At 39.3% G+C, this 115,343-nt stretch carries 104 protein-coding genes, 2 tRNA genes and 1 other RNA gene (2 of these 107 only partly in view); 51 read left to right on the plus strand and 56 right to left on the minus strand.

Annotated elements, in window-relative coordinates; all coding sequences use genetic code 11:
• The 6 genes from VOI17_RS09995 to VOI17_RS10020 all read right to left on the minus strand — a co-directional run.
• A protein-coding gene (locus VOI17_RS09995) for an ABC transporter permease (RefSeq protein WP_323757111.1) crosses the window boundary here: on the minus strand, positions 1–1,865 show its 5' portion. The gene continues 547 nt to the left of window position 1, outside the view; the window shows 1,865 of its 2,412 coding nt (coding positions 1–1,865); the start codon lies at positions 1,863–1,865; the stop codon falls past the left edge of the window.
• An 11-nt stretch (positions 1,866–1,876) separates the two neighbouring features.
• Positions 1,877–4,321, minus strand: coding sequence for an ABC transporter permease (locus VOI17_RS10000; protein ID WP_323757112.1), 2,445 nt, complete (start codon positions 4,319–4,321; stop codon positions 1,877–1,879).
• A gap of 11 nt (positions 4,322–4,332) precedes the next feature.
• On the minus strand, positions 4,333–6,732 hold the full coding sequence (locus VOI17_RS10005) for an ABC transporter permease (RefSeq protein ID WP_323757113.1): 2,400 nt from the start codon (positions 6,730–6,732) through the stop codon (positions 4,333–4,335).
• Positions 6,733–6,909: 177 nt separating this feature from the next.
• Entirely contained in the window at positions 6,910–9,252 is a 2,343-nt protein-coding gene (locus tag VOI17_RS10010) for an ABC transporter permease (protein WP_323757114.1), read from the minus strand.
• 94 nt (positions 9,253–9,346) lie between these two features.
• Positions 9,347–11,734: an ABC transporter permease gene (locus tag VOI17_RS10015; protein ID WP_323757115.1), complete on the minus strand. Its 2,388-nt coding sequence runs from the start codon at positions 11,732–11,734 to the stop codon at positions 9,347–9,349.
• 147 nt (positions 11,735–11,881) lie between these two features.
• Positions 11,882–14,305, minus strand: a complete 2,424-nt coding sequence (locus tag VOI17_RS10020; RefSeq protein ID WP_323757116.1) for an FtsX-like permease family protein — start codon at positions 14,303–14,305, stop codon at positions 11,882–11,884.
• A 155-nt stretch (positions 14,306–14,460) separates the two neighbouring features.
• On the opposite strand from VOI17_RS10020, the gene VOI17_RS10025 reads away from it, so the two are divergent.
• The 8 genes from VOI17_RS10025 (at position 14,461) to VOI17_RS10060 (ending at position 24,263) form a co-directional block, all read left to right on the plus strand.
• The gene (locus VOI17_RS10025; RefSeq protein WP_323757117.1) at positions 14,461–15,834 is read left to right on the plus strand and encodes a sigma-54 dependent transcriptional regulator; all 1,374 of its coding nucleotides are present in this window, start codon (positions 14,461–14,463) and stop codon (positions 15,832–15,834) included.
• A 191-nt stretch (positions 15,835–16,025) separates the two neighbouring features.
• Positions 16,026–17,330 (plus strand): sensor histidine kinase, encoded by a 1,305-nt coding sequence (locus tag VOI17_RS10030; RefSeq protein ID WP_323757118.1) that lies wholly within the window; start codon positions 16,026–16,028, stop codon positions 17,328–17,330.
• 326 nt (positions 17,331–17,656) lie between these two features.
• A complete protein-coding gene (locus VOI17_RS10035) occupies positions 17,657–17,986 on the plus strand; it encodes a GIY-YIG nuclease family protein (RefSeq protein ID WP_323757119.1) in 330 nt (109 codons plus the stop codon).
• 470 nt (positions 17,987–18,456) lie between these two features.
• Complete coding sequence (locus tag VOI17_RS10040; protein ID WP_323757120.1) at positions 18,457–20,106, plus strand: hypothetical protein; 1,650 nt, start codon at positions 18,457–18,459, stop codon at positions 20,104–20,106.
• An 86-nt stretch (positions 20,107–20,192) separates the two neighbouring features.
• Positions 20,193–21,434: a sodium:proton antiporter gene (locus VOI17_RS10045; RefSeq protein ID WP_323757121.1), complete on the plus strand. Its 1,242-nt coding sequence runs from the start codon at positions 20,193–20,195 to the stop codon at positions 21,432–21,434.
• A gap of 107 nt (positions 21,435–21,541) precedes the next feature.
• Positions 21,542–23,404 carry a glycoside hydrolase family 36 protein gene (locus VOI17_RS10050; RefSeq protein WP_323757122.1) on the plus strand — a complete coding sequence of 621 codons (1,863 nt, stop codon included), beginning with the start codon at positions 21,542–21,544 and terminating at the stop codon, positions 23,402–23,404.
• A gap of 297 nt (positions 23,405–23,701) precedes the next feature.
• On the plus strand, positions 23,702–23,971 hold the full coding sequence (locus tag VOI17_RS10055; protein ID WP_323757123.1) for a type II toxin-antitoxin system ParD family antitoxin: 270 nt from the start codon (positions 23,702–23,704) through the stop codon (positions 23,969–23,971).
• The gene (locus VOI17_RS10060) at positions 23,964–24,263 is read left to right on the plus strand and encodes a type II toxin-antitoxin system RelE/ParE family toxin (protein WP_323757124.1); all 300 of its coding nucleotides are present in this window, start codon (positions 23,964–23,966) and stop codon (positions 24,261–24,263) included. Before VOI17_RS10055 ends, VOI17_RS10060 begins: the two co-directional genes overlap by 8 nt.
• Positions 24,264–24,287: 24 nt before the next feature.
• Here the strand turns inward: VOI17_RS10060 and VOI17_RS10065 are convergent, their stop codons facing one another.
• The 4 genes from VOI17_RS10065 to VOI17_RS10080 all read right to left on the minus strand — a co-directional run bounded on the left by VOI17_RS10065 (position 24,288) and on the right by VOI17_RS10080 (position 27,506).
• Entirely contained in the window at positions 24,288–25,070 is a 783-nt protein-coding gene (locus VOI17_RS10065) for a hypothetical protein (protein WP_323757125.1), read from the minus strand.
• A gap of 4 nt (positions 25,071–25,074) precedes the next feature.
• Positions 25,075–25,731, minus strand: a complete 657-nt coding sequence (locus tag VOI17_RS10070; RefSeq protein ID WP_323757126.1) for a L,D-transpeptidase — start codon at positions 25,729–25,731, stop codon at positions 25,075–25,077.
• Positions 25,731–26,825 (minus strand): L,D-transpeptidase family protein, encoded by a 1,095-nt coding sequence (locus VOI17_RS10075; protein WP_323757127.1) that lies wholly within the window; start codon positions 26,823–26,825, stop codon positions 25,731–25,733. The genes VOI17_RS10070 and VOI17_RS10075 overlap by 1 nt, the downstream gene beginning before the upstream one ends.
• A 75-nt stretch (positions 26,826–26,900) precedes the next feature.
• Entirely contained in the window at positions 26,901–27,506 is a 606-nt protein-coding gene (locus tag VOI17_RS10080; RefSeq protein ID WP_323757128.1) for a hypothetical protein, read from the minus strand.
• 253 nt (positions 27,507–27,759) lie between these two features.
• Between VOI17_RS10080 and VOI17_RS10085 the strand changes: the two genes are divergently transcribed.
• Complete coding sequence (locus VOI17_RS10085) at positions 27,760–28,404, plus strand: hypothetical protein (protein ID WP_323757129.1); 645 nt, start codon at positions 27,760–27,762, stop codon at positions 28,402–28,404.
• Between the two features lie 3 nt (positions 28,405–28,407).
• Here the strand turns inward: VOI17_RS10085 and VOI17_RS10090 are convergent, their stop codons facing one another.
• From VOI17_RS10090 to VOI17_RS10110, 5 genes are all read right to left on the minus strand, one after another.
• Positions 28,408–29,217, minus strand: a complete 810-nt coding sequence (locus tag VOI17_RS10090; protein ID WP_323757130.1) for an ABC transporter substrate-binding protein — start codon at positions 29,215–29,217, stop codon at positions 28,408–28,410.
• Between the two features lie 228 nt (positions 29,218–29,445).
• On the minus strand, positions 29,446–32,682 hold the full coding sequence (locus VOI17_RS10095; protein WP_323757131.1) for a S41 family peptidase: 3,237 nt from the start codon (positions 32,680–32,682) through the stop codon (positions 29,446–29,448).
• 78 nt (positions 32,683–32,760) lie between these two features.
• Entirely contained in the window at positions 32,761–33,414 is a 654-nt protein-coding gene (locus tag VOI17_RS10100) for a DUF2461 domain-containing protein (protein WP_323757132.1), read from the minus strand.
• Positions 33,415–33,445: 31 nt separating this feature from the next.
• The gene (locus tag VOI17_RS10105; RefSeq protein WP_323757133.1) at positions 33,446–34,141 is read right to left on the minus strand and encodes a DUF2461 domain-containing protein; all 696 of its coding nucleotides are present in this window, start codon (positions 34,139–34,141) and stop codon (positions 33,446–33,448) included.
• A 77-nt stretch (positions 34,142–34,218) separates the two neighbouring features.
• On the minus strand, positions 34,219–35,115 hold the full coding sequence (locus VOI17_RS10110) for an aldo/keto reductase (protein ID WP_323757134.1): 897 nt from the start codon (positions 35,113–35,115) through the stop codon (positions 34,219–34,221).
• A 231-nt stretch (positions 35,116–35,346) separates the two neighbouring features.
• On the opposite strand from VOI17_RS10110, the gene VOI17_RS10115 reads away from it, so the two are divergent.
• Positions 35,347–35,420 (plus strand) — tRNA-Arg (locus VOI17_RS10115).
• A gap of 625 nt (positions 35,421–36,045) precedes the next feature.
• Here the strand turns inward: VOI17_RS10115 and VOI17_RS10120 are convergent.
• Positions 36,046–37,722 carry an AMP-binding protein gene (locus VOI17_RS10120; protein WP_323757135.1) on the minus strand — a complete coding sequence of 559 codons (1,677 nt, stop codon included), beginning with the start codon at positions 37,720–37,722 and terminating at the stop codon, positions 36,046–36,048.
• A 392-nt stretch (positions 37,723–38,114) separates the two neighbouring features.
• Between VOI17_RS10120 and VOI17_RS10125 the strand changes: the two genes are divergently transcribed.
• From VOI17_RS10125 to VOI17_RS10165, 9 genes are all read left to right on the plus strand, one after another.
• A complete protein-coding gene (locus VOI17_RS10125; protein ID WP_323757136.1) occupies positions 38,115–38,582 on the plus strand; it encodes an Lrp/AsnC ligand binding domain-containing protein in 468 nt (155 codons plus the stop codon).
• A gap of 126 nt (positions 38,583–38,708) precedes the next feature.
• On the plus strand, positions 38,709–40,154 hold the full coding sequence (gene sufB / locus VOI17_RS10130; RefSeq protein WP_323757137.1) for a Fe-S cluster assembly protein SufB: 1,446 nt from the start codon (positions 38,709–38,711) through the stop codon (positions 40,152–40,154).
• A gap of 121 nt (positions 40,155–40,275) precedes the next feature.
• On the plus strand, positions 40,276–41,034 hold the full coding sequence (sufC, locus tag VOI17_RS10135; protein ID WP_323757138.1) for a Fe-S cluster assembly ATPase SufC: 759 nt from the start codon (positions 40,276–40,278) through the stop codon (positions 41,032–41,034).
• An 11-nt stretch (positions 41,035–41,045) separates the two neighbouring features.
• Complete coding sequence (gene sufD, locus VOI17_RS10140) at positions 41,046–42,371, plus strand: Fe-S cluster assembly protein SufD (RefSeq protein WP_323757139.1); 1,326 nt, start codon at positions 41,046–41,048, stop codon at positions 42,369–42,371.
• A 3-nt stretch (positions 42,372–42,374) separates the two neighbouring features.
• Positions 42,375–43,619, plus strand: a complete 1,245-nt coding sequence (locus tag VOI17_RS10145) for a cysteine desulfurase (protein ID WP_323757140.1) — start codon at positions 42,375–42,377, stop codon at positions 43,617–43,619.
• Positions 43,616–44,047 carry a SufE family protein gene (locus tag VOI17_RS10150; protein WP_323757141.1) on the plus strand — a complete coding sequence of 144 codons (432 nt, stop codon included), beginning with the start codon at positions 43,616–43,618 and terminating at the stop codon, positions 44,045–44,047. Before VOI17_RS10145 ends, VOI17_RS10150 begins: the two co-directional genes overlap by 4 nt.
• A gap of 34 nt (positions 44,048–44,081) precedes the next feature.
• Positions 44,082–44,429, plus strand: coding sequence for a four helix bundle protein (locus VOI17_RS10155; RefSeq protein ID WP_323757142.1), 348 nt, complete (start codon positions 44,082–44,084; stop codon positions 44,427–44,429).
• Positions 44,430–44,520: 91 nt separating this feature from the next.
• On the plus strand, positions 44,521–44,829 hold the full coding sequence (locus tag VOI17_RS10160) for a DUF59 domain-containing protein (protein WP_068415345.1): 309 nt from the start codon (positions 44,521–44,523) through the stop codon (positions 44,827–44,829).
• A gap of 51 nt (positions 44,830–44,880) precedes the next feature.
• Positions 44,881–45,297 (plus strand): BrxA/BrxB family bacilliredoxin, encoded by a 417-nt coding sequence (locus VOI17_RS10165; RefSeq protein WP_323757143.1) that lies wholly within the window; start codon positions 44,881–44,883, stop codon positions 45,295–45,297.
• 70 nt (positions 45,298–45,367) lie between these two features.
• On the opposite strand, the gene VOI17_RS10170 is transcribed toward VOI17_RS10165, so the two are convergent.
• A complete protein-coding gene (locus tag VOI17_RS10170) occupies positions 45,368–45,757 on the minus strand; it encodes a hypothetical protein (RefSeq protein WP_323757144.1) in 390 nt (129 codons plus the stop codon).
• A 279-nt stretch (positions 45,758–46,036) separates the two neighbouring features.
• On the minus strand, positions 46,037–46,429 hold the full coding sequence (locus tag VOI17_RS10175; RefSeq protein WP_323757145.1) for a hypothetical protein: 393 nt from the start codon (positions 46,427–46,429) through the stop codon (positions 46,037–46,039).
• Positions 46,430–46,796: 367 nt separating this feature from the next.
• Between VOI17_RS10175 and VOI17_RS10180 the strand changes: the two genes are divergently transcribed.
• From VOI17_RS10180 to ppgK, 4 genes are all read left to right on the plus strand, one after another.
• Positions 46,797–47,375: a MarC family protein gene (locus VOI17_RS10180; protein WP_068413752.1), complete on the plus strand. Its 579-nt coding sequence runs from the start codon at positions 46,797–46,799 to the stop codon at positions 47,373–47,375.
• Complete coding sequence (gene rnhA, locus VOI17_RS10185) at positions 47,372–47,833, plus strand: ribonuclease HI (RefSeq protein ID WP_323757146.1); 462 nt, start codon at positions 47,372–47,374, stop codon at positions 47,831–47,833. Before VOI17_RS10180 ends, rnhA begins: the two co-directional genes overlap by 4 nt.
• A gap of 55 nt (positions 47,834–47,888) precedes the next feature.
• Positions 47,889–48,608 (plus strand): tRNA1(Val) (adenine(37)-N6)-methyltransferase, encoded by a 720-nt coding sequence (locus tag VOI17_RS10190; protein ID WP_323757147.1) that lies wholly within the window; start codon positions 47,889–47,891, stop codon positions 48,606–48,608.
• Between the two features lie 81 nt (positions 48,609–48,689).
• On the plus strand, positions 48,690–49,433 hold the full coding sequence (gene ppgK / locus VOI17_RS10195; protein WP_323757148.1) for a polyphosphate--glucose phosphotransferase: 744 nt from the start codon (positions 48,690–48,692) through the stop codon (positions 49,431–49,433).
• Positions 49,434–49,521: 88 nt separating this feature from the next.
• Here the strand turns inward: ppgK and rplI are convergent, their stop codons facing one another.
• The 5 genes from rplI to cdd form a co-directional block, all read right to left on the minus strand.
• Complete coding sequence (gene rplI / locus VOI17_RS10200) at positions 49,522–49,968, minus strand: 50S ribosomal protein L9 (RefSeq protein ID WP_323757149.1); 447 nt, start codon at positions 49,966–49,968, stop codon at positions 49,522–49,524.
• Positions 49,969–49,993: 25 nt separating this feature from the next.
• Entirely contained in the window at positions 49,994–50,245 is a 252-nt protein-coding gene (gene rpsR, locus VOI17_RS10205; RefSeq protein ID WP_053224657.1) for a 30S ribosomal protein S18, read from the minus strand.
• Positions 50,242–50,601, minus strand: coding sequence for a 30S ribosomal protein S6 (gene rpsF, locus VOI17_RS10210; protein WP_068413767.1), 360 nt, complete (start codon positions 50,599–50,601; stop codon positions 50,242–50,244). Before rpsF ends, rpsR begins: the two co-directional genes overlap by 4 nt.
• Positions 50,602–50,759: 158 nt before the next feature.
• The gene (locus tag VOI17_RS10215) at positions 50,760–51,407 is read right to left on the minus strand and encodes an alpha/beta hydrolase (RefSeq protein WP_323757150.1); all 648 of its coding nucleotides are present in this window, start codon (positions 51,405–51,407) and stop codon (positions 50,760–50,762) included.
• A complete protein-coding gene (cdd, locus tag VOI17_RS10220; RefSeq protein WP_323757151.1) occupies positions 51,408–51,896 on the minus strand; it encodes a cytidine deaminase in 489 nt (162 codons plus the stop codon).
• Positions 51,897–52,039: 143 nt separating this feature from the next.
• On the opposite strand from cdd, the gene VOI17_RS10225 reads away from it, so the two are divergent.
• Complete coding sequence (locus VOI17_RS10225; protein ID WP_323757152.1) at positions 52,040–53,380, plus strand: saccharopine dehydrogenase C-terminal domain-containing protein; 1,341 nt, start codon at positions 52,040–52,042, stop codon at positions 53,378–53,380.
• Positions 53,381–53,442: 62 nt separating this feature from the next.
• Here the strand turns inward: VOI17_RS10225 and VOI17_RS10230 are convergent, their stop codons facing one another.
• Positions 53,443–55,782, minus strand: a complete 2,340-nt coding sequence (locus tag VOI17_RS10230) for a penicillin-binding protein 1A (protein ID WP_323757153.1) — start codon at positions 55,780–55,782, stop codon at positions 53,443–53,445.
• A gap of 203 nt (positions 55,783–55,985) precedes the next feature.
• Between VOI17_RS10230 and VOI17_RS10235 the strand changes: the two genes are divergently transcribed.
• From VOI17_RS10235 to VOI17_RS10250, 4 genes are all read left to right on the plus strand, one after another.
• On the plus strand, positions 55,986–56,660 hold the full coding sequence (locus tag VOI17_RS10235; protein WP_323757154.1) for a hypothetical protein: 675 nt from the start codon (positions 55,986–55,988) through the stop codon (positions 56,658–56,660).
• Between the two features lie 114 nt (positions 56,661–56,774).
• On the plus strand, positions 56,775–57,113 hold the full coding sequence (locus VOI17_RS10240) for a PadR family transcriptional regulator (protein ID WP_323757155.1): 339 nt from the start codon (positions 56,775–56,777) through the stop codon (positions 57,111–57,113).
• Positions 57,110–59,701, plus strand: coding sequence for an ABC transporter permease (locus VOI17_RS10245; RefSeq protein WP_323757156.1), 2,592 nt, complete (start codon positions 57,110–57,112; stop codon positions 59,699–59,701). The genes VOI17_RS10240 and VOI17_RS10245 overlap by 4 nt, the downstream gene beginning before the upstream one ends.
• 14 nt (positions 59,702–59,715) lie before the next feature.
• Entirely contained in the window at positions 59,716–60,471 is a 756-nt protein-coding gene (locus tag VOI17_RS10250) for a DsbA family protein (protein WP_323757157.1), read from the plus strand.
• Between the two features lie 79 nt (positions 60,472–60,550).
• Here the strand turns inward: VOI17_RS10250 and VOI17_RS10255 are convergent, their stop codons facing one another.
• From VOI17_RS10255 to VOI17_RS10300, 10 genes are all read right to left on the minus strand, one after another.
• Positions 60,551–62,038, minus strand: coding sequence for a hypothetical protein (locus VOI17_RS10255; RefSeq protein WP_323757158.1), 1,488 nt, complete (start codon positions 62,036–62,038; stop codon positions 60,551–60,553).
• Between the two features lie 12 nt (positions 62,039–62,050).
• Positions 62,051–65,128 (minus strand): SusC/RagA family TonB-linked outer membrane protein, encoded by a 3,078-nt coding sequence (locus VOI17_RS10260; RefSeq protein ID WP_323757159.1) that lies wholly within the window; start codon positions 65,126–65,128, stop codon positions 62,051–62,053.
• 606 nt (positions 65,129–65,734) lie between these two features.
• A complete protein-coding gene (locus VOI17_RS10265; RefSeq protein WP_323757160.1) occupies positions 65,735–66,298 on the minus strand; it encodes a hypothetical protein in 564 nt (187 codons plus the stop codon).
• Positions 66,299–66,403: 105 nt separating this feature from the next.
• Positions 66,404–66,862, minus strand: coding sequence for a hypothetical protein (locus VOI17_RS10270; protein WP_323757161.1), 459 nt, complete (start codon positions 66,860–66,862; stop codon positions 66,404–66,406).
• A 602-nt stretch (positions 66,863–67,464) separates the two neighbouring features.
• On the minus strand, positions 67,465–67,950 hold the full coding sequence (locus VOI17_RS10275) for a hypothetical protein (RefSeq protein WP_323757162.1): 486 nt from the start codon (positions 67,948–67,950) through the stop codon (positions 67,465–67,467).
• A gap of 271 nt (positions 67,951–68,221) precedes the next feature.
• Complete coding sequence (locus VOI17_RS10280; RefSeq protein ID WP_323757163.1) at positions 68,222–68,413, minus strand: hypothetical protein; 192 nt, start codon at positions 68,411–68,413, stop codon at positions 68,222–68,224.
• Between the two features lie 12 nt (positions 68,414–68,425).
• Entirely contained in the window at positions 68,426–68,878 is a 453-nt protein-coding gene (locus VOI17_RS10285; RefSeq protein WP_323757164.1) for a hypothetical protein, read from the minus strand.
• A 278-nt stretch (positions 68,879–69,156) separates the two neighbouring features.
• The gene (locus tag VOI17_RS10290) at positions 69,157–69,390 is read right to left on the minus strand and encodes a hypothetical protein (protein ID WP_323757165.1); all 234 of its coding nucleotides are present in this window, start codon (positions 69,388–69,390) and stop codon (positions 69,157–69,159) included.
• A 216-nt stretch (positions 69,391–69,606) separates the two neighbouring features.
• The gene (locus VOI17_RS10295; RefSeq protein ID WP_323757166.1) at positions 69,607–69,909 is read right to left on the minus strand and encodes a hypothetical protein; all 303 of its coding nucleotides are present in this window, start codon (positions 69,907–69,909) and stop codon (positions 69,607–69,609) included.
• Positions 69,910–69,973: 64 nt separating this feature from the next.
• On the minus strand, positions 69,974–70,426 hold the full coding sequence (locus VOI17_RS10300) for a hypothetical protein (protein ID WP_323757167.1): 453 nt from the start codon (positions 70,424–70,426) through the stop codon (positions 69,974–69,976).
• A 329-nt stretch (positions 70,427–70,755) separates the two neighbouring features.
• Between VOI17_RS10300 and VOI17_RS10305 the strand changes: the two genes are divergently transcribed.
• Positions 70,756–71,727, plus strand: a complete 972-nt coding sequence (locus VOI17_RS10305) for a vWA domain-containing protein (RefSeq protein ID WP_323757168.1) — start codon at positions 70,756–70,758, stop codon at positions 71,725–71,727.
• Positions 71,724–72,671: a hypothetical protein gene (locus tag VOI17_RS10310; protein ID WP_323757169.1), complete on the plus strand. Its 948-nt coding sequence runs from the start codon at positions 71,724–71,726 to the stop codon at positions 72,669–72,671. Before VOI17_RS10305 ends, VOI17_RS10310 begins: the two co-directional genes overlap by 4 nt.
• 170 nt (positions 72,672–72,841) lie before the next feature.
• Here the strand turns inward: VOI17_RS10310 and VOI17_RS10315 are convergent, their stop codons facing one another.
• Positions 72,842–73,504, minus strand: a complete 663-nt coding sequence (locus VOI17_RS10315; protein ID WP_323757170.1) for a response regulator transcription factor — start codon at positions 73,502–73,504, stop codon at positions 72,842–72,844.
• Complete coding sequence (locus VOI17_RS10320; RefSeq protein WP_323757171.1) at positions 73,491–77,660, minus strand: PAS domain-containing protein; 4,170 nt, start codon at positions 77,658–77,660, stop codon at positions 73,491–73,493. Before VOI17_RS10320 ends, VOI17_RS10315 begins: the two co-directional genes overlap by 14 nt.
• 332 nt (positions 77,661–77,992) lie before the next feature.
• On the opposite strand from VOI17_RS10320, the gene VOI17_RS10325 reads away from it, so the two are divergent.
• From VOI17_RS10325 to VOI17_RS10350, 6 genes are read left to right on the plus strand one after another with little or no spacing between them, the layout of a single operon-like run.
• A complete protein-coding gene (locus tag VOI17_RS10325; RefSeq protein ID WP_323757172.1) occupies positions 77,993–79,171 on the plus strand; it encodes an acetyl-CoA C-acyltransferase in 1,179 nt (392 codons plus the stop codon).
• Between the two features lie 54 nt (positions 79,172–79,225).
• On the plus strand, positions 79,226–80,542 hold the full coding sequence (locus VOI17_RS10330; RefSeq protein WP_323757173.1) for a toxin-antitoxin system YwqK family antitoxin: 1,317 nt from the start codon (positions 79,226–79,228) through the stop codon (positions 80,540–80,542).
• Between the two features lie 42 nt (positions 80,543–80,584).
• Positions 80,585–81,529 (plus strand): phosphoribosylaminoimidazolesuccinocarboxamide synthase, encoded by a 945-nt coding sequence (locus VOI17_RS10335; RefSeq protein WP_323757174.1) that lies wholly within the window; start codon positions 80,585–80,587, stop codon positions 81,527–81,529.
• 4 nt (positions 81,530–81,533) lie between these two features.
• Positions 81,534–81,917 (plus strand): STAS domain-containing protein, encoded by a 384-nt coding sequence (locus VOI17_RS10340; protein ID WP_323757175.1) that lies wholly within the window; start codon positions 81,534–81,536, stop codon positions 81,915–81,917.
• Between the two features lie 9 nt (positions 81,918–81,926).
• On the plus strand, positions 81,927–82,850 hold the full coding sequence (locus VOI17_RS10345; RefSeq protein WP_323757176.1) for a ribonuclease Z: 924 nt from the start codon (positions 81,927–81,929) through the stop codon (positions 82,848–82,850).
• A gap of 10 nt (positions 82,851–82,860) precedes the next feature.
• The gene (locus VOI17_RS10350; RefSeq protein WP_323757177.1) at positions 82,861–83,661 is read left to right on the plus strand and encodes a queuosine precursor transporter; all 801 of its coding nucleotides are present in this window, start codon (positions 82,861–82,863) and stop codon (positions 83,659–83,661) included.
• Here the strand turns inward: VOI17_RS10350 and VOI17_RS10355 are convergent.
• Positions 83,658–84,395, minus strand: a complete 738-nt coding sequence (locus VOI17_RS10355) for an RNA methyltransferase (protein ID WP_323757178.1) — start codon at positions 84,393–84,395, stop codon at positions 83,658–83,660. The two genes, VOI17_RS10350 and VOI17_RS10355, sit on opposite strands and share 4 nt — an antisense overlap.
• Here VOI17_RS10355 and VOI17_RS10360 point away from each other — a divergent pair.
• Positions 84,386–86,872: a BamA/TamA family outer membrane protein gene (locus VOI17_RS10360; protein ID WP_323757179.1), complete on the plus strand. Its 2,487-nt coding sequence runs from the start codon at positions 84,386–84,388 to the stop codon at positions 86,870–86,872. The two genes, VOI17_RS10355 and VOI17_RS10360, sit on opposite strands and share 10 nt — an antisense overlap.
• 65 nt (positions 86,873–86,937) lie before the next feature.
• Here VOI17_RS10360 and VOI17_RS10365 read toward each other — a convergent pair whose 3' ends face one another.
• Positions 86,938–89,037 (minus strand): alpha-ketoacid dehydrogenase subunit alpha/beta, encoded by a 2,100-nt coding sequence (locus tag VOI17_RS10365; protein WP_323757180.1) that lies wholly within the window; start codon positions 89,035–89,037, stop codon positions 86,938–86,940.
• 128 nt (positions 89,038–89,165) lie between these two features.
• Here VOI17_RS10365 and hemF point away from each other — a divergent pair, with 128 nt between their 5' ends.
• Genes hemF through VOI17_RS10380 form a run of 3 tightly spaced genes read left to right on the plus strand, consistent with a single transcriptional unit; the run spans position 89,166 to position 90,916 of the window.
• On the plus strand, positions 89,166–90,071 hold the full coding sequence (gene hemF, locus VOI17_RS10370; protein ID WP_323757181.1) for an oxygen-dependent coproporphyrinogen oxidase: 906 nt from the start codon (positions 89,166–89,168) through the stop codon (positions 90,069–90,071).
• Positions 90,072–90,665 carry a phosphatase PAP2 family protein gene (locus VOI17_RS10375; RefSeq protein ID WP_323757182.1) on the plus strand — a complete coding sequence of 198 codons (594 nt, stop codon included), beginning with the start codon at positions 90,072–90,074 and terminating at the stop codon, positions 90,663–90,665.
• Positions 90,662–90,916 carry a hypothetical protein gene (locus VOI17_RS10380; RefSeq protein WP_323757183.1) on the plus strand — a complete coding sequence of 85 codons (255 nt, stop codon included), beginning with the start codon at positions 90,662–90,664 and terminating at the stop codon, positions 90,914–90,916. The genes VOI17_RS10375 and VOI17_RS10380 overlap by 4 nt, the downstream gene beginning before the upstream one ends.
• On the opposite strand, the gene VOI17_RS10385 is transcribed toward VOI17_RS10380, so the two are convergent.
• From VOI17_RS10385 to VOI17_RS10395, 3 genes are read right to left on the minus strand one after another with little or no spacing between them, the layout of a single operon-like run.
• Positions 90,913–91,542, minus strand: a complete 630-nt coding sequence (locus VOI17_RS10385; RefSeq protein ID WP_323757184.1) for a response regulator transcription factor — start codon at positions 91,540–91,542, stop codon at positions 90,913–90,915. The two genes, VOI17_RS10380 and VOI17_RS10385, sit on opposite strands and share 4 nt — an antisense overlap.
• Positions 91,535–93,217, minus strand: coding sequence for an ATP-binding protein (locus VOI17_RS10390; protein WP_323757185.1), 1,683 nt, complete (start codon positions 93,215–93,217; stop codon positions 91,535–91,537). Before VOI17_RS10390 ends, VOI17_RS10385 begins: the two co-directional genes overlap by 8 nt.
• A gap of 9 nt (positions 93,218–93,226) precedes the next feature.
• Positions 93,227–93,397 (minus strand): hypothetical protein, encoded by a 171-nt coding sequence (locus tag VOI17_RS10395; protein ID WP_323757186.1) that lies wholly within the window; start codon positions 93,395–93,397, stop codon positions 93,227–93,229.
• Between the two features lie 197 nt (positions 93,398–93,594).
• On the opposite strand from VOI17_RS10395, the gene ffs reads away from it, so the two are divergent.
• The 3 genes from ffs (at position 93,595) to VOI17_RS10410 (ending at position 95,293) form a co-directional block, all read left to right on the plus strand.
• Positions 93,595–93,692: signal recognition particle sRNA small type (gene ffs / locus VOI17_RS10400), an RNA gene on the plus strand.
• A 43-nt stretch (positions 93,693–93,735) separates the two neighbouring features.
• Positions 93,736–94,530 carry an MIP/aquaporin family protein gene (locus VOI17_RS10405; protein WP_323757187.1) on the plus strand — a complete coding sequence of 265 codons (795 nt, stop codon included), beginning with the start codon at positions 93,736–93,738 and terminating at the stop codon, positions 94,528–94,530.
• A 634-nt stretch (positions 94,531–95,164) separates the two neighbouring features.
• Entirely contained in the window at positions 95,165–95,293 is a 129-nt protein-coding gene (locus tag VOI17_RS10410; protein ID WP_323757188.1) for a hypothetical protein, read from the plus strand.
• A gap of 82 nt (positions 95,294–95,375) precedes the next feature.
• On the opposite strand, the gene VOI17_RS10415 is transcribed toward VOI17_RS10410, so the two are convergent.
• Positions 95,376–95,714: a single-stranded DNA-binding protein gene (locus VOI17_RS10415; RefSeq protein ID WP_323757189.1), complete on the minus strand. Its 339-nt coding sequence runs from the start codon at positions 95,712–95,714 to the stop codon at positions 95,376–95,378.
• Between the two features lie 223 nt (positions 95,715–95,937).
• Between VOI17_RS10415 and VOI17_RS10420 the strand changes: the two genes are divergently transcribed.
• The 4 genes from VOI17_RS10420 (at position 95,938) to VOI17_RS10435 (ending at position 98,043) form a co-directional block, all read left to right on the plus strand.
• On the plus strand, positions 95,938–96,300 hold the full coding sequence (locus VOI17_RS10420) for a hypothetical protein (RefSeq protein WP_323757190.1): 363 nt from the start codon (positions 95,938–95,940) through the stop codon (positions 96,298–96,300).
• 116 nt (positions 96,301–96,416) lie between these two features.
• Positions 96,417–97,073, plus strand: coding sequence for a fructose-6-phosphate aldolase (gene fsa, locus VOI17_RS10425; protein ID WP_068413860.1), 657 nt, complete (start codon positions 96,417–96,419; stop codon positions 97,071–97,073).
• A 52-nt stretch (positions 97,074–97,125) separates the two neighbouring features.
• On the plus strand, positions 97,126–97,329 hold the full coding sequence (locus tag VOI17_RS10430) for a fructose-6-phosphate aldolase (protein WP_068413988.1): 204 nt from the start codon (positions 97,126–97,128) through the stop codon (positions 97,327–97,329).
• A gap of 3 nt (positions 97,330–97,332) precedes the next feature.
• Positions 97,333–98,043, plus strand: a complete 711-nt coding sequence (locus VOI17_RS10435) for a cell division ATP-binding protein FtsE (protein ID WP_323757191.1) — start codon at positions 97,333–97,335, stop codon at positions 98,041–98,043.
• On the opposite strand, the gene VOI17_RS10440 is transcribed toward VOI17_RS10435, so the two are convergent.
• From VOI17_RS10440 to VOI17_RS10475, 8 genes are all read right to left on the minus strand, one after another.
• Positions 98,030–98,560 carry a hypothetical protein gene (locus VOI17_RS10440; protein WP_323757192.1) on the minus strand — a complete coding sequence of 177 codons (531 nt, stop codon included), beginning with the start codon at positions 98,558–98,560 and terminating at the stop codon, positions 98,030–98,032. The two genes, VOI17_RS10435 and VOI17_RS10440, sit on opposite strands and share 14 nt — an antisense overlap.
• Positions 98,550–99,110: an RNA polymerase sigma factor gene (locus tag VOI17_RS10445; RefSeq protein WP_323757194.1), complete on the minus strand. Its 561-nt coding sequence runs from the start codon at positions 99,108–99,110 to the stop codon at positions 98,550–98,552. The genes VOI17_RS10440 and VOI17_RS10445 overlap by 11 nt, the downstream gene beginning before the upstream one ends.
• A gap of 144 nt (positions 99,111–99,254) precedes the next feature.
• A complete protein-coding gene (gene arsM, locus VOI17_RS10450) occupies positions 99,255–100,226 on the minus strand; it encodes an arsenosugar biosynthesis arsenite methyltransferase ArsM (protein WP_323757195.1) in 972 nt (323 codons plus the stop codon).
• 8 nt (positions 100,227–100,234) lie between these two features.
• Positions 100,235–101,287 (minus strand): arsenosugar biosynthesis radical SAM (seleno)protein ArsS, encoded by a 1,053-nt coding sequence (arsS, locus tag VOI17_RS10455; RefSeq protein ID WP_323757196.1) that lies wholly within the window; start codon positions 101,285–101,287, stop codon positions 100,235–100,237.
• Between the two features lie 2 nt (positions 101,288–101,289).
• Entirely contained in the window at positions 101,290–101,625 is a 336-nt protein-coding gene (locus VOI17_RS10460; RefSeq protein ID WP_323757197.1) for an arsenosugar biosynthesis-associated peroxidase-like protein, read from the minus strand.
• A 166-nt stretch (positions 101,626–101,791) separates the two neighbouring features.
• Positions 101,792–102,418: a DUF2064 domain-containing protein gene (locus tag VOI17_RS10465; protein WP_323757198.1), complete on the minus strand. Its 627-nt coding sequence runs from the start codon at positions 102,416–102,418 to the stop codon at positions 101,792–101,794.
• A gap of 191 nt (positions 102,419–102,609) precedes the next feature.
• Complete coding sequence (locus VOI17_RS10470; protein ID WP_323757199.1) at positions 102,610–103,152, minus strand: GNAT family N-acetyltransferase; 543 nt, start codon at positions 103,150–103,152, stop codon at positions 102,610–102,612.
• A 78-nt stretch (positions 103,153–103,230) separates the two neighbouring features.
• Positions 103,231–103,304, minus strand: a tRNA-Arg gene (locus VOI17_RS10475).
• A 129-nt stretch (positions 103,305–103,433) separates the two neighbouring features.
• Here VOI17_RS10475 and VOI17_RS10480 point away from each other — a divergent pair.
• Complete coding sequence (locus tag VOI17_RS10480) at positions 103,434–104,141, plus strand: outer membrane beta-barrel protein (RefSeq protein ID WP_323757200.1); 708 nt, start codon at positions 103,434–103,436, stop codon at positions 104,139–104,141.
• A gap of 77 nt (positions 104,142–104,218) precedes the next feature.
• Here VOI17_RS10480 and VOI17_RS10485 read toward each other — a convergent pair whose 3' ends face one another.
• The 3 genes from VOI17_RS10485 to rpoN are packed head-to-tail and all read right to left on the minus strand — an operon-like array spanning position 104,219 to position 107,082.
• On the minus strand, positions 104,219–104,998 hold the full coding sequence (locus VOI17_RS10485) for an enoyl-CoA hydratase-related protein (protein WP_323757201.1): 780 nt from the start codon (positions 104,996–104,998) through the stop codon (positions 104,219–104,221).
• 3 nt (positions 104,999–105,001) lie between these two features.
• Positions 105,002–105,619, minus strand: coding sequence for a phosphatase PAP2 family protein (locus VOI17_RS10490; RefSeq protein ID WP_323757202.1), 618 nt, complete (start codon positions 105,617–105,619; stop codon positions 105,002–105,004).
• 2 nt (positions 105,620–105,621) lie between these two features.
• Positions 105,622–107,082 carry an RNA polymerase factor sigma-54 gene (gene rpoN, locus VOI17_RS10495; protein ID WP_323757203.1) on the minus strand — a complete coding sequence of 487 codons (1,461 nt, stop codon included), beginning with the start codon at positions 107,080–107,082 and terminating at the stop codon, positions 105,622–105,624.
• Between the two features lie 261 nt (positions 107,083–107,343).
• On the opposite strand from rpoN, the gene asnS reads away from it, so the two are divergent.
• Entirely contained in the window at positions 107,344–108,789 is a 1,446-nt protein-coding gene (gene asnS / locus VOI17_RS10500) for an asparagine--tRNA ligase (protein WP_323757204.1), read from the plus strand.
• Positions 108,790–108,880: 91 nt separating this feature from the next.
• Here asnS and VOI17_RS10505 read toward each other — a convergent pair whose 3' ends face one another.
• From VOI17_RS10505 to VOI17_RS10515, 3 genes are all read right to left on the minus strand, one after another.
• A complete protein-coding gene (locus VOI17_RS10505; RefSeq protein ID WP_323757205.1) occupies positions 108,881–109,216 on the minus strand; it encodes a T9SS type A sorting domain-containing protein in 336 nt (111 codons plus the stop codon).
• A 96-nt stretch (positions 109,217–109,312) separates the two neighbouring features.
• Positions 109,313–110,821: an NAD(P)H-hydrate dehydratase gene (locus tag VOI17_RS10510; RefSeq protein WP_323757206.1), complete on the minus strand. Its 1,509-nt coding sequence runs from the start codon at positions 110,819–110,821 to the stop codon at positions 109,313–109,315.
• Complete coding sequence (locus tag VOI17_RS10515) at positions 110,818–111,768, minus strand: ComEA family DNA-binding protein (RefSeq protein ID WP_323757207.1); 951 nt, start codon at positions 111,766–111,768, stop codon at positions 110,818–110,820. The genes VOI17_RS10510 and VOI17_RS10515 overlap by 4 nt, the downstream gene beginning before the upstream one ends.
• A 246-nt stretch (positions 111,769–112,014) precedes the next feature.
• Between VOI17_RS10515 and hemA the strand changes: the two genes are divergently transcribed.
• Both hemA and VOI17_RS10525 read left to right on the plus strand, forming a co-directional pair.
• Positions 112,015–113,247 (plus strand): glutamyl-tRNA reductase, encoded by a 1,233-nt coding sequence (gene hemA, locus VOI17_RS10520; protein ID WP_323757208.1) that lies wholly within the window; start codon positions 112,015–112,017, stop codon positions 113,245–113,247.
• 112 nt (positions 113,248–113,359) lie between these two features.
• On the plus strand, positions 113,360–115,343 hold the 5' portion of the coding sequence (locus VOI17_RS10525) for a WG repeat-containing protein (protein WP_323757209.1). 188 nt of this gene lie beyond the right edge of the window; the window shows 1,984 of its 2,172 coding nt (coding positions 1–1,984); it begins with the start codon at positions 113,360–113,362; its stop codon lies beyond the right edge, outside the window.

Below are 115,343 nucleotides of genomic sequence, written 5' to 3' on the forward strand. Positions count from 1 at the left end.
TTAGAAATAATCATTGGGTCAGCAGATTGCCTTAATTCGTCAAGTGAAAAGTCCTTCACCACTCCTACTACCTGATACTTGGTGTTGATTACCCTACCAATATTTTCCCCTTCATTGAACAGCTTAGCTGCGGCCTCATTGATGAGCACAGGAGAATAGCCTCCCGAGCCTGTCACAGATTGGCCTGCATGATCAAGCTTAAAACCATCTCCTTCAATTACTCGAACCCCAGTGGCTTCAAGAAAATCTTCGTCAACAAAAAAACGCTGCACTTGATGCTCGGTATTATCGCTAGATTTAACCTTAATTGGCGGTGATAGAGATGGGACAAATTTACCAGGCAATTGAGTAACGTAGGTAACAGCAGAAATCTCTGGATAACTCAAAAGTTCATTCTTCAATGCTTCTTTGTCTGCCTTCAAACTGTAGGTATTTATTACCATGGCCACATCTGATGTGTAACCTCTGTCACGTTCGCGTAAATGACTCACTTGTAAGAACATAACAATCACAGCAGTAATTAAACCTACAGCACCAACATATTGCACAATGATGGAGCCCTTTCTAATAGACGCAGCATTCAGCACGCTAAAACTGCTTTTAGAAGATCCTGGTTTGAGTATGGAAATTGCACTACCACTTGACAGGTAAAGTGCAGGGTAAAGACCAGAGATTAAGGTTAATGAAAATAGAAAACCAACCAACCAAGCCGTCCATTCCACTGAATGTAAGACAGAGTATTCAATGTTCAGCCCCAAAAATGGAGGGTTTAATTTTACCACCAATTCAACTAAACCTAAAGCGATTAGGGAAGACAGAAAGACAATTAAAAAGCACTCTATTAAGAATTGAGAAATCAATAATGGTCTCGAAGAACCTAGAATGCGTTTTACGCCCACCTCCTTCATTCTTACAGAAGCCTTAGCTGTGGACAGATTGATGAAATTAATGATGGAGATTAAAAGAGAAGCCAAACCAACAATAACTAAAGTATCCAACTGAGTTGAATTCATTTTAGGCATTAGATTTAGTCTTGACTCAGATACTGTTCTTAAGTCTTGAATTGATTCGGCAAAAACCCCAGATCGTTGGTTGTTAGAACGGTATTCCTCTATTGTAATTTCTGGAGGATTACCCATAGAAGCACTTGAAAAAACATACTTGATATTCAGTTCGTCTAGCTTCCAGCTGAGCTCATCAAGCTCAGTCTCCTTGGCAACCACTATGTAAGTGAAAGTAGAGGGCGTGTTTCTCCAGTCCTGTGAATTTAACACATGCCTTGCCCTCGAAACTAGAAAATCGAACTCTAATTGAGTTTTATATTGTGTAGCCTTACTTACACCCTTTATAATACCCGTTACCCCTTTGTTTGTTGTAGCCAGTTTACCAACAACATCGGTGGTGTTAAACAGATTGAGTGCGGTTTTTTCACTGACAATAATCGAATTAGGTTCATTAAGTGCCGTTTTGGAATCACCAACCAACAAATCGTAATCAAACACATCGAAAAAATTTGAATCAACCTCAATCTGTCTCAAGCCTTCATATTCTTCATTATCAACCGTCAAGCGTACTGTAGCTGGGTAGGAAAATGAAGTAAAGGTTTCAATTTGAGGTATCTCATCTAGTACATGGATGGTATTCTTCCAACTCCCAGCCAAATCCATTCCTCCGTAGTGCGTACTCAACTGATAGATTCTATCCTTGTATTTAAAGTCATTCTCATAACTGTTTTCTTGATAAACATAAAGAGATACCAAAAAGAATACCGACAGCCCAAGGGTTAACCCAAGCATGTTCAGAAACGTTATGAATGGCGTTTTCCTGAAACTTCTAAATGCGTATTTGATGAGTTGAACTATCATAGCTTTAAGGTTTATTCGTTTCTTAAGGTATCTACTGGGTTAAGTCTGCCTGCTTTGAGGGATTGGAAAAGGATGGTGGCCGCTACAATAATGATCATGATTACAGCGGTCAACACAAAAATCCAGGCATCTAAATTGATTCTATTGGCATAATCTGATAACCATTTTTGCATTAGATATACCGAAACAGGAAGTGCGAATAGAAAGGCCACCAACATTAATTTCGCAAATCCACTTCCAAACAGCTTCATGATATCGGTAACGGATGCACCCAACACCTTTCTTACACCAAATTCATGGGTACGCTGGTCTATAATGAATATTGACAAGCCCAATAAACCTAGGCATGATATAACTACAGCTACTATGGAGAAGATGAGAACAGCCTTAAAACCCTGCATCTCAACCTTCAAGAGGTTGGAGTAATTGGTTTCTAAAAAATGCCACTTCATTTCCTCTTGTGAAAACCGAGACCAAACTTCCTGAAGTTCATCTATCTTGGGCTTACTTACGCTGGATTTAACTACTAATGGATGGCTAAATGCGTAACTCCTACCCCTTCCTGGGCGTGACGTCATTAAAACGGGCTCAATGGTTTCTCTAAGATCACTAAATACAAAATCCTGAACTACTCCTACAACTTTAGCCCTTTCTCCAATGAACTGACCTATTGGGTTTTCGAAGCCAAGCTGCTTGGCGGCTATCTCATTTATAACCACCGGAACATATTCTGGCGATATTTCAGTGCTGTCTGAGCTAGTGCTTTCAAAAAAAGAATGACCATGGACGAACTTCATATCCATTACCTCGAAAAATGCTGTATCTACTCCAAAAATTGAGAAAGACATTTTGGTGGAATCGTTAATAGGAATCGGCTGAGCTCCTTCTAGGGTAATGCTACTAGGCAAGCGAGTAGCATATGCGGCACCACTTATACTAGACAAGCGAGATAACTCATGAGCAAAAGCTTCCTTTGATTCCTTTAACAATGATGTATTGTCAATTACTAATACCCCCCTTGATTGATAACCAATGTCTCTTGTTCTTAAAAAATCCACTTGCAGAAACATGGTGATTACAGCCGTAATCAATCCAATGGAACACATAAACTGTAGTACCGTAGCAAACCTTCTTAGCGCACCTGCATTCAAAACGCTAAAGCTATGCTTCGAAACCCCACTTTTCAGAATGGAAACTAATTTACCACTTGATAGGTAAATGGCAGGATAAATACCCGCAAGAAAAGTGAGTACTAAAATAAAAGCGATGAGCCCGAAAACCCATTCTTGGGAGTGAAGCACTGAGTAATCAACTACAATTCCAATAGATTCAGGTTTGAGCTTTACCAAAACCTCCACCATGGCTAAAGCCACCACCGAGGACAAGAGAATAAGCAGAAAAGACTCCAGCATAAACTGAAATATCAGCATGCGCTTCGATGAGCCCATAATACGTTTTACCCCTACCTCTTTCATTCTAAGTGAAGCGCGGGCGGTAGAAATATTAATAAAGTTGAAAACCGAAATAATTAGTGCGGCCAAAGCAATGATAATAAGTGTGTTCACTTGGGACGTATTTAAGGTTGGCATTAAGTTACCTCTCGTATCGGAATTGGTTCTCAGTGTAGCTAAAGACTCAGCATAAGAATCAGAATATAGACCTTCCGCTTTCCAGTCCTCTTTACTACCGTGACCACCTATTACTGTTTTGGGGTAAACATATTTATAACTGATATCAGAAAGCCTTTTATCAAGCAGCTGCTCTGTAGCATCAGAAGCTGCAACTATATAATTATAAACAGTCGAGTTTTGCCAACCTCCCACATCTTGCCTCATGGTTGAAGGTCTTTGTTCTGAAACCAACAAATCAAATTGCAGCTGTGTTTTAAACTTGGGTGATTTAATTACTCCGTTTATAATAACTGGTACTTGGTATGTGCTGTCCTTTACCAGGTCATGCATTGTTACTTTAACCAGCTTACCTATCACATTGGTACTCCCAAAAAAATCTTTGGCCCACTTTTCATTAATCACTGCAAAGTTTGGCTCGTCTAATACGGTCTCTGGATCACCTTTCAAAAGTTCAAAATCAAAAACTTCGAGAAAAGATGAATCAACCCTGAGCATTTTCACAATCTGTTCCTGATCATCCCAAGCAAGATTGGCCGATGCACTCCGTTTAAAGCTAGTAAAGGTTTCTACCTCTGGTATTTCGTCTAGCACATATGGTAAGTTTGGCGCACCAAGTGCCGTCCTATGCCCTAACATGGTATGGCTTAATTGGTAGATTCTATCCTTGTGCGTAAAATCACTTTCGTAGCTTCTTTCTTGATAGATGAACAGCGATACCAAGAAGAATACACTTAACCCGAGGGTCAAGCCGAGAAGATTGATCAAATGTATAGAGCCCGATTTTCTAAAACTCCTTAGTGCAAATTTGAAGGTTTGTTTGATCATAGCTTTAAGGTTTATTCGTCTCTAAGTGAATTAACAGGGTTGGCGGTAGCGGCTCGCATAGAGCGGTAGCCTGTGGTGCCTAAAGCAATCAGCAGTGATGCGCCAATACTGATCAAGAAAATGACTGGCCCGATCGCTATGCGGTATTCATACTGCCCAAGCCAACTGTTCATTCCCCAATAGGCCAATGGAGCGGCCAGCAGAAATGATAGTCCTACTAGGACAATAAACTCCATTGAAAAACGACTCATTAGGCTAGCTACCGTAGCGCCTAGAACCTTACGAATTCCAATTTCCTTGGCCTTTTGATTGGCCATAAACGACACTAATCCATAAAGACCCAAGCAGCCAATGAAAATGGCTATGAAGGCAAACACCGTCAGCATTTGCGACATTTTGCGCTCATCTTCATAGAAGTCCGCAATCTGCTTGTCTAAGAAAGTATAGTCAAACTCATATTCTTCATGGATGTCGTGCCAAATGGTTTCTAGTTCAGCAATTACATTGGCTGAACTTTGCCCATTCACACGCAAGCCTAAGGTTCTAAAGTTCTCTGGGCGGTTAAACATGGCCACTGGCTCTATGGCTTGAGATAAAGTAGTGACATGGTAATCCTCCACAACTCCCACAATTGGAGCGGTCATACCCCATAATTTCATGCGCTCTCCGATGATCTCATTCGGATCCGTTATACCGAGTTTTTTTAGGAAGGTTTCATTGACAACAAACTGGTTTACCGTATCGCTTTTCATCAGCCAATCGCCAGCCACCAGCCTCAAACCATAAGTTTTCTGATATTGGTCGTCAGCCATTTTTATATGGGTATTGAGTTCGTTTACCGCGCTATCTACTCCATAGTAAAAAGCATTGGTAACTGATTGGGAGCCCGAAAAAGGAGGTTTGTAATTGAAGGAATAAGAGATGACACCCGGAATATTCTGAACTCTAGAATCCCATAAATCACGGGTGGTTTTGTCGGTTTCAGCCAAATTAATATTTAGAATATATTCCTGATCATAGCCCATATCTACCGAATTGAAATAATTCATTTGCTGTACCGCCACCACGGTTCCAAAAATCAGGATCTGACAAATTAAGAACTGCGTAAATACCAGCGATCTTCTGAAAAACAAATTGCCCTTCCCTTTGGTCATGCTTCCTTTAAGTGCATAAATAGGTTTTGCGCGTGACAGTACAATAGCGGGATACAATCCCGCCAAAACCGACACAGCCAAAAGAATAACTATCAAATAGCCTAGAAGGGCTAAGTCGGCAATCGGGTTAAAGGGCACCTCAACTCCTATAAAGTCATTGATCACCATAGGCAGTAGTCTTTCCGTAAGGGCCATGGATATCAATAAAGCAATAAGGGTAATGGCGAAGGTTTCACCCATAAACCTCAATACCAACTGCTTTCGTGTACTACCTAACACTTTACGCATTCCCACCTCTTTGGAACGTTTTACGGCCATAGCGGTAGACATATTGATGAAGTTAAAACAGGCGGTTACAATGAGTAATACACCAATAATAATATAGGCGTAAAGAATGGTTTTTGGCGCTACACGACCACTGAAAGTACCGAAACGCTCATCGAAATGATATTCTGTAAAAGGTGCTAACAGAAATGTTCGAGCTTCGCGGGTGTCTTTGTCCCAGTGCTTTTCTATAAAATCTGGAAACTGGGCGTCCACTTTGGCTGGATCTACATTATTCTCTAAAAGTACAAAGGCCACGTTGTCACTTGAAATGCTCCCCCAGCTATTAAATTCATCAGGGTCTTTGGCCTTTTTTGTTTCCATAGAAATGAAAATCCCAAAGGGAAAATCTGAATTTCTAGGGGCATCTTCCATTACCGCTACCACTTTCAAGTCCGTTTCCTTGTTCAGCTTTATAGTTTGACCGACTGCCGATTGGTTAGGGAAATACTTTTCTGCCAGCGTTTTATTTAAGGCGACAATATTGGGCTGGTCAAAAACCGACTCCACACTGCCTTCCAGCAGTTTCCAATCAAAAATATTGAAGAAAGAAGGCTCAATATAGACCAACTCGGGCTCTTCTTCATAATATTTAATTTCGCCCCCATTATTCACAGAAATAAGACCGTAACGCTCATGCGAAATCAATGTCACTTCCTTCACTCCCACAATTTCGTCCTTGATAGAAGGAGGCATGACCAAGGGCACTCCTCCCTGCGAATACTCTCTACCGTCTTCCACATCAATGTGTCCAACCCTGTATATGGAGTCAATATTTTTATGGTATTGGTTAAAGCTGCGTTCTTGTTTTACAATCAAGAACATGACTAAGCTGCATGTAATCCCCAGCGTTAAACCGCTGATATTAATGAGCGTGAAAGTTTTGTTTCGAACAAAATTTCTAACTAGGATTTTAAGATAATTTTTGACCATTGTTCCTTGAGTTATTGGTGATTAGTTATCGGTTATGGGTTATGGGTTATGGCTGAGTTTTTTTTTCAGAGAATTGAGTTCCCTGACTCCCAGTTTTTTCAATTCTTTTTCCTGTTTTCTTCCCGATACTTCGGGACTGTTTTCTCCTTTCTCCCCTCTTCGGGCTTCCCACTCCCTTTATTCATTCCTTAAAATATCTACAGGGTTAATCAATGAAGCCTTTACCGACTGATAACCCACCGTGATGAGTACAATCAGCAATGAAGCGCCAATGCCTATCGCGAAAATGGCTGAGCTTATTTCAATATGGTTGACGAAATCGTTCATCCATAAATTCATCAAATAATAGGCTGTTGGTATCGCTATTAAAGAGGCCAGTACAATCAGCCCTAAATAGCTTCGTAAAAAGCTTAGGATTAAGGCAAAAACTGAGGCGCCTAAAACCTTTCTTATTCCAATTTCTTTGTATCTCTGAATGATGGTAAAAGCGCTTAGGCTGAAAAGCCCTAAACCCGCTATAAGCATGGCTACCCAAGTGAACACCTGAATTACAGTTCCGAATTTCTTCTCCTTCTCATAGTTGGCTTCAATCTCATCTGCCATCACGGAATAGACAAAAGGACTGCTAGGTGACAGCTCGTTCCAAGCTTCAGAAAGCAATGGAATGGTTTCCGCTTTAACCCCTTCACTAAGCTTAATATTGATGGAGGAAAGTCTTTTATCTGCTTGCATGATTACCGCAGGAGTAGACTCCTGTTTTAGGTTAAATGCAAGGTTTTTCGAGACTCCAATAATGGTATAGTCAACCATTTTATAATTTGGAGAGAGCAGTTTAATTTTTTGACCCAGTGGTTCTTCAAAACCCAACAAGCCCACCATCGCTTGGTTAATAATGACCGAACCATTTTCATCTTCTACACTTCCGCTGATAAAATCACGACCTCTTAAGAGTTGTATATCCAGTGCCTCCAGCGCATTTTCAGCCACTTCTTGATATGGCACACCATCAGTTTTTTGCTCATTTTCAACTATCCATTGTAAAGGCATTTTAACCGTTCCATTGAATGGATAAGGTGAAGAAGTTACTGCCTCTACGCCTGGTGTTTTCTCAAAGGCAGATTTCATTACATCATAAGTGGTTCCTCGCGCTTTATAAGTCGTAATAATCGAAGAGGGATCCATTCCTATATCTCCTTCCACAAAAAAATCTACCTGCTGCTTTATCACTTGTGTTCCGAAGAGTAAAACCAGTGTTATGGTCAACTGAAAGGCCACCAAGTACTTCCTGAACAATCCTTTGCTTCCAACAACTTCCCCTTTCATTAATCGCAGGGTTTTAAAGCGGCTAGTGAAGATTGCGGGATATACACCTGCCAATAATGTGATTCCGGGAATCAGTAAAATCAAAAAGGTGAGTGTAAAGCCATCGGAGAAATAGTTGAGCTTCAAGCTTTTTCCAGACAGGGAATTCAGCGTAGGCAAAAAGTATTCAGCCAAAGCAGCCGCTAGAAAAACCGCCACAACCACCAAAATAGCCGTTTCAATTAAAAACTGGAATCGAATTTGAGTTTTAGTCGCTCCAATCACTTTACGAATCCCCACTTGTTTTAAAGAGGAAAGTGATTTTGCTGTTGAAGAGTTGATGTAATTTATGACAGCGAGTAAAATCAGCAATAAGCCAACCGCAGAGAAGATAAAAATAAATTCCTTATTCCCTTTTACGCCAGAAGCGGTTTGAGAAAATTCGCTCTCAAGATGTAAACCACCATAATTTTCAACTTTAAATTTTAAGTTGGACCTGTTGTTAAAGCCGTTCTGAGCAGTCAAGTCTATCAACTTATTTTCTAAGCTTGCTTCATCCACTGGTTCTTTCAACAAAGCATACAATTCTCCTTGTCCACCAAACCGGTAGCCTCCGTTACTAGCTTTACGAATGGGTATAATAGTATTGAATTGGAATCTCGAGTTCTGAGGAATGTCGTTTAAAACCCCCGTTACAATACCAATTCTGTCATTGTCGGCCATCTCGAAAGTTCGACCTATCACATTCTCTTCACCAAAATATTTAAGCGCCATATAACGCGAAAGAACCACGCTGTTTTCAGCTTCCAGTGCATTTGATTCATTTCCGTACTTTAATGAAAAATCAAAAATCTTGAAGAAATCAGGGTCGGCTCCATAAGTTTCTTTTTCAAAAACCTTAGTTCCTTCATAGTCCATTAAAGTTTCACCCAATACCTGCACCCTTGTCATGGCCTCTACTTCTGGCATTGACAATCTTACAATTTCAATTAACTCGGTAGGAAAAGGCTGGGGATTCCCGTCCTTGTTGATCATCATCGCACGATAAATTCTATCGTGGTTTTTATGGAACCGATCAAAGGTCAATTCATCACGAACAAAGACTGTAATCAAGATAAATGCGGCTATGCCCACCGACAAACCAATAACATTCACCACAGTGAAAACTGGGTGCTTTCTAAGCGATCTTAACGTGGTAATAAAGTAACTTTTTAGCATAGCATTATCGGTTATCGGTTATCGGTTATCACGAATTTTTATCAGCGATTTCAGTTCCCCCCCTCCTTCTTCGGTCTTCCAATTTCGTGCTCCTTCACTCACTCCTCAGCGACTCTACCGGATTCATTCGTGCTGTTTTTAATGTTCTTAGCAATACAATCAAAAGCGTAATGGACAAACCGAAAGCGGCAACAACCACAAAAGGCATCACTCCAATTTCTACTTGGTAGGCAAACCCGTTCAGCCATAAGTCTGTCATATAGAAGCCTAAAGGCACTGTAATCAAAAGCGCTATACCAATCAGCTTGACCATTTCAGTTGAGAAAAGCTTGAGTATTTGCATCACGCTGGCGCCCAAAACTTTGCGTACACCAATTTCTTTAATGCGTTGATCTAGCTTATAACAGATCAAACCAATGAGACCTAAAAGTGCGACAAACAGACTCAAACCAGTAAAAATGGTGATGATCTGACTCATCTGCTTTTCTCCATTAAACAGGGTATTGAATCGCTGATCGAAGAAATAGAAATCCAACGGCTCGGTAGTGAATTGAGCGAAACGCGCTTCTATTTCTTTAATGGTTTGTCCTACTTCTTTTCCTTCTAACCTGATATTAAACTGGGAAACATAATCTCTTTTAAAGAAGACCGTTGGGCCAATTGCCTTACTAAAATCAGCATAATGGAAGTCTTCCACCACGCCTACTACTTGTACATCTGCTCCGTTATTTCCTGCACTGAAATGCTTTTCATACAGTCCATCGCCAATCATTTTAGCAAAAGTTTCATTGACAATAATCGCCTCTGCGTCTCCATCTATGGCCTCGTCAAAATCTCTTCCTTCTATAATCTTGAAACCCATGGCAGGCACAAACTCTGCATCAGTATATTTATACTGAACTCTGTATGCGGCCTCTTCTCCGCCAATTTCTACCACTGAAGAAAGTGGTAGGTTTCCAATCATACTGTAATGACTGCCTGAAAAATTCTTTACTGCAGGAATTTTAAGTACTTCATTTTTAAAGGCGTTTACATTTTCATCTTCTGTGCCCAGTTGAGACTTAGAATTGTCGACTACAATCACACCTTCCTTTTCGAAGCCCAATTCTTTGGTAAGTCCGTAATTGAGCTGTTGATAAACGAAAACTGAAAAAATGGCCAAAGACAGGGAAACCACAAACTGAAAAACGACCAATGAGTTTCTGAAGAATTTAGAACCTTCGCCTGAGCGATAATCGCCTTTAAGCACCGAAGCGGGCTTAAAAGAAGTAAGCACCAAAGCTGGGTAAATACCCGCGCCAAGACCAGTGACTAAAGCCACGCCCAGTGTGATCGCGATCAAATTGGGGTAATCAATAATACTTACATCGAAATTAGGGAACCCAGCAGCCGACATAAGCTGCAATGCTCCTTCCGCCAAGCCTAAACCAAGGATTACAGCACTCAAAGCCAATACCACCGATTCTGTTAAAAACCTGGTTATCAACTGGCTGCGCACTGAACCTAATACCTTTCTAACTCCAACTTCCTTGGCGCGTTTGGAAGCCTGAGCTGTCGCTAAATTCACGTAGTTAATGGCCGCCAAAACGAGTATAAAAATGGCGATGCCCAAGAATATATAGAGGTAGCTTTTATTACCTGGGTTCGAAGCTTCAAACTGTACATTAGACTCTAAATGAACATCTGTGATATTCATAATTACAGGCTGATAAGCCCTCACTTGCTCTAAATAAGTCTCAAAATCCTCTTCCGAACCATAGAGATCATAATTCCGCTTCGCGAAGATCTCATCGGTTTGAACTTGAACAGCAGCGACAGGTAAGGCGGTTTCTGTTTTGAAATAGGAATAGCCTGTGGTAAACGAAAAGCTATCTTTTATTTGATCTTCGAACGACTGCGGTAAACGCGCCATCACATTGAATTTCAAGGTACTGTTAGGCGGCAAGTCCTCCACAACACCTGTCACCTGATAATTTTCGATGGATATTTGTGTGGCCACTTCGACCAATTCTCCCAATGGATTTGCATTGCCAAACATTTTCTTGGCCATGGACTCAGTCAAAATCATTCCGCTATTGTCATCTAGTGCCGTATTAGGATTGCCTAAAACAAACTTATGATCGAAAACTTTGAGGTAGCCTTTAGTGGCATAGAAGGTGTTTTCTTCAATATAACCTCGCTCATTATACTTTAGGGTGCTGCTTGGATTGGGCATTACATTTACCCAAGCCTCCACGCCTGCCATTTGCTGTTCTAGGTAACTCAATTGCGCTACCGAGGCCAGCGCAAATGTGCTATGGCTTATCCGATATGTGCGTTCATGGTCTTTGAAATGCTTATCGTATGTGAATTCTTGATTCACATAAATAGCGATGAGAATAGCAGAAGCAAAACCTATAGCCAAGCCAGCAATATTGATTGCGGTATAACCTTTGTTCTTCTTAAAACTTCTCAGTATCGGTAACAAATTGGCTTTTAGCATGGTGCATTGGTCATTGGTTATTGGTTATTGGTTATTGGTTATTGGTTATTGGTTATTGGTTATTGGTTATCAGTTAATGCGAATCTTTTTCAGAAAATTGAGTTCCCTCTCCGATGGTTCGGGGCTGTTTTCTGATCAACTTTTTCCTTACTCGCTTCTCAATGAATCCACAGGATTGGCTTGTGCGGCTCGGATAGAGCGGAAACCCGTGGTAAGGCCTGCCACCAAAAGCGTAAACCCGACAGCAATCACAAACACCCATACATTCATATCAATGCGGTATTCAAAATCAGAAAGCCAATAATCCATAATGTAATAGGCAACAGGTGCAGCGATTAAGAAAGCAATCACAATCAGCACCAAAAGCTCTCTAGAGAAGATGTTCAGGATTTGCCCTACTGATGCACCCAAAACCTTCCTAATTCCTATTTCCTTAGTTTTCTGACTGGCCAAGAAGGCAACCAAGCCATACAGCCCTAAACAGCCTATAAGAATGGCAATACCCGAGAAAATCTGAAAGAGGTTCATCATATTGGCCTCCTCTTCATAGTTCTCCATAATGCTTTCAGAAAACAGAGAGTAGTCGAAAAGCACATTTGGATATTGCTTGGTCCATGCCGCTTCAAGGGCAGAAATCACATTCCCCATTTGTTTATCGGTTCCCTCAAAACGAAGCGCACCTTCATAAAAATAACCCTGATATGTGACCAGAATAGTAGGCTCAATTTTCTCTTTTAGCGATTTCGTATGGAAATCGTTTATCACGGCAATCACTCTTTTTGCCCCAGCAAAGCCACTTTCAATTTGTTCCCCTATGGCATCCTCTGGGTTTTCAATTCCCATTAAATCCATGACCGATTTAGAAATAATCGCTACATCCAGCGTATCAGTATTATTAAAGTTTCTGCCAGCCAGAATCTCGATACCATACAAGTCCAGGTAATTTTCATCCGCTACTTTATAAGCGGCATCGTAAGAACCTTCCATTTCAAGCGGAGCATAACCGAAACTCGAACCTATATTGTTATCAGACAGCGGAGACGAAAAATTGAAGCTTATCTTTTCTATTCCTGCAAAAGTTGAAAGTTCATTTCTTAACGGATTAAGTTTTTCGCTTGCATTAGTTGGTAGAGGAAAAGTAACAATGGATGTTTTTCTAAAACCTAGATCCTTCTTCTCGAAGAATTGCATCTGGGCAATCACCACAAGCGTACACACCACCAATAATTGTGAAATAACAAATTGAAAAATCACCAAGCCCCTACGCGTATTAGCATTACCAGAAAGTGCCGATTGGCCTTTGCTCTTCAATGCCATTACAGGTGCTAATCGGGCTAAAATTACAGACGGGTATAAGCCAGCCATCAAAGTGACTCCTGCTGTTATCCCCAGCAAAATCATAATAAGCTGAGGGTCTTGAAGTATGTTGAGTGATAGGTTATATCCAACAAACTGCTCCATATTTTTCATCATCAGTTCAGCAGCGCCCAACGATATCAAAACTGAAATAATGGTGATAAAAAATGTTTCACCTAAAAACTGCTGCATCAACTGCTCTTTTCTTCCGCCCAAAACCTTGCGAATCCCCACTTCTTTAGATCGTTTTATGGCCAAAGCAGTAGACAAATTCACGAAATTGATACAAGCTGTTAGGATTAAGAAAACTCCGATGGCTATTGGTATGGTCAGGAAATCAGAAGAAACTCCCGCGTCATTATAAGTATTATATTGAGGCTGAAAATGGATATTGGCCATTGCTTGAAAACCATATACCGTATTTTCAGTGTCCTCTGGCTTATGTTTTTTTACAATCTCTTTCAGGGCAGCCTCAATTTGGCTATCCTCCACTCCTTTGGCCTTCAGAAAAAAGACATTGGCATTTGACGAAGTTGAATTCCATGATTCTGGTTGATAGAAATCAAAAATAGCCTTTATAGCCTCATATTCTATTATAAAGCTAAATGGCACTGAGCTATTTACTGGTGGATCCTTTACCACAGCTGTTATGAAAACGTCAAGTTTATCATTAAGCCTAACCTCTTTACCTATTACTCTATCGTAACCGCCATCGGTAATGCCAAAGAGTTTTTCAACCAAAGTAACCGAAATAACAGCGGAATTTGGCCTCTCCAAAGCCGTCTCAGGATTACCCAATTCAAATTCATAATCAAAAAGATTAAAGTAATCTTTGTCGGCAAAAGCAATCCCATCCCTTTGCGCAAAGTGCTGTAAATCACCAATGGAATTGGTAATGCTCAATTGACTTTCCCCTATTCCAAAAGTCCGAACAGGCAAGCCATAGTCAGGATAGTCGGTTTTAAATGCGAGGGTAAACGGATTCTGAATTCCTGCATCAAACTCTACCTGATTTGGGCTTTCAGTTCGTTTAGTAAACCTATAGAGCTGATCGAAATTGCTTTGGTACTGATCGAAACTTTTTTCGAAAAGCACAATTTTAAAGAGAACGATAGCCGCGCTAATTCCTAGCGCCAGCCCAAACACATTAATGATGGTGTAAGCTTTGTTCCTTGTTAGATTTCTGAAAGCTGTTGTGATGTAGTTTTTGAGCATAGTTTGACCTTTATGATACAGCTCCCATACCAATAGCAGTGCCAAACATATATACAATTGATTTACTGATAGTTACAATGAATTCAGAAAATAAATAGTCTATATATCGTTTGTTTTCAATACATTTAACTGTTTGGTTTTGATACAGTATCTCCATGAGTAAGACAGAAGCAAAAATTTTAGTGGTTGACGATGATATTGATGTGCTTAACACCGCACGGATGTATTTGAAACAGCAATTCACACTGGTTCAAATCGAAAATGACCCAGAGCAAATCCCTGATCACCTTGAGCGTGAAGCCTTCGATGTAGTGTTGCTCGATATGAATTTCAAGAAAGGGGACAACGAAGGAGAAGAAGGTTTGAAGTGGCTCAACCGAATTCTGACCATCGATCCAAACGCGATTGTGATACTGATTACAGCCTATGGTGAATTTGACTTGGCGGTGAAAGCTGTAAAATCTGGCGCTACCGACTTCCTGCCTAAACCATGGAAAAACGAAAAGCTCTTCGGCACCATTCAATCCGCCTTACAACTAAGACAAAGCAAGCTGGAAGTCGACCGACTGAAAAGCACGCAAAAAACGCTCTCCAGCGAGATCGATCAGAAGTTCGAAAACTTCATCGGGGAATCGTTGCCCATTCAAAAAGTATTCTCGCTCATTGAAAAAGTAGGCCCTACCGAAGCCAATGTCTTGGTCTTGGGTGAAAACGGAACGGGGAAAGAATTGGCCGCTCGTGCCCTACATCGCCAATCGGAGCGAAAGGATAAGGTTTTCATCAATGTTGATTTGGGCTCCATCAGCGAAAACCTTTTTGAAAGCGAACTCTTCGGCCATGTACGAGGCGCCTTTACAGATGCGAAGGAGGATAAACCTGGTAGGTTTGAACTGGCTTCTGGTGGCACACTTTTTCTAGATGAAATTGGGAACCTGTCTCTTCCTCTACAAGCCAAACTCCTCACTGTTTTACAACAAAGAAAAGTAAGTCGAGTGGGTTCTGGCAAAGAAATTTCAGTGGATATTCGTTTGATATGCGCCACCAATATGCCTTTGTACGAAATGGTGAAGGAAGGCACTTTCCGCCAAGATTTGCTTTACAGAATTAATACCGTGGAACTGAGAATGCCCGCATTGGCGGAAAGAACGGAAGATATTGATTTACTCGTGCAGCATTTTATACAGCTCTACGGCAAGAAATATCAGAAGCCGAAAATGCGGATCGATCAAAACACCATTGCCAAACTGAAGAAATATCATTGGCCTGGAAATATTCGCGAACTGCAACATGCCATAGAACGCGCCATCATTTTGGCCGATGACCATAAGCTTACCGCTGACGATTTTGTACTTCAACCCAACCGTAGTAACAAACGTTTGGAGGAGGATATTCTAGATCTTTCAGAAATGGAAAAACGCCTCATCTTAAAGGCACTGGACAAGAACAACGGAAACGTAACCCGTGCCGCCAAAGATCTTGGTATAGATCGACTGGCTTTGTATAGAAGACTTCAGAAATATGGGCTGTAGGGTAGTTATTGGTTATGAGGAATTAGTTATTAGGCAGAAGTTATCAGTTATCAGAAAATAGAAATCAGGAATCAGGAATTGAAATATCAAATGAACAATAACCTCTTAACTCTTAACCAATACACTTTTAACTAAAAAATATGGTTTCAAAGCGATTCAGCCTTCTTGTAATAATTCGGATAACGTTATTGATGCTAACGTTAACGGGCTTGGCTTTTATTTTCGCCAAAACTGAGTTGTTCTTCAACCAAATTATTCTGCTGTCCATCGTTATAATTCAGGTAGCTGAGTTGATACGCTTTATCACCTTCACCAACAGAGAACTGGCAAAACTTCTCTTGGCCATTCGCTATTCAGATTTTTCGATTTCGTTTAAAGGAAAAAAGCACGGCAAATCATTTCAGGAATTACAGGATGCCTTTGTGGAAATTATAGAAGCCTTTAAAAAGGTTTCCGTTGAAAAGGAAGCCCAATTCAGGTTTCTAAAAGTGATTGTAGACAATGTGAACGTAGGAATTATCGCGATAAAGGAGGAGCATCAAATTGAGCTCATGAACAAAACCGCCCAAACTCTTTTAGGGGTTGGCGTACCCAATTATTGGAAGCAACTACAGCAGCTTTCTCCCCAATTTTCTCGTGAGTTTTCCGAAATGGATGATAACGAAAGAAAGCTAGTGGAGCTAAATGTGAAAGGAGATAAACTTCAGATTTCGGCCCATGTTACGCGTTTGAAAATTCTCAATTTCAGGTATTCCATTATCACTTTCCAGAACATTAAGTCTGAGATTGAACAGAAAGAGATTGAGGCTTGGCATAAACTTATCCGCATTCTTACGCACGAAATCATGAATTCTGTAACGCCTATAACTTCGCTTACGGAAACCATGCAGATGATGCTGCACAAAGGCGAAAACCTTGAAAAGTCCATTGACGAAATTTCTGAAGAAGACTTGGCTGATATCCGTTTTTCATTGGAAACCATTCAAAGGCGAAGTGAGGGTCTACTGCATTTTGTAGACGACTATCGCAAACTCACCCGCGTTAAGAATTTGGACAAAGAAGGTGTTGATGCTACCGAGTTACTTGAAAATATGGCGCAGCTCATGAAGCCAGAGCTACAGAAAGAGCACATCACATTGGAACTACACCTTAAAAGTGCCTTCGAACTTTCCATCGACAGAAAACTAATAGAGCAGGTATTGATCAACCTGATTACGAATGCTAAACATGCCTTGAAGGGTATTGAAAACCCACGAATCACTTTAAGGACTTATTTCCGAGAGTCAGAAAAAGTAATTGAAATCACCGACAACGGAATGGGTATCGATGAAAGCAAGATCGATCAAATCTTCATTCCTTTCTTCTCCACAAAAGATAACGGCTCGGGAATTGGGCTAAGCCTTTCTAAGCAAATCATGAAAAAGCATAAAGGCGACCTCTCCGTCAAATCAGAAAAGGACCAAGGCGCCAGTTTCTTTTTAGTGTTTAAGTATTGAGTTCAACCGTTGCATAGTCTACAGACTTACCTGACCCAGCCACTTCTCACCTCACAAACCAAAAAGCTAAGTCATGCTGTAAGCAACTTTTTCATTGACACAAGAAGCCAGACTACTAAGAGCAAGACACCTTGGCTGCGTGAAAAGATCCCTACGGGATGACTGTAAAAGCAGGCTTATCTAGTGAAGCCTCACTATTAGCATAAATCTAAAAGCTAAGTCATGCTGTAAGCATCTTTTCACGAAACACAAGAACCCGTCCATTCGAGCAACCAAAATCAGAGCGTAATTCTCATTTTTTATTTCCGAATTCAGTATTTTCAAACATGAAAGGTTTTCATGTCTACATTACAACCAATCCCTTAAAAGACTCTTTGTATACGGGCATGACCAACAACTTAGAATATCGAATCATTGAACATTATCTCAATAGGGGTCATAAGAAAACGTTCGCTGGCAGGTACTACAGCTATTGCCTACTTTATTACGAGTTTCATCATTCTGCTGTAGGTGCTATAGAAAGAGAGAAGGAAATTAAAAGCTGGACAAGAGTTAAGAAAGAAGAGCTCATCAATTCCATAAACCCAGATTGGCTGTTCTTGAATGATGAAATAACGCCTTGGCCTCCTGAACCTGATGTTACTGGAAGGGGTTAGCATCCTTGAATAATTACAAGAACTGCTTAGGCGACTATTAACACAAGTGTCAAAGTTAAGTCATACTGTAAGCTTCTTTTTCAGAAGCACAGAAAATACAGTTTACATCAAGCAATCCACTTGTGATTCGTGAAAAGTTCCCTACGGGATGACTGTAAAGCTGGCGTCAACGCACACGTAAGATCATTAGTACAAACTTCAAAAGCTAAGTCATGCTGTAAGCATCTTTTTCAGAAGCACAAGAAAAGAAAACCTACAAACAACAGTGGGACCTGTGTTTCGTGAAAATTCCGAAGCTTCGGAACCTACGGGATGACTGCAAGAGCTGGCTTATCTAGTGAAGCCTCGGCATTAGTACGAACTTCAAAGCTAAGTCATGCTGTAAGCATCATTTTCAGAATAGAAAGAAACTCATTGCCACACTCAAAAACATTCTGGAACACTTTGTGTAATTTAGAAGGGCATCTGCTATGGAAAAACCATCAAAAACTTGGCTGAAAATTTTTAAGATTACAGGGCTCACTGTATTCATTGCAGTTTTTCTGATGTCAATCTTCGTTACTTTCTTTCTGAAAGACCTCATTAACAATCGTTTAAAAAAGGAAATCAAAGACACATTTGGGGATTTTTATACCCTATCGTTTGAAAACAGCTACACGTCCTTATCGTGGAATGGTTTCAATATAGAATTCGAAAAAGTGGATTTTGAAACAGACACTGCCAACAAATTTATGATGATCCGTTACCCCGCAGTTTTCTTCAAAACCAATTCATTTAAGGTAGTAGACATTAACATTTCCCACCTCTTTTTTCGCTCAGTAATTGATGTAAACTCAGTAGCCATTCACCAACCCGAATTGCTCTTTTTCATACCTGAAAAATCAAGTTACAGCCAGAGCGATAGTCCTAAAGAAGAAGTCAAAAAGAGTGCCATCGACAGTATACGAGTGGCAAACTTCGACCTTACCAGTGGACATGCTTCATTCGTTTTTCATCGAAATTCAGCAGATACGCTCTACGCTGGAGAGCAGGTGAATGTGAAAATGGAGGGCTTAGAAATTGATTTAAACTCGACAGAAAGCATCATTAAAACCTCTAAAGTAGAACAGGTAGCTTTTTCATTGAACGAAATCCTACTGAGCCCAAAAGACTCAGGCTATAAATACCTGATTGAGGGAATCATCTTTGATTACCAAAACGAATTACTCCAGTGTTTTGGCGTGAAAGTAACCTCAAAAAGGAACCCTTATAAAATGACTCTAGAAAATAAATATCGAGAAACCATCTTCAATCTCTCTTTAGATACCCTCACTTATAAATCTGCGAATTTTAAGGAATTGAAAGACCTTTCTTCCATTAAAGGGACGGCCTTACATTTGGTCAATCTGAACATGGACCTTGTGAGAAACAAAAGCATTCCGTTGGATGAAACGCTCTACAAAAAGCTATTTCAGGAGTCATTTCTTAGTCTTCCAATCCCTGTTGAAATTGATAGTCTGTATCTAAAAAACAGCAGCATTGATTATAAACTCTACAGTAATAAAGAGCCGCATCCAGGCCATCTAATGTTGACGGAACTTGACGCCACCATTTCCAATCTTTATACTAAAAACGAAAAAAGAGATGTAATCACAGCAAGTTTTAAAGGTGTGTTTATGCAAGATGCCCCCTTTACTTTTGAAGCTAAACTCCCTTTAAAAGACCCGAAAAACCATACTTACAAAGGCCATATTGGCGCAATGGAATTCACTAGCCTCAACCCATTAATTGCTAACCTCACCAGAATTAAATTGGCCGAAGGTAAGATCAACAGCATCCATTTTGAAGGACGAGGAAACCAATTAAAAAACTGGGGCGCCATCCGCTCTGACTTTGAAGGATTAAAGTTGAAGGTAACGGACAATCAGAATAATGAGCGATGGTTACAGTCTGGCTTAGGCAACCTGATTGCCAGAAAAAATAACAGAAGAGGTAAAAATGGCCTCGTAGAACCGATTGAATACATTTTTGAGCGCCCTCCTTACAAAGACCACCTCACACTGTATGCAGGGGGTTTGATTGATGGTTTTGCCCTTAGTATTCTTCCCAAATCGGTATATAACCTCATCATGCAGCAATAATCGAAATGATTATTGCTCTTCTTTATCACACAATTCGATTAAAGGTTTTATTTTGCCACTACTGGTTTAAACCTTAATAGAAGTCAATGGACATTTTCAGCATCATTACCATACTTATTGTTCTTTCGGCAGTGTTTGCCTTTATCAATACCAAATTTCTGAAACTGCCTTTCACAATCGGGCTTATGCTCATTGCGATTTGCTTTACACTTGTCCTAACTATTCTGGGAAGTTTCAACCATTACATCTTGGATGAAGCTAAAATACTCATTGAATCCATCGACTTCGAAACTGCCCTCCTCGACATTATGCTGAGCTTTTTGCTCTTTGCAGGAGCGCTTCATACTAAACTCGATGCACTCAAAAAGCACAGAGTTCCCATTGCTTTATTCGCTACCATGGGTGTAGTTGTTTCTACCTTTATTATAGGAACGCTGATGTACTATGTAGCCATTCTCATCGGGCATGAAATCAATTATATCTATTGTTTGCTCTTTGGCGCTTTAATTTCTCCTACTGACCCTATTGCAGTTTTAGGAATTCTGAAAGATGCCAACGCGCCCAAGAAATTAGAAATCAAAATCGTAGGCGAATCGCTGTTTAACGATGGTGTTGGTGTAGTTGTGTTCTTGGTGATTTATAAAATTGCAGAACAAGGTTTGGCTTCGGTTGAGGCTACAGAAGTAAGCTTTCTTTTTTTCGAAGAAGTAGTGGGTGGAATTGCCCTTGGCCTTATTGGCGGATGGCTGGTATTCCAGCTTATGAGAACCATAGACCATTATGAAACCGAGGTGATTATTACGTTAGCCTTGGTCATGGGGCTCTCAGCTTTAGCCCATTTATTCCATGTTTCAGGGCCTTTGGCGGTTGTGGTTGCCGGAATTTTTATTGGGAATAAGTCGCCTAAAATTGCTTGGTCAACGACCACGCAGAATTATGTAGATAAATTCTGGGAATTGCTCGATGTGCTACTCAACGCCATTCTATTTGTATTAATCGGTTTAGAATTGCTTGTGATCACCATCAATGGTGAATACATCACCTTTGGTTTGATTGCCATTCCAGTAGCGCTTATCGCCAGGTATTTAGCCCTAGCTGGCCCAGTAGCATTGTTTAAAAAGAAACTAGATTTCATTCCAAAAACAAACCTGATTATGACTTGGGGTGGAATTCGTGGTGGAATCTCTATTGCCTTGGCGCTATCACTTAAACCAGAAATGGAGCGTGAGCTTTTCCTTACCGTCACTTATATTATCGTGGTTTTCTCCATCATTGGTCAAGGCTTAACCATTGGGCCTTTAGTTAAAAGGGTGTTGAAGAATAAGTAATATGACTTTAGGTGCGTTAATCATTTTGGCGCACCTAAATCCCACCATTTATAAATCGGTTTCGGAAGGTTCATATATTAGGTTATTTTTGAGTAAACCATTTAGCTATGCATTTTTTCAAACCAACCTATTTCAAAACGCTCTTGCTGCTCATCTTTGCTTTTTGCGCTTGCAGCTCTCCTACTGAAAACCTAAGTATCAATACTACTGAACTCGATTTCGATCCAATTCTGGTAGAAATGGACAGCATTCAGATGAGTGGAGACCTTGGTGCTTTTAGAGTGACCAAAAGTCAAAAGCAGATTGAGGAAGGCTTACAAATCATCACTTTTAAATTCGAAGCAGAAAAACCAAGCGAGCTAAAGCCTGTGTCTTTGTCATTCAATTTTCCTTCAGTGGATATTAATGGCTATTGGAACCCCACCAATAATGACAGAACGAATTATTACAGAAGTCCTCTAAGCTCAAAAGCATCGCAATGGGCGCCTGTCCTCACCCTCTACAATAACAGGCTTCAGAACAGAATTACATTTGCGCTTTCAGACGCGTTAAACAAAGTGGACATCAGCAGTTATTTACGCGAAGAAGATGTGAAGTTTTATCCCAACATCAGGCTCTTTACCGAGCGTATGCCGAAAACCACTTCTTATGAAATTGAACTAAGAATTGACACTCGACCGCTTCCTTATTACGAAGCTGTTGAGGGAGTGAGCGCATGGTGGGCTTCTAAACCAGAATACACTCCGTTAGCCGTTCCGGATATTGCAAAGCGACCAATGTATTCTACTTGGTACAGTTATCATCAGGGCATTACAGCCGAAGAAATTATTAAGGAATCTGCGATTGCTAAATCATTGGGCACTGATGCGGTAATTGTTGATGACGGATGGCAAACGCTTGATGGCAACCGAGGTTATGCCTACACTGGTGACTGGGAGCCCGATAGAATTCCTGACATGAAGGGTTTTGTAGATGGTGTGCATGCCACTGGAATGAAGTTCATTCTTTGGTACTCGCTTCCGTTTATGGGAGAGAACGCCAAGAATTTTGAGCGTTTCAAAGGCAAATACCTTTTCTATTGGAACGGACAAGGCACATGGATCATGGACCCGCGTTATCCTGAAGTAAGAGAATACATCATCAATACTTATGAAAAAGCACTAGACGACTGGGGGCTTGATGGTTTCAAACTCGATTTCATCGGTCGTTTTTCGGCACAAGCCGATACGGATTTGACCGCCAGAGATGGACGTGATTTTGCCTCGGTCAACGAAGCCACCGATCATTTAATGACGGAAGTAATGAATCGTCTTAAGGCCAAAAAGCAAGACATTATGATCGAATTCCGTCAGCCCTACATAGGCCCATTGATGCGTAAATTCGGAAATATGTTGCGTGGTACTGATGTCCCTAACAATGCAGTCGCCAACCGAGTAGAAACAACCACTTTGCGCATTATGGCTGGAAATACTGCCGTACATGCCGATATGTTTATTTGGAGAAAAGAAGAATCTGTTGAGTCCGCAGCGCTTCAAATTTTAAATATTATGTATAGCGTTCCTCAGCTTTCTGTTCGTTTGGAAGAAATTCCTGAGCATCATTTGAATATGATCCGTTATTGGTTCAAGTATTGGAATGAGAACCGTGACATTCTTCTGGACTCAAAATTTATTCCTTCAAACCCAAGCGCCAATTACCCCATGCTAACCGCCCACAATGGTGAAAAGCAGATCACCACTCTTTTCGAAGAGCTTTTGGTGAGACCAGAAAGTGACAACCTTTCTGCTTTGGACATTGTAAATGCCAAGGGCAGCAAAATCGTTATGCTAGAACTGGCAAAAGATTGGAAGGGCAATATTACCGTTCTCGATACCGAAGGAAATGAGGTATTGAACAAGTCGGTTACTTTAAAAGCAGGCCTCAACCGCTTAGAAGCCCCACTTTCTGGAATGATTAAACTGACTAAATAGGTTCTAGTTTGAGAAAATCAGCAGTCAAACTACTGGTAATACTTATTGCCATTCCCTTAAATCAAGTATTTGCTCAGCAAATACCTGAAATGCTTGCAGATAGGGTCGCATTCTGTAATTCCAACTTTGACGAAAGCACAACTTCTCAACTAAGATCAGAATTTCAAGAGCTTGAAAACTACTTTATCAAAAAGGGACTTCTAAAAGATAGCTCGTGTCTAAGCTATATACATAATCTACAATAAGCCAAAGTGAACCATACCACCAAATTGACTCTTATACCAATTTTTGGTACATTTGAAAAAAGACAGAGCTATGGCTAAAAATACTTCAGTATCACTTGGTAGTTATTTTGACCAATTTGTTCAAGGCAGAATAAATGAAGGTCGATTCAAAAATGTTAGCGAAGTTATACGTGCTGGATTAAGGCTTTTGGAAGAAGAGGAAAGTAGAGTCGTTGCATTACGTAATTCGATTCAGGAAGGAGTTGATAGTGGAATCGCACATGACTTCGATCCAAAGCAGCATTTGGAATCCCTAAAAGCTAAGAAACACTCCAATGGCTAATTATAAACTCACAAAAAAAGCTGTTGAGGATATATCTAAAATTTGGGCATATACACTGGAAACATGGTCAGAAAATCAGGCTGACAAATATTACGAGATGCTGATTTCAAGTTTCCAAGAAATTGCTAACAACCCTAATTCAGGCAAAAATTATGAAGGTATTACTCCAAACCTGTTCGGGGTTAAGGTCAATCGACATATTGTATTCTACAGAATCGTTAATAAAAACTATATCGAGATTATCAGGATTTTGCACGAGAGTATGGATTTAAAAAAAAGAATAACCGAGTAAAAACCATATTCAACTCACTCCCTCCTACTCATAATACACCACCACTTTAGGCTGTTCGGGTAGTGCCCTGTAGATGGCCGTAAGGGCTTTGTCGTTGGCTTCTAAAATTAGCGAAGGCTGATATTCATAGGGTTGAAAATTGACCATAGCAGTCAAAAAAGATTTTGTCCTTTCCATTCTTCTCCCCGACCAAAAACTACGATTGGCTTTTTTATCTACTGAAGTCAGGTCCTCATCTTGCGTAATAAGAAAGTGAATTCCGTTGTCGGTAATTAACTTGATAAAAACAGGTTGGTGCGCCAAAGTGTCGGGTGTAGTAACCGAAGTCAGTAATTCTTCTGGGTTTTTGGGCGCTATCTTTTCAATAATAGGCTCCTTTATAATACTGGCTTCAGACAGCGTTACAGACAGAGGTTTCGAAAACGTTTGCATATACATGCCCTGAGGTAATTTCCTGAGCATTGGATCAAGCTTCATTGAGGTCATTTTCACATTGTAAATCACAACGCCATTGATAAACAGGCCTAGGGTGCTATCAGGTACATTGATGATTAAATGAATAGAGTCCTTCTTTGAAAGACTTAATAAGGCATCTCTATAAGCAATCAAACGTTGAATCGAATCTAATTTAGCGTCATCATAAACCACTATTGTTTCTTGATTTTGCTTCCATTCTGCCAGTTTGTTTACTGGAGCCATGGCATATTTCACCAGCCCAAAAATCATTATGATCAGTATCACCGCTAAAGCGATACATAAGAAAATTGACTTCCCTCCTTTGCTTAGGTTCTTTTCTTGTTCTTCCATTCAATTAGAAAATATAAACCTTTGAACCAATGGGCAGCGACTTATACACTAACTCCAAGTTGGCATCATCCAAACGAATACAACCATGCGTTACTGGCAATCCTAAAAACCGCTGATACAACGTGCCATGGATCAGGTAACCATCGCCAATACTCAACGAATAGTCGCCCAAAACTCCGTATTCAAAACGGGACGAATGATTTGGAGAAGGCACAGGTAAACCATCTTCTACGAAAGCCCAATCGGGCTTCTTCCACACGGGATCTTTCGTCTTATTCAATATTTTAAATTCGCCTTTGGGCGTTTTAAACATCCATTGCTTTTTGCTGTCGTTTCCTTTTAAGAGAATGTAGCTGCCCGTTGAGCAGATATCGCTTTTGATCAGGTTCGTTCCCTTATACAAGTAGAATTCATTGACCGTGCTGTTCACTACCAAGTAGTTATTTTTAGGAATATTGGCCGATAGCTTTTTATCCAAAATCGCCAATTGGTTCTGCATGTCGGTCAGCAAAGTGGCTTCGGTTTCCTTATCTACTTTCACCACATCTTCCTGAGCAGTTAAGCTGATCATGATGGTTTGAATTTTCACCAAAACCAGCAGTAACAACACCATGGTTGTTGCCAACACTACCCATTTCCTTATGTTCATTTTCTTCTCCATTATTTAGTTGAGAGCGGTTTAAGCGACCCCACGATAATTACTTGTGTGTTTTCTGAAGCCAAGCCAAAAAGCTTATCCATATCATTGTTATCTAAGGCTACACAGCCATCAGTCCAATCCAAACCTTTGCCGCCATCACCGTGTATTTCTATTAAGTTGCCAATCGAGGCATTCCTCGGAATAATGCCTTTGGCCTTATTCTCTTTAAAGCGTTTCTGATCGTCAGCATTAGGGTAGTTCAGCAGCAAAGCTTTGTAATATTTGGTCTGCCCACTTCCTTTTTTCTTCACCACTTTATACACGCCTTCAGGAGTGGTTTTATCCCCGGAAAGCATCTTGTCCCCCATCCAGTTAGCACCAAGTTCCATATTGAAAGTATGGGTCAGTTTACCTTTGGCGTATACATAGCAAAGCCTCTCCATCTTGTCGATGATAAAAACGGTTTCATTCGCTTTGCGCGACTTCTCAATTCCCGCAGACACCCACTGTTTCCATTGTGGATAGTCCTTGAAGAAATCGGTCATGGTAGCCTCGGCTTGCCCAATCAGTTGAGTCATGTCCTTTTCCAACTTGCTTAAGCTCTCTTTCAGAAGTGCAGCATTTCCATTTTCAAATGCGGAAGACACTTCATGATAAAGCATACGCGATTGTGCAAGTCGTTTTACCGAGCTTTCGCTCAGCGGAATATTTTTATACTTCAGGTCGAAACGCTCAAACTGATCATCGATTACATCGAGGCGTTTGCTGTAGTTTGACCATGTTTTTTTACGCATGACTTGAGCGGTACTCTTGGCCAAAATTGCCGTTTCTGACGCTTTAGAAGCCAATTTTTTTGTAATCAGAAAGTCTTTCATAAAGAAAAACCGATCGTTTTCTTTGGCCCAAGCCACCATGGCCGAGTCATACAAGGTGGTTGCCTTTTTATACAAATCTGGCGCGTATTCAGACGCCTGACTTTTTTCCGCTTCCGAAAGCTTTTCGCGTGCCTCGGTCAATTCAGCCAGCGGAGGCTGAGGAAAAATGAAGGAAGGAAATAGTAATGCCATTAGAATTAGCACAGTGAGCAGTGCAATCGTTAGCCATTTGATTTTCATATCTTTTCAAAAAATGAAAATCCCCTTTAGGCTTTGAAACCTTCAGGGGATTTTGCCTTTATCGTTCTACTAAAATTACTTTCTTCTAGGAGCAGCTTTGTATTTGCTGATGACTTCAGTTAATTCAGTATTGATTGTGCTTGCTTTTTCTTTAGCAACTTTCACTTTCGCTAACGAAGGCTTCAACTCACCGTTTTGAAACATTGTGTTTGACTCAGTAATAGAAGCCTCAACAACATCCAATTCAGTTTTGATCGCCTCCAATGCGGTTGTTCCTTCTTTGCCTTTAGGAGCCTCAATAATTAATTGTCTTCCTTGAGCAACCAAAGTTTGAACCTCTTCCATTGAAGCCAAGATTTCAGCTTTCACTGCTTCCTTAGTGGCTTCAGTGCTAGCAGAAACTTCGTTAGCCATTGCAGTCACGTTGTTTAATTTCTCAACAGTCTTAGTGTACTTTTTGAAAAACTTAGATTTTTGCTCTTCTAAGCTCGCCATAGCTACCGCCATAGAATCATTCAAAGCATTGTATTGCTCGGTAACATACACTTCAGCACCAGCAACTTTTGCGGTTTCGATAGCAGCTGTAGCAGCATCAATTTCAGTTTGTGGTACATCTGCACAAGAAGTCATGCCTACCATACCAATGATTAATGCACCGATTAATTTGTTCGTAATTTTCATAATTGTTTATTCTCTCCTTTTAATTGTTGATTGTCGCCCGAAGGCATACATGGTTTTAGTTTTGATCATGAGACGCAACATTTTCAAAAAGTAACATGGCCGATGAACAAATATTTTCGGAAGTTTCAAAAAGGCTTAAATCACTCAAATTTTAACGTATCGGTAGATTTTAAAATTTATCTTCTCTCCTAAGGAAAAGTCTAGTTATCTTATTGACTCAATTGTATTAGAGAAATTTCGCAATAGACCGAGCATGAGAATTAAGAAACTTAGAGGACACCATCGCATTTGGAAAGAAATTGAAGCTTGGAAGAATGAAAACCTTCAACTCGATACTGAATCCTTACAAAGCAGCCAACGCGATCACACCAAAATATGGGTCAGCCCCTATTGCGACTACACTATGCTCAACAGCGAATACCCGCAACCCAAAGGTAAAACCCGCCAAAAAATCCTTAATGGTTTGATTGACATTTACAATGAATGGAAAAAGCAGCTAGATGAACTGGGCGAACCTTACTACCTTAAAATATGGCTTAACGATCCTTATTTCTCTCAATCTCAGGTAGTATGTGCGATTGGTGATTTCCTCCATTTTTATGATCGTACATTCTTTAAGCCTGACCAAGAATACGCAACACATGCTAAACCTCGAATCAAAAACCTTCCTGCTGGCTTTAATTGGGAGTGCCGTTTAGACGAAATGCATTTGACCAGTAATGACTTGGGCCAGCCTGAAGATTACTTTGATGAAGAAGATTACCTCATAGAGAAAAATCGGTTCGAAGCCCAAATAAAAAGGCCACACCGAAAGACAGTCAGTAAATCAGAAGATGGAGAAATAACCGAGTATTACTCCTTCAAATTGGGGCATGCTTGGCTGGGAAGTAAGGATTGACCTCTATTTCCTAATTAAGTCATCAACGGTTAAAGTGCTGTTCACCAAATTAAGTACGCCCAAAGTATCAATGGTTGTTTGAAGCATAGCAGGGTTAAGGTGCGGACTAGGCGTCCAGCTTACGTCTTTGAGCCACGCCTCTACATCTTCTGGCTTTAAGTTATAGAAGTCGCTGATCAGTTTCACTTTATCTGCACTGGCTATAAATTGATTTACCTGTTGAAACAAAGCGTTGATAGTAGTTAAAACAGCTTCTTTCTTTTCTTCAAAAGCCTTGTCCGACACACAGATCACGAAGCAGCTGAAAGGCGTTTTTCGCTCACCAACTCTTCTGAACTCTCCACTATCCACCAGAGATTTGGTCGTGAATTTTTCCCAGAAGAAAATATCTGAATCGCCATATTTGAATGACTCGCGCGCACCAGCCAAATTATCGATCAATTCAAATTTCATATCTTCGATAGACCAGCCTCTGGCTTTTGCGTCAATAATAGCCATCAGGTGAGAACCCGAGCCATAGCGGCTAATGGCATAGCGTTTCCCTTCAACGTCCGAAACAGTTTGCGAAGCAGAATTAGCGGGCACGTGAATTCCCCAGGTCAAAAAGGAATCAACATAAAAGCTGAAAATTTTGAATTTCTTTCCCCTATCAATTCCTTGAACAGCACCTTCCGTAAGCAGCACTCCGATGTCTAAATCGCCATCGTGTAAAGATTGGGCCAAAAGACCTGTGCCCCCATGGTAATCGGCCCAGTGTGGTTTAATACCAGACTTCTCAAGTGTTCCTGAAGAAAGCAATAGTTGCCAAGGCATATTAAAATGTTCTGGTACTCCGCCTATTTTCAATTCAACCATTATTCTGCCGAAAAATTTGAGGCGCAAAGAACACCAAAATCAGAGAGAAAAGCGCTCAAAATATTGAAAGAATGTCATTCCGCTGATTAAAAGGCGGAAAAGGGTTATAGAGAAATGAGGTGACAAGAAAAAAGCCTCCATGAGTGATTCAGCTCACAGAGGCTTTGCTTACAATCAAGTATTAGTTTACCTGATTTCTTTCATCAATTCTTCAATGGCTTTTTCCAGTTGTTGGTCTCTTCCTTTATCTACAACACCCGGCATCAACTTCACTTTAAACTGAGGTTCAGTTTGGTTGTTTTCCATCCACTCGCCCGCTTTGTTCTTAGCGCTTACAGGTACAACACCCCATCTTCCACCATCAGGCAAGCCTTCCCAACCCGCAAAACTACAAGTACCCGGCACTGGCATACCTACTGTTTTTCCAATTCCAAGTTCAGCATAGCCAATAGCAAAACAACTGCCGTCAGAGTACATACTTTCGTTGAAGAGGGCCAAAGTCGGTTTCGTCCAGCGAGAAGTAGGTTCCCCACCCACTACTTTGGCTTCGGTGGCATAAGTAAGAAAGGGTTCACCTGTAAAAAACATGGCCAAATCGGCCACCAAATCTCCTCCACCGTTAAATCGTGTATCTACGACCACAGCTTTACGGTCAGAGAACTTGCCCATCATGTCTTCATAAATACTACGGTAAGGCCCATCGCTCATGCCCGGAATGTGCACATAACCCAATTGACCATTACTCTTCTCTTCGACTTCTTTCTCATTGATTTTCACCCAACGATCATATAACAAACCTCTTTCGGAACCCAAAGAAATAGGTTTCATGGTAATTTGCTGCCTCTTTTTAGTAGCAGGATCATAAATTTCTAACAAAGTGAATTGGTCCGCTTTACGGTTTAAGTACTTGGCTACATCCACATTCTGAGCAATGGTTTCACCATCAATTTTCTCGATGATCATTCCCTTTTTTACATTGAGGTTAGCTTTGTCTAGTGGCCCGTCTTTGATTACTTCGGCAATTAAAACACCATCGCCTTTATGCTTATAATCCATAAAAACACCCAGCGAAGCAGTGGCATCTGGATTAGGAATGCTGGTGCTGTATCTGGCGCCAGAGTGGGATACGTTCAATTCCCCCAACATTTCTGACAGCATTTCTGAGAATTCATATGAGTTGCCGATTGAAGGCAAATACTTAGCGTATTCTTTTCTCATTAACTCCCAATCAATGCCATGAAAACTTGGTTCGTAGAAAACATTCTTAGTTCTAATGTACACATGATCAAACATATACTGACGCTCTGCAACGGCATCGTAATTCATTTCACCTTTTACATCCACGCCTTCGCGCTTACCGCTTTCTGGGTCAATTTTAGAGATTTTACCTCCGCTTAATAAGTAGAGATTCTTCCGCTCTTTGTCCCAAGTAAGACTGCCATTACCCCCATCGAGTTTCAAAGCCATTTTGGTTTCTCTGGTTCTTAAATCGGTACTCCAAAGGTTCATTCCTTTCTCGAAACGTGCCAAATAATACAGCTTATCGCCATCTTTAGAAAGTACGGCATCGCCCAGACTAGAAGAGTGGATGGTCATTCTCACCCTTCGGTCTTTCATGTCGTCCCAATCGAAAGTGAGGTCTTTCACTTTTTCTACCTCCTTATCCTTATCCTCTTTTTTGTCTTTGTCCGCATCTTTGTCTTTCGTCTCATCCTTTTTAGTCGCTTTTTCGATTTCTTTCATCAAGTCATAATCTTCTTTGCTCAGGTTGTACTTATCCCAAGCATCTTGATCGAAGAACATGCTATATACATCGCGTTGAGACGAACCGCTGGTGGCATAACTCTTCAAGCCATCACGATTACTGAACCATATCATTTGTTTGCCATCGTTCACCCATTTAGGATTGCCGTCTCCATAGCCGCTTTCGGTAAGATTCACTCTTTTAGAGCCATCTGCCGCCAGAAGCAAAACTTCGCTATTGCTCAATGTTTTCCCCCAATCGAACAAAATCCATTTGCTATCAGGGCTCCAAGTGAAAGATTGATCGCCATCGCCCATGTGGAACAAATCATCTGGTGTCATTAAAACGGTTGCGTTGTTCGAAGCCAAATCCACTACTTTCAAAGTTCTTCTTCCTTCAATAAAGGCTAGTTTCTTGCCATCGGGTGAAAAATTAGGAAGGTAATTATCTAACTTATTCTGCACCAAAGGCTCTTCTTTTAATAAGGTTGAAGCGAAGAAAAATGGCTCTTCGGTTTCACGAACTCTGGTGGTTTTAAAGATGCTCCATCGGCCATCTCTTTCGCTCGCATACACCACTGACTTTCCATCGGGTGAAAAAGTCACGAAGTTTTCTTGCTCAGGCGTGTTGGTAATTCTTTTGGTGAGAGAACCATCTACAGAAGTCACAAACACTTCACCACGGGCTGTAAATGCAATTTCTTTTCCATTCGGTGAAATGGCCATTTCGCCCACACCGCCATTAATAGAAACGAATTTATCGCTGTTGGCTTTGCTTTGCGTAACAATGTTCACTGAAAGCTTTTTAGGCTGTTGCCCTTCTTTCATGGTGTATAATTCTCCATCGTAGCCAAAGCTCAAAGTGCCTCCGCCCATGCTTAGGAAACGCACTGGGTGAGTTTTGAAGTTCGTCAGCTGAGTTCTTGCAGAAGGATTGTCAAGCGAAAGTTTGTGCACATTGAAATTGCTACTTTCTTCGCTTAAAAAGTAAAGGCTTTTCTCGTCTTGGCTATAAATCGGCTGACGGTCTTCCCCTACATAAGACGTAATCATTTTGTGCGAATCCGTCTCTAAATCATAAACCCAAATATCACGGGCAATGGCAGAATTTTGATGCTTTCGGAATTCGTTTTCGCCTCCTTTTTTATCGTGGTAAACCATTTGGCTTCCGCTTTTATTCACCTGGACATATTCTGCCGGGAAAGAAAAAAATTGATCTACTCTACCTCCAGCCGCAGGCACGGAATACAACTCTGACTGAGAACCATGTGGATATTGTCTGTTCTCGGCCAAATCTTGTCTTAGTGCGCCAAACAATACTGATTTATTATCGGCAGAAAAAGAGAAAGGCTGCTCATCGTTTGAATGGAAAGTAATGCGGTTCGCTTCCCCTCCACGGATGTCCATGGTAAACACATCGAAGTTGCCATAACGATCTGAAGCAAAGGCAATAGTCTTTCCATCTTTGCTGAACACTGGCATAAAATCATGCGACTCATGGAAAGTAAGCTGGGTGGCATCACCACCGTTTGCACTTACTTTGTATAGGTCGCCTTTGTAGGTAAACACAATGGTTGAGCCATCAGGAGAGATGACAGGATACCTGAGCCAGTTCGGTGCAGTCTGAGCGAAAAGCCCTACCGAAACCAGCATTAAAAGTGTAATAAATTGTTTTTTCATATGAGGGTTGATTTGTAGAGGGTGAAGCTATGAAAAAAATCAAATCGCAGCTAATGTCAAATCTCATAAAGTCAAAAACTAATCATCCAACAAAGCAACATTCAAAAAGTCGATCATAGGCAAAATAGCGGTATAAGATTCAATTACCATATCATGGAAATCTTCAGAAAGAATATCCTTCCGCGTAATCGGACGCATGGCTGCAATACTTTTCAGTCTTAGCAATTCGATAAATTCATGCTGTTGCGAATAGCCTTTTGGGGCAGTTTTTAAAGCACCTTCAGTATAGAAATGATACCAACTTTTAAAAGGCTCAGCATTTAAGGTTTTCATCAGCTTGTGCCCCTCGTAATCAATCTCAGTCCTGATTTTCTTCAGTCTTGCACTGTCTGGATGCCAAATACCACCTGCCATTAAGGTTTCGTCCGTGCCCAAGTGTACATAGAAATCCGCTAAGCCTTTTCCATGTCCAAACACCACTCCAAAATGATCTTTATAGGTCGGCCTTTCAGGATGAAACATCAGGTTGTTATTGATTCGGCTAATGGCTTTTCTGGCCGTGAGCTGCACAATTCTTGGGTCGATTTCCTTCAGCGAAGCTAAAATAGGCTCGAACAGATTGACCACTTCGTTTTTGGCTTCTTCGTACCAAGCCCTGTTGGCATCCATCCACTCTTTAGAGTTGTGTGCACTGAGTTGCTCCAAAAATTCAAAAATCAGTTTTCTTGCCATCGTCTTTACTACCCGTTTTTCCGCCTAAAGTTTATGCTTGATTTTCAATAAGGGAAATTCCATTCATATCAGTAGTGAGGTAGTCGGTCATTACATCGAAAAAAGGACGCAAGGCCAAAAATGTAGACAGGGCATTTTTCACAAAGTCTGGTGAGATTACTTCCTTGTCTGAGAAGCTTTTAAACACGTACATCGATTTATACCTTAATAGGTCAATGGAAGGATGATCTTTCTCAAAGCCTTTTGGTGCCGTTTTCAACTGCTCCCCCTGCAAGCCTCCAAAGGTCTTTATGAACTTAGGGTCTGAAATCACTTTCTTTAATGGTTCATCATCCATCGCGATATGATCACGAATAAGTTTGATATCATCGGCATTGGGTTGATAAAAACCTCCGCCCACCACTGTGTTTCCACCTGGCTGTAAGTGGAAGTAATAGCCACCTCTCAAGGCTGGTTTGGATCGATTAAAACTTCCAGCCCAACGTGGATTATATGGACTTTTATCCTTTGAAAAACGAACATCTCTATAAATACGCATCAAACTCTTCTTTCCTGTAGGCGTGGTGATTTGATCCTGTTCCGAAAGACCTGCCAACAAAGCATCGGCTACAGAAATCGCATTTTCATGGGCTTGTTCGTACTCCTTCTTATTGGCCGTAAACCATTCGCGGTTATTGTTTTCAGATAAGGTTTTCAGAAACGAAAAATTGGAGGAACTGATATTCATGACTTTGATGGTTTGATATTTCAACTAAAAATAACATTTACTAAACGAATGACCTGCTGAATTGTGGACATTTTATATTATCGATGCGCTTGGTATTGAGCAGGGGGCAATATCTTCCCTAAATCATCAAGCTCACTTCTCTCAATAAACGTAGATTCTGAATAAGTCAAAGCTTCGTTCAATTGCTTCTTCGTTCGAATCCCTACCACTGCTGCAGTTACAGCGGAGTGACTCAAAATCCATTGCAAAGCCACATTCGACAGTTTTGTTTTATCATCCGTGTACTTCTTCATTTCATTGACCAATAATTCGATTTCTTCTGATTTATAATTAAGGTAAGCCTCTGGGCTTTTACCAGCCAACAATCCTTTCGCCAAACCACCACGTACCATGACGCCCACCTTGTTACTTTCAAACAGGTCCAGCATTTGCTCTTCTGGCCTTCTGTCAAGTAAGCTGTATTGCATCATTACGCTGGCAATATTTGAATTGGCCACATATTCCCGAATTACATTGGGACGAATAGAAGAGGTGCCATAGTTTCTGATTTTACCCTCGGCTATCAATTGCTCAAAAGCTTCTATTGCCTCACTCATCGGATCTTCCATTGTGCCACCATGCAATTGATAGATATCTATGTAATCCGTTTGAAGTCTTTTCAAGCTTTGATCAACTGCTTTCAAAATGTAGTCTTTCGAAGGGTTCCAATCCCAACCGCTGCCATCAGATCTTAGTTGATTGCCTACTTTTGACGCCACAATCACCTCGGATCTTTTGTTTTTTAGTGCCTGACCAAGTGCTTCTTCGTTCTTTCCTTGGTTATAAAGGTCAGCCGTATCAAAATAATTTATTCCTCCATCAATGGCAGCGTGGATCAACTCATCATTGTCCTTTCGAGTCAAATCCATTGACATACAGCCGAATGCGATTTCGCTGATTTGCAATCCTGTATTTTTTAAGGCTCTATATTTCATCACAAAAAACTAAACAGCATTAGATACAAATAAATTCAAGGTTCAACTTGCCAAAAGAAAATCGATTTTCATATATTTGCACTCGCTTTTGAAAAGCGCGTTGGTTCCTAATCTTCCAATTCGGAAGGATGGAGACACAACGGTCCCTAGCTCTTCCGAAACTTCGGAAGGATAGAGTACTAAACGGTCCCTTAGCTCCCCCGAAGGTTCGGGGGGATAGAGCGACACAATGGTCCCTTAGCTCAATTGGATAGAGCAACTGCCTTCTAAGCAGTAGGTTTCAGGTTCGATTCCTGAAGGGATCACTTTTAAACCCCATCTGAGTAAATCAGTGGGGTTTTTTATTTTTTAGGAGATTAAGTACAACGCAAGTATAGACTCAACAAAATATACCCTTAGCTCTCCCGAAGTTTCAGTTGGATACAAATCCTTATCATTTGCGTTTCTACCTTTTGTCGGTATCACAGATTAAATGGATTTCGGGATTACGCTGATTTGGCACCAAAGCCTGCCTTTGTTGCGTGTTTTCACCAACAAACTGAAGGAGAGTAGATATCTGTGGTATCCATTAATCGGTATAATCTGTGTTTCTAATTTTTTGTTAGTATCGCAGATTTGATAGATTTCAGGATTCCACTGATTTAGAATGGGAGTAGAATGGAGCTAGGTATGCATCTGTGTTGATCTCACCAAGGTAATGGTGGCTTTAGCAAATAACTCTAAGAACTCAACAGATAGATAAATCCGTGCCCAATGAGAAATTATAATCCTCACAAACACGGGGCTATAAAAGCAAAAGACTCGCCCTGGGACGCTGTTCTAATGGGTAGCGTGGCGAGTACTGTTAATACAAATATACGTAAAGCCAACAGAAAGAGGTTGTTCATTTCTGTATTTTCTCTATGGCCAAATTCAGTACCTTTCTAATAATCAACCCTTAGCCTCCTCTTCCTTCAATTTCCTTCTTAAAATTTTACCCACATTGGTTTTGGGCAGTTCAGCTCTGAACTCGTAATATTTCGGACGTTTGTAGCCTGTAAGGTTTTCATGACAATAATCTCTCAACTCTTCTTCAGTAAGCGAAGGATCTGATTTTACGACAAAGGCCTTTACACATTCTGTTGAGTGTGGATCAGGAACGCCAATAACTGCCACCTCTAAGACCTTAGGGTGGTCAGCAATTGCATTTTCAACATCATTAGGGAACACATTGAAACCCGAGACATTGATCATATCCTTTTTGCGGTCTACAATTTTGAAGAAGCCTTCTTCATCCATGACACCGATATCGCCAGACCTGAAATAACCTCCAGCGAAGAATACTCCATCATTATCCTTCTTCCAATAGCCAGACATTACCTGTGGCCCTTTTATACAAATCTCTCCCGTTTCACCTTGCGCTAAGCGATTTCCATCATCATCAAAAATGGCCAATTCAGTAGAAGGTGTTGGCAAACCTATTGTTCCCATTTTATGTGTGCCATCCAATGGATTGCAGCAAACAACAGGAGAGGTTTCACTCAAACCATAACCTTGTACCAAAGGAGTGCCAGTATCTTGTTGCCATTTTTTGGCTACAAAGTCTTGCACTGCCATTCCCCCGCCAATAGACACCTTGAAATGAGAAAAATCGATTTCTTTGAAATTAGGTTGGTTGAGCAGTCCGTTGAACAGTGTATTCACTCCAGTAAACAATGTAAATGGGTGTTTCTTTAGTTCTTTCACAAAACCCGGCATATCTCTAGGGTTTGTAATCAACACATTTTTAGCACCTATGTGCATCATAAATGTGCAGTTCACATTTAAGGCGAAAATATGATACATCGGAATGGCCGTGATCATAATATCCTTTTGACCTTCCTTTAAAAGTGGTTTAAAAACATGGGTAATGATAAGTGTATGAGCTACCACATTATCATGTGAAAGTATAGCCCCTTTAGAAACACCAGTGGTTCCACCGGTATACTGAAGAAAGGCAGTGTCCTCCCCTTTTATTTCTGGCTTGGTGTATTTCATTCGTGCGCCTTTGGTCATGGCACTTTTGAGTGAAATGGGCTTAGGCACTTTGTAAGCAGGCACCATCTTTTTAATGTGCTTCACCACAAAATTGACAATCTTCCCTTTCAGGCCTCCAAGCATGTCACCTAATTCAGTGACGATGATATTTTCAACCGTAGAAAGGTTTGGCATTGCCTCCTCTAAGCTCTTGGCGAAATTGGCCATAATCACAACAGTTTTTACACGAGCATCATTGAACTGATGCTCCATTTCGCGATGGGTATACAGCGGATTCGTGTTGACCACAATACAACCAGCTTTTACCGCGCCAATAAGCACCACAGGGTATTGCAAACAGTTTGGCATCTGGATGGCGATTCTATCCCCTTTTACCATGCCCAATTCATTTTGCAAATAGGCAGCAAAGTTGGTCGAAAGTTGGTCTACTTCTTGAAAAGTAAGTATACCGCCCATGTTCTCGAAAGCCTCGCGGCTACCAAACTGATTGAAGGCATTCTGATAAAGTTCTAATAGGTTTTCAGGACGTTGATCTTCAATTTCTGCGGGAACACCCTTTGGGTAATGCGCAATCCAGGGGAAAGTACTCATGTATTAAAATTTGGCTATCATCAAATATAAAAATGAATTACCAAAAAAAAAGGAGGCTAACAAACAAGCCTCCTTTAAATCTAAGAAAAACAAACTGAATACGTCTCCAAACTAATATTCAAAATGATGGCTGTAGGGGAAGGAGTCGAACCTTCACGGAGAGATTAGTCGTCAGGTAGTTCAGATTTATTTCTTTTTCTCCACCCTCGAGAAAGGAGGGCATGGCTGCCTGTTTCATCACCCTACAGTATAAAGTTTCTCTTTTGAAACTGTTTCAAAGGTAATAGAAACAGTTGGTTCATTAAAATATCAGCAACATAACAGTTGAATATTTAGAGATAAAATAATTATACATTACATTTATTATCGAATCAATAATTCAACTAAAAATTATGACCGAAAATTACGAAATCGATAATGTGGATTTGAAAATCCTTTCTATTCTTCAACATAATGCGAAAAAACCTTACACCGAAGTAGCCAAACTCGCTTATGTTTCTAGCGGGACAGTTCATGTAAGAATGAGTAAGCTTGAAAAGATGGGAGTTGTAAAAGGTGCCTCTCTCGACCTAAACCTCTCTAAACTAGGATATAACGTGTCAGCATTCCTTGGTGTATTCCTTTCTAAAAGTTCTTTATATGAAAAAGTAGCTGCTCAGCTCAAGAAAATCACTGAAATCAGCAGCGTTCACTACACCACAGGAAACTACTCTATGTTCGTAAGGGTCTATGCGAAGGGAACTGATCATCTGAAAGACATCCTCTATGACAAAGTACAGAAAGTAGATGGAATTGAGCGCACAGAAACCTTTATCATCCTTGAAGAAACTTTAACTCGAAGCATTCAGTTGGAAGGTTGATTCAGGCGGATTTCTAAACTCATAATAGCTTTTAGAAATAGTTTATTGAAAAAAGGAATTAAGTAAACCAATCCTTTAATCTATAAGTTGTACCTTTGTATTTAAAACGATTCTAAATAACTAGGAATGGGTAAAGACGATCAGATATTAGAAGAGTTCACCTCTAAGGAATACGAGTTCGGATGGACAGTAGACTTTGAAGCAGATGAAGCTCCCAAAGGTTTGAACGATGATATCATTCGGTTTATTTCTGCAAAAAAGGAAGAACCGCAATGGATGCTGGACTGGAGGCTTGAGGCTTTTCATGCTTGGCAGAAAATGAAAGAACCTGAGTGGGCTAATGTTCACTATCCAAAAGTAGACTTTCAAGACCTTATATATTACTCTGCACCAAAGAAGAAAAAACAAGTTAACTCGCTAGACGAAATCGATCCGGAAATGATCGCTACTTTCGAGAGGCTTGGTATTTCGCTTACAGAGCAAAAAAGACTTACGGGAGTGGCTGTAGATGCTGTTATCGATTCGGTTTCGGTAGCTACTACTTTCAAAGAAACTTTAGGTGAACTAGGAATTATCTTCTGTTCATTTTCAGAAGCCGTGCGTGAACACCCAGAGCTGATCAAAAAGCACATGGGTTCAGTAGTGCCAGCCAACGATAATTACTATGCAGCATTAAACGCAGCCGTATTTTCTGACGGTTCATTCTGTTTTATTCCAAAAGGCGTAAGATGCCCTATGGAACTTTCTACTTACTTTAGAATCAATGCCGCCAATACAGGTCAGTTCGAAAGAACCTTGATTGTGGCTGAAGAAGGATCTTATGTAAGTTACCTTGAAGGTTGCACCGCTCCTATGCGTGATGAAAACCAATTGCATGCTGCCGTGGTAGAAATCAAAGCAGCAAAAAATGCAGAGGTAAAATACTCAACTGTTCAGAACTGGTACCCAGGGAATAAAGAAGGTGTAGGTGGTATTTACAACTTCGTAACCAAACGCGGTATTTGCGAAGGTGACCACTCTAAAATCTCATGGACTCAGGTAGAAACGGGTTCGGCTGTTACTTGGAAATACCCTTCATGTATCCTGAAAGGTGATTATTCAATTGGTGAATTCTATTCAGTAGCCGTAACCAATAATTACCAACAAGCCGATACAGGAACCAAAATGATTCACATTGGTAAGAACACCAAGTCGAGAATCGTGTCAAAAGGTATTTCTGCTGGCAAATCGCAAAACAGTTATAGAGGCCAAGTGCATGTAATGAAGCGCGCGACCAACGCCCGAAACTTCTCTCAGTGCGATTCGCTTTTGATGGGTGATAAATGTGGAGCACATACTTTCCCTTATATCGACATCGAAAATCAATCGGCTCATGTAGAACACGAAGCTACTACCTCTAAAATTGGAGAAGATCAAATCTTCTATTGCCAACAAAGAGGGATTGATCCGGAGGCTGCCGTAGCACTTATCGTAAACGGATACGCCAAAGAAGTACTTAAGCAATTGCCAATGGAGTTTGCCGTAGAAGCACAAAAACTTCTCGCATTGACGCTTGAAGGATCTGTAGGCTAATACTCCCAAGAATACTTAAACCGGACAGAGTTTACTGTTGAAGAGCTTATAACAGAATATGCTTCGACAAACCTTGAGCATTAAACACTGAACATTAAACACTAAACATTAAAGAGTTAAGATGTTATCAATAAAGAATTTACACGCCAGAATTGAAGAAAAGGAAATCCTTAGAGGGATCAACCTAGAGATCAAACCAGGTGAAGTACACGCAATCATGGGACCTAACGGTTCTGGCAAAAGTACTTTGGCTTCTGTGCTTGCAGGAAGAGAAGATTACGAAGTGACTGAAGGGTCAGTAGAGTTTTTAGGCAAAGATTTGCTTGAAATGGAAGCTGATTTTCGCGCAAGAGAAGGTGTTTTCTTGGCTTTCCAGTATCCAATCGAGATACCTGGTGTAAGCACGACCAACTTTATGAAAACGGCTGTTAATCAAATCAGAGAACATCATGGAGAAAAAGCACTCGATGCAGTTTCTTTCTTGAAACTGATGAAAGAGAAAATGAAGTTGGTTGAAATCGACCAAGCTTTATTGAGCCGTTCTTTAAATGAAGGTTTCTCTGGTGGAGAAAAGAAAAGAAACGAGATCTTCCAAATGGCGATGCTTGAGCCAAAGCTGGCCATTCTTGACGAAACCGATTCAGGTCTTGATATCGATGCACTTAAAGTTGTGGCACACGGTGTTAACACCCTGAAAAACAAAGACAACGCCACTATCGTGGTGACTCACTACCAAAGACTTTTGGATTACATTGTCCCTGACTTTGTACACGTACTTTATAATGGACGAATCGTGAAGTCAGGCACTAAAGAATTGGCCTTAGAGTTAGAAGCCAGAGGCTACGATTGGATTAAGGAAGAAGCAGACGCAACCGCTTAAGCAAATATTTTATGGAAAAAATTGCAGGACAATCGATCTTAAATTCGCTTGAAACTCAATTTGAGGCGTTTGAAAAAGGCTTGAATGGGCAAAGTCAGTCGGCAGCGCACGCTGTTAGAAAAGAGGCTTTCACTAGCTTGATGAACTCTGGCTTTCCTGGCCCTAAAAGCGAGGAATACAAGTTCACCAACTTTACCAAAGCTGTTGAAAAGAACTTTCAGTTGAACATAGCAAATGCTGATTTTGGTTTAAGTGACACTCAGATTTCAGGCACCCAAATCCAAGGATTGGACGCGCATAAAATCGTGTTCTTAAACGGGTTTTATTCAAGCGATCTTTCTGACAATATTCAAGTAGAAGGTTTAAAAGTTGAATCGCTTGCTGAAGGGTTTAAAGCTAATTCAGCATTATCTCAGGCTAATTTTGGCAAAAAGGCCAACTTCGCAGAAGATGCTTTTGTAGCCTTAAATACTGCTTTCAGTCAGCATGGTGTAACGATTGAAATCGCTGATAAAGCGGTAATCGAAAAACCAATTGTGCTTTACTTCATTGGCGACAGTTCAAAAGGAGAGCTTTCATACCACATCCGAAATATTGTGGTAGCAGGTAAGTTCTCTCAAGCCACCATTATTGAGAAATTTGATACCATTGGCGAACACAAGAGTTTTACAACTTCGGTGAACGAAATCAGTGTGAGCGACAGCGCTCATCTTCGTTTTTTCAAAATTGAAAACGACACAGAACAAGCTTATCACATTTCAAATATTCACGCTTCACAAGGAGCGAATAGCAATTTCAAAGCCTTTACCTTCTCGCTCAATGGAGCGATGATTCGTAATAACCTGAATGTAAAACTTCAGGCCGAAGGAATTGAAACCTACATGAACGGCCTCTATTTATTAGATGGAAAAACGCATGTAGACAACCATACCGTTGCTGACCATATGATGCCGAATTGCTATTCAAACGAATTGTATAAAGGCATAATGGATGGCAGTTCGAAAGGTGTTTTCAATGGAAAAATATTTGTTCGTCCTGACGCACAAAAAACCAATGCATTCCAGTCGAATAAAAATATTCTGATTTCCGACAAGGCAACAGTAAACACCAAGCCTCAGTTAGAAATTTGGGCAGACGATGTTTCCTGTTCGCACGGCTGTACTACTGGTCAATTGGATATGGACGCCCTCTTCTACCTACAAGCAAGAGGAATCCAAAGAGATAAAGCACTCGCAATTCTATTGAAAGCTTTCGCAAACGATGTATTAGAAACTGTTGAAAACGAAACTATCAAAGAATATCTCGCTGCGATTATAGAAAAGAGATTGGAAAAATAAACCATGGCTCAGACTTTGGAAAAACACACATTGGACATTCAGAAAATCAGGGCGCAATTCCCAGTGCTTCATCAAGAAGTCAACGGTAAGCCTTTGATTTATTTCGATAATGCTGCCACGAATCAAAAACCCAAAAGGGTAATTGATGCTTTGGTGAAGTATTACGAGCATGACAATGCAAACATCCATAGAGGAGCGCATGCCTTGGCTGCTCGTGCTACAGAAGCATTTGAAAACACACGTGTTTCCGTACAGAAGTTTATCAATGCCAACGAGCCAGAGGAGATCATTTTCACAAAAGGCACTTCTGAAAGTATTAATCTTGTGGCATCAAGTTGGGGTAGGAAATTCTTGCACCCAGGAGACGAAGTTTTGATTTCGACCCTAGAGCACCACTCCAATATAGTGCCTTGGCAAATGATTTGCGAAGAGCGCGGAGCAGTACTCAAAGTAATGCCCATCAACGAAGCTGGTGAAATTATTATAGAAGCACTTGACGAATTGATTACGGAAAAGACCAAGATGGTCGCATTTAACCATGCTTCTAATTCCTTGGGCACCATCAACCCAGTAAAATACATTATCGACAAAGCGCATGCAGTGGGTGCCAAAGTTTTGGTAGATGGCGCACAAGCCTCATCTCACCTCGCTGTGGATGTTCAAGCACTGAATGCAGATTTCTATGCTTTTTCTGCCCACAAAATGTACGGTCCAACAGGTTTGGGTGTGCTATACGGAAAACGAGATATTCTCGAAAAAACCCCTCCTTATCAAGGCGGTGGAGAAATGATCAAGGAAGTTAGTTTTGGTAAAACCACTTACAACGATATTCCTTACAAATTCGAAGCAGGCACTCCCGACATTGCCAATGTAATCGCTTTCAACGAAGCCATTCTTTTCATTGATGAATTGGGAAAAGAGAACATTGCCGCTTACGAAAACGAGCTGCTGGCTTATGCTACGGATAAAATCACCCAAATAGAAGGTGTGAGACTTATTGGTACAGCCAAAGAAAAAGTGAGCGTACTTTCATTTGAAGTAGAAGGAATTCATCACTTCGATTTGGGTATGTGGCTAGATGCTAAGGGTGTGGCTGTCAGAACTGGTCATCATTGCACTCAACCATTAATGGACCATTATTGCATCGAAGGAACTGTTCGTGCGTCATTTTCTGTTTACAACACAGTTGAAGAAATAGACGCATTTATTGAAGCCTTAAAAAGCACAATCAGCAAATTCAAGAAATGAGTGAAACCATAAACGATATTCAAAACGAGATCATCGAAGAGTTTTCAATGTTGGATTCTGACATGGAAATGACCATTGAATATGTTATGGAATTGGGACAACAATTGCCAGAGATGGCTGAAGTTCTGAAAACGGATGACAACATTGTGAAGGGCTGTCAATCCAAAGTTTGGCTCAATGCCGAAGCGAAAGATGGCAAAATGTACCTCGAAGCCGACAGCAATACTGCGATTACCAAAGGCTTGGTAAGTATTCTAGTGAGAATTCTTAATGGACATACACCTCAAGAAATCCTTAATGCAGACCTTTACTTTGTAGATAAAATTGGCTTAAATAGATTCATCGGCACGCAAAGATCAAACGGATTGGGCGCTATGATGAAGCAAATAAAAATATACGGGTTAGCTTATTCTGCTAAGGCAGAATAAATAACAATAAAAACAAAACTCAAAATTCAAAACGGTGGCGAGCAATTATGACCTTGAGCAAAGAACAGAACAATTCGCCAAAGACGTTAGGAAATTTATAAGATCATTGACATTAGATTTATCTAATTACGAGGATTCAAAACAGCTAACAAGATCCTATGGATCAGTCGGAGCTAATTACATTGAAGCCAATGAGAAATTAGGTGATAAAGACTTTAAGTTCAGGGCTAAAATTGCTAGAAAGGAAGCCAAGGAATCAAGGTACTGGCTTGGGTTAATTGACACACTGGGGAATAAAGAAGTTGAGCAAGTAAGAATTAGGCTAGAACAAGAAGCAACGGAATTATTGAAAATCTTGTCAGCGATAATAAATAAGGTTTAAATAATTGAGCTCGTAGTATTCATTACTAACGAGGATTGAAAGTTGAATTTTGTGATTTGCTTTTTGAGATTTGATAATTTGAAGTTGAATTATGGAAGATAACTTAAGAGACCAAGTTGTAGCCGCAATAAAAACGGTGTACGATCCCGAAATACCTGTAGACGTTTATGAGTTGGGCTTGATTTATGAAATCAATGTTTTCCCCGTAAACAACGTTTACGTACTGATGACATTGACTTCACCTTCATGCCCTGCGGCAGAAGTGATACCTGAAGAGGTAAAGCAAAAAATCATGGCACTTGAAAGTGTAAATGATGTAGAAGTTGAATTGACTTTCGACCCTCCATTTACGCAAGACATGATGTCGGAAGCAGCCAAGCTAGAACTTGGTTTTATGTAAGAATAGCCAAAACGGCTTTTAAGATTTAGAAACGAAATAAAATTAAGAAATATGTATCCTGAACATTTACTCGTCCCATTCAGACAAGAATTAACTGAAGCGGGTTTTACAGAGCTGAAAACAGCTGAGGCTGTTGAAGATCATTTAAAGAACAAAAAAGGCACTTCACTAGTAGTGATCAATTCGGTTTGTGGTTGCGCTGCTGGAACAGCAAGACCAGGTGTTAAAATGGCTTTAAAGCTATCTGACAAAAAGCCGGACCATCTTATGACCGTATTTGCCGGTGGAGACATCGAAGCAACTGCTAAAGTAAGACAGTTCCACATGCCTTACCCTCCTTCATCTCCATCTGTTGCTCTTTTCAAAGATGGTGAATTGGTGCATTTTGTTGAAAGACACCACATTGAGGGAAGAACTGCAGATATGATTGGTGGCCATTTGGCTGACGTTTTCGAAGAATATTGTTAGTCCTTTATATTCCATAAAAAAGGGTCGATTTCTTTCGAAATCGACCCTTTTTGTTGTTTTATCAGCTGAACTAGAAGTCCAATCGATAAATGAAAATATTGTTTGACTCAGCTAAGAAATCGCAAGCATTTACAATCATTCTCAATTGCTTATTTGTCATTTGCTCTAAAGTATGAATTGGCGCCTCCAAGAGTAAATTATTACTCGCATCATAAATCATGATCGTTTTAATCAACTCAGATGTGACGTTGCCCTGATCATCAACCACGAAATCTAATTCGTAATCCATCAAGTTCAAATCGTGTTTTATCTCAGAAATCAATTGAAAGGCTTCTTCTTTCGTTAACCTTTCATTGTTAATTTTTTGTGCCATTGACATTGTACTTATACCTATCAAAAGGCAAATCATTAAAGGGATTCTTCTCCTTAAATTGTCGATTGTGTTGTTTATTGAGTTCATGACCTTGTGTTTTTAAGTTTAACATTTCAACTGACAAATGCAGTTGACTTACATGTTTTTGACAATACATACACCCCTTAGTTTAACTCACTGATTAACAATTGCTTGATTTAACGTTTATTGGGAAAAACAGCTTACTTCATGTTCAATATCGTACACGATCATTCAGTCTAACACAGTGAAAACCCCATCTATTTCAATCGCACCACTTGAGGTTTAAGAAAAAAAGAGGCCACTTCAACTGAAGCGGCCTCTCTGCTTAACGACTAATTCTACTGTTTATAAATCCAAACGATAATAGAAGGTGTTATAAGATTCGATTAAGAAGTCACTTGAATTCACTAACCTTCTTAATTCCTTGTTGCTCATTTGTTCTACCGTATGAATCGGAGCTTCTAATAGCAACTCGTTATCCTTATCGTAAATCTTGATGATCTTGATTGGAGAAGGCTTTACATTTCCTTCATCATCAATTACGAATTCTAATTCGCAATCATTTTTCAGGTTCAAATCGTGTTTTACTTCTGAAATCAATTCAATGGCTTCTGCTCTTGTTAATTTTTCATCAGCAATTTCTGATGCCATTGAGATTGTACTAATGCCTATCAAAAGGCAAATCATTAAAGGAATCCTTCTCCTTATAATGTCGATTGTGTTGTTTATTGAGTTCATGACCTTTGTTGTTTTTGAGTTTAACATTGCTGCCGACCAAAGCAGCTGACCTCCCTCCTTATGACAACACCCATACCAACTTATACAACTAATTAAATATCAGTGTGTTAACTTAAATCACATCAATGAATGCAGCCCGTTATTTGTTCATAACCGTACACATTTGTACGGTAGTGTCACAATGAAACTTTTATCGATTTGAATCGTCTATCAATTTTTAAAGCCATTGGATTTACCGCCAAAATGTGCCTAATATTTTAAACCCTGTATGCAGAGTGTGAATAGAATTAACAATTCCTTGACAGTTATTACTCATCATTAACCCCTCAATTCAAGTTTCAATTTCCTAGCTTTGTAAAAAAAAGTGATGTTCAATTTTAAGGAAATCCTCTCAGTCACCTTGATTCTGTTTTCAGTAATCGATATTCTAGGTTCTATTCCTATTGTTATTGACCTGAGGAAAAAAGTAGGTCATGTGCAATCTGGCAAGGCTACTTTGGTAGCTGGCATTTTAATGATTCTCTTCCTTTTTGCTGGAGACAACCTGCTTGGCCTATTTGGTATTGACGTTGGCTCCTTTGCGATCGCTGGGGCCATTATTATGTTCATTATTGGTATGGAGATGATATTAGGGAGAAACTTCTTTAAAAACGAACCTATAGAAGGCGCGAAGAACAACTCTTCCATTGTGCCTATTGCTTTTCCACTGATTGCAGGAGCAGGGACACTAACTACCCTCGTTTCGATCAAAGCCGAGTATAGTGAACTCAATATTTTAGTAGGCATTATTGTCAACTTGGGCTTTGTTTACCTTGTATTGAAATCAACCGACTGGTTAGAAAAAAAGATTGGGGCTGGCGGAATTGGCGTTCTACAAAAAGTATTCGGTATCATTCTATTGTCCATCGCCATCAAACTATTCAAAGACAACATCATTAATCTATGATCATTATCTATACTGACGGTTCTTCTCGCGGAAACCCTGGCCCAGGTGGCTATGGCACAGTACTCAAATACATGGAGCACCGAAAAGAACTGTCAGAAGGCTTTAGAAAAACCACAAACAACCGTATGGAGTTGTTGGCAGTAATTACAGGCTTAGAGGCAATTACAAAGCCTAACGCGCCTGTCACCGTGTACTCCGACTCGAAGTATGTAATCGATTCTGTTGAAAAAGGTTGGCTATGGGGCTGGATGAAAAAGGGCTTTAAAGGAAAGAAGAACAAAGATCTCTGGCTGCGTTTTGCTGAAATCTATAAAAAACACCGTGTCACTTTTCAGTGGGTAAAGGGCCATGCTGGAAATATTGAAAACGAAAGGTGTGATGAGTTAGCGGTAGAAGCAGCTTTGGGTAATGATCTGAAAATTGATACTGAATTTGAAAACGGCATCAACGACTTTTAGCATACGCAAATTAAGGGTTCGCGCTAATTCTACCTTTATAATTCTAAATTTGAAAATGGCCAACTCTTTCTTCCAATTCAAGCAGTTCATGATAGAGCAACGAAACTGCGGAATGAAGGTAACCACAGAAGGTTGTCTGTTTGGTGCACTGAATTTAGCACCTGCATCTTTCCAGCCTCAAAATATTTTGGACATTGGAACTGGGACTGGTCTCTTGGCGCTAATGAAAGCCCAGCAAACCGAGGCCAAAATAGATGGAATCGAAATTGATGAAATAGCTTTTCAACAGGCTAAAACTAATTTCGAAAATTCACCTTGGCTCAATCGTTTATCTGCAATCAATGTTGACCTTCTTGAATTCAAACCCAACGGCCTCTACGATCTAATCATCTGCAACCCTCCTTTTTTTCAAGACAATCAGCTGGGCAGTAATCACCAAAAGAACAGAGCCATTCATAATTCTAATCTGTCATTTGAAGATTTGGCAACTGGTATTTCTAGACTTCTAAACCCAGAAACGGGTATTGCTTCGGTGCTTTATCCTGATTATGAAATGGGCCTGTTTAGTCAAAAAATGGAAGAGAGAGGTTTTTATACAGTGGCTGATGTCCAAATTCACAATCGAGTGGGCAAACCAATTTTCAGAAGGGTAAAATCATTTTCGCGAAGACAACCTGAAGTGAAGACAACAAAAACCCTGATCATCAAAGAAAGCAATGGTGCCTATACCGAAGAGTTCATCCGTTTATTAAAGGACTATTACCTCCACCTTTGATCTGATTTTTAGGAGAACACATTAATTGTTGCAGAGCCTAATTTATCTAAATATCTTCACTCCCCTTACCTGATAAAGAATATGCAAGTTTTAGGAATTGACATTGGCGGCACCGGAATTAAAGGTGCTATCGTAGATACGCTTACAGGAGAAATGATTACGGAAAGATATAGGCTAGACACTCCTCAACCCTCTACCCCAGAAGCCTTATCAAAAACCGTCAAAAAACTTGTTGACCATTTTGAATGGAGAGGGGTCGTTGGATGCGCATTTCCAACGGTAGTTATTAATGGAAAAGCCATTTACAGTAGCAACCTAGACGACTCTTGGGTGGGGACTCAAATCGATGAAACCTTAAGCAAATATTGCGATGGGTTAAAGTTCACTGTCATCAATGACGCTGATGCCGCGGGCATTGCTGAAATGCGATTTGGCGTAGGGAAAGGCCTAGCAGGTTTGGTCATTACAATCACCATTGGCACCGGCTTAGGCAGTGGTGTTTTCTATAATGGTCAACTCATTCCCAATTTTGAGTTGGGGCGTATCTATGGACATGATGGAAATGTGATTGAGCATTACGCTGCTGGGTCGGCCAAAACTAGGGAAGACTTAAGTTTTAAAGAATATGGTAAACGCTTCAATTTTTTCCTGAACCACGTTCAAAGGATCTGCTCACCAGACCATATTATTATTGGTGGTGGCTTGAGCAAGAAAATCCAAAAGTTTAAAAAGCACATCAAAATCAACACGCCCTATTCTGTTTCAGCCAAATTGAATAATTCTGGCATTGTAGGGGCGGCTATTTACGCTGCTGAAAAGACATAAAGGTTCACCAAGATATTAAGGGGCAAGACATAAAAAAAGCGCCTGAATCAATGATTCAGGCGCTTTTCAGTTTATATATCCTTCAGGATTACTCAGCTACAACGTTGAATTTAACGTCTTTCTTCACCGACTTATGCAAATCGATTTCAGCTTCGTACTCACCTATCATTTTCACTTCACCTTTGAAAGAAATTTTCTTTCTATCAACATCTACACCTTTAGCAGCTTTCAAAGCATCAGAAATTTGTAGGGTAGTAACCGCTCCAAAAATCTTTCCGCTATCACCAGCTTTTGCTTTAATTTCAAGGACAGTATCTCCAATTGCATCAGCAATTGCTTGAGCGTCTCCCATGATCTTTTCAGCTTTGTGCGACATTTGCTTTACTGTTTCTTCAGTGTGTTTCTTGTTAGATACACTAGCGATAACAGCAAATCCTTGTGGAATAAGGTAATTTCTTCCGTATCCAGGCTTTACAGCAACAAGATCATTTTTATAACCTAAGCCCTTGATATCAGTCTTTAATATTACTTCCATTCTGCTTTACTTTAAAGGGTTTAAATTATTTCAAAGAATCAGTTACATAAGGTAAAAGTGCAATGTGTCTTGCTCTTTTAACTGCCTGAGCTACTTTCTTCTGATACTTTAAGCTTGTTCCAGTCAATCTTCTTGGAAGAAGTTTACCTTGTTCGTTTACAAACTTTAAAAGGAAATCAGGGTTTTTGTAATCAACGTACTTAATACCGCTTTTCTTGAATCGGCAATATTTTTTCTTCTGTTGATCTCTGTTTACGGGTTCGTTTACGAGTGTCATTTTGCTGCCTCCTCTTTTTTAGATTTGTTGAATGCGCCTTTTCTTCTTTTTTCGTTGTACTCTATTGCATGCTTGTTCAAAGCGATGGTCAAGAATCTCATTACCTTTTCGTCTCTTTTAAACTCTACTTCTAGAGTTTTGATCAGGCTAGTGTCGGCTTTGAATTCAATCAAATTGTAGAAGCCAGTAGACTTGTGTTGAATTGGATAAGCCAATTTCTTCAAGCCCCACTTTTCTACGTTTATCACCTCTGCTCCATTATTCTTAAGGACAGCTTCAAAACTTCCGACAGCATCCTTCATCTGTTCATCAGACAAAACGGGATTTAAAATGAATACTGTTTCGTAATTGTTCATTGTTAATGATTTAATTATTTCGGGCTGCAAAGATATGCATTTCAAATAAAAAAACACACGAAAGTTTAAGATTGTATTTTAAGAAATTCACCAAGCGTATTAAACCGCTCATCTTATTCAATATCAGTGGTTTAATTCAAGCCAAAAACGCACCTAAGTCAAGTAGATTCGTCAGCGATTTCAAGCAACACTTCATTGGAAAGTTCATGCTCACCTTTAAAGCTTTTTACGGTTGGTTTAATCTTCAACCTATTGGCCAAAGCTTCCTGTTCTTCCATTACACCAGCAGAAAGGTATTGATCTTCGGTGCCATAGACCCAATACACCTTTTTATCGTTTAACCTCTCAGTGCTTTCAAGCGGGGGTAAATCAGGCGGAAAAATACCAGCCCAAAGAATAAGTTTATCGAACTGAACCTCCGTTTGAGTGGCAAAGCGCGAAATGGTAGCCGCACCTTGTGAAAAGCCCAAAAGATTAACCTGCACATTAGATTTCAGCTGACTTTTGACGGTATTAAAGACACGATCCAAATAGGTTAAATAATTCTCTATGTCCGAAAGTCGGTCTTCCTTGGTCATCCAGGTAGCCCCCACTCTTCCTGTAAACCCTTCTAAATAATAACGAGAAAGGCCTTCGGGTGCTACAACAAAAGTCTTTCCATCGTTCAGTACTTCAAACTTTCGAATAAAATATTTTGCCAATTGACCATGCCCATGGCACACAAACCAAAGCTGTTCAATATCTTCTGAAGCCTGACCTAAAGTGTGAAACCTAGCGCTGTACTCAAAGCTTATCTTGTGCTCCATTTATGAATTGAGATCTTTGTTCGAAAACTTAAAAGGAAGGAAGTTGTCAATCGAATCCGATTCATAAACACTACCATCAGCATCTGGTAAATAGACTTTGATACTTTGTTCTTGATTGTTTTCATATTCGCTCATTACTTGACGACAACTTCCACATGGAGTAGCCATTTTAAATCGCTCTTGATTCGCAGGTTTGGCCACTATGGCGACCTTCAGAATTTGACAGTCTGGATATTGAGATTTCGCAGAAAAAAAGGCTACCCGCTCGGCACAAAGGCCAGCAGGGTAACAGGCGTTCTCTTGATTATTTCCCAAAATGGTTTTTCCATTGTCCAAAAGAAGGGCGGCCCCGACTTGAAAATTAGAGTAAGGTGAATAAGCATTAAGTGCCGATTTTTTTGCTGCTTCAATCAAGTTCATTGTGACTTGATCGAGTTCATTCGCTTCGAATTGGGTAAGTGATACTTCCTTTACTATTCTTTTCGCCATTCAATTATACCTTGTAATGAGTTTGGAAGATACGAATCTTTTTATTCGATGGTTTTATACATCAATATGATTCAGGATTTGTGAGAATATGTTTGGGCGGCACAGAAAAATTTGACAGCTTGGCAGCCAAACGCAAAAGATCTATGAATCGCATATTAATTCTTGGGGCTGGACGCTCTGCTACTTCATTAATTAACTACTTATTGTCTGCTGCCGAAGAGAATGATTGGCATGTAACTGTTGGAGATTACGCACTTCAGCTCGCAGAAGAAAAAGTAAAAAACAGCAAAAGAGGTAGCGCAATTGCATTCAATGTTAGAGAGGAACAAGAAAGGGTTAAAGTAATATCAGAGGCGGATGTGGTAATTTCAATGTTACCGGCTTCCTTCCATCCTATTGTGGCGGAAACCTGCTTAGAGTTAGGCAAACATTTACTTACGGCCTCCTACGTTTCTGACGACATGCGCGCCTTGAATGAGCAAGCAAAAGCAAAAGGGTTGCTCTTTTTGAACGAATGCGGCCTCGACCCTGGAATTGACCACATGTCGGCCATGAAGGTAATAGACAAAGTGCGGAGCAAAGGTTTGGAATTACGTGCTTTCGAATCGTTTACTGGTGGGCTTTTGATGCCAAACCCAAATGACGATAACCCTTGGGAGTATGGTTTTACTTGGAACCCTAGAAACGTGGTTTTGGCTGGACAAGGTACCGTGAAATTTATTCAAGAAGGAAAATTCAAGTTCATTCCTTACCACAAACTTTTCAGAAGAAATGAGATGATCCATATTCCAGGGCATGGTTATTTTGAAGGTTACGCCAACCGTGATTCCTTGATGTATATGGATGTTTATAACCTCCAAAATATTCAGACGCTTTTTAGAGGCACCCTAAGAAGACCGGGTTATAGTAAAGGTTGGGATGTTTTTGTACAGTTGGGCGCTACAGACGACACCTATCAAATGGAAGGCGTGAATCAGATGACGCATCGTCAGTTCATTAACTCTTTCCTCTCTTATAACCCAAATGATTCTGTTGAATTAAAACTGGCGCATTATCTAGGTTTGGAACTAGATGGTCCAGAAATGCATAAACTGAAATGGCTCGATCTTTTCGAAGAAACCCCCGTGGGACTTCAAAAAGGGACTCCTGCACAAGTTTTAGAGCATATTCTGAAAAAGAAATGGACGATTGGTCCAGATAAGAAAGACCAAATCGTGATGTGGCATTTGTTCGATTACGTTGAAAACGGAAAAACCAAACGCATTCGCTCGGCTATGGTGGCTAATGGTGAAAACGCCAATGAAACCGCGATGGCCAAAACAGTAGGCTTCCCTTTAGGAGTTGCTACCAAACTACTTTTACAAGGGAAAATTGAAGCCCGTGGTGTGGTTATTCCAATTACTCCAGAATTCTATGAGCCTATTTTGAATGAGCTCAATGAGCTTGGTTTCCACTTTATTGAAGAAGAGATTGACTTAGATTAAATATTTTTCAACTCAAAAAAGGCCAGTTAATGCAAATATCAACTGGCCTTTTTATTTCCAATTCAACCACCTTTTTTCTTCTTCTCCTTTTTATCTTTTCGCTTAAACAGATTTCCAATCTTTGAAAAGAGGCCTTCTTTCTCTTCCTCCGTTTTGGTATCGAATTTCATGGGCTTAGGTTTTTCATCATTGGTAAAAAGCCTTTTAAGAAAACCATCTTCCTCAACTGCTTGACAACCTAATTGATTTAACACCTCTATTGATGGAGGTGGAAATTTCGCCTTTGTAATCGAATTGAAGTTCTTATCCGCATTCATTTTCTGCATCATAAGGCCATAAATAGGCAATGCAGAATTAGCCCCTTGGCCCATTGTGGTAGTTTTAAATCCAATGCGGTGATCGTCAACCCCCACCCATGTGATGGTTAATAATTTTGGAGTAATCCCTACAAACCAACCGTCCTTATTCGACTGAGTGGTTCCTGTTTTCCCAGCAATGTCATTGTTAAGCCCATACTTCCAGCGCAAACGAGTAGCGGTTCCTTCATCCACCGTAGCTTTTAACATTTCAATAATGGACTGACGTGTAGCTTCAGAAAAAGCTTGGTCTTCGCTAACTTCTGGCTTAAACTCGGCAATTAACGCTCCTCGACTGTCTTCTATGCTCGTTATGAAATAAGGTTTTACCGTTCTAGACGAATTGACATAGCTAGAATAAGCTTCTATCATTTCAATCAGACTAATCTCAGCAGTCCCTAAGGCAATAGAAGGCACTTGTGGCAGACTAGAAGTGATGCCCATTCTCTGGGCTTGTTCAATTACATTTTGCAAGCCAGCAGCTTCTAGCACCTTTACCGCCACTGTATTGACCGAATTACTCAAAGCACCTTTCATCGAATAATTGAGGTCGTAATTTCCCTCGTTACCCGAATTGGTAGGCGTCCAATTATCGTAATTGGTATAGGTTACTTTTTGTGCAGAAAAGTGTGTGCAAGGATCTACTCCAGCCTCCAATGCTGCAGTGTATACAATTGGCTTAAATGTAGAACCTACCTGCCTTTTGGCTTGGCTCACGTGATCATATTGAAAATGCTCAAAGTCTATTCCTCCAATCCAGCTTTTGACAGCGCCAGATCTTGGATCAATTGACAGCATTCCTGTATTCAAAAACTTTAAATAATGCATAGCACTATCAATTGGGCTGGCCTTTACTACTTTCTTTCCCGACCAATCGAAAAGCTCCATTTCATACTTTACTGCTAATGAATCCATGATCTGCTTTTTGGTTCTTCCAGATGCTTTTAGCGCTTTATATTTCGGTAACCTCTCTATCGTACTTTCAATCAAAGTGGCATTCTTTAACCAAGGTGCATTCTTTCCATAGCTTTCCTCAAAATCGGTTTGAAGCTGACTCATATGCTCAGTCATGGCTTCTTCAGCCATACGTTGCATATCGTAATCAAGAGTGGTATAGATTTTCAAACCACTGGTATACAGACTGTACTTCTCCCCTTCTTTGTCTTTGTTATTCTTAGTCCAGTCCTCCAGCTTCTTTCTGACCTGCTCTCTAAAATAAGGCGCAAGACCATCTTCATGGCTAAAGCCTCTGTATGAAAGTTGAAGCTTTTCACTTTTGGCAATTGAAACCTCTTCGGCTGTCAAATATCCATAACGTGACATTTGATTGAGCACCACATCCCTTCTGGTTTTACTTCTTTCAGGGAAAATTCTTGGGTTATATAGGTGTGAAGCTTTCAGCATCCCAACCAACACAGCAGACTCCGTAAGCGTTAAATCACGGGCCTTCTTGCTATAGAACTTAGTGGCAGCACTCTCAATACCAAAAGTATTATCGCCAAACGGAACGGTATTTAAATAGAGCGTAATGATTTCATCTTTGGTGTAGGCCTTTTCTAGGCGAGTAGCAATAATGGCCTCCCTCGTTTTATTCACTGGCATACTAAATATGCCGAGGTTCTTTCTGGGGAAAAGATTTTTAGCCAATTGCTGAGAAATGGTGCTTCCACCACCTGATGACTCATCTTGTAACAGAAGACTCTTAAAAATAACCCTTAACAAGCTGCGGTTATCTATGCCATTGTGGTCATAAAACCTGGCATCTTCAGTGGCGATTAAGGCGTCAACTAAATGTTGAGGGATTTCGTCATAGTTGATCGGTTGTCGATCAAAAATATAGAATTTACCAATGAGCTTACCATTGGACGCGTATACTTCAGAGGCTTTACTCTGCCTAATTTCCGTAAGTAGATTCTGGTTTGGGATTGGCCCCCATACTTGTAAATAAACACTAAAGTAAAAAAGTAGAATTGAGATAATGCCAAACAATGTAACCCTCAAAGTCCATTTTAAGAACTTACGGTTTGGCTTGCGCGATCTAGTCATTTGTGTTCATTGTGGTTCAGCAAAAGTATACACTTGGCGTGCCGAAAACCTCAACTATTTCAATATACCATCTAACTTATTTTAAGCCCCATTTTTGTGTTTTGTTCCCTCTTTTTGACTCACCGAAATTCTCATTTTGAAAATATATTTCTCGAATTGAATGGAAAGTTTTGATGATGGCATTTCCTTTTTTAGTATTCGGGATGAAAAGTATTTTCTTTGGTCGTGCTGAGGTCCCTTTAATTATAGAACAGGTTGATCATTTGGGCTTTCAGACGCATTACGACTTTGATAAACACAGAATTGAACTTGGTTTAGAAGGCCAAGATCGTGAAGCTTTTCTACGCCTACCACTAACCTTAGCCTGTAGCCAAAACCTCATTTTAGATTTCGAAAAAGAAGTAACCTATCTGATGCTTTTAGTGCAGTCGGGCAGTGCCTCAATTGGGGTGTTTAAAAATGAAGAATGTTTGGCCCATAAAGTATTTGGTGCCTACATGGTTCGGAAGAAGCAAGGAAAAAGCCAGATCAAACATCTCAAAACGAAAGGTAAATCAAGAGCAGGCTCACGCGTGCGTTTGGCGAGTACTTTAGAGTTTTTTGAAAACATCAACCTTAGACTTCAAGACCATTTTCAAGAATACGAATTTGATAGAATTGCCTTGAGTTGCTCCAAAATCCTCATCCCTTATTTATTCGGATCAAAAGAAAGCACTCCATTCGATAAAAAGGACGATCGACTGTACAGAATTCCAAAACACCTGCACCAGCCCAATTTCGAAGTCATGCTCGGTATGCAGAAGTATTTGAATAAAGCTGAACTAGTATATGACGAAGCATTTTTCGGGCAGTTTGAGACATTAAAGAAAGAGGATTAGAAGAGCCTATTCAATACAATTTGTGCGCTAACTATCTTTAGCTCAAAGAAAAATATTCAAGTTTTCATTTGGTTTTCACTGTTAAAATTTATTTTATTTACATTATTGTATTTTATGAAAAAGACAGGAGTAGGTGAATTTGAAGAAATGGTGTTACTCACCATTTGCGTATTAGATAATAGTGCATATGCTTTTAGCATTAAAACTGAAGTAGAAGCTCGTACCAATAGAAAGCTAAACATCAGCGCTATACATACAACGCTATACAGAATGGAGGATAAGGGATTGCTCACTTCAGAAATGGGCGAAAGCAATAGCATTCGAGGTGGAAAACGAAAACGAATGTTCTCTGTAACGCCATTTGGAATTAAATCACTCTCAGAAATCAAAGTCACCCGCTCTAAGCTTTGGGAAGATATACCAGCCATGATTCTTAAAGATCTGAAGTCATGAGCCAGATGAATAATACTACCCCTCCAAAAATCTTAAAACGACTTATATCTTTGATGTTCCCTCCCTCCTCCATGGAAGAAATTGAAGGTGATCTGAACGAAGACTTTTACCATAACACGCAGAATCAAGGACATTTTAAGGCCAGACTAAAATATGCTTTTGATGTACTCATGCTTTTCAGGCTCTATTTCAGAATGAGAAGCAAAAACAGAAAACCTACAGCCATGCAAAACCTCTTCTCCTTTCATTTCAAATTTGGATTACGAGCCATTTATCGTCAACGCCTTCATCAATCCATCAATATTGCTACGCTGACACTTGGATTTAGCTGCTTTGCTCTCATTTTTCTCTTTGTTTATAACCAACAGCAGAAAGATAACTTTCTTACGGAGCCAGAACGAATTGTACGTTTAGGGAACATTAGTGAAAATGGTGAGGGCTCTGGGACGGTTGTAGGAATTGGACAATTGCTCGTTGATGAATTACCTGAAGTAGAGGCTTATTCATTGGTTACGTCTAGCCCTGCAGAAGTTAAGGTTGTTGGTCAAACTGAAGTGTTCGAAGAAAAAATCATTTCTGGTTTACCAAGCTTGATTGATATATTTCAGTTAGAAATAGTTAATGGGACTAACCTTAGCCCAGGATTACAGTCTGTTTTGATTTCACAAAAATTGAGTGAAAAACTCTTTTCGAATGGCGATGCTATTGGTAAGGAATTATCAATTGTGATTAGAGGAAAGGAATCTAACTATACGATCGCAGGCGTACTGAAAGATTTGCCAGTGAATTCCAGTTACTCGATTAATGTTTTTAAACTGATAAAAATTCGAGAAGATTTATATGATTTGAACTCAAGAGTACAAATAAGTTATCCCATTTACTTCAAGGTAACTGCTAACGCTAACTTAGGTCAGTTAGGAGAAAAAATTCCAGAAGCTCTAAAAGCGCATACTTCTAACGAATCCATGCTGTCTACCCAGTACGTATTTAGAACATTAGATGAAATCAAATCGAATATAAACACTTCAGACAGTTTTGTAGAAGCCGTGGATGGTCAGGTGGTGTATATTTTTTCTATTGTGGGAGTTGTCATTTTACTGCTTGCCATTGCAAACTATATTAATCTTTCGGCTGCATTATCATTAAAAAGAATGCAGGAGGTCTGTGTCAGAAAGGTAATGGGGGCTTCAAAACGTACCATCATTCTTCAACAAATAGTTGAGTCGTTCATTGTATGTTTCATAGCATTAGCCCTGACTTCTATTATTGTCTGGTACTTTGTACCTAAAATTGAAAACTACTTGAGTACTTCTCTGCAAATTCCTTCGGGTGTTATTTGGTGGATTATTCTAGTCACATTATTGGGTCTGACTGCTCTAACTCTGTTCTCTTCTTTGTACCCAGCAATTCTAGTTACTAGAATTAAGTTTAGCGAGTTTTTAAAAGGAAGAGTTGCGCAATCACCAAAAGGGAAGTTTGTTCGAAATATCCTTCTTGTGGTGCAATTTTCTATTTCTGCTTCGCTAATTGTTGGTACGCTCACTTTTATGAAACAATTGAGGTTCATAGATCGAGTCCACAACACAGAGGTATTAAGTGAAGTGCTTATTATTAATGGGAAAATTGGCAAGAGTTCTGATTTAATTAGAAGTGAATTAAATAGTATACCCGAAATCGAGAAGCTATCTATTTCATCGATGGTGCCTGGGCCTAAGGATAACTCTAGGGGTGGTATTGGAACTAATGAGTTTGCTGAATCATTTGATTTTTATACAGTAGACGAAAATTTCGTAGAAGTTCTTGGTTTAAAGATTGTTCAAGGGGAAGACTTTTATCAGGAAGGACTAGATAATGAAACCCATGTTCTAATGAATGAAAGCATGGCAGCAATGAGCCAAGAAAATCCTATCGGGAAAGAATTTAATATGGGAAGGCCGAAGAAAAGTAAGGTTTTGGGTATTGTGAGAGATTTTCCAATTGAATCAGTGAAAGAAAAAATTAAACCATCAGTTTATTTACCGAGAAGAAGCGATGGCTCTACTGACATTATGTTGAATAAAATAGCCATTCGGTATAAAGCTACTGATTTGAAGAGAACTATTGCACAAATAGAAGCTGCATGGAGAACAATTTACCCTGATCAAGTTTTTGACCTGGAGTTTATGGATGATCGAATTAAACGAACTTATTCAGATGAGCTTAAAATGGGGAATATTTTTAGTGTGTTTACTATTATTGCCGTTCTGATTTCTTGCTTAGGCCTCTTTGGGCTTATCACTTATATTGTTCATGTAAGAATGAAAGAAGTAAGCATAAGAAAGATTCTTGGTGCTAATTTCCTGTCGCTTGCTCAGCTGCTCACCAAAAAAATATGGTATGTTCTTATAGTGGCTTCAGTCATTTCTTTTCCGCTGGCCTACTACCTCTTGCAATTCTGGTTAGAGTCCTTTGCTTACCGTACCGAAATAACCGCTGAAGTATTCATGACAACACTCATCTTATTCATGACGATCGTGTCGTTGACTATTTTCTTGCAGGTTAAACGAGTGACGATGCTTAATCCTGCAGAGGTGCTCAGAAACGAATAATCATAATTAACCTTTTGAACTCAAATACTCATTCAACTGTTGGCTTGAGCAATATGATAGAAGAAAGCCAACACTGCGACCCAGAAACAGGAGAATGTTCTCCAGCCGATTTAGGAGAACTTAGGTCTCAACCAGAAAAAATAACGGATAAAGAAATCATTTATGTGGGAGACCCAATGTGTTCTTGGTGTTATGGGATCTCAAACCATTTAAAAAGGCTAAAAACAGAGTACTCACAATTCAAGTTTTCTATTGTTGTTGGTGGTCTACGTCCGGGAGGTGGAGAAGCTTGGGACGATCAAATGAAATCCTTCCTGAGGCATCACTGGGAAGAAGTGACCGAAAGAAGCGGACAACCATTCGGCTATTCACTATTCGAAAAAGACAACTTCAATTATGATACAGAGCCTCCTTGTAGGGCAGTAGTAGCTTCACGAAAATGGATGAAAGAAAATGACTTAGAGTTTTTTGAATCCGTTTCAAGAAAGTTCTATGTAGATAATGAAGATCCTTCCGAAGGTGAGTTTTACCGTTCTATTTGTGAAGAGTACAACATTCCATTTGATGAGTTTCTCAAAGATTTTGAGGGCGATGAAGCCAAATATAAGACGCACCAAGAGTTTCAACTCAACCGTCAATGGGGCGTAAAAGGTTATCCAACGGTACTATTCAAAAGCAAGGATCAGCTTTATCAAATCAATCACGGTTATACTGAATTTGAGCAAATGCAGTTCGTAATTGAAAAAATACTTAGTGAAGAAGCTAATTAATAGTCTCCATATCCCGATTCAGACATAAAAAAAGGCCGCTCAATGAGCGGCCTTTAAAATTTATATCAATGAGTTTGAGTTATCTCCAACCTCCATTTGATGCATTCACACCATCCGCAGCATCAGGTCCACCATAAGTGTAGAACGGACGAGCAACTCCCAACGTCTCCAAAATCTGAGGAGCAACTGGTAAGTGAAGGAAAGTTCCAGACTGTAATAAGTCTCTTTTTCTCATTTCATAGAACTGGATACCAATACTAGTAGACATCAACTCAACATGTCTCTCATGATGAATAGCGTCTACAATCGCAGTCATAGTAGGTGCCACTGGAGTCATTTCACCCCTTGTTACACGTGAACCACTATTGATAATTAGGGCCGCTCCTGGTAAATCTGCAAGGTGAGCTCTCGCTTCAGCTCTAATCAAGTCATTCTCTGCTTTCAATAGTTCTGGCATATCACCAAACCAACCAGCAAGCAGGTAATCATATCTGCTAAATCTATAGTTAGAGAAATGATAGTAACCTCTTTCAACACGGAAAGGAACTGAAGATTTGTATTCAAAATCGGTAGTTAACCTTTTATCCTCAGGAGTAGTAGACTCTGGTGGAAAAGGGAAACTTGGATCATCATCCCAATGTGCAGGCTGATCGTTGTCCATCATATTGATGACTCTCATATCAGTTTGTCCCCATCCTGGGTAAGATGAATAAACCCAGAATTCATTGATCCAGTTTGTATATCCGTCACCTTGAATAATAAAGTCTTCAGTAACTCCATTATCAGCATAGGTCTTAGCCTTTGCCCAATCAACAGCCGCATCTTGTGCCGCATTTCTTGGAGCATAAACCACCAAGCGAGCAGCAAATGAATTAATCAACTTTTTGAAATCATCATTGCTCAATGGTTCAGCTGTGTTCATCCATTCTGCTGGAATTACAAAAGAATTTCCTGACAATGCGATAGCTTCGTCTAGTTTAGTTAAAGCAAAATCAAGAACGTCTGTGTACGGGAAAAACTCTGCGGCAGCAATATCTTCTGCAGTACTATTTTCGTCCACAATAAACCCTTTGTCATAAGTTAAGCCAACATAGCCTAAGCTAATACCTTGGATAAATTTAGACCAAGCTCTAACAAGATTATTGTCTTCACCGTTATTTCCGATGTCTAAACCACCATCCATTACTTGTAGAATTGTATTAGCGGTAGATGCTCCTTCATACATGTTTCTGTACATGTAGTTAGAGTTACCTGCATAGCTATATGCTGGCTGGTTATCCCAAGCTTTTCTAGGCTCCCATGATTGATCTCTCATACCAAAGTTACCCCAAGAACAAGTCAAGTTATCGGCAGCTGTGGCAAGTAAGTGTGAGATACTGTTTGTATAATGTGTACCACCATACCATGTAAGGAACATACCTGAAGCAAGCGTTTTCACATCTGAATCAGACGCCAATACCTTTGCCGTATCTGGGTTATTTAAGTTCTCGACTTCTAAGTCGTGACAAGCAACACCACTGACCAAAAGGAAGGCCAATAAGAATCCTTTATATATTATTTTTTTCATATCAGTTTAGTTTTAGAAATTAAGTGATAGAGATAAAGCATAATTTCTGAAGTTAGGATAAGTACCTGTACCATCCACCGGGTTTCTAATAGACCCAACTTCAGGATCATATCCTGAATAGTCTGAGAAAGTAACCAAGTTACGTCCAATAGCTCTCAAAGAAGCCCCTTTAAAGGCATCGAAACCAAAGAAACTCTGAAGTTGAGTAGCTGAGAAAGTATAACCTAAAGCTACCTCTCTTAGTTTCACAAAGCTAGCATCTTCAACCCAATAAGAGTTGTTTGAGTTTACATCGTAAAAACCTTTGTAGTACTCTAGTGCTTTCTTCTCAGAATCAGCTTTACCAAATTGATCCATGATGCCATTTCTGTCATCTCTAGTTAACCATTGTGATTTTCTGTTATAAACATCACCACCTTGTTTGATATCTAACAACACATAAGCTGTGAAGCCCTTATAACGAACAGTGTTAGAGAAACCAGCGTAGAAATCAGGGTTGCCATCACCAATTTTAACAAAAGCATCAAGCCCGTTTTGATCTTTCAATTTAACAGGAGCCTCATTAACTGTTCCTTGAGAACCAGCTGGAACTACATAACCTTCATTGTTTACTTCATAATCAGAAATGTTATCACCTTCTGGTAATTGCTGTGCCATCTGATCTAAAGATTTAACCCACGTATTTCCGTAAATTGAACCGTAGGTTTCACCTTGTTTCACATAGAATAATCCATCCGTTCCGAAAGTATATGGAGCAATAGGAAGCTCAGTTACAGTTTGTCTTGTTCTAGAGAAAACTAGATTTGCATCCCAAGTTAGGTCTTGATTTTTAATCACATTCACACCTAAATTAAGTTCAAAACTATTTGATTCAATAGTACCAGCATTCTGATATTGGTTACTAAATCCACCTGCAGTAGGCAATAATCTCACGCTCAAGAATTGATCAGAAGTTACAGAGTTAGCATAGATTGCTTCAAGAGTAAACCTGTTCAAGAATTCAGCATTAATAGCGATTTCACTTTCAGCAGTTCTAGATGGCTTAAGGTTTTTATTACCTAAAGATGAAGCAGAAGCAATACCATTACTTACGCTGTAAGTTTCATATTGCCAATCAAAACCAGGTCTGATACCAGCAACACCATATGCTCCTCTAATCTTCAATTCTTGAACATTAGGGATATCTAAATCTTCTGTAATTCTATATCCAGCAGAAAGTCTATAGTAGTTATTCCATCTTTCATTTTCACCAAACAAAGAAGAACCATCTATACGGAACATCCCATCAAACAAAATTTTGTCTTTGTAATCCAAAGAACCGATAAAGAAATAGTTTGAAGCAATAACTTCTTGCTGATAGTTTGAGGCAGATAAGTTGGCTCTAGGAATAGCAGACAAAGTAGGTAGATCTCTGATACCGAAATCGAAACCACTAGCATTCACATCCTGTCTTTTACTATTCTCATACAGGTAAGAAATTTTACCTTTTGCAGTAATATCGCCAAATCTCCCGTTAAGGTTCATTGTAGTCTGTACTTGCTGAACATTTCTTTCAGAAGTGTTGTCACTTATAGAACCCAAAGAATAAGTAATACCTAGTGGATCCGTTCCACCCAAGGTCCAAGTATCATAAGGTGAATATGAACCTGAGCTAATCTCTCTAAATTCAGTAGAATAACTTGCTTCAAAGTTAATCCAAGAAGCCAAATCCATATTCAATCGGTAGTTACCAATGATTCTTTTCTCTTCATATTTATTTTCAGTTTTGAATGTGCTGTAAAGAGGGTTAGTCTCATTAGACCAGTGATTATGTCTGTAATAGTATGGCTGACCATCTGGGTTCGGTAAGAATAGGTCGTTGTCAGGCTCTGCCAATACAATATTGAAGAAGATACCGCCACCGCCACCTGGGCTGTTCTGTTTAGAGTTTGCAATCAAATTAGAAGCTGAAAATTTCAACCAATCATTGATTTGGTGGTCAATATTCAATCTAATATTCTGACGTGTAAAACCATCCGTGTTAGGGATAATACCAGTTTGCGCATTGTTCTCAAACGAAATAAACGCATTTGTTGTAGCATTACGCGTAGATACAGCTACATAGTTCGTGTGGTTAGAGCCAGTTTTGAAAAACGCTTCTTGTTGATCAATGTTTCTTCCAAAAGGATTGTCCATATAATGATCCGCGTCAAAACCTCTATTACCCACAACGTCAGGGCTATAGCCACCAACATAACCAGCAGGATATGTTACACCTGCATATTTAGTAAACTTGTCAAAGCTTGCGTAATCAGGCGCCAAAGTAAATGCGTGGTGCGTAGCTAGGTCAATTGTTCTTTCTAGCTGCTGCCATCCAATCTCATTTCTTACCGTAATATTAGTTGTTCCAATATTTTGGTTATTACCACGCTTAGAAGTGATTACGATTACTCCATTACCAGCCCTAGAACCGTATAATGAAGCGGCAGAAGCACCTTTTATAACTTCGTAAGACTCAATATCGTCAACGTTAAGATCAGAAAGTCCACCTTCAATGATAACTCCATCAATCACCACCATTGGACTAGAACCAGCGTTCAAGTTGTTATCAGCTCTTAGCTGAATACTTGCATCGTTACCAGGGCTACCACCAGCAGAGGATATTCTAACCCCAGCTACTTTACCTGCTAGTGCGGAACCTGCAGAAGTTGCAGGAGCTAGACTTAAACGCTCAGCGTCTATCTTGGCTACCGTAACTGTCAGTTTCTTCCTAGGAGTACCAGCGGCCACACCTGAAACCACAATTTCACCCAAATCAGTAGCATCTGGGTTTAATTGAATGTCAATTGTAGTCTGTGTTCCGATTTGAACTTCTTGAGTAACATATCCCAAGAATCTAAAGATAAGAACTCCATTTGCTGGAGCAGATAGTGAATATGTACCATCTGGTTGTGTCGCAGTACCCGTAGTGGTACCCTTTATTATAATGTTGACACTAGGAAGCCCTAGGCCAGTTTCATCAGTTACTTTTCCCTTGATCTCGCGATCTTGTGCAGTCGCAAACAGGGAGACAAGCACTGACATCATGAAAGTCAGTAATACTCTCTTCATAGTTAGTAGTTTTAGTAAAAAATTATTTTAGTAAATAATTCGATTGAATTACCAAATGTAAAATAAAATATGGTCAAAGAAAACCCTGACGATATTTTTTAACTCATTAAAAGCATATAAGAATATTTTATTCTACCTACACTTGAGTCAGGTTCAGAATTTGATGGATTTTAAATTGACAGAAAAGGTATTGAATTGACACATTATTGAATAATTAAAATTCACTTTTGTGTTTTTACTTTATTTATTTTATTTACAGAGATAATACAACTTGAAGTTTAACCTAAATCTTTATTATGAAAAAAAATCAATACGTAAACAACTAATAAACAGCATATTAAAGAAATAACGCATGGCATAATAACTATAATAAATCAAAAATCAGGAGACCTAAAACTCTGACTGAATGATTCTTATGGCCCTATAAGTCGGCAATAGAAAATTAGATAATTTTAAGACATGAAAATAACAAAAGTGGGATCCACTTATAGAAATAAGAAAAAACAAATAATTTATCTAGATAGCTCTAAATGTAAGAGCGATAGCAACAAAAAAGGGCTTTCCATATGAAAGCCCTTTAACCAAAACATTTGTGTGTGTACTCAATTAATCTTTCACGTATCGAACAGCCATCTTAGCAGTTGTGGATATTTTACCGTGAGTATATCTTAATTCTCTGTTTGGTACAGAGATGTAATTACCAATCTCCTTGTTTGAGGATTGAGTCCAATAAAATCCTACTTGATTTCTACCAATCATTCCCATCAGTGGATCCTCATAACCTTCTGATTCAAAATTAAATAAATAGTATTCTTCAGGTATTATCTGATTTGGGTCAGATGAAAAACCTGTCCTTTCAAGAAGTTTAATCCATTCCTCACTTGTAGGAAGTCTCCAGCCTGTAGGTGCAGACACTTCAGCTTCTTGATATGACATCTGCTTTGATATCCCTTTAAAGTTAGCGGTCATCCAAACTACATCGTCAAACTCTACAGTCGAGTAAGCCATTCCGTTTCTCCAGTCCACCCATTTATCACCCGGTGTCCATTCATTATTAATATCTGGGCTCAGAGACACAAACTCCTCAGGAGAATTAAGTAACCCATCTATTGGAAGTGCCAAAAGCGATGTAATGAATGCTAATACAAGGAGTGTTTGACGTGTTTTCATAACCATTATTTAACTACTCAAGTTAGTTGGTGTCTATAGTTGATCTATTGAGGTAATTCGCAATATTAATTTTAGGTGATTTCATTAGTTCACTAGGTTTTTTACCTAGCCCAGCTTTAGACTCCACATTAAACCCAAATCAAAACTCATAAACCCGTCACTCCTACCTAAACCTAAATTAAAAGACAAGTCATCTCTGATAGCATATGCCCCTTCTATAGTAGGCTGGACTGTTAAAAATCTACCATCAAAAAGCCCTATTTTCAAACTAGGTAATACAGTAAATTTGGCTTGGGGGTTAATCGCATACTGAAAATATGTTCCAGAAAATGTCTTTTGTCCTTCCTCTGAGTTATCAAAACTCTCCAATCGTGTATACCCAACCTTCAATCGTGACATATAATCTACCCCCATCCTGATTCCGTACTTCCATCCGTAAACAGTTCTGTTTGCTGATGGTGATACTTCGAGATTATATTTAGGAGTACCTTCATGCTTCTGAAGCGATTGAGAAGAAACTTCCAAGCATATAAAACTCAGAATAAAAATGACTATAATTTTCATGTCTTTGGTTGCTATGAGGTAAAGGTAACTAATGACCAAAGTGATAATGTATGACAAAAACGAATTGAGCTAATTAGGTTAAACCACTAACGCAATAGGTATTTCTCTTATAGGTATTTCTCTTAATAGTCAGAAATCCTTTGAGTACACAGTCAATTTTCAACAGCTAACTTCATTCAATGATAATCAAAAAATTTGTAAAACATAAAGTCGGTAAGAAGTCAATCGCGTGTTTGCTATTTCTTTTCCATGATCAAGTACTCGATTAGGGGAGAATGCAAAACTCATTTAGGGAAGTGATTATTTTCGATATCTTTTTAAAAATCGTAAAATGTACTATTTAGTCCCTATTTAGATGTCATAGACCTTCATCTAAATCAAGTAAGGTGACCACTCTTTTAAAGCCGTTCTTCGCTGATTGTCAATGGATTATTACTCTTCTATTATTATAATTTGGCTCTGCCAATTCCAATTATAAGGGAGTAAGATTTGTGGTAAAAAAAGACACACTATTTTGGTAAGTGAATAAAAAAATGGAGTTCACCTCAATAATCTTCTTCAGATCAACCTTAACCGGGAGCAATAAATACTCATCGATATTTTTATTGGGTAAATATTTCTTTGATAAAGATTGATATATCATGTGGTGCGGGTTCATCCCCGCCAAAGTAAGGATAGAGTTTATAGTACAAACCAACCTCACAGTTTGCCCCCCTTTCAACCTCCTGCTTCATTTCTCCGTTTAGGAGTAGATAAAACTTGTCATCCACAATTTGAATTTGATAATGCACCGTTTCATCAATAGCAATATCTCCCATGTGGTGATACCCCACTACTCCATTTGTATATGCATATGAAAAAATCTCCACCAAGTCCTTCTCCAGACTATACCTCCAGCCAAACCGCACACTATTCTCATGATGCAAGCTATTACAGTCTGAAAAACCAAATAGCTTATTGATATCTTCTTGATTCTTATTGCCTAGATCATAGCGCACCGATTTATCAAACCGTGCTGTAAAATCTAGCATATCTGACTTTAAAGTTCCTGACTTATCATTAGGGAAACCACCCAACCTCCTGCTCATATGCTGCCCTTTTGGCAAAACATACTCCACTTCTTTTTGCTCATAAATATCTGAACATGAGTAAATTAAGCTCAACAGCACTATAAACATTATCATGCCTCTTATATTACTATATTTTTTATTTATCGAGTATGATATCATGACATAAAAAGCTGTTTATTTGGTTTGTGTTAAAAGAAATCTGTACACATATACCTTCTTTTAAATAATGGATGTTTAGCCTACTATTATAATGAATATTGATAAATCTCGCTCCCCACTACTAGATAATCTAATTATGGCAGCCTCCTTTAGGTTTTTCAACCAACTCTATTCGAGGTGGTAAATCAAATATCAACTTATAACCATCTTTCCTATGAGGTTTACCTGGTTCTTGATTTTCTTCAGTATACTTAGGCCTGAACTCAAGTTCTGACGTGTTTAAGCCATTCAAATTAAAATATATTTTATCTAGTTTCCTCATTGGTTCCGCTTTTTAATAAATATTCCAAATGAATTTCAAACCAAACCCCTCTTTCTCCCCTACACCATATTCCAAACCAATTTTCCAAGATTCATTAAGGTCAACCCTGACTTCAGCGGCAACAAATAGTTTTTGAATCTCACAATTATATGTACCTAATCTCACTGAAGGGCCAACTTCTATATAGCTTCCAATAGGTAACATCAAACTACTTTGAACTCCAGCAAAACGATCGTCCATGTATCGTTCATGAAAATCATAGTCCCTAGTATGAAAATAGCTGATATTGAACACCTCTTTAAAGTTGATTCCTATTTCATACCCAAATAAGCCTCCCCCATAATTAAAGTAGGTAGGTGCTACCTGAATGGTAAAGGGCTTTTTTTCCTTTTCGTAATAAAAGTCCTGAGAAAAAACTGGGCTTCCGAGTATGAGCAAAAACGCAATAATCAATAACCTTTTCATGACTTTACAGATTTATTGTTCTGTAATCTAAAGGTCAAAAGAAACCAGCCTATTTTTATGGGTCAGTTTCCTAATCTGAAAAATGCATAATTTGCTTATCTCTATTAGGTATTAGAGTAGTAATAAAAAGTAGGTGATTCTCCTCTAATGATACTAGGTGAAAGCCTGACCCGAATTATAAATTCACTTAATTGTTCCGGAAGTTTACCTAAATCCCTTTTCACCAACTCATTTAAAACTCTTTAACAGCCATTTCTTGTTAGAATGAGTTTGACACATTATAACACCTCTTTTTCTATCTCTCCATTTGGCAGAAGAGAAAACTTATCATCCATAATTTGAATTTGGTAATGTGCTTTGTCTCCAAAAACAAAAGCGTCCATATATTGATAATCAGTAACCCATTTGTGTGTATATGAAAATATCTCTTCTAAGCCCTTTTTAATAAAATACGTCCATCTAAACCTTATGCTGTTTTCAGGGCACAAACTCTTACGGTCTGAAAAACCCATTAACATCTTCTTGACTCTTGTTTTTAAGATCCTAACGTACTGACAAATGCCAGCATATCTGACTTTAATATCCCGATTCTTCGGTCTGCCAGGCCACCTACCTTTCTAGTGATATGTTCCCTCTTGAATGAGACACTCAACCTCTTGTTGTTTGTAGTTGCTCGAACTAATGAACAATATCATGAATGCCGATAAACACCTCATTCTATTTCCCTTCTACTTATTACATCCTATAACGTTACACAAGAAGCCATTAAGTGGGTTCCGCTTTGAAGGAAGGGAGTTACCATACTGAAGTTTTCCTTCTCTATCACTACGCTCTCCAGAAAGTAGCGTTGATTGCTTTAGGAGAATATTTTCCTCAACACTTGTATTATTATCTCTTTCTATCAACTGCTCATCTGAGTTGCTTACTACTTCTGTTCGAGGCGGTAAATCAAATATCAGTTTATACCCATCTCTGTCATCAGGGGCTTCAGAACGCTGATCATTCATATCACTTTTGGCTATTCTTCTCATGCCTCGAAGACTAAGAAGATCCGACTTGAAATATAACCTACTTTGCTGCCCCATGCTTCTGTTTTTAAGACATGTTCCAAATAAATTTCAAGCCAGCACCCCTCTTCTCACCCACTCCGTATTCGAGTCCCAGTTTCCATGAGTCGCTTAAATCAAACCTAGCCTCCGCAGCAACAAACACTTTTTGTGACTTTGAATTAAATTTGGCCAACCTTACTGATGGCCCAATCTGCATAAAGTCTCCAATTGGCAACATCACACTACTTTGAATTCCAGCAAAACGATCATCCATATATCGTTCACCAAAGTCATAATCTCTAGTATGAAAATAACTCATATTAAAAACCTCTTTGAAATTGACTCCTATTTGATATCCAAACAAACAACCTCCATAGTTAAAGTAGGTAGGTGCTACCTGAAAGGTAAAAGACTTCCTTTCTTTTGCCTGATGATAAGTTTGAGAAAAACCTGTATTACTCATTAAGAGCAAAAATGTAATGACCAATAACTTTTTCATGACATTCAGATTTATCTTTTGTATTCCAAAGGTCCATGGAAGTCCGTCCAATTTTATGGGTCAGTCTCCTAATATGAAAAATGTCTATTTTGCTTACCCCTATCAGGTATTGAAGTAGTGATAGCATGTAGGTGATCTACCTCTATTCGCACTAGGTTAATACCTAATACGAATTCTAAATTCACCTATATTACCTCCGCGATTTATCTAAAACCTTTCTCATCACCACCATTTAACAATCTTTAACAGCCATTTTTTAGCAAGGGCTTGACAAACGGTTAACCTAGACGTCTAAGGATTGCTATATTTGTCGATTAGCTAGAAAACACATGACTTGGTTTAAATCTATAGGAACAACAGAAGCCATATTTATTGGGCTTTTTCTTGCTGCCTATCTCGCATACATTTTCCGTTTAGCAACAATTGCCAAAAGATTGCAAACCAGTTATAGGCCATTATTGCTTAAGGTATTGCTCCGAACTTTGGCCTTTGCATTGATCATCTTCTCACTTATGGGGCCATCCTTTGGCGAAACAACCAAAGAAGTGAAGTCAGAAGGTAAAGACATTTACATTGCTGTAGACTTGTCTCAGTCAATGAATGCACAAGATGTTGAACCATCCAGGCTTTCAAAACTAAAATTTGAACTTAATAATATTGTTCAGGCATTTAGCTCTGACAGAATCGGTTTGATAATATTTTCATCCGAAGCCTTTGTTCAATGCCCTTTAACTTATGATCAAAGCGCAATTAATTTATTTATCAGCACGTTAAAAACTGACTTGGTACCCAATGCCGGAACTGACTTTAGCGCTCCGTTAAACATTGCATTGGAGAAGCTTGATCTAGCTGCAGAAGGCCCTATTACTCAACAAAAGTCGAAGATCATTTTAATGATTAGCGATGGAGAAGATTTTGGTGATGAAACCGACAAAGCAGCCAAAGATGTTGTAAATACAGGAGTAAAACTCTTTGCCCTGGGTGTTGGTACAGAAAAAGGTGCTAAAATCCCAGAGGGTCGCTCGTTTAAACGAGACAGAAATGGACAAGAAGTAATAACAAAGCTAAACTCTGAATCGTTAAGAAAGCTGGCAGCTGATACTGGAGGAAATTATTTTGAAATTAATGAAAATCAAAATGATGTAAAAAGACTAATAAGAGCTATCAATGAAGTAGAGGGCGAAGTCCGCGACACTCGCCAAATTGATGCTTCTGCCAATAAATTCTATTACTTTCTAGGAGCGGCTATTTTACTACTCATCTTAGATGCACTAATAAGAAGAAAGACATTACGCTTATGAAATATTTAATTACGCTCATTTTAGTATTCACCAGCATTACCGACCCAGTAACTCGGATTGCTAAATCTAATGCACTGAAGAAAGAGGCCAAGGAATTTTATGACAAAGAGAGCTATGAACTAGCGATCTCTTCCTATGCGAGCCTATTGGACTCAATGATGATTCTGGATGAAGACGCCCGTCTCAATATGGCTAACGCTGCCTATTTCTTGGCTTACGGGAATAATGAGCTCCTAGGAGTTTTAAATGAGGCCTCAGAAAACCCAGATAATCTTGATGAAAGTGCCGTGGGTATGGCCAGTGAAGGTTTGAAATATGCAAGTATTGCAAGTAGTAATTATGACGAACTATCTGGTAACGCAAAGAACAATGTGATTGCCTCTAGTGCCTTTAACCAGAAAGGAATTATAGCCTATAAAAGAAGTGAGGCTGCCAAAACGGAAGAAAAGAAATCTTTAACCGATCAGGCTTTAAACGATTTTAAAAATTCCTTAAGAAAGAATCCCGAAAACGAATCCGCTAGGTACAATTACGAACTCTTGAGAAAGCTGATAAGAGAGCAAGAGCAACAAGAGAAAGACAACGAAGACAGTAAAGATCAAGAACAGAAGGAAGATCAGGAAAAAAAGGATCAAGAACAGAAAGACAAAAAGGATCAACAAGAGAAAAACGATCAAGAAAAGAAGGATCAAGAAAAGCAGGAAAATAAAGACCAAGAAAAAAAGGATCAACAAGAGAACAATGAAGAGCAAGATCCGAATCAAGAAAAACCTCAGGAAAAAGACCCCCTTGAAAAGCTAAAAGAGAAGCTAGAGGAAATGAATATGAGCCCAGAAAAGGCTCAAATGATTTTAGAAGCCATGAAAAATAATGAGGTTCAATATGTTCAACAGAACAAAAGGAAGGCTACTAAGAAAAAAGACTCAAGTAAACCAGATTGGTAGAGTGCTAAGCAGCATAATATCTGATTTCTGATAATCATTGTGTGGCCTGCCGCCAAAGTAAATCTTCTTGATTAATTTCAATACATCAATTTAGCAATCAGCAACTTGAATGATTGCTCTAAGTTAGAAAATCATTCAAGAACTAGTGTGATAAATCTAGCTACTGCCTATTAAAGATCATCAAAAAGTCTTTTCTCTAAAGCGTAGATAGCCAAACCAGCCATATTCTTAGCGCCAGTTTTCTCTAAGAGATTTCGTTTGTGAGCATCAACCGTACGAACCGAAATAAATAACTCATCTGCAATTTCCTGATTTGAATATTCCTTAACAATAAGGTGAAGAACCTCTCTTTCCCTCTTGGTCAACGGAATCTCCATGGCCAACCTAGACCCTCCAGATTTATTTCCCCTTAGGTTATTCATAATAATCGTGGTCACCTCTTGAGAGTAATAAGTATTTCCTGCAGCAACTTCTGTTATTGCCCTCTTTATTTCTTCTTCTCCACTGCTTTTTAGAATGTAGCCTTGAATACCATAATTAAGTATCTTTTTTATGTGTTGCGTTTCACTTAGCATAGTAAGTGCCAAAATTTTGAATTGAATGGCGCCTCCCTGAGTCAGGTTCTTTACCAGCTCAATACCATCCATGGAAGGCATCACAATATCTGTTACAAGTACATCAAAGTTGCTGTTTTTATTTATCATAGAAAGTGCTTCCTGCCCATTATTAGCCTCGCCAATAATCTCAAACCGCTCATCCTCGTCAAGATAAAACTTTAGACCATCGCGAATCATTTTATGGTCATCTACGAGAAATATTCTAATCGTTTTCATATACTGTTTTAGAGTTGTCTAAAGGGACATTTAAAATTAATGAGGTGCCTTTTCCGGGGAAAGAATCCAAAATAAATTCACCCGAAAGAGCACTGGCCCTGTTTTTCATACTTGCCACGCCAAATCCAGTACTATTAAAGCTCATAGTATCCATGTCAAAACCCTGTCCATCGTCTTCAATAATTAATTGAATACTTGTCGAAAGTTTTATCAACTGAATTGAAACACTTTTGGCTTTAGCGTGCTTAATTATGTTGGTAATGGACTCCTGAATAATCTTATAAAAGCTAGTCTCTGTACTAACATTAAGTCGTTCATCCCCTAAGTTAGTAATGAATTCGAAATTCACATCAGAAGTGGCGTTCAATTCGTCCATTAAATCTTTTACCACTTCCATTAAGCCAAAATCTTCAATGGCCTTAGGCATTAGTCTATGTGCAATTTCTCTGGTTTGATCTAAAGATTTTCTGAGGTGCTGCCAGCCACGTTCGTATCGTTCCAATACCCTTTGACTCAACAGGTGTTTCTCTTTTTTAACAAATTCCAAATTAAGCGATGCAATGGTCAGGGTTTGCTGCAAGCTATCATGGATTTCACGAGAAATGCGACTACGCTCGTGATCTGCTGCATCCAATACAGCTGCCAATACCTTTTCCTCAGACCTTATTCTATCCGTAATATCAAAAACCGAGGCTTCCATGGACAAAGGGTTTCCATTTTGATCAAAAATACCATGACCAAACTCTGATAGCCACTTTATTTTACCTTCCTTATCTAGGATTCGATAGCTCAATCGGTAAGCTTGCTTATTACTTATTGCGGTGTTGAAGCCAGACTCAACAAACCTTTTATCATCAGGGTGAATCAGTTTTTGATATTGTAGGCTATTCTCATTTGTCAATTCATCGACCGTATACCCCGTTAATTCATGGCAAAATGCATTCACATATGTAAACTCTCTAGTCGGATATTTTGCACTATAAACCAACCCTGGAATATCTTCAACTAGGGATTGGTATTGAGTGTATGATTTTTCTAGATCAAGAGTAAGATTTCTCTCTTTTGTTACATCCATCAGAGTACACACATGCCTTTTCGGTAAACCCAATTTATCAAATTCGACATTTTTCCCAAGTACCCGCATCCATCGTAAATCACCAGTTTTAGTAACCAGTCTTATCATAACATCCGTTTCATGAATTACTCCAGATTTTAGCTTCCTTGCAAGATTACAAACCAACTCAACATCATCTGGGAATACACTTTTTTTAATATGATCTGAAACTGTGTTTTTAAAATCATATTTCGATCTACCTAAAAGCTCATAGTAATTATCATTCCATTTAAGAGACCCTTCTTTAATGTTCCAGTCTAGAATTATTTGTTTTGTTCCTGAAATTGCAAGATTCAAAACCCGCTGGCTTTCCATAAGTTGTTCTTGGGCGACCCTTGTAGCGGTTACATTCATTGTCAGGCCGATTACTCTCACCCTCCCGCTGGCATCTAGGAAAGTCTTCCCCTTAGACTTTAACCACCTAAGCTCATTGTTCTGGGTGAGCACTCTATATTCAAGTTCATAATGTCTAAGCTTGCCCACCTTCAGTTTTCCGAAAAGTTCACGTACTTTTTCGCTATCATCTGGATGAAGTACAGAATCCATAAATTGATCCTTTGTAGGATCGTATTTCCCCTTTTCTTGACCTATAATCTCTAGATAATTGTCACTTACACTGACTGTATTGGTCTCTAAGTCCCAATCCATTAAGGCCATATTGGCTCCATCAAATGCCAACTTCAATCTCTCCTCATTCTCGAATAGTTCTTGATCTTTAAGATGTGAGTCTGTAACATCTAGATTCAGGCCAATTACTTTATCGCCCTCTTCATCATTAATTCTAAAAATACTAGCGGTTGATCTAACGCGTTTCACCTTTCCAGATTCGGTTTTTATCTCATATTCAGCATCAAACAATCCTCTATCACTCACAAGAGAAGCCAAGTTTCGGTTAAGCTCATCTTTATAATTAGGCTGAACATAGCTAAGCCAATCGGAAACACTAATTTGATTGCTCTCAGGGAGCTCCTTCTCATGAATTGAAGCCATACCCTTATCCCAAACAAGATTATCAGAAACCATATCCCATTCCCAAACACCCGTTTTTGCAGTGATAGCAGCTAATTCATACTTGAGATTGGTATGTAAAATAGCTCTCTCTTTCTCTTTATATTCTGTCAAATCAATATGAGTTCCATAAATCAAGACTGGTTGACCATCTTTATCTCTTTCAATTATTTTCCCTCGATCAAGAATCCAACGCCATTTATTATCTTTTCCTCTTATCCGTATCAGAAGTTCAAACCCACCACTATCTTTAATTTTTTCGTCATAAAGTGAGGTGTTGATTTTTTCAAGATCATCTGGGTGAACTCTTTCATCAAAAAAAGACTGTTCGTGAACTATTTCATGGAACTCATATCCCAACATTTCCGCATAATATTCATTGAACCTTGTATTCCCAGTTTTCAAATTCAATTCCCATGTTCCTATTCTAGCTGATTCAATGGCTAGCGCCATTTTCTGCTTACTATCCAACAATTCCTTTTCGGCCTTAATCCTTCCTGTAACATCCCTAAAAACGGCAAAGATGAAAACATCCCCGTCAATCATTATCCTACTTAAGTTTACTTCGCAATAGATGATCTTCCCATCTACTTTCTGTACATCCCAGAAAAAATTGGCTTGACCATTTTTCAAGGTATTCTCAATTTGATCAGATAAGAACTCTTCTGAAAGCTGCCCTGTAGTTTGATATTCTGGTGAAAACTCCCAGATTTTCTCGTTTTTCAGTTGTTCTTCTCCAACTCCAAAAATTGGTTTTACATTAACATTACAATCCAAACAAAACCCATCTTTAAGGATGGTCATCGCATCATTACTTTGCTCGAAAATGGTACGGAATTTCTCTTCGTTTTCTTTTAAGTTCGCCTGAATTAGGTATTGATCGTGAACGTCAGTAGAAACACCAATCAGTGATGTTATATTTCCCGATTCATCAACCATAGGCGAAATAGAAACCATAAACCATCGATAAATCCCTGTGGAATTTTTGATCCTCACTTGAACAGAAAAAGAGGCTTTGTCTTTATTGGCTAACTTCCATTTTTTATTCGTTAATGGAAGATCGTCTGGGTGCACAAAATTCAGCCATTTTTTACCATGGTAAGCATCGTCATAAAGCCCCAAGTATGTCCGTCCTTTACTATTTAGATACGTTAAATCACCCTGTGCGTCCAGCAGCCAAAGCATATGTGGCAACGATTCCGATTGGAACCTATATTTCTCCTCACTTTCCTTCAATGCCAAATTAGAGAGAACTTCACTGGTCACATCTCTTAACATCCCCATTAAGTTGTCTCCAACCCGTTCCAATTCACAGTATAAAGACCTGATTTTCGTTTTTATATCTATTTTGAAATAGAATTTTATTCTATCACCTGGCTCTAAATCAAGTATTCTCTGAATGACATGCCTATCTTCTTTTACTATCCTATTAAAAAACCTTAATGAAGGACTTTCCGAAGTGGGCATTCCTAAGAGATAATATATGTTATCGGACCAGATTATTTCATTTGTTTTGAGGTTCATTTCGAAAGAGCCGATACCTCCAATTTTTTCCGTTCTGGACAAAAGTTCTTTGGTATTTAATAAATCAAGTTCTGGCTGAGTCTCTCTTTCTACTGTAACATTTTTAAGGTTTGATAATAAATACTTGTCATTACCAATATTTACAACCTTGGATGTTTCACTAACACTTATAATCGAACCAGATTTCGTTATGAATTGATACTCTTCATCTTCAACAGACTCTCCTTTAAATATTTTGTTATGATTCTTATCAAATAACTCTACAGAATCAGGGCCTACAAAATCAATCAACTTCGCACCTTCCGACTCAACAGTTGAACACTCCACTAGTAGGTTGAATTCATTATTAAACACGAGTATATATCCCGCTTCGCTCGACAAAGTTGTAGCACAGTCGTTAGCGCTAAACAACACCTCAATCAAGGCTTTACTACTTCCAATTACGCTATACAGTCTTGCTCTGTCGTAAAGCCAATTTTTGTCTTCTAGTACCTCCTTTTTATCTGCCATTCTCAAAATCCCCTTGTTGGCTTGGTTAATTATTGATGCAACTACTTATGAATAAAACTGAACCACATTTTTCTGTAGAAAAAACACCTAAAAGTGTAGCTTAGGCCAAGATGTCAAATATGGCTGAATTCGTCTTCATAAAAATAAGCAATCTACCTAGTCATTAAATTAAGGCTTTAATTCAACGTTTCATTAAAGATAGTCAAGCAAATAAAATAATTAAGCATCACGAAACTCAATGTTAGACTTCTTTCACTATGGGTTTCACTTCATATTTGACATTGTATTCATTACATTTGCTAACACTCGTTAGGTAAATTAAATAATTCAATATGAATGAAGTATATATAGTATCAGCTGCCAGAACCCCTATTGGTAGTTTTGGAGGTAAATTAGCTGGATTCTCAGCTACTCAACTTGGATCAATCGCTATTAAAGGCGCTTTAGAAAAAGCTGGTTTAGACGCAAAGCATGTCCAAGAAGTATTCATGGGCAATGTGATTTCTGCTGGTCTAGGTCAAGCCCCTGCAAGACAGGCAGCGATGGGCGCTGGGCTAAGCAATGAAGTGCCTTGTACTACAATCAACAAAGTATGTGCCTCTGGAATGAAAGCAGCAATGTTTGCCGCCCAATCTATCATGATTGGTGCACAGGACGTAATTGTAGCTGGTGGAATGGAAAGCATGAGTAATGTGCCATATTATATCCCTAAGGCCCGTTATGGCTATAAATATGGAAACGGTGAATTAATAGATGGCCTATTGCATGATGGCCTTTGGGAAGTCTACAACCAATTCCCAATGGGAAATTGCGCTGACAATACCGCAAAAGAAATGGGGATTACCAGAGAGCAACAAGATGAGTTTGCGATCAATTCATATAAAAAGGTAGCCGCATCAACAGCTGCTGGACATTTCAAAAATGAAATTATCCCTGTAGAAATACCTCAAAGAAAAGGCGATCCGATAATTATGGATGAAGACGAAGAATTTCACAATGTGTTTTTCGAAAAAATACCTTCACTCCGGCCTGTATTTAGTAAGGAAGGAACCGTTACTGCCGCTAACGCATCTACAATTAATGATGGTGCATCTGCAATGGTATTGATGAGCAAGAAAAAGGCTGACGAATTGGGCATTAAACCAATCGCTAGAATTATAGGATTTGCCGATGCTGCGCAAGACCCTTTGTGGTTTACCACAGCTCCTTCAAAGGCAATCCCAAAGGCAATGGCAATGGCTGGAGTAGACAAATCACAGGTAGATTACTACGAAATCAACGAAGCATTTTCAGCAGTTGCATTGGCCAACAATATTGAACTTGGCTTAGACCCTGAAAAGGTAAATGTATATGGCGGAGCAGTAGCCATGGGCCATCCGCTAGGGGCCTCTGGTTGTAGAATTGTAACTACCCTTACTTCTGTTTTACATCAAAAAGGTGGTAGCATTGGAGTTGCCGGAATATGTAATGGTGGCGGTGGCGCATCAGCCATGGTAATCGAAAAATTATAACATCAACTATACTAAACCTAAAAGCCTTTCGTAACTTTACGGAAGGCTTTTTTTATGAAACATCTATTTTCTTTCATTCTGATAATCAGCGGCTCCATCACTTTATTGGGCCAACAGAAGGTATTAAAATACTATCCTCCCGAAAATAAAATCGTCAAAGAAGAATATTATATACTGAACAATGACTCTACCAAAATACACGGTGATTATATCAAGTATTATGAAGATGGTGGAGTAGCCATGAAGGGCAAATTTGAGAACGGAAAACCCAATGGGGTGTTTAATGAATTCTATGAAAACGGAAAAAAATTAAGCACTATTACCTTTGACCACGGAGAAAAAACAGGCCCTTTCCAAATCTTATCTCGCTCTGGAAAACCTATTCAAAACGGTGGCTATAAGAATGGCGAGCTCAACGGCCTAGTCACCTCATATTATGAAGACGGTACAAAAAAGACGGAAACTCAATTTAATGACAGCACCCCAATTGGATGGGCCAAAGAATACTTCCCCTCAGGCAGTCTAAAATCAGAGTTTCAGTACAATAACGGAACCCAAGATGGCCCAGCTAAAACCTATTACCAAACAGGAGAAGTATCTTCTGAATTCAATTACAAGCAAGGCGTAATTGAGGGGGAGTACCTTACCTATTACAAAAACGGACAACTTGAATGGAAGTACAAATACGTTGCCGGATACAAAAATGGCCCTTTCAAAAGGTTTGATGGAGACGGAAGCCTGTTAGATGAAGGCCAATATGTAGACGGGATTTATGTGGGTGAAGTAAAAAGCTATTACCTCGATGGCCCCATCAAAGAAAAATTCACTTTTGACAAAGGAGCAAAAATGGGTAAAAACTACACCTATTATGAAAGTGGTAAAGTAAAGAAAATTGAAGACTACACTCGGGTTACTCAAGACGTAAGCATTCAGGAGTTTTATGAAAACGGAAATCCGAAGGAAAATCAATTCTATATAAACGCCTCTCCCAACAAAACTTGGATTGAATTCTTTGAAAACGGAAAAAAGAAGACAGAAACGCCTTACAGCAATGGAGTAATAAATGGCTTTTATAAAGAATATAGCAAAGAGGGCCATTTAGAAAAGCAATCTCCTTATCAATATGGAAGAAACACAGGCTTACAAACCATCTTCTTCCCGAATGGAAAAGTGAAAAGTGAAACCAGTTATGTTAACGGATCAAAATCCGGTCCTTTCACAGAGTATTTTGACGGAAATAAAGTGAAAATAAAAGGAAATCATCGTTATGACCTACGAGAAGGCACTTGGCAATACTACAATACAAGCGGGGATGTCACTAAAAGAGAAGTCTACTCTAGAGGTAAACTAATCAGTTCATCAGAAAACTAAACCAATCATAAAGCAAGATTATTTTTTGACTATTTTTGCCAAATGATCCGAGGTATTAAAGAAACCAATTTCAGCTTCCCTAATCAGTCCGATTTCTACAGAGGAAAGGTTAGGGATATTTATTTCTTCAACGATTTCCTGGCTATGGTGGCCTCAGATAGAATATCCGCTTTTGATGTGGTACTCCCTAGGCCAATACCTTACAAGGGACAGGTATTAAACCAAATCGCTTCCAAGTTTTTAAAAGCTACAGAGGATATTCTCCCCAATTGGATTCAAACCATCCCAGACCCAAATGTGAGTGTCGGATTAAAGTGTGAAACCTACCCTGTAGAAATGGTCATTCGTGGCTATTTGGCAGGTCATGCTTGGCGCGAATACCGTTTAGGAAAAAGAAAGATTTGCGGTGTAGAAATGCCTGATGGGCTGAAAGAGAATGACAAACTCCCATACCCAATTATTACCCCAACCACCAAGGCTAAAGAAGGGCACGATGAAGACATTTCAAGAGAAGAAATACTGAAACAAGGTCTCGTTTCAGAACGAGAATACAAACAGCTTGAAAAGTACACCCAAGCCATTTTCAAAAGAGGAACCGAACTGGCTGCTGATCAAGGTTTAATTTTGGTTGATACCAAATACGAATTCGGGCATAAAGACGGAGAGATAATCCTCATTGATGAAATTCATACGCCTGATTCTTCAAGGTATTTCTACAAAGATGGCTATGAAGAAAGGCAACGAAACAACGAAAAGCAAAAACAACTTTCTAAGGAATTTGTAAGACAGTGGCTAATTGAAAATGGTTTTCAAGGCAAAGATGGGCAGCAAATTCCTGAGATGACCGATGAGGTTGTTAAATCAATCTCAGACCGGTATATTGAACTTTTTGAAAAAGTAACAGGGGATAAATTTGTAAAACACCCTACTCAAGAAATCGAAAAAAGAATAGAAAATAATATCCTCGGATACCTAAATAAAAAATAAGAAGATGAAATTTACAGTAGATAAACAAGAAAAATATACGCTCATAAAACTAGACGAAGACAAACTTGACGCCACTATTGCTCCAGGTTTAAAATCGGAATTTGTAAACCTAAGCACACAGGGTGTTGGCAATCTAGTGCTAGACCTTTCCGCCACTAAATACTGTGACTCTTCTGGCCTAAGCGCTATCCTTACAGGAAATAGAATCTGTACTGAAAACGAGGGTATTCTTGTATTGAGTGGCTTACAACCGATGGTCCAAAAGTTAATTGAACTCTCTCAGTTGCACAAAATCCTAGACATTCTTCCTACCCAGCATGAAGCTATCGAATTTATTATGATGACGGAGTTTCAAAAAGAATTAGGAGCTGAAGAAGGCGAAGTTTAGTCCAGCGGTTTGAGTATAAAAGTAAAGATATTAGGCTCGAATTCTGCCGCCCCAGCCCACAAGCGTAACCAAACCTCTCAGTTAATTACTATTGAGGGGCATCTTTATCTGATGGACTGTGGAGAGGGTACACAACTCCAACTAAAAAGATACAGAGTACCGATTCAGCGAATCAATAATATCTTTATCTCTCATTTACATGGAGATCATTATCTAGGAATTATGGGGCTTTTATCTACCATGCATTTGATGGGCAGAAAGAAGCCTCTTAATCTCTATGGGCCTCCTGGTTTAGCCGAAATTATTACCCTACAGCTTAAATACTCCGAAACCGTATTCAACTATCAGGTAAACTTCCACCCAGTAAACACAAAAGCCAATACGCTAATCCATGAAGATGATTTTATAAGGGTTTATACTATCCCTTTGAATCATAGAATCCCTTGTGCTGGTTATCTTTTTACAGAAAAACCCAAGAAAAGGAGGATTATAAAGGATAAATTACCCGAAGACTTCTCTGTCAAGAATATCATTAAACTCAAGAATGGAGAAGATATTTACGATGATGATGGTAATATCATTTATCATCACACTCAAATGACACTACCTCCAAAGCGAGTTTATAAATACGCATTCTGTTCAGACACAAAATATGACGAGTCTATTATCCCCATTATTCAAGATGCGGATATGCTCTACCATGAAACCACCTTTTTGGAAGAACATGAAGATAGGGCTGCGAAAACTTACCACTCCACCACAAAGCAGGCCGCCACAATTGCAAAAAAAGCAAATGTAGGAATGCTGTTAATGGGCCATTTTTCCATCAGGTATAAAGAATTAGAGCCATTGAAGTATGAGGCTCAATCCGTTTTCCCTAACTCTCACCTTGCCATTGAAGGAGATGACTTTATCTTAGACGACATTTCTTAAACCATAGGTAATGGGCGAGTCAATTCTGAAAAACAAAAAGACCAACCTATTTCTAATCCTAGCAGGGATCTTTATTACAAATGCCCTGATTGCCGAACTCATTGGAGGTAAAATTTTCTCCTTCGAAAAAACACTCGGTTTTTCCCCTTTAGATATCTCTTTGTTTGGAGATTTTATGCTCCAATTCAATTTAACAGCCGGGGTGCTTCTGTGGCCCGTGGTATTTATTACCACAGATATTATCAATGAATATTTCGGAAAGCGGGGAGTAAAAAGGATTACTTACATCACCGTTGGGCTAATTGCCTATGCCTTTTTGGTGATCTATTTAGCCATGAAACTTGTTCCGGCTGATTTTTGGCTTGGCGTATTTGCTACAGATGCGAACGGCAATCCATTTAATATTGATGAAGCTTTTCAGAAAGTGTTTTCACAAGGCCTCAATATTATTTTTGCTTCCTTAGTGGCCTTTCTCATCGGTCAATTTGTAGATGTTTATGTTTTTCATAAACTAAGAAAAATCACTGGTCATAATAAAATTTGGCTACGGGCCACAGGCTCAACTTTGATTTCTCAGCTGATCGATAGTTTTGTGGTACTTTTTGTTGCCTTTTATTTTCTAGGGGCTTGGCCAATAGAGCAAGTTCTAGCCGTTGGTTTAACGAATTATATCTACAAGTTTTTGATCGCCATTCTTCTCACTCCCCTCCTCTACATTGCTCATTATTTTATAGACAGGTATTTGGGGAAAGACGTTTCTGAACAGCTTCAAGCAGAAGCCAGCATGGAAAGTGGGGATAAGCTTTTCTAACGGAAGAAATTATCTAAAATAACAGCAGTAGCAATTGCTACATTTAGCGACTCAGCACCTCCTCTTCTAGGAATATGAAGCGAGTGAGAAATATACTGTTCTAAATCAGAATTAATGCCTTGCGACTCATTGCCCATCAGCAAAATTCCATTATTGGTCAATTGAGACTCATAAATATTTTTGCCTGAAAGTAAGGCACCATATACAGGCAGTTGGGTTGAAGTAAATACCTCTTTCAAGTCTTTATAATAAACTTTAACCCTAGTAAATGACCCCATACTGGCGTTAATCACTTTGGGGTTATAATAATCAGCCGACTCTAATGAGCATAAAATGGTATCAATTCCATACCAATCTGCAATCCGAATAATGGTACCCAGATTCCCAGGATCACGAACATCATCAAGCGCCAAAACTAACTTATCATCTGGAAGGGTTAAATTTGTATCCTCCTTCATAGAAACAATTGCCAAAGCTGCACTGTTGCTCTGAAAAGTACCAACAGTTTTCAGTTCATTTTCAGTTACTTCGATTATCTCCTTTACCTTCGATAATTGAGCCGTGGGCAACAATTCAGCATACTCCTTAGTCGTTAAAAGGAAATCAATGATAAAATCAGACGTTAACACCTCAGCAACGCCTTTTGCCCCTTCAACAATAAACTTGCGTTCTTGATGTCTATATTTTTTTAATTGAAGAGATTTAAAGTACTTTATCAATCGTTTTGAAAGCATATTGTAAGCTATTTGTGAAGTCGGGAAATCTATTATTCTTAATCCTTTTTTTTACCATCCTAGTCAGTGGCTGTACAGGTGTCAGACATCTGGAAGATGGCGAAAAACTTCTATACAAACAAAGCATTGTGGGTGTTGAAGAAGCCAACAAAGATGCGCTTTCTGAACAAATAACCCTCACTCCTAATACTAGAATTCCTCTCATAGGCCCCCTGGGTGCTTCCATTTATGAATCGGGTGAAAACAACTATGATACGGCCGAAATCAACCAAGATAGACGCGAGTACATTGAGAAAATGGACAAAAAGATTGCTGAACGCGATGAAGAAGGGAAATCGACCTCGAAGCTTGAAGCGAACAAGAAAAGAAAACTTGACCGCTTTCAAAACAAACTGCGTAATGGGAATTTCCCTATGCGCACAGGAACACCATTAGCAGTATATGACAGTATGGCCATAGCAAACTCAAAACAAAAGATGCTCACTTACTTAAATTTTAATGGATTCTTGAAGGCGGAAATTGATATTGAAACAAAGGAGAAACAAAGAAAAATCAATCAAAAATTTATTATATCAGAAGGTCCAAGAAGCTACATAGACAGCCTAACCCTGAGAACTGGTGATTCAACCCTCAGTAGTCTAGTCAATGCCTCCAAAGCAAAATCATTCCTCAAAGTTGGAGAACCCTATAGCAAAGATAAAATTGACCAAGAACGACAACGGATTGAGTCTCTTATGAAAGACAATGGTTATTTTGATTTCACTAAAGGCTTTATCGAATTCGATGTCTTTTTCAAACCAAATCAACTTGATTTATGGGTTTCTACTGTAATCAACAAACCATCTGATAAACCCCAACATCAGATGTATCAAATGGACTCAATCATATTCAACAGTAATGGTAGCGATATCCAAACTGACACTACGGAATTCCAGAACGTAACCTATGTCTCTGGCCTGAATTACTATTCGCCCAAAGTGATAGACACACGTATTATCTTCAGAAAAGGAGATACCTACAACTACACTAATGTGATTAATACACAGCGTCAACTGTTGGCCATTGATATGTTTCGATATGTCAACATTAACTTTGACACCACTTTAGTACCGGGTAAAATGGTAACGAATTTCTATACGGCTCCGCTAAAGAAATATCAAATCACACAAGAGTTAGGGCTAAACGTAAATAACAGCACTGAGTCTAGTTATCCTGGCCCCTTTTATAATCTGTCGTTAAAAGACAGGAACATTTTTGGAGGATTGGAAATTCTGGAATTGAATGCGTTCATAGGGATAGACGGAATCGCAAAATCGAATTCAACAGAATCGTCAAATTCCAATCTTCAATACGGGGGGAATCTATCACTCAGTTTCCCAAGATTCATTACTCCTTTCCGTTCTAGGAAATTAAACCTAGGAACGTTCAATCCTAGAACCTCAGTGTCTTTGGGCTATTCATACACCGACAGGACTCAATACAAGCGAGAAAATATCAATGGAAACTTGGCTTACAACTGGCAAAACTTAAAGGGTAACAAGAACTACACCTTAACTTTGTCTGATGTCAACTTAATTTATACCCCATTTCAAAGTGATGATTTTAAAGAACTTCTCGACAGATTAGAAGCACAAGGAAATACTTTGAACTTGGCTTTTAAGCCTTCATTTGTTAGTAGTACGTCCTTTAACGCTACCCTTAATAATGATTACTCAAATGCGAACTCTCCTTCTTCCTTTTTTCGATATTTTGTGGAAACCGGAGGAAGTTTACTTAACCTCACTGGTACCGGTTTGCTGCGAAACAATGATTTAACCAACTATCAATTTCTTAAATTTCAGATAGACTATAGAAGATATTACCCATTGAGTAGAGAACGGGCCATAGCTTTTCGAGGAAATATTGGGGTTGCTGACCCTTACAACGGAGCAGACTTACCTTATGAAAAATACTTTTTCTCTGGAGGAAGTAATAGTAACAGGGCATGGACTCCGAGACGACTTGGACCTGGTTCTGCCTTTCCATATTTGCTGGACGATAATGGCGATAACGTTAAAGACTCAGAAGGAAACCTGGTGGCTGACCGCTCAAAAGACAGCTATAAATTTGAACAACCGGGAGAAATACTTTTAGAAATGAATGCAGAGTACAGGGCCAACATTGTTGGTTTTTTAGACTGGGCATTCTTTGTAGATGCTGGCAATGTCTGGAAATTCCGTGATACTGAAGCCCCTATTGACCCATCTGACCCAATTACTTTATCGTCTGGTGCCGATTTTAAATTCAATCGTTTTTATAAAGAAATAGCCGTGGGCGCTGGAATGGGGCTTCGCTTCGATTTCTCATTTCTTGTTTTCAGATTTGATGTTGGACACAAAATTCGTGACCCTCGATTTCCGGATGGTGAACGCTGGAGAAAACTATTCAAAGACACTAACCAAACGGTTTGGAACATTGCCGTGGGTTATGCCTTCTAATTTTAGCACATAAAAAAAGCGACTAATAATAAATTAGTCGCTCAGTTCTCTATTTTTTCTTACAATCAGTAATTCAATAACTCCGAAAGCACCCCTTCCACCTTTTCAGCAGTAGGAAGCATTTGCTTTTCTAAGTCTACATTCAATGGAATTGCAGGCAAATTAGCCGCCCCATAAGTCATTACTGGTGCATCTAAAATCTGGAAACACTCTTTTGAAATCCGACCTGCCAAAGATTCAGCAAAGGAATTCATCAAAGGCTCTTCCGTAAGCACCAAAGCTTTATTGTGCCTTTTCACTGCTGCAATTACACCCTCCCAATCCAAAGGATTCAATGTTCTTAAATCCAGTATTTCTACTTGGCCTTTGAAAGCTTTACTGGCAGCTCTTGTCCAATAAACACCCATTCCGTAGGTGATTACCACACAACTTTCACCATTTGCAATAGCTTCTTCACTCGCCTCTTGGTCAATTCTTGACTTGCCTAATGGAATAATGTAATCGCTATCTGGTTCAAATGTTTTAGCCCCTTCGGTTCCAGGTACTTTCGACCAATACAAACCTTTGTGCTCAAGCATCACTACCGGATTGGGATCATGAAAAGCCGCTTTCATCAAACCTTTCATATCAGCTGCATTAGATGGATAAACCACTTTAATTCCTCTGATATTGAGTAAAGTAGACTCTATACTTCCTGAGTGATAAGGGCCACCTCCACCATAAGCCCCAATCGGCACTCTAATCAATGATTGAATAGGAAACTGCCCTTGAGATAGGTAGCAGCTTTTTGAAAGTTCTTCCACCAATTGGTTAATGCCCGGCCAGATATAATCAGCAAACTGAATCTCTACGATTGCCTTTGCTCCAATGGCCGACATTCCAGCGGTAGATCCTACAATATAGGCTTCCTGAATTGGTGTATTAAAAATTCGATCATCTCCGTATTTCTGTGCTAATGTAGCGGCTTCACGGAATACTCCTCCTAAAGTACCACCTACATCTTGCCCATAAAAAAGAGATTCAGGATATGTCTTTAAAATATCGTCAACTGCATGCAGTGCTGCATCTACCATCACCACCTTTTCTGCTCCTCTTGGTTTTCTTTGCCCTTTTTCTTGGGTGATTGGAGTCGGTGCAAACTCATGATCCATAAACGTAGCAATATCTGGATCATCAGCATTTATTGCTCTAGCGTACTCCGATTGCACAAAAGCCAAGGCTTCATCTTCTATTTTTACCAGCTGAGCTTCTTTCCACCCGCGCTTTTTGAGTTCTTTTCTTAACCTTGGTATTGGGTCATTCTTCAGGTGCTCATCAAAATCTCCTCTATACCACTCTTTTCTTACCCCAGAAGTATGGTGACCAAGTAATGGTACTTTGGCGTGAACAAGAATTGGAGCTCTATTTTCTCTTACATAGTTGAAAGCTTTCTGCAAACCCTCATAGGAATCAACAAAATCACTACCGTCAACGCGCATGCGCTCCATTCCAGTAAAGCCAGAAACAAAATCATAAGCATCCATCGCTCGCATTTCAGCTCCAGTAGCGGAGATCCCCCAGTCATTATCTTGAATCAAATAAACAATGGGTAGTTGATGAAGCACCGCCATTTGAAAGGCTTCAGAAACTTCACCTTCTGTAACAGAACCGTCACCTAGCGAGCAAAGCACTACCGGGTTCTTCTTTCCCTTTAGAAGATTCTGGCTCTCTAAATAGTGGATACCATGTGCCATTCCTGTAGCAGGTATGGCTTGCATTCCAGTAGCTGAACTTTGATGAGGTATAGTTGGGAAACCCTCTCTTTTTAAAGATGGATGCCCATAATAAGTCCTCCCCCCGGAAAAAGGATCGTCTTTTTTGGCCATAAGCTGAAGCATCAACTCATAAGGCTGTATGCCTATCCCTAATAGAATGGACTCATCCCTATAATATGGTGCAGCAAAATCATGAGCCGCTAAAGAAAAAGCCGCTGCCAACTGAATCGCTTCGTGTCCACGGGATGTGCTATGAACGTATTTACTGCAAATCGCTTTGTTCTCTTCGTAGGTCAGCGCCATGTTCATGGCGGTGTGCATCAGGCGGTAAGCCTTTTCGAACAATGTTTTAGGTATGGATATTTCTTTATTCTTGTCTGTTGAAATTTCTTTTGTCTTGATAACTCCCATATGTGTGGTTATGTCAGATCCAAAAATAGCCAATATTTTTGAACGATACGATAAAAAACCTACCGATCGTTAGGCAATCTATTTTGCATACGGAATTGCCTTTCAACGGTTTGTTTTACTTTTGCAGTATGGCAATGACAGACAGAGATTCGATAACTCGGATTTTTAGAAATATTCAAGATCATATCTGCAAAGAAATCACCAAATGTGATGGCACAGGTAGCTTTATTGAAGATCAATGGGAACGACCAGGCGGTGGAGGTGGTATTAGTCGTGTAATGCGTCATGGAACCATTATAGAAAAGGGAGGCGTGAATTTTTCTGCAGTACACGGTAAAACCCCTGAGAAAATATTGAGTTCGTTTGGATTGACGGAAGGTGACTTTTTTGCCACTGGCGTTTCAATCGTCTTGCACCCAGAAAATCCAATGGTTCCTATTATCCACATGAACATTCGTTATTTCGAAATGTCAGATGGAAACTACTGGTTTGGAGGGGGAATTGACTTAACGCCTCATTATATAGATGAATCTGACGCTCAGTTTTTCCATGAGAAACTTAAAGCCGTTTGCGACAAGCATCACTCCACTTATTATAAAGAGTTCAAACCTTGGGCGGATGATTACTTCTACGTAAAACACAGAAAGGAAACCCGAGGAATTGGAGGCATTTTCTTTGATCATTTGGGGGAAGACAAAACCTTTAGCAAATCAGACCGTCTCGAATTTGTCAAAGATGTTGGGCTTGCTTTTGCTCCGATATACACCTATTTAATGCGCAAGAACTCTAAACTCCCTTATGGGGAAAGAGAAAAGGAATGGCAGATGCTAAGGCGTGGACGATATGTGGAATTTAATTTAGTGCATGACAGAGGCACGCGTTTTGGCTTGGAAACTGATGGGCGCATTGAGTCCATTTTAATGAGTTTGCCAGCACAAGCGGGTTGGGAATATGACTTTCAGCCCCTGAAAGGTAGTAGAGAAGCTAAAACTCAAGAGGCTCTAAAGAAAGGAATCAACTGGTTAAAACCTTAAATGATCGATCAATTAGAACAATGGGATAAGGCTTTGTTTCGCATCATTAATGGTGCGCACAACGGCTTTGGTGATTTTATAATGACCTGGGCCAGCAACAAATTCACTTGGATTCCCCTTTATATACTTCTGCTCTATTGGTTATTCAAATACAATAAAAACTATGGCTGGATGGCCTTATCGTTGGGCTTACTCATATTGATCAGCGACCAAACAGCATCCGGACTTTTAAAGCCTTGGGTAGCACGACTTCGACCTTGCCATGACCAAGAAATAATGGATTGGGTTTACACTCCCGATGGTTGTGGTGGACGCTATGGTTTTGCTTCATCCCATGCGTCAAACATGTTTGCTATTGCCTTTTTCTGTTGGTTCTGCTTGAAAGACAAACTGAAATACATTTGGCTTTTGCTGCCTTGGGCTGCACTAATTGCCTATAGCCGCGTTTATCTGGGCGTTCATTTTCCTGGCGATGTAATAACAGGTGCATTAATTGGCCTGATTGCCGGATACATTTGCTTCCGCTTGTTTACCTTTGCTTCGACAAGAAAACAGAAAGGTAAATTCATTGATACAAATCAGAATTCAGTATGAAAAAAGATGCTATCGTTTTTAAATACTTCAAACGCATTTTTGAAGATTATCAGGTACTTGTTTCTGTAAACCCAATTGACTTTACCGGAACGGAATTAATCATTCATCCTGATGGAAAAGTAGAGAAGACAGAAATGAATTTTGACGAAGAAATTTATGATGATTTGACAGAAGATGAATTCAAAGAAAGCAGCCCTTTGGAGTTTCAACTGTATATGAAAAAGGACTTCTTTGAAAGAAAAGAGGGCTAAACCAATTGGTTTTCGTAAGCAAATTTCACCAAGCCTGCCAAATTCTTTACCCCCAACTTACTTAAGATATTTTTTCTGTGTGTATCCACTGTATGAGAGCTTATAAATAGCTGATCAGCGATTTCATTGGTATTTAATTCAGAAGCAATAAGCTTAATAATCTCCACCTCTCTTTTCGTTAGCTGTACTTGATCTACTGCCTTTTGAGTTTTTTCTAGGCTATCAAAAAGTGACTCAGTTACATCGTCTCCATAAATCCTGCGGCCTTGAGAAACTTCGTTAATAGCGAGAATCAATTCCTTCTTACCAGAATTTTTCAGAATACACCCTTGAACCCCGAGCTCTATCAGTTGCTTAGTGAACTGGGCGTTATTGTGCATCGTCAAAATAAGCACATTCACTTCAATCCCTTTCATTTGCAGCTGCCTTACCACCTCAATCCCATCCATTTCAGGCATATTGATATCGAGCAGTAAAACATCAACCGCACTGAATTCAAGCTTACGTAGCGCATCCGCTCCATTCAATGCACTATCAACGACTTTTATAGAGGCATCATCTTCAAGGATTGAAGATATCCCATCAATTACCACTTGGTGATCGTCAACTAAAAGAACTCTAATCATTTGTTATTGGTATATCAATTGAAATTGTTGTGCCTGCACCTCTGCCGGAATCAATATGGAAGTTACCATCCAGCTTACCTACTCTTGCTTTTAAGTTAGTCAAACCTATTCCAGCCTTCTTATTCACTTCCTTCAGGTCAAAACCTACACCGTCATCTTCCACAATGAGGTTGACACTGTCCTCCCCTTTTGTAAGTTGAATATTGGCTTCTTTGGCTTTTGAATGCTTTAAGATATTGCTCATCAACTCTTGAACAATACGATACAATTGCAACTCTTGTTCGGCAGTCAAAACATTATTGAGCTCATTTGAATAGAGGCTGACCTTAAGTTTCCCCGTTTGCGAAATCTTGTCTTTCAAGTCTTCCAAAGCGGGTACGAGTCCAAACTTTGTTAGCACCCCCGACATTAAATTGTGAGAAATACTTCTTACCTCACCAGTCGCCTGATCTAATAAATCTGATGCTTTCATAAACTTAGCATGGGTTTGATCATCCTTACTGAGGCTTTCAGTTACCACACTGAAATGAAGCTTTACCATAGAAAGAATCCCACCTAATCTATCGTGCAAATCTATAGCCACTCGCTTTCTTTCTGTTTCTTGCCCTTCTAAAACCCCTTGTAACGAAGCTATTTCTTGTTTCTGCAACAACTCATCAATTTGCTGTTTATTGAGTTCATCATTCTTAGCCGCTAGGGTCTTGATGTTTTTTCTGCGCTGATCAATCACATTAATAATTACGAAGGCCGTCAATACCAAAGCCATGGAAGTCAACAAAACGATGGTTGTTGACCTCTTTTGCTTTTCATTCTCCAACTCCAAGGATGCGGTTTTATATTTTTCCTTTAAATCCAAAATCTGATCGTTCTCACCCTTCAAGTAAATGTCTTCTAACACGGAAATATAATTCTCATAGTATCGTATAACCTTATCGTAATCCTCTTGATCTCGACTTAGTCTAATGAGCCCATAAAGCGCCTCACCTTTGTCCTTTAAAAAATTATTAGCATCCGCAATTCTATAAGCACCAAAGTAGTACTCTTGTGACTCTTCATATTCCTTTTTAACCCGATGAATCATCCCCAACATTCGTAAGTTACTCCCCTCCAGCTGAGGAGAGTCTGATGTTTTTGCGAATTCAGTGGACTTTAAAGAGGTCTCAATTGACAAATCGAGTTCTCCCCTTAAGTAATAGATAGAAGCCATGTTTGCCAAAATCAGGGCAGCATCCTTATACTGATTCTTCCCAATGAAATAAGGCAAAGTGTTCTCATAGTAATAAAAGGCTGAATCCAAATTTCCATCAACCTGATACGTACCCCCTATTCCATAAAAACCTTTGTTTATATAAGATGAATCGTTAATCAATTTCGCCATCGAAATTAACTTCCTGTAATAATCACGAGCCACATCTGTTTCCTTCAACAAGAAAAACACAGCTCCAATTCCTAAATTAGATTTGATTAAATTCAGTGTATCATTTTCTAACTCAGCCTTATTTTTCAAAAAATTAAAAATAACCAAAGCCGAATCGTATTTCGATTCGGCTTTAAGTCGATCTGCTTGATTAATTAGATCATCAAATGATTTTTTGGATTCAAACCGATTTTCCTGACCCAATACTTGGCATATGATAACCAAAAAGAACCCAGCTATAACAAAAAACTTCCTCACCTTCAATTATCAATTTTGGGTTGGAGGATGAACTGGAGGATCTTCATCAGGATCCGTTGTTGGATCGGTAGGGTCCGTTGGATCGTCATCTGGATCAGGCTTCCTACATACTGTTCCAAATGGATTAAACATCAGGTCAAATGACTGCTGCGTTCGGTCTTGTCTTTCTCTTTTAATCATATCACACATTTTTTGATTGAAGATAAAATATACACACAATGAATCTCCTACTTTTCAACTAAGGAAGCAAGACTGATTCATGCCTAAAATAAGCATAATGATGTTAGGAAGTAAATACCCAGAAGTAGGGAGAATAAAGTTTTAATATTTCGGCCTACAAGTTTTCCTATTTGCAATTTCTTAATACCTTTGCGCCCGGCAGAGGGGTGCGACCAGCTCCCGCTGAACTCCCCCAGGCTGGGAACAGAGCAAGGGTAAGCGGTTGTAGCGGTGCGACATCCTGATGCCTTTTTTTATCCCCTTCTTTATCGTATTATTACTACCTAGACTTTTTGACTATGTCCGTTTATCTCGCAGAATTTGTGGGCACGGCCATTCTTATTTTTTTCGGGAATGGGACGAACGCTGCAACAACACTTAATTTTTCTTATGCCAAAAGTTCAGGCTGGATTGTAACTACAATTGGCTGGGGCTTGGCTGTTACTTTTGGTATTTATGCCGTGGGCCAAATAAGTGGTGCACATATTAACCCTGCTGTAACACTTTCATTGGCCATGACTGGTGAGTTCGAATGGAACTTGGTACCGGGTTATATTATAGCCCAAGTACTTGGCGCTATGGCAGGAGCTTCTTTTACTTGGCTTCAATACCTACCTCACTGGCGTAAAACCGAAGACCAAGACGCAAAACTAGGCATCTTCTGTACAGGTGGCGCAATTGATCAAAAAGGGGCCAACCTATTAAGTGAAGTTCTTGGTACCATGGTTTTGATTTTCGGCTTACTTATGATAGGCGCCAACCAATTTGTAGACGGCTTGAATCCTTTGGTCGTTGGTGGCCTTATCGTTGTCATTGGTATGGCACAGGGTGGCACAACGGGTTATGCCATTAACCCTGCTAGAGATTTCGGCCCTAGACTGGCTCATTTTCTATTGCCTATTAAAGGAAAGGGCAGTTCAAAGTGGAATTATGCTTGGATTCCCATCATAGGACCAATCATTGGAGGTGGACTTGGTGCTGGGCTTTATCAATTGGCTTTCAATAGTACGACAGGAATTCTTACTTGGGCTTGTATTGTGAGCAGCATATTAATAATTGCTTATGCAATTACTGAAGAGGCAAGAAAAAAGTAAAACAACTGCGCGCTCTAGAATCTGATGAAATCCCAGTGTTGTATGTATTTCTATATTAGAAGAGCTGAGCTAAACCCTCCTCCCATCTTTTTCTATTTCCATTAAATAAGCCTCCATATCATTCATCAATAATTCCCAAGAGCCACCGCTATTCCCAATTCGGGACTGTCACAATAATAAAAAGTGGGTTTAAAGCCCTTCTGGGCACTGGCACTCTATTTGGATACTCACTATCGAAATTGAACATGAACATTATGAAAACTGCAACAACACAAACCAATAATTCTAGAAAATCTAATTCTTTAAGAAAATTAGTAATTGCTGTTTTCGTAACATTCATCGCTTACCAAACGCTTATTTCTGTAACTGGGATTATTGGTTAAGCCAAAAAATTAAAAAGTAGAGTTATTTAAAAATGCATAGATAATCCCAGCGGTCTATGCATTTCTGTTTTTAAGGCACTGAGTTTCTCATTCGCTTCAACAACCCAGCCTCATTTCTTTCATCAATAATTCCCAAGAGTTATTCTCATTCCCAATTCGAGACTGGCACAACAGTAAAAAGTGGATTTAAACCCATTCAGGGCACTGGCACTCTATTTGGATACTTACTATTACATCTAAACACAAACATTATGAAAGCTGCAACGACACAAACTTCTACTTCTAAAAAAACTAATTCTTTAACAAAATTAGTGGTTGCTGTTTTCGTAACATTCATCGCTTACCAAACACTTATTTCAGTAACTGGAATTATTGGATAAGACGAAAATTAAAAAGTAGAGTAATTAAAAATGCATAGACAATCTGAGCGGTCTATGCATTTCCGTTTTAAGGCACTGAGTTTCATTTCTTCCCACCCATCATCAACAATTCGTTTAAGTTAATTTCTGTCACAAATCGTTTTTCACCAGCCGAGTTTTCGTAAGATCTGTGGATTAACTTTCCTTCCACACAAACTTCTGCACCTTTCTTTAAATACTCAGCAGCAATCTCTCCCACCTTTCCCCAGGCAATAATATTATGCCATTGTGTATCTTCAACTTTATCTCCGTCTGCGTTTTTGTAAGCATCCGTAGTAGCCAGTGAAAACGTGGTAAGTTTTTTACCTGATGTTAAGTTTTTCACTTCTGGATCTTGACCAAGTCTTCCGATCAACTGTACACTGTTTCTTAAATTTCTCATGATATAAATTGTTTAATTTTAACATTTGCTGTCCATTGGTTTTGTAATTCCGAATTGACAATGGCAAAGTAACAGCAGCCGAAAAAGCAAAGTCGGTTGATAAGCGTTTGTAGTCGGGTAACATTCGTTTGTAACCGTTTACAATTGGATATATCACTCTTTTACAATAACTTAACATCCATCACGAAATAGATGTAAGTTTTAATTTTTTAGTTTTTTCAGCATGGAAGAAAGGCAATGTTTAGAATGTGGAGATGCGATGTATGGCAGGGTCGACAAGAAATTCTGCTCAGATCAATGTCGCAATACCTTCAATAACCGTCAGAATAGCGACTCAAATAACTATGTGCGAAACGTCCACAACCTGTTGAGAAGAAATAGGCGAATTCTGGAAGAACTCAATCCTGAAGGGAAATCCAAAACCACCAGAAACAAACTTGTAGAAAAGGGCTTCGACTTTAATTATCACACTTCAACTTACACCACAAAAGCAGGTGCCACTTATTATTTCTGTTATGAATATGGCTACCTTCCACTGGAAGGCGATGCTTTTGCTTTAGTTAAAAAGCTAGAAGAATTAAACTAGGTTGAATTTCAGAAAAATTTCGGCCGTCAATAAAAAGTTGTGTTTATAAGAGGCCTTCAAGCAAACAAAAACATTAGCTTTGTAATGCATTGCAAATCAATCTAAAATAGATCAAAATGAAGTTCTTTATCGACACCGCGAATCTTGATGAAATAAGAGAAGCCTACGACTTAGGCGTGTTAGATGGTGTAACCACCAACCCTTCTTTAATGGCTAAAGAAGGCATTTCTGGCCACGATAACGTAATAGCCCATTATAAGGCGATTTGTGATATTGTAGACGACAACGTAAGTGCTGAGGTAATTGCTACAGATTACGAAGGCATGTTGAAAGAAGGTCGTGAATTGGCTCAAATCGATGATAAAATCGTTGTAAAAGTGCCAATGACAAAAGATGGTATTAAGGCGATTAAAACCTTTACCGCTGAAGACATCAGAACCAACTGTACCTTAGTGTTCTCTGCTGGTCAAGCTTTATTGGCTGCTAAAGCAGGTGCATCATACGTTTCTCCATTTATTGGAAGACTTGATGACATTGGTTTTGACGGCTTAGAACTAATCGGGCAAATTTGCCAGATTTATGACAATTACGGGTATACTACCGAAGTACTTGCTGCGTCTGTACGTCATACAATGCACTTATTACAGTGTGCCGAAATTGGTGCAGATGTTGCCACTTGTCCGCTGAAGGTAATCACCAGCTTATTGAACCATCCGCTAACAGACAAAGGTTTGGCACAATTTCTTGCCGACCACGCCAAAGCAAATGGATAAAACTTTAGTTCCAACTTCGGGTTATGCAAATGACCCGAAGTTATTAAGGAATATGTACATCATTAAAGTAAAGGGGAAAGCGAAAATCCCAGATTACATTCAATTAAGAGACGAAAATTTCGTACTCATAGCCTACTTCCGTGCCGACCGACCGTTAAAGAAGTTAGAAAAGTACGACTTGGAAGGAAAGGAGGAAGAATTGCAAGAAGTAATCAATAGCTTACCTTTCGGTAAACTTCAAAAGCTGGATATTTAAATTATGCCTTTTTCAGGAGAACCCATTGTTCGCATCGAAGATGCCACCATTTTTCAAGACGATAAAACCGTATTGAATAACATCAACATTTCTATTAATAAAGGAGAGTTGGTGTATTTGGTAGGAAGAACAGGAAGCGGAAAAAGTTCTCTATTAAAGACCCTCTATGCTGATTTGCCACTTCGCTTAGGCAAAATCAGAATTGCTACACACGACATCCATAATATAAAACGTAAGGATATTCCGCTTTTAAGAAGAAAGCTGGGCGTTGTATTTCAAGATTTCCAACTCTTTCCTGACCGTTCGGTTGCTGAAAATATCTTTTTTGTAATGAAGGCCACAGGCTGGAAAAACAAAGCTAAGATGAAGAGTAAATTGGCAGAAGTGCTAATGCGCGTTGGTTTAGGAGTGGTGTCTAGTAAAATGCCACATCAACTTTCTGGCGGTGAACAACAAAGGGTGGTAATTGCCAGGGCCTTAATTAACGACCCATTACTATTAATAGCTGATGAACCTACTGGAAACCTAGACCCTGAAGTTTCTGATGGTATTTTCCAGACTTTTATGGAAATCAACAAAGGTGGAACTTCAATTCTGATGGCCACACACGATTACAACCTCATTAAGAACTATCCTAAGCGCGTTTTGAAATGCGAAAAAGGAAATATACTCGATTCTAACGAAGTTGAATTAAGCCTATTTAAAGTGAGCTAACCCCCTCTGAGGTTTCGCTTTTGGTTTCTTCCAGTATCTCCAGTTGCTTTTCGATCAAATAGAGTTTTTGTTTGAGCAAATGCACCAAGGCACTTTTAAGCTGAGGCGTTTCTTGTCCGCTTTCAAATGTAATTTTCAACTCTTCATAATTTTGATCTAGGGATTGAATATCAGCTTCCAGAAAGCTGAAATACTCGCCCGTCTCTACTTCTTCCGATAGCTTCGTTTTCTTATCAGAAATCATTTGGGTATAGAAAGTCTCCAATTCTTTGAACTCCTGCATGGCAGTGCTCTCTTTGCTTGCATCAGCATTAAAATATTTTTCGGAACCCAAATAGGCTACAGCAATAAGCAATACAGCAACAGCTACTTTCCAGAACCAATGTGTTGAAGTCCCCGAAGCCTTGCCATTCTTATCAAGCCCTTTTTGGATTTTCTTCCACACCTCTCCTCTTGGTGTTTCGGTATCGAATTGCTCCTTATTGTCCTTTATGAAATCTTCTAGCTTATCCTGCATGTTGAAATTCCTCTTTTAAAATATCCCTCAACTTCTTTTTCGATCTATTGAACTGCGACTTAGAAGTCGATTCTGTAATGCTCAATATTTCTGCAATCTCTTTATGGTCATAACCCTCAATCAAGTAAAGTGTTAACACCAATCTGTACCCATCAGGCAAAAGATTGATGGCTTTCTTCACTTTATCAACCTCAAAACCTTGATCGCCTTTCTCTTCATGTTCAAAACGTTCATCAAAGGCTCCATAATCTTCAACGGACTCAAAATTCAAACGCCTTTTTTTGACCAAGTTGATGGCATTATTAAGCGTTATTCGCTTCAACCAACTGCCAAAAGCTGCCGTGCCTTTATAGCTATGAATATTCTTGAAAGCACTTAAAAAAGACTCCTGAAGCACATCTTCAGCCTCTTGCTCATTTTGAGTTACCCGAAAAGACACATTGTACATCGCCTTTGAATAAAGCTTATACAACTGATACTGCGCTTGTCGGTCGCCCAACATGCACTGATCAATGACCTCTTGATGAAGATTTTGATATTTCGGTTCCAAATTTCTAATCCTTGCGATAAAGACAACCCATTTGCATGAGGGTTGCTTAGGAAAGGTAAAAAAATTAAAGAAGAGTTGAAGAAAGGGGTGACCAAATCTTTAGTACCTCTCTCAGTGTTACTCTTTAGATAAAAGCCTTAGACACTAACAGCACCCGCCTCCATCGTAGAAATAGGTAGAAGGTGAAACCCAAATATTTGAGTTATTCAAGGCTTCTAAATTTCCAGCTGTTTTATCGCAGACCGATAATGGCTGATTCTGCAATAAAATATGGCCACCGTGGTCATCGAAATGAGTTGCTGTTCCGTAATAAATTGCTGTTCTGCCAGTAAACACACATGGCCCATCGGCTGGCATTGGGTCTTTAATGGCGCAAATCTCTATACTTTCAATATATATTGGTATGGAAGTGTCATACTGATTCGGATGTAGAATCCTATAAGGTCTTTTGGCCCTTATCTCTACTGTACCAAAACCCACGTCAGTAATCATTTTGATGTAGTCTTTTAACGGCAAGGAACCGCTGAGGCAAAGTCCACGCAAACGATCATCATTTTTGAGGTTTTCAGGCATTGTTTGCTCCGCAATCGGGTCTGATAACACTAATCTTCCATGAGGCTTTAAAACCCTGTACATTTCTTGAAGTGCTTTTTTCAGGTCTTCTTCATGAAAAATATTGAACAAACAATTTTGTGCCGCCACATCAATCGAAGCATCATCAATGGGTAAATTAAGCGCATCGCCTTGTCGCACATCGATAAAAGAAGCGTCTAACCAGTCGTTGGTCAACTCCGCTTCCTTGATGTTCTTCTTGCATGCATTAATCATTTCGTCCACCACATCTACGCCTATAACACCTGCCTTTTGGCGGCTAAAATAGGAGAACTGTAATAGCTCCATTCCTCCGCCCACACCTACATAAAGTATTTTGGGCGAATTGACTAAATCACGAGGATGCACAGTACTTCCACATCCATAATTCATTTCAAGCATGATTTTAGGAATCTCCAAACCAGGAAATGACCACACAGGTGTAGTTGTGCAACAGAGCCCAACATCTGGTGTTTCAGCTGCGGCTTTATATATGTCTTTTGTGGTATCTAAGTAGTTACTCATTTCTCTAATTAATTTGTTATAGTTCCTCCGCAGCTCGACCCAGCTCCTGCAGTACATCCGAAACAGTGTTGGTTAATTGATATCTCCCTTGCCATTAATTTATTTAGATTGAAGTCTTTGATATGGTCTGGCGCACCATCTTTCAGCTTCATTTCAAGCATTTGATTGAAATCACAATCATATAAATAACCATCCCAACCAATCGAAATCATAGAGCGACACATTACCCCCACCACTGAGGTTGGGTTAAAGGCATTTACCAGCTCGTTCATGTATTCCTCATAATTATTACTGTTGACTAGGTAATCAAGAAATCGACTCACGGGAAGATTAGTAATCGCATATAAGTCGTTAAAAACGATATTGAAATTCTCTTTGAGCTTTCTTTCAAACTCATTCTTCAACGTATCTTGATCGTCTGGTAAAAATGCTCCTGATGGATTATAGACCAAGTCTAACTTTAGGCCTGTCCCCTCCTTTGCATAGCCAATCTCATTCAGCATTTGAAGCGCTTTAATCGACTTTTCAAACACACCATCACCGCGTTGAGCATCAGTTCTTCTGGCCGTGAATGATGGTAGAGAAGACACCACATTCACCTTGTGTTTTTTGAAAAACTCAGGCAAATCATGGTATTTTGGGTTGGCTAAAATTATGGTCAGATTACAGCGAACGATGATGTGTTTACTCAGTTTTGAGATTTCCTCCACGAACCAACGGAAATCAGGATTCATCTCTGGAGCACCTCCTGTTAAATCGACTGTTGTGGCCTTAGAAACCTTGAGCGCATCTAAACATTGCTGCATAGTTTCTCGTGTCATGATCTCCTTGCGGTCAGGGCCAGCATCAACATGGCAGTGCTTACAAACCTGATTACACATCTTCCCCACATTAATCTGAAATACATCAACCGAGATAGACTGTAAAGGCATCATGCCAGTAGGGGCTATCTTTTGTTCGAAAGAATCAATCCCAATTGCCTCATGATCATCCAAGATTTTAATCTGCCTCTCAGCAATAGAAAGTGAGTGCTGCTGTCTTTTTAATGTCTTTAAAGTCATAGCTACATCAATTTTTCTTTCACCTGGTTCATCATCTGAACCCCATGAACCAAAACCGAACCACCTTTAATAGCCGCAGCTACATGAACCGCTTCCATCATTTGCTCTTCATCAGCCCCCTTTTTTAAGCAGGTATCGGTGTAGGCATCGATGCAATAAGGACACTGAACTGCATGCGCTACCGCTAAGGCAATCAGCGATTTCTCTCTGGCTGTCAAGGCTCCTTCTTCGAAAACACTTCCGTACCAATCGAAAAATTTGTTTCCCATTTCTGGTTGAAATTCTGTTATGTTCCCAAATTTTTTCAGGTCGCTTGGGTCGTAATATTTTTTAGGCATTATGATATTTCTTTAGTTTGAAGCCTTTTCCAAAGCCAAATAAGAATGCTTTCTCAAGTCGATTGACATGAAAAACAATCCGCATTGAAATCGGCTTCTATTGAATAAACAGATTGAAAATGATATCTCTTCAACAAATACGATTGCTAAGAGAAAAATAGAGTGACTAAGAAACGAAGGAGGGTGGACCTCTAAGCTCAGTGAGTTGAAACCAAATAGATTTTGGAAGGGTGAAATTGAAGTTAGTATGTATCTTATAATTTCCGAAAATTGCTTTCAGCATTTGCTTAAAAGCCTTCGCTAAGTATACCCCTCTCTTTATAATTCTTTCAAAATCAGACCTCTTATTTAAGTCGATAAGGCTTCTATCCAGTTCCTCTGAAGATAGAAGGGATTTCAATTGACCGAAAACCAACGGAGTGTTCCAGTCGATATTTAGGAAAGCACTTGAACAAAAATCCTTTTTAGAAACACCAATGAGATAGGCTCCACCGTGGCTGTCTCTTCCTAAAACATTCTTTCCTTTTTCTAGGTTGTTTCTAACCCAAAGTAAGTCTTCAGAAGATAGTTCTGGAGCGTCATTACCAACAATAATAACATTGTCAAAACCTTCTGAGAATAAGTTTGATATACCGTTGGTGAGTCGTTCCCCAAATGAACTTCCAATTTGTTCGTCAGAAAAAAGCGCTTTTACTGGAATATTAGTTTGATCAATCGTACTCCTCGTTTTCTGCACAAGGAGATTAAACAAATTAGAAAACTGGTGAATGTTCAGTCCTATATTCTTTGCCAAGAACTCCTCTTTGAGGTTTCTCGAAAAAAATAGAATAGCAGTGTTATTCATTTGGGACATTCTGTTTCCTTTGAACTTATCAACTCGTTTTCGGCCAAAAAGATTTACCCAACTTAGAAAAGTATTGGGACAATGTCGTACAAAATACTTTTAAAGGTCTTGACTGGAAAAAACGTAACAAGTAAATGGGCTCAAACTCTCAGGTCTGAATCCAGTATGGCGTATTCGAAATTATCTGACCAACCATTTTTTAGCGGAAGCACTTTCCTTTTTCGGCCCTCTTTAGTCATCCCTGCTTTTTCAAGTACTCGGGCGGAACCCACGTTATCTACTGCACAGCCGGCTTCAATTCTATGGAGTTTTAATTCATCGAAGCCAAATGCTAAAACTAGCTTTAAAGCTTCAGTACAATAACCCTTACCCCAGAAATCAGGGTGGAGTTTAAACCAAACCTCTCCATTCTGCAATTTGATACTTCCCAATTTCAGCGCAATCAAACCGACAAAGTCCTCGGCCTGATTCGTTCTAATTGTGAACGTATACTGTTTGGCATCAAGTTTTTGATGTTCTAAAATCCAAGGTTTAATAATGGATTGGGTATGCGCTACGTTTTGAGGAATGCCAAGTGTATTAAATTCGTCTACCTCTGGAAAACTATGCAGTACGTGAACCTCCTCTAAGTCAGTTAAGGACAATAAACTAAGGTGAAGTCTTAAGCTCCAAAGATTGATCATGCTTGTAAAGTATAAATAAAATGCTGCTGACCCTAAAAAAACAAAGCCCTTTCCACTTACATGGAAAGGGCTTTTGCGTGACCTCGGCAGGATTCAAACCTGCAACCTCTTGAGCCGTAATCAAGTGCACTATTCAGTTATGCTACGAGGCCAAAACTAAGATCTGTTAAATCCCGTTAAATTTGGTCTGCAAAGGTAATTAATTCTTCTACTTTGCAAAAGCAAGTTATTAATACTTTCAAAAAATACTATCTTTGCCCAGCTCAAAAAAGCGAATAAACATGAGGAAATTAGGAATACTACTTATAGGCGTTTTAACACTAGGATCAATTGCCAGAGCACAAAGACCAGACCTCCCTGGAAGTCTTGTTGTAGATTGGGGTTTGAACACCTTATTAAGTGCTCCAACAGATGTCAAGCTTAGTGGTTTCAACTCGAAAACAGTAAACGTTATATATTATTACGACTTACCTATTGGTGACAATGGATTCACTTTCACACCGGGAATTGGTCTAGGTATGGAAAGGTTTACTCTTGAGGATGGAAAAACCCTTAGAACCAGCGTAAATAGTTCGAATGTAAGGAGTGTTGCTGTTGCAGATTTAGCAAATGTATACCCCCAAGCTAATACTTTTGACAAATCTAAAGTAGGCTTAAACTATCTGGACATTCCTTTAGAATTTAGGTATTACACAAGCAAAAACAATATGAGCCGAGGCTTTAGAGTCGCTTTAGGTGCTAAGGTTGGTGTCCTTTACTCCTCTTTCACCAAAGTGATGTTTGAAGATAACGCAGCTGACCAAAGAATGATCAAAGACCGTCAGGACCTAGGATTCGAGAAATTCAGATATGGAGTACAAGCCAGAGTAGGCTTCGGAGGTTTTAGCCTTTTCGGTTATTATGAGCTTTCTAACAAATTTGACATTGCTCCCGCTGGAGGAGCTGACACACAAGGCTTATCATTTGGTATCTCGCTTACTGGTTTCTAATTAAAGACTCAAGACATATAGGCACAAAAAAGGGAAGATTAATCTTCCCTTTTTTGTGCCTTAAGCGCTCGCCAGTTTTATTCGCCTTTGAATGCAGCCTTTCTTTTTTCTAAGAATGCGGTAGTTCCTTCTTTATAATCGTAGGTAGCTCCTGCAATATCTTGGCAGTAAGCCTCATATTCAAGCATTTCTTTCAGACTTGAGTTCTGTGATTTATTGAGCATTTTCTTCATTAGGCCTATCGCCTTTGTTGGTGCCGAAGCATAATAATCAGTGTATACCTTTACTGCACTATCCAACTCTTTATCCGCCACACACTTTGACACTATGCCCATCTTTTCTGCATCAGCAGCAGAAACCCTTGTACCCATAGTAGCCAGCTCGAATGCTTTTGAACTCCCAACCAATCGAGGTAAAAAATAAGATGAACCAGAATCCAACACCAAACCTATATTCACGAAAACTTCAATCAATTTTGCGCTTTCCCCTGCAATAATTATATCACAAGCCAAGGCAAAAGAGCAACCGGCTCCTGCCGCCACACCATTTAGTTTACAAATCACCGGTTTAGGTATATCCGTAATCGCCTTGATAATTGGATTGTATCGTTTGTGCAATGAATCTGAAAAAGAACGACCTGGATGTTTAGCAGATGCCTTTAAGTCTTGCCCTGAACAAAAGGCTTTCCCTTCCCCCGTCAGCACCAGTACTCTAACTTCGGCATCTCTTTTTGCGTCTTTTAAAGCTGCTTGGATTTCAAAAGTTATTTCATCGTTGAGTGCATTATACACATCAGGTCTATTTAAGGTAAGCGTAGCTACACCATTCTCTTTTTCAAACTTTATAAATTCGTACATAAGCTAAACAAACAATAAAATGGAACCGAAACAAACTAAAAAACCCAAGGCAAATCCTGCCAATGACTCAGAGGGCTTATGCGCATTCAAATATAATCGAGCCCAAATCACTACTCCAGTAAGAATGACAGCAGTAATTAAAGGTAAAAACAATGTGTTTCCACTGGAATAAAGTCTTGAAAAAACGATAATAAAACCTAGCCAGCCAGCCACGCCAGCAGCGTGCGCACTTATTTTCCAGAAGTAGGTAATTAGGTTGGTAGTAATCACAACTGTAGTCATTGAAATCATGATGACAGCCATCGTAGGGCTAAACCAAACTTGGCGGCTCATTAAATAAGTGACTAGGATATAGAAAACCGAAATAAATGCGAAAGGAAGGTATCTATCTCTTCTTTCCTTCATGTGTAAATCTTTAATCACTTTCGTAAACCTAAAAAGCAACACAATAAACACGGGGATAACACAAGTGGTTAGAAAAATCAAAAGTAGCACTGTGGTCCTCCCTTTTTCAGTGAGGTTTGAACTGTTGTCTACATGAAAAAGATAGGTGTAAAAAACCAGTGCCGGCATCAGCAGAGGCTGGAAAATAGCAGATACAATTTGGGCAAATAACTTCAAACTTATAGTTCTTTTCTTAATCTCGCTACAGGAATATTCAATTGTTCTCGGTATTTAGCCACTGTTCTTCTAGCAATATTATATCCTCTTGCTTTCAGTGATTTTTCTAATTTATCGTCAGACAGAGGTTTGCTCTTATCCTCTTTATCTATGAGTTGATTGAGAATATTTTTCACTTCACGACTGCTCACATCTTCCCCAGAAACTGTCGAAATTCCTTCCGAGAAAAAGTACTTCAATGGAAAAATACCAAAGTCAGTTTGTACAGATTTTGAGTTGGCAACACGCGATACAGTCGAGATATCCATATGGATCTCATTCGCAATATCCTTCAAAATCATTGGACGAAGCTTAGTTTCATCCCCTTCTAAAAAGAACTCATACTGAAACCTTACCATAGCATCCATGGTACGCAAAAGCGTATTTTGACGCTGCTTTATAGCATCAATAAACCATTTGGCGGCATCTAATTTTTGTTTCACAAAAGAAACGGTCTCCTTCAGTTTTTTGTCTTTCTTATCACTCTTGTCATAAGCCGAAAACATGTCTGAATAAGACTGACTCACCCTTAATTCAGGTGCATTTCTTGAGTTCAATGTCAAATCAAATTCACCATTATTATTGGTGAGGATAAAATCGGGAATCAAATATTGAGTTTTGGCCATTCCACCAGAAACACCTCCTGGCTTTGGGTTCAGTTTAGTAATGAGGTGGATGGCATCTTTCATGAGCACCTCATCTTCAATATTGAGTTTCTTTATAATCTTGTCGTAGTGCTTCTTAGTAAACTCTTCAAAGCAAATCGATAAAATTGCCTTAGCCATTTCTACCGCTGGATCAGGATCATCCTCTTCCCACCTTCTATCCAATTGAATCAAAAGGCATTCTTTTAAATTTCGAGCACCAATACCAGGTGGGTCAAACTGTTGGATCTCATGAAGTAAGTCTTCTAGTTCATCAACATCCGTTTCCACATTTTGAGCAAAGGCCAAATCATTTACGATCGCGTCTAACTCTCTTCTGATGTACCCATCACCTTCAATACTTCCAATAAGTTGCTTCGCTACTAAAGTCTGACGATCATCAAGACCTAAAAAACCTAACTGCATATCCAATTGATCATTCAAAGAACTTTGCATGGCCACAGGCATCTCTCGATCATCCTCTTCAGAGTAATTACCATCCCCCTGCATTTTATAGCCTGCATATTCATCGTCCCCCAAATAATCCTCAACATTCAAATCTTCTGTCGAAGAAACATCATCAGATGGCTCATCAAAATCCTCTTCTGTAGTGGGTGCTTCTGGTTCTTCTCTACCTTCTTCTAAAGCAGGGTTTATTTCCAACTCCTCTTCAACCCTAGTATCCAGTTCGGCAGTAGGCACCTGCAACAGCTTTATAAACTGTATTTGCTGCGGTGACAGCTTTTGGCTAAGAGATTGATTTAGACTGAGTTTTTGCATTGATAGAAAAATCCTATTGGTTATAAGCAAATTTAGAATAAAGAATTGAGGAACAAATGAGAACAGCAGACTTTTTAACAAAAATCATGCAAATTTAACAAATAGGTCAAAAAACTTATTCAAGTAGGTTTTAGATACAGTTAACGACATTGGTCCCAATAAATTCTAACCGCTTATTTTTAGTGATCGCGTTGTGAATCACTTCAAAAAAGACTTGTTTTGCATTCGTTTTTTTTACTAAAGACCAACTCGGGGTTTGTTATGACAAAAAGAATCAAAATTGAAGCATTATTAAGGAGCAGTCAGGCGAATATTGACGTGACTGTGAAAGGATGGGTAAGAACAAAAAGGGGAAATAAGAATGTAAATTTCATTGCCCTAAATGATGGCTCCACTATTAATAATCTCCAAATCGTAGCTGATCCGAATTTGATTTCTGAAGATATTCTTAAACTAGTTTCTACTGGAGCCTGCATTTCTGTTCATGGCACCCTTGTGGAATCTCAGGGGGCTGGTCAGAAATTCGAGATCAACGCACAGCGCATTGAAATTCTTGGGGCTGCTGACCCAGAAAAATACCCACTACAACCCAAGAAGCATTCTATGGAATTCTTAAGGGAAATTGCTCACTTAAGACCACGGACAAACACCTTTGGAGCGATATTTAGAATTCGACACGCTATGGCCTTTGCTGTGCACAACTTCTTTAACGATAAGAAATTCTTCTATTTGCAAACCCCAATCATTACAGGGTCAGATGCAGAAGGTGCTGGTGAAATGTTTCGTGTAACCACTTTGGATGCAAAAAACCCACCATTAAAAGAAGACGGTTCGGTAGATTTTAAAGAAGACTTTTTCGAAAAAGAAACCAACCTCACTGTTTCTGGTCAGCTAGAAGGAGAATTAGGTGCATTGGCCCTTTCAGACATTTACACCTTTGGACCAACTTTTAGGGCAGAAAACTCTAACACCACCAGACATCTGGCTGAGTTTTGGATGATCGAGCCAGAAATGGCTTTCTATGACCTTCAAGACAACATGGATTTGGCTGAAGAATTCTTGAAATACTTAATCAATTACGCTTTAGAAAACTGCGTGGATGACTTGGCTTTTCTCGAGCAACGCTTAATAGATGAAGAAAAAAACAAGCCAGCCAACGAGAAAAGCGAAATGACTTTAACTGAAAAGTTAAAATTTGTAGCAGGAAATGATTTTGAAAGAGTAACCTATACCGAAGCCATTGACATTCTTAGAAATTGCAACCCAAACAAGAAAAAGAAATTCCAGTATTTAATTGAAGGCTGGGGCACTGATTTACAATCAGAACACGAACGCTATTTGGTAGAAAAGCACTTCAAAAAGCCAGTGATCTTAACCGACTACCCAAAAGACATCAAATCGTTCTATATGCGAATGAATGACGATGGAAAAACCGTAGGCGCAATGGATATTCTCTTCCCAGGGATTGGTGAAATTGTTGGTGGTTCGCAGCGTGAAGAAAGACTAGACATGCTCTTAAGAAGAATGAAAGAAATAGGAGTTCCAACTCACGAAATGGAATGGTATTTAGATACCAGAAGATATGGATCGGCACCTCATAGTGGTTTCGGGCTGGGCTTTGAAAGGCTGATCATATTTGTGACAGGAATGGCGAACATTAGAGATGTTATTCCTTTCCCTAGAACTCCAGGAAACGCAGAGTTCTAATTGAACAAAGACATAAGTAAAAAAGGTTTGAACTTAATAAGCTCAAACCTTTTTTATGCCACGTTCCCGTATGCAAATATCTTTTTAAAACCTATTTCTTAGAAAAACGGATCGTCTGCTGGAACTTGGATTGATCATCTTTGACCAACACCAAATAATAACCCCTAGGATAGGAAGTAACATCCACCCGGTGTTTTTTGTCGCCAAGATCTTCAGAAGTCATTTCCATTTTACTGCCAATAATATTTCTGATTTCAATTTTTGGCTGCTTCAAATCTAACTTAGACAAGTCAATTGTAAGGAAGTCAGATGTAGGATTGGGGAAAACTTCTACCTTAACCTTTGGATCGCTGTTCATCTTCAAACTGGCCATGGTCTCATTCTGAGCTTTTGCCATTACCGAAAACAGCATTAACGAGAGAATCATTAATGTTTTTGAGATGGATATGTTTCGGTTTAAAAGATTCATTGTCTATAAAGACCCCAAAGTCACGCCTAAGGTTTAGTTAAAGTTACATTTTTTTCAAATAAAATCACTACTCTCCACGTTGCTAAAAACTTCTGGTAGTGCACAGAGCAAATCTGATGCCATCAATGCCGTTTTTCCTACTGTATTTTCAGCTAAATCGCCAGCCCACCCATGAATACAAACCCCGACTCTTGCAGAAGTCGAAGAATCACTTCCTCGTGCCATCAATGCGCTGATGATTCCTGTTAACACATCACCACACCCAGCGGTTGCCATTCCTGAATTTCCAGTAGAATTGAAATAAATTTCACCATCTGGCGTAGCAACTACAGAATGTGCTCCTTTCAATACAATTATCAACTGCTTCTCAATTGCTATTGTCCTTATTTTCTCTATTCGCTCCAATCCGTTATCACATTCTCCGAATAACCGATTGAATTCTCCTATGTGGGGCGTAAGCACTGAACCCTTTGGCACTAAATCAATTAACTCTTTATCTAATGCAATTAGGTTTAAAGCATCGGCATCTATTGCCATAGGCTTGTTAAAAGATGTGAATAACTCCTTAATTATTTTTCCAGTTTTAGGGTTATCCCCCAAGCCAGGCCCAATACCAATCACATCAAATCCCTCCACTTTATTTATTTCGGACACGAATTCTTGCTCTGGATCTACTGAAACCATGGCCTCTGGTAAAGAAGTTTGTATCGGAGCGTATCCCACTTGTGGTATATGTACGGTAAGAAGACCCGCCCCGGATTTAAGGGCAGCCTTAGAAGACAAATAAGCAGCTCCGATTTTACCCAAACTTCCAGCAACAATTAATACGCGCCCATATTTACCTTTATGATCAAACTTCTTTCGGTCAAAAAGTGAGTGATCTATGTCACTCTTTTCGAAAATGAAGAAATCCGTACTTTCTGTTTTTAAAAAATCAGGATTCAAACCAATATCAACGGCAGACCATTCTCCTACATAATAACCAGACTCTGGAATAAGAAATGAAAGCTTTGGCGCTTGGAAAGTGATGGTCCAATCGGCCTCAATTATCTTCCCTGATAAATTCACTTTGTCAGCAAAAAGCCCTGATGGCATATCGACAGCAATGGTTTTTGACTGGCTTTGATTAATCAACTGAATAACTTCTGCGGCAAGACCAGTGGCAGACCTATTCAAACCTGAACCAAACATTGCATCAATGACTATTTCTCCATTAAGGCTTAAATCCTTAGCCTGTTTGACAATATTCACCTGACTGATATCCAAAAACCTTCGGTAGCTCTTGCGACAGTCTTCCGAAAGCTTCAAGCCAAAGTCGATTAAGTGACAGTTTACTTTCAGCCCATTCCCAATGAGTAACCTTGCAATAGCAAAACCATCTCCTCCGTTATTCCCAGGACCACAGACAACATCAACCCTTGGCTGACCTTTAACTTTCGTTAATAAAAGTTTTACAAAAGCCGATGAAGCACGCTCCATCAAATCTATAGAGGAAATTGGCTCGTTTTTAATGGTAAACAAATCCCATCTACGAATTTGTTCGGCACTTAAGATTTTGATCATTGAAATTGAAGATATGGACTCAATTTAACAATTTGAATTGAATCAAATAAGGCTAAACGATTCAAATCAGCCAGCGACTTGAATTTACCATACTTGCTTTTTGCATTCATTATCTCTTTGGTCTGCTCGTAGCTAATGTAGGGATGCGCATTGATCTCTTTGAATGTGGCCAAATTGATATTGATTTGAGCTGGTCTGAACACTTCATTTACCTCAAGCCGCGAGGCAATACTTTGATAAAGTGAATCAGAAATACCAAACACCTCTTTGATTTGATCTACACTACTGAACCCTCCCAACAATTGTCGGAACTTCACAATTCTGCTAGAGTAGGCTGGACCAATTCCTTTCAGTCTTTGGAAGGCTAGAGAATCGGCCTCATTAATATCCAAAACAAAAAACTCAGGCCGTGAAACGCTTTCTTCTACTTCTGTATATAGTTTTCTCTCTTTATTTAAAGGCTTTTCAAAAGGCTCTTTTCTATTAATGCGCTGAGGCAATTCATTTGGCAATTGAATGTATGGCTCAAGTACTAGATACAGGCTATCAGGAAATCCATAGATACGCTTCAAATCCGATTTCACTTTAAAGCTTCCCCCAGCATTTAGATAGTTACCAATCCGACTGGCCAAACGCTGATCTAGCCCAACCCTGATCAATTCGTCAGAAGTAGCAGTATTAGGGTTAAAAGAGGTAAGTCGAATATCCATTTTAGGAATTCCCCCCTCTTCAACCTTGATTTTTACGCTATTACTCCAAAGAGCAACTAGACTATCTAATTGTCTTTTGTCAGAATCGAACTCATTGTATTCAAATTGGGTTACCCTACGATAGACACTAGGAGCAAATAGCATAACAAAAATGAGTGGGGCGAGAACCATAAAACCATTGGTTTGGGTTTTAGAGAACCCAAAGTAGTTTCTAACCAAGCGTTTTATGTTTATCATTGAATGGTCGCGTTAATTAAATTATGATTTAATATAATATATTCTTAATATAAGATCAAAATAAATTATTTTCAACCAAAATAGTTAAGTGCTTGAGAAGTACCAGCAGAGTTGTTTAAATTGATTCTAAATAAGGATACATGATTTTGATCACTTTTTTTAAACACTCTAAGAGGCTATTTTTGCACTCAAGAATTTAGAGGAAAGGCGAGAGCAATAATGCAGGGTAAATTCAGAGCTATAAGTTTGTCTTACAAAAAGGCACCAGTTGAAATCAGGGAAATCATTTCCATTGATGAGCTCACAATCAAATCCATTCTTGGAGAAATATCTGAAGTTCTGTCTTTGACAGAGGCTTTAATTCTTTCTACATGCAATAGAACCGAAGTTTATTATTCAGCTGAAAAAAACCTGGACATTGAAATCATTAAACTGATTGCAATAAAAAAAGGAGTTCTAAATTCAGACGCTTACATCAACTACTTCAATTCTTTTGAAGGGGAGGAAGCTGTAAATCATTTATTCAGAGTCTCATTAGGCTTGGAGGCACAGGTTGTTGGTGATCTTCAAATTTCTAATCAAGTAAAAAGAGCCTATCAGTGGGCGGCCGATGCGAATTTAGCTGGCCCTTTTTTACACCGATTAATGCACACTATCTTCTTCAGCAGTAAAAGAGTGGTGCAAGAAACTTCCTTTAGAGATGGTGCAGCAAGTGTTTCTTATGCCGCTGCCGAATTGGTTCAGAATTTAGCATCTACCATTATTAACCCGAAAGTGCTAATTCTGGGGATTGGTGAAATTGGCGCTGACGTATGCCGTCACCTTTCTGAGACGGATTTGACGGTTACTATTTGTAACCGTACCAAAGAAAAGGCAGAACTCTTAGCACAAGAATGCAACCTTAACTTGATTCCGTTTACCGAGTTGAAGGAAGCCATTCAAGAATATGACTTGATTATCTCTTCCGTTGCCCACAGTAGCCCAATTATCAATACAGAGTTGGTTAGCGAGAATAATATTGGCTTCAAATTCTTTATTGACCTTTCTATTCCTAGAAGCATCAGCCCAATGGTTGGAAAGCTCACTGGCGTTACGCTATTTAACATTGACGAAATCAACGAAAAAGCGTCAGCTGCTGTTGAAAAGAGAAAATCTTCAATCCCATTAGTAGAAACCATTATTGAAGAAGCTATTGTTGAATTCAATGATTGGTCTAAGGAAATGGTTGTATCGCCTACCATTCACAAACTCAAAAATGCCCTTGAGCAAATCCGTCAGGAAGAAATGACAAGGCACATTAAAAATGCTTCACCAGAAGTTCAAGAGTTTGCCGAACGTTTTTCCAAAAGTATTACACAAAAAATTATCAAATTACCAGTAATGCAGCTGAAAGCAGCTTGCAAACGTGGCGATGCTGATTCGTTGATCGATGTGCTCAATGACCTTTTCGATCTGGATAATACTCCGAAAGAAAAATAATCAAGACGAAAGGCGTTCACTACCCTTCTAATTCGCATCAAATTTTATTAAGCTTGCGTTTTGATCCTTAGTATTGCGCACTTTAATCACCTCCATTTTATCCCTTCTTCTCATGCAACCCATTTTGGGCAATGATACCTATGAGAAATTCTCCGAAAACGGTAAGATAGGACTAAGGAACATCACAACCGACCAAGTAGTCATTGAAGCCATCTATGACGATCTAGGCTGGTCCAAAGGAGGTCTTGAGACACCTCATGGACTCATTGGTCTCAAACAAAATGAACGTTGGGCCTTGGCCAATATTGACGGTTCAAAAATAACAAGCCATCTCTTTTCTGAGCTTTATCCCTTTACTGACAATGCTTTTGTTGTGGGTATGCGAAGCCGCTTCTCCATTCTGAATGATTATGGTGCCATTAATGCAAAAGGCAATGAAATCATTCCGACAGAATATCAATGGATTGAACCAATTGGGGATGCCCTAATCGTATCTAAGAAAAAAGGGAATCAGAGTCATTTTGGCTTGCTAAATAAAAATGGAAACTCACTCCTTCCTCTCGAATTCAACCACATTGAAAGGATTAACAATCAGACACTTTCAGTTCAAAATGACCAAAGACTCTATGCCCTATACACATTGAAAGGTAAAGCCCTCTCCGACTTCCTTTATGAACTGATTCTTCGTTACGATGAAAACACCTTTAAAGTAAAATACTATAACAAAGAAGGCTTGATCGACAGAAAAGGCACATTGATAATTCCACCTGAATACAAGTCGTTAAACCTCCGTAATGGTAAGGCCGAGGTGCTCCCATTCAACAAATGGACGGTGTTCACACTGGAATCAAGCCCCAAAACATTTGCTCATGATGACATATGGCTGATCAACAAAGATTTAGTGGCCATTCAAACCAATGGAAACATAGGAATTGTCAATATCTCCAATAAAAACACCTTTGATCATTATGTGCAAAAAATGCAAATCACACATACTCAGGCAGAGTTATTAGCAGTCAAAAAAAATGGTTTTGAGGGGGTGATTAATGCTGAAGGGGAAACCATACTCTCCCCTCAATTTGACTCCGTCCAGTTTTTTAAATCGGTGATCTTTGCTAAATCACAGCGAAAGGACAACCAAAATTGGATCCCTTATGACCTTACAGGAAAGAGGATTGGAATTCAGTTTTACGAAAAAATCACTCAGAAAGAAGATGGCTCCTTTTTGCCCCAAAGAAATGGAAAATATGGCTTGTTAGATGCTGAAGGCTATGAGCAAAGCCCATTTATTTTTGATAAAATCTACGACTTCGAAAACGGCTTGACAGTTGCCGAATATCAAGAAAACCAAGGTGTCATTAAAGACAACGGAAACTGGCTGATTACACCTTACAAGGATAGTATTCAAATTATTGGTAAGCGAATTTTCTACCAACAAGGCACAGAATATGGAGTTTATGATTTATTCGAGCAGCAAATCTTCAGAAGTATCAACCCTGTTACCCCCTACCAAAATGCTTTTTCAGAGCTAACAGATGACGGTTATAAACTCTATGATTTTGATGCGAATGAACTCAGCCCAAACACTTATGATTCGGTGTATCAAATATCCCCTGATTTTTTGGTATTGAAATCGAAAAGCAAATTTCAGCTGCTACAAATTTCAGCTGCTCAAACCTTCAAACTCGATTCAAAAACGCAGCAGGTACGAGGGCATAGAGAAGGCCTAATTTCGGTAATGATGGAAAACGAATGGGGCTTTGTATCCGAACAAGGATTGTTGACCATTGCCAACAGATACCAACAAGCCAAGGACTTCTCACAGGGCCTTTCTGCCATCAGAATCAATGGTAATTGGGGCTTCATCAATACAGACGATCAAATTACAATTCAACCTACTTTTCAATCCGTTGAGTCTTTCATTAATGGACTATCAACAGTGAAAATCAATGATTTGTACGGCCTCATTGATCTAAATGGAGTTTTTGTATTGAATGCGGTTTACAATCAGCTCACAAGAAAGCAAGGCTTTATTCTTCTTGAAAAAGACAAGCAATTCGGTTTGGCAAACCATGAAGGCGTTTTAGTCCGAACAC

It is taken from the genome of Roseivirga sp. (genome assembly GCF_034669765.1).
Lineage (GTDB): Bacteria > Bacteroidota > Bacteroidia > Cytophagales > Cyclobacteriaceae > Roseivirga.

What these genes read in the sequence shown, in the direction of transcription:
- VOI17_RS10000 (WP_323757112.1), bottom strand. Translation starts at nt 4,321, where the DNA reads ATGATCAAACAAACCTTCAAATTTGCACTAAGGAGTTTTAGAAAATCG.
- VOI17_RS10005 (WP_323757113.1), bottom strand. Translation starts at nt 6,732, where the DNA reads ATGGTCAAAAATTATCTTAAAATCCTAGTTAGAAATTTTGTTCGAAAC.
- VOI17_RS10010 (WP_323757114.1), bottom strand. Translation starts at nt 9,252, where the DNA reads ATGCTAAAAAGTTACTTTATTACCACGTTAAGATCGCTTAGAAAGCAC.
- VOI17_RS10015 (WP_323757115.1), bottom strand. Translation starts at nt 11,734, where the DNA reads ATGCTAAAAGCCAATTTGTTACCGATACTGAGAAGTTTTAAGAAGAAC.
- VOI17_RS10020 (WP_323757116.1), bottom strand. Translation starts at nt 14,305, where the DNA reads ATGCTCAAAAACTACATCACAACAGCTTTCAGAAATCTAACAAGGAAC.
- VOI17_RS10025 (WP_323757117.1), top strand. Translation starts at nt 14,461, where the DNA reads ATGAGTAAGACAGAAGCAAAAATTTTAGTGGTTGACGATGATATTGAT.
- VOI17_RS10030 (WP_323757118.1), top strand. Translation starts at nt 16,026, where the DNA reads ATGCTAACGTTAACGGGCTTGGCTTTTATTTTCGCCAAAACTGAGTTG.
- VOI17_RS10035 (WP_323757119.1), top strand. Translation starts at nt 17,657, where the DNA reads ATGAAAGGTTTTCATGTCTACATTACAACCAATCCCTTAAAAGACTCT.
- VOI17_RS10040 (WP_323757120.1), top strand. Translation starts at nt 18,457, where the DNA reads ATGGAAAAACCATCAAAAACTTGGCTGAAAATTTTTAAGATTACAGGG.
- VOI17_RS10045 (WP_323757121.1), top strand. Translation starts at nt 20,193, where the DNA reads ATGGACATTTTCAGCATCATTACCATACTTATTGTTCTTTCGGCAGTG.
- VOI17_RS10050 (WP_323757122.1), top strand. Translation starts at nt 21,542, where the DNA reads ATGCATTTTTTCAAACCAACCTATTTCAAAACGCTCTTGCTGCTCATC.
- VOI17_RS10060 (WP_323757124.1), top strand. Translation starts at nt 23,964, where the DNA reads ATGGCTAATTATAAACTCACAAAAAAAGCTGTTGAGGATATATCTAAA.
- VOI17_RS10065 (WP_323757125.1), bottom strand. Translation starts at nt 25,070, where the DNA reads ATGGAAGAACAAGAAAAGAACCTAAGCAAAGGAGGGAAGTCAATTTTC.
- VOI17_RS10070 (WP_323757126.1), bottom strand. Translation starts at nt 25,731, where the DNA reads ATGGAGAAGAAAATGAACATAAGGAAATGGGTAGTGTTGGCAACAACC.
- VOI17_RS10075 (WP_323757127.1), bottom strand. Translation starts at nt 26,825, where the DNA reads ATGAAAATCAAATGGCTAACGATTGCACTGCTCACTGTGCTAATTCTA.
- VOI17_RS10080 (WP_323757128.1), bottom strand. Translation starts at nt 27,506, where the DNA reads ATGAAAATTACGAACAAATTAATCGGTGCATTAATCATTGGTATGGTA.
- VOI17_RS10085 (WP_323757129.1), top strand. Translation starts at nt 27,760, where the DNA reads ATGAGAATTAAGAAACTTAGAGGACACCATCGCATTTGGAAAGAAATT.
- VOI17_RS10090 (WP_323757130.1), bottom strand. Translation starts at nt 29,217, where the DNA reads ATGCCTTGGCAACTATTGCTTTCTTCAGGAACACTTGAGAAGTCTGGT.
- VOI17_RS10095 (WP_323757131.1), bottom strand. Translation starts at nt 32,682, where the DNA reads ATGAAAAAACAATTTATTACACTTTTAATGCTGGTTTCGGTAGGGCTT.
- VOI17_RS10100 (WP_323757132.1), bottom strand. Translation starts at nt 33,414, where the DNA reads ATGGCAAGAAAACTGATTTTTGAATTTTTGGAGCAACTCAGTGCACAC.
- VOI17_RS10105 (WP_323757133.1), bottom strand. Translation starts at nt 34,141, where the DNA reads ATGAATATCAGTTCCTCCAATTTTTCGTTTCTGAAAACCTTATCTGAA.
- VOI17_RS10110 (WP_323757134.1), bottom strand. Translation starts at nt 35,115, where the DNA reads ATGAAATATAGAGCCTTAAAAAATACAGGATTGCAAATCAGCGAAATC.
- VOI17_RS10120 (WP_323757135.1), bottom strand. Translation starts at nt 37,722, where the DNA reads ATGAGTACTTTCCCCTGGATTGCGCATTACCCAAAGGGTGTTCCCGCA.
- VOI17_RS10125 (WP_323757136.1), top strand. Translation starts at nt 38,115, where the DNA reads ATGACCGAAAATTACGAAATCGATAATGTGGATTTGAAAATCCTTTCT.
- sufB (WP_323757137.1), top strand. Translation starts at nt 38,709, where the DNA reads ATGGGTAAAGACGATCAGATATTAGAAGAGTTCACCTCTAAGGAATAC.
- sufC (WP_323757138.1), top strand. Translation starts at nt 40,276, where the DNA reads ATGTTATCAATAAAGAATTTACACGCCAGAATTGAAGAAAAGGAAATC.
- sufD (WP_323757139.1), top strand. Translation starts at nt 41,046, where the DNA reads ATGGAAAAAATTGCAGGACAATCGATCTTAAATTCGCTTGAAACTCAA.
- VOI17_RS10145 (WP_323757140.1), top strand. Translation starts at nt 42,375, where the DNA reads ATGGCTCAGACTTTGGAAAAACACACATTGGACATTCAGAAAATCAGG.
- VOI17_RS10150 (WP_323757141.1), top strand. Translation starts at nt 43,616, where the DNA reads ATGAGTGAAACCATAAACGATATTCAAAACGAGATCATCGAAGAGTTT.
- VOI17_RS10160 (WP_068415345.1), top strand. Translation starts at nt 44,521, where the DNA reads ATGGAAGATAACTTAAGAGACCAAGTTGTAGCCGCAATAAAAACGGTG.
- VOI17_RS10165 (WP_323757143.1), top strand. Translation starts at nt 44,881, where the DNA reads ATGTATCCTGAACATTTACTCGTCCCATTCAGACAAGAATTAACTGAA.
- VOI17_RS10170 (WP_323757144.1), bottom strand. Translation starts at nt 45,757, where the DNA reads ATGAACTCAATAAACAACACAATCGACAATTTAAGGAGAAGAATCCCT.
- VOI17_RS10175 (WP_323757145.1), bottom strand. Translation starts at nt 46,429, where the DNA reads ATGAACTCAATAAACAACACAATCGACATTATAAGGAGAAGGATTCCT.
- VOI17_RS10180 (WP_068413752.1), top strand. Translation starts at nt 46,797, where the DNA reads ATGTTCAATTTTAAGGAAATCCTCTCAGTCACCTTGATTCTGTTTTCA.
- rnhA (WP_323757146.1), top strand. Translation starts at nt 47,372, where the DNA reads ATGATCATTATCTATACTGACGGTTCTTCTCGCGGAAACCCTGGCCCA.
- VOI17_RS10190 (WP_323757147.1), top strand. Translation starts at nt 47,889, where the DNA reads ATGGCCAACTCTTTCTTCCAATTCAAGCAGTTCATGATAGAGCAACGA.
- ppgK (WP_323757148.1), top strand. Translation starts at nt 48,690, where the DNA reads ATGCAAGTTTTAGGAATTGACATTGGCGGCACCGGAATTAAAGGTGCT.
- rplI (WP_323757149.1), bottom strand. Translation starts at nt 49,968, where the DNA reads ATGGAAGTAATATTAAAGACTGATATCAAGGGCTTAGGTTATAAAAAT.
- rpsR (WP_053224657.1), bottom strand. Translation starts at nt 50,245, where the DNA reads ATGACACTCGTAAACGAACCCGTAAACAGAGATCAACAGAAGAAAAAA.
- rpsF (WP_068413767.1), bottom strand. Translation starts at nt 50,601, where the DNA reads ATGAACAATTACGAAACAGTATTCATTTTAAATCCCGTTTTGTCTGAT.
- VOI17_RS10215 (WP_323757150.1), bottom strand. Translation starts at nt 51,407, where the DNA reads ATGGAGCACAAGATAAGCTTTGAGTACAGCGCTAGGTTTCACACTTTA.
- cdd (WP_323757151.1), bottom strand. Translation starts at nt 51,896, where the DNA reads ATGGCGAAAAGAATAGTAAAGGAAGTATCACTTACCCAATTCGAAGCG.
- VOI17_RS10225 (WP_323757152.1), top strand. Translation starts at nt 52,040, where the DNA reads ATGAATCGCATATTAATTCTTGGGGCTGGACGCTCTGCTACTTCATTA.
- VOI17_RS10230 (WP_323757153.1), bottom strand. Translation starts at nt 55,782, where the DNA reads ATGACTAGATCGCGCAAGCCAAACCGTAAGTTCTTAAAATGGACTTTG.
- VOI17_RS10235 (WP_323757154.1), top strand. Translation starts at nt 55,986, where the DNA reads ATGAAAAGTATTTTCTTTGGTCGTGCTGAGGTCCCTTTAATTATAGAA.
- VOI17_RS10240 (WP_323757155.1), top strand. Translation starts at nt 56,775, where the DNA reads ATGAAAAAGACAGGAGTAGGTGAATTTGAAGAAATGGTGTTACTCACC.
- VOI17_RS10245 (WP_323757156.1), top strand. Translation starts at nt 57,110, where the DNA reads ATGAGCCAGATGAATAATACTACCCCTCCAAAAATCTTAAAACGACTT.
- VOI17_RS10255 (WP_323757158.1), bottom strand. Translation starts at nt 62,038, where the DNA reads ATGAAAAAAATAATATATAAAGGATTCTTATTGGCCTTCCTTTTGGTC.
- VOI17_RS10260 (WP_323757159.1), bottom strand. Translation starts at nt 65,128, where the DNA reads ATGAAGAGAGTATTACTGACTTTCATGATGTCAGTGCTTGTCTCCCTG.
- VOI17_RS10265 (WP_323757160.1), bottom strand. Translation starts at nt 66,298, where the DNA reads ATGAAAACACGTCAAACACTCCTTGTATTAGCATTCATTACATCGCTT.
- VOI17_RS10270 (WP_323757161.1), bottom strand. Translation starts at nt 66,862, where the DNA reads ATGAAAATTATAGTCATTTTTATTCTGAGTTTTATATGCTTGGAAGTT.
- VOI17_RS10275 (WP_323757162.1), bottom strand. Translation starts at nt 67,950, where the DNA reads ATGAGCAGGAGGTTGGGTGGTTTCCCTAATGATAAGTCAGGAACTTTA.
- VOI17_RS10280 (WP_323757163.1), bottom strand. Translation starts at nt 68,413, where the DNA reads ATGAGGAAACTAGATAAAATATATTTTAATTTGAATGGCTTAAACACG.
- VOI17_RS10285 (WP_323757164.1), bottom strand. Translation starts at nt 68,878, where the DNA reads ATGAAAAGGTTATTGATTATTGCGTTTTTGCTCATACTCGGAAGCCCA.
- VOI17_RS10290 (WP_323757165.1), bottom strand. Translation starts at nt 69,390, where the DNA reads ATGGGTTTTTCAGACCGTAAGAGTTTGTGCCCTGAAAACAGCATAAGG.
- VOI17_RS10295 (WP_323757166.1), bottom strand. Translation starts at nt 69,909, where the DNA reads ATGAGAAGAATAGCCAAAAGTGATATGAATGATCAGCGTTCTGAAGCC.
- VOI17_RS10300 (WP_323757167.1), bottom strand. Translation starts at nt 70,426, where the DNA reads ATGAAAAAGTTATTGGTCATTACATTTTTGCTCTTAATGAGTAATACA.
- VOI17_RS10305 (WP_323757168.1), top strand. Translation starts at nt 70,756, where the DNA reads ATGACTTGGTTTAAATCTATAGGAACAACAGAAGCCATATTTATTGGG.
- VOI17_RS10310 (WP_323757169.1), top strand. Translation starts at nt 71,724, where the DNA reads ATGAAATATTTAATTACGCTCATTTTAGTATTCACCAGCATTACCGAC.
- VOI17_RS10315 (WP_323757170.1), bottom strand. Translation starts at nt 73,504, where the DNA reads ATGAAAACGATTAGAATATTTCTCGTAGATGACCATAAAATGATTCGC.
- VOI17_RS10320 (WP_323757171.1), bottom strand. Translation starts at nt 77,660, where the DNA reads ATGGCAGATAAAAAGGAGGTACTAGAAGACAAAAATTGGCTTTACGAC.
- VOI17_RS10325 (WP_323757172.1), top strand. Translation starts at nt 77,993, where the DNA reads ATGAATGAAGTATATATAGTATCAGCTGCCAGAACCCCTATTGGTAGT.
- VOI17_RS10330 (WP_323757173.1), top strand. Translation starts at nt 79,226, where the DNA reads ATGAAACATCTATTTTCTTTCATTCTGATAATCAGCGGCTCCATCACT.
- VOI17_RS10335 (WP_323757174.1), top strand. Translation starts at nt 80,585, where the DNA reads ATGATCCGAGGTATTAAAGAAACCAATTTCAGCTTCCCTAATCAGTCC.
- VOI17_RS10340 (WP_323757175.1), top strand. Translation starts at nt 81,534, where the DNA reads ATGAAATTTACAGTAGATAAACAAGAAAAATATACGCTCATAAAACTA.
- VOI17_RS10350 (WP_323757177.1), top strand. Translation starts at nt 82,861, where the DNA reads ATGGGCGAGTCAATTCTGAAAAACAAAAAGACCAACCTATTTCTAATC.
- VOI17_RS10355 (WP_323757178.1), bottom strand. Translation starts at nt 84,395, where the DNA reads ATGCTTTCAAAACGATTGATAAAGTACTTTAAATCTCTTCAATTAAAA.
- VOI17_RS10365 (WP_323757180.1), bottom strand. Translation starts at nt 89,037, where the DNA reads ATGGGAGTTATCAAGACAAAAGAAATTTCAACAGACAAGAATAAAGAA.
- hemF (WP_323757181.1), top strand. Translation starts at nt 89,166, where the DNA reads ATGGCAATGACAGACAGAGATTCGATAACTCGGATTTTTAGAAATATT.
- VOI17_RS10375 (WP_323757182.1), top strand. Translation starts at nt 90,072, where the DNA reads ATGATCGATCAATTAGAACAATGGGATAAGGCTTTGTTTCGCATCATT.
- VOI17_RS10380 (WP_323757183.1), top strand. Translation starts at nt 90,662, where the DNA reads ATGAAAAAAGATGCTATCGTTTTTAAATACTTCAAACGCATTTTTGAA.
- VOI17_RS10385 (WP_323757184.1), bottom strand. Translation starts at nt 91,542, where the DNA reads ATGATTAGAGTTCTTTTAGTTGACGATCACCAAGTGGTAATTGATGGG.
- VOI17_RS10395 (WP_323757186.1), bottom strand. Translation starts at nt 93,397, where the DNA reads ATGATTAAAAGAGAAAGACAAGACCGAACGCAGCAGTCATTTGACCTG.
- VOI17_RS10405 (WP_323757187.1), top strand. Translation starts at nt 93,736, where the DNA reads ATGTCCGTTTATCTCGCAGAATTTGTGGGCACGGCCATTCTTATTTTT.
- VOI17_RS10410 (WP_323757188.1), top strand. Translation starts at nt 95,165, where the DNA reads ATGAAAGCTGCAACGACACAAACTTCTACTTCTAAAAAAACTAATTCT.
- VOI17_RS10415 (WP_323757189.1), bottom strand. Translation starts at nt 95,714, where the DNA reads ATGAGAAATTTAAGAAACAGTGTACAGTTGATCGGAAGACTTGGTCAA.
- VOI17_RS10420 (WP_323757190.1), top strand. Translation starts at nt 95,938, where the DNA reads ATGGAAGAAAGGCAATGTTTAGAATGTGGAGATGCGATGTATGGCAGG.
- fsa (WP_068413860.1), top strand. Translation starts at nt 96,417, where the DNA reads ATGAAGTTCTTTATCGACACCGCGAATCTTGATGAAATAAGAGAAGCC.
- VOI17_RS10430 (WP_068413988.1), top strand. Translation starts at nt 97,126, where the DNA reads ATGTACATCATTAAAGTAAAGGGGAAAGCGAAAATCCCAGATTACATT.
- VOI17_RS10435 (WP_323757191.1), top strand. Translation starts at nt 97,333, where the DNA reads ATGCCTTTTTCAGGAGAACCCATTGTTCGCATCGAAGATGCCACCATT.
- VOI17_RS10440 (WP_323757192.1), bottom strand. Translation starts at nt 98,560, where the DNA reads ATGCAGGATAAGCTAGAAGATTTCATAAAGGACAATAAGGAGCAATTC.
- arsM (WP_323757195.1), bottom strand. Translation starts at nt 100,226, where the DNA reads ATGAGTAACTACTTAGATACCACAAAAGACATATATAAAGCCGCAGCT.
- arsS (WP_323757196.1), bottom strand. Translation starts at nt 101,287, where the DNA reads ATGACTTTAAAGACATTAAAAAGACAGCAGCACTCACTTTCTATTGCT.
- VOI17_RS10460 (WP_323757197.1), bottom strand. Translation starts at nt 101,625, where the DNA reads ATGCCTAAAAAATATTACGACCCAAGCGACCTGAAAAAATTTGGGAAC.
- VOI17_RS10470 (WP_323757199.1), bottom strand. Translation starts at nt 103,152, where the DNA reads ATGATCAATCTTTGGAGCTTAAGACTTCACCTTAGTTTATTGTCCTTA.
- VOI17_RS10480 (WP_323757200.1), top strand. Translation starts at nt 103,434, where the DNA reads ATGAGGAAATTAGGAATACTACTTATAGGCGTTTTAACACTAGGATCA.
- VOI17_RS10485 (WP_323757201.1), bottom strand. Translation starts at nt 104,998, where the DNA reads ATGTACGAATTTATAAAGTTTGAAAAAGAGAATGGTGTAGCTACGCTT.
- rpoN (WP_323757203.1), bottom strand. Translation starts at nt 107,082, where the DNA reads ATGCAAAAACTCAGTCTAAATCAATCTCTTAGCCAAAAGCTGTCACCG.
- asnS (WP_323757204.1), top strand. Translation starts at nt 107,344, where the DNA reads ATGACAAAAAGAATCAAAATTGAAGCATTATTAAGGAGCAGTCAGGCG.
- VOI17_RS10505 (WP_323757205.1), bottom strand. Translation starts at nt 109,216, where the DNA reads ATGATTCTCTCGTTAATGCTGTTTTCGGTAATGGCAAAAGCTCAGAAT.
- VOI17_RS10510 (WP_323757206.1), bottom strand. Translation starts at nt 110,821, where the DNA reads ATGATCAAAATCTTAAGTGCCGAACAAATTCGTAGATGGGATTTGTTT.
- VOI17_RS10515 (WP_323757207.1), bottom strand. Translation starts at nt 111,768, where the DNA reads ATGATAAACATAAAACGCTTGGTTAGAAACTACTTTGGGTTCTCTAAA.